Raw genomic sequence first — 95,986 nt, forward strand, 5'->3', positions numbered from 1 at the left:
TCTCGCCGGAGCTGGGCACGGTGGCCTATGGCGAGAACCAGGAGGAGGTGTTCCTGGGCATGTCCATGGGGCGCCAGCAGAACATCTCGGAGGCCACCGCGCAGAAGATCGACTCGGAGGTGCGGCGTCTGGTGGAGGCGGGTCTCAACGACGCGCGGCGGATCCTAACGGAGAAGCAGCAGGATCTGGAGGCGCTGGCGAAGGGTCTTCTGGAGTACGAGACCCTGTCGGGAGACGAGATCCGCAACCTTCTCGACGGGCAGCCGCCGATCCGCGACACCGGCGAGAGCGTCACCGCCACCCGCGGCTCCGCCGTCCCCACCGCAGGGCGCGGAAGGCCCCGCGAGACCGATGGCGGCATGGAGCCGCAGCCTCAGGCCTGATTGCGACGATTCGCTCGAGACCCAAACGCCCGCCCGGTTCGGCGGGCGTTTTTCTTGGCGTACCTCAAGTTTTCATTTCAAACCGACGAGTGATATGGGCATTGTAATAATCGCTCATCACTTGTGATGCCCCTGATCGCGCTCAAAGCCTTGACCGAATTCGTGGGGGTTGCTTTGAGAAGACCAAGGCGCACAATGGCGCTACGGAATGCGGAGACAGAACTCGTGCGCAAATACTTTGGGACCGATGGCATTCGGGGGCGGGCCAATGGCCTTATCACGCCGGATCTCGCCTTGAAGGTCGGGCAGGCAGCCGGGCTCATGTTCCAGCGGGGCGATTATCGCCACCGGGTCATCATCGGCAAGGACACCCGCCTGTCCGGCTACATGATCGAGAACGCCCTCGTGGCCGGCTTCACCTCCGTGGGCATGGACGTGCTGCTGCTGGGCCCGATGCCGACCCCGGCCGTGGCCATGCTCACCCGCTCCATGCGCTGCGACCTCGGCGTCATGATCTCGGCCTCGCACAACCCCTACGAGGACAACGGCATCAAGCTGTTCGGCCCGGACGGGTTCAAGCTCAACGACGACGTGGAGCTTGAGATCGAGGCCCTGATCGATTCCGACGTCACGCACCGCCTGTCCGGCTCCGCCAAGCTCGGCCGGGCCAAGCGCATCGAGAGCGCCGATGCGCGCTATATCGAGTTCGCCAAGCGCACCCTGCCGCGCCAGCTCGACCTCGAAGGCATGCGCGTCGTGATCGACTGCGCCAACGGCGCCGGATACAAGGTCGCGCCCGAGGCACTCTGGGAGCTCGGCGCCGACGTGATCTCGATCGGGGTCGAGCCGAACGGGTTCAACATCAATCAGGACGTGGGCTCCACCGCCCCCGACGCCCTCATCAACAAGGTGCGGGAGGTCCGCGCCGACGTGGGCATCGCCCTCGACGGGGACGCCGACCGGGTCCTGATCGTGGACGAGAAGGGCCAGAAGGTCGACGGCGACCAGCTCATGGGCGTCGTGGCCCGGTCCTGGAAGGACGACGGCCGCCTGACCCAGACCGGCATCGTCGCGACGATCATGTCCAATCTCGGCCTCGAACGCTATCTCGGCGGCATCGGGCTCAACCTCGTGCGCACGGCGGTCGGCGACCGCTACGTGCTGGAGCACATGCGCGCCCACGGCTTCAACCTGGGCGGCGAGCAGTCCGGACACATCATCATGTCGGACTACACGACCACCGGAGACGGCCTCATCGCGGCGCTCCAGCTTCTCGCAGTCGTGAAGCGCTGCAACCGGCCCGTCTCCGAGGTGTGCCATTGCTTCGAGCCCCTGCCGCAGGTGCTCAAGAACGTGCGCTACAAAGCCGGCAAGCCGCTCCAGGAGAGCTCCGTGGTCAAGGCCATCGAGGCCGGCCGCGAGCGTCTCGGCGCCAATGGCCGCCTCATCATCCGCCCCTCCGGCACGGAGCCCGTCATCCGCGTCATGGGCGAGGGTGACGACAGCGATCTCGTGAACCGGGTCGTGGACGATGTGGTGGAGGCGGTGACCCGGGCGGCGAGCCAGGCGCCGGCCCCGGCGATCAAGGGCGCTGCCTGATCCCATCAACCGGTGAAATCATGATGAAGGGCGTGGATGCCTCATCCACGCCCTTTCCTTTTGCCCGGAGCGGGGAGGCCGGGGCCAGACATCTTCCCATGGACGTGGAGCGGTAAGGGAAAGTTAAGCTTAACGATCCCTTTAGAAGGGCTGCGCTACAAGCTTGCGGAGCCGGCCGGACGCGTCGGCGCGAAGCCCGCGAGTGAAGAAGAGTGTTCATGCGCCCCGTCACGAAAGCCGTCCTTGCCGTTCTCCTTGCCGCCGCCGCCACGTCCGCCGCGGCTGCAGACCTCGAGGATCTCCTGCCGCCGGCTCCCGTCCTCGACGATATCGAGGATGCCGAGGCGACCCTGTACCTGCGGGGGGACGTCGGCTACGTGCATCACAAGCGCCCGGAGGCCGATTTCGCGGCCTTCCCTCGGAGCGGGAGCCTTGCCGGGGAGGGCATTGCCGACACCGCGGCTCTCGGCTTCGGCATCGGCTACCGTTTCGATCCGATGTTCCGCATGGACGTGACGTTCGATCACCGTTTCGAAAGCCGCTTCGACGGGAGGGCCGCCGCTCCGGACTTCGCGGCGGCGCTTCTGGCCGACCGGGGCCGCTTCCGATCCTCCACGGCGATGCTCAACGCCTATGCGGATCTCGGGACCTGGAACGGCCTGACCCCCTATGTCGGCGCCGGCATCGGCATCGCGCGCAACGAGGTCTCCCGCCTGACGCGCGCCACCTTCGACGGAGCTATGGATCTCACCTCCTGGGGCCGGATTGCCGGCGGCGCCGATTACGGGCTCGCCTGGGCGCTCATGGCGGGTCTCGGCTACGAGCTCCTGCCCGGTCTCACCCTCGACCTCGGCTACCGTTATGTCAGTCTCGGCGAGGTCAAGACCCGCCGTTTCGGGCTTGGCAGCGGCATCGACCTGGAGGCGATCGGCGGCCACGAGGTGCGGGTCGGCGTGCGGTTCGGGCTGAACTGACGCCGCTTCGGGAACCGGCGGCATGAGCCTCGCGGCGGGCAGGGATGGTGCGCCATCCGTGCCCTTTCGCTTGCATGGGACAGGGTCGCGGCAGGTCCGATCCGACCGGAAGGCCTCCTGGGCGAGCCCCGGATAAGAAAAAAGTAAGCTCAAGAATTAAGCTTAACGTTCTCTTCACCGTCAAACGTTACAACATTTTATTACCGTTGAAGATCTCGGCGGTGCGTGACCTGTTGAGTGGAGAAGGATACCCATGAGTTCCATCAAGATCGCGGTCCTTGCCGGTCTTTTCACCGCAACCGCTTCGGCAGCCCTCGCGGCCGACCTCCCTCGCAACTTCTTTTCCCCGGCGCCTGCCATGCGGGCCACGAGACCCAGCACCGAAGGCTGGTACCTGCGGGGAGACATCGGCTACGTTCATCACAAGCGTCCGGAAGCGGACTTCAGCGCTGGAGACTTCCGGAGCGACCTCCTGCGCGAAGACCTCGGCGATGCGGCTGGCGTCGGTCTCGGCATCGGCTACCGCTTCAGCCCCAACTTCCGCATGGACGTGACGGCGGACCATTTCAGCTCCCGCTTCAAGGGCACCGCGCCGACACCTACCTTCGCTACCGTGTCGGTTGCTGACAGGGCCTCGCTCCAGTCCTCGGCCTTCCTGGTGAACGGCTACGTGGACTTCGGGTCGATGGGAGGCTTCACACCTTACGTGGGCGCGGGCATCGGCCTGGCGCGCAACGTCTTCTCCGACTACACGCGCACCACCTACGACGCCGTGGCGGACCTCGAGACCTGGCAGCGTCTCGCGGGAGGCGACGACAGGAGCTTCGCCTGGGCCCTCATGGCCGGCGTGGGCTACCGGCTCTCGTCGAACTTCAGTCTCGATCTCGGCTACCGCTATGTCAGCCGCGGAGACATGAAGACCCGCTCCTACGAGGCCGGCGCCGGCTCCGACGTGGAATCCATCGGCACGCACGAGGTGCGCCTGGGCGTGCGCTACGGGCTCTGATGGTCCGGACGACCCGACCGATGCCCGGGGATCGGCTGACGGAGCATGGCGAGCTTTGCCGCATGCTCGATCAGCTCACCCCGGGCTTCCGGGCACGATCCCGCAGGTTGGTCCATGACAAGGCCAAGCTTCGGCTTGAGCGTTAACCATCAATTCACTAAGTTCCTCCGCGAATCACTGCAGGGGGATCGATGTCAGGATTCGTCACTCTCGAGAATCGCCTTCCGTCGCTCTGGCAGAGCCCTCAGATCCTGCAGGTGAGGGAAGTCGAGGTGTCCGCTCCCGTCGTGGCGCGGGACACGCCCCTGCCGTCCCCGGCCGCGGCGGACCAGGGTTCTTCCGAGCGCCGCGACCCCAGCATCTTCATCAGCCATGCCCTCAGGAACGCCGAGAGCCTCATCGCATCGGTGACGGGCCTGAGGGATCATGAGGTTCGCGTCAGCGTCAGCTTCGCCCGCTACGATTTCTAGAGAGGGCGCTCATGCCCGCTCATCTGGCCGTTCCGCCGGGCGGCGCCAGATAAGCCCCGGCGGAACGACGGGAGGGCGGCGGCATGCGTGGCGGACTGAAGAGCGCGATCCTGCTCATCATCGGCGCGACCTCGGCTGCTCCCGCCCTGTCGGAGGTCGGTCCCTTTTCGATCACGAACGTCTCGGATGCACTGGTCCGCGCCTACAACGCCGAGGATGCGGCCGCCTTCCACGAGCTCCTGGCTCCGTCCCTGCAGGCCAAGTACCCGGTGGAGGCGCTCCGAACCGCGCTGGTGCGATGCCGGGTTCTGACCCACGACATCTTCCGGCTCAGCACGCCGTCGTGGGGTTCCCGTCGCTTCGGCTTCTTCGCGGTGTATGCCGAGACGCGGGTCTTCGAAATGGTCCTCGAAATCGACGAGAACGAGAAGATCCTCCACTGGGTGATCACCGACAACGTGACGGCCAAGGACCAGCAGTGCACGGTAAGCCACGTTTCGTGACGAGAGGCGCAGGTCCCGCGCGGATTGCATGACGGACACGAAGGCTGAACGCTAAAGCCGCGCCAGGAGGTGCTCCGGAGCAGGGGAGGGGCCCTAACGGCCCCTCCGCCCGTCACTCCGCCGGGTGCGGCGGCGGCGCCTGCTTCTCGCCGTGGGGCCTCAGGCCCGTCTGCGCCCGCATCTTGTCCAGCAGCTCGCTCACATAGGTGGAGGGCCTCGTGTAGCCGCCGATGAGCAGGTAGATCGCCGGAACCACGACCACCGTCAGCAGGGTGGATAGGGCGACGCCGCCGACGATCACCGAGCCGATGGCGTTGCGGGCCTCGGCGCCTGCCCCCGTCGACCAGGCGAGCGGGATGCCGGCGCCGATCATGGCGATGGAGGTCATGAGGATCGGCCGCAGGCGCAGCACGGAGGCCTCGATCACCGCCTCCCGGACCGCCATGCCCTGCTCGCGCAGCTGGTTCGCGAACTCGACGATCAGGATGCCGTTCTTGGTCATCAGGCCGATGAGCAGGATCATGCCGATCTGGCTGTAGATGTTGAGCGACTGGCCCGTGAGCACGAGGGCCGCAAGGCCGCCGGTGACGGCGAGCGGAACGGTCAGCATGATGATGAACGGATTGATCCAGCTCTCGAACTGCGCCGCCAGCACCAGGAACACCACGAGCAGCGCCAGGCCGAAGGTGACGTAGAACGCGTTCGAGGATTCGAGGAAGTCCTGCGACTGGCCCCGGTAGCCGATCCGGGCCTCCGCCGGCAGGTTCTCGCGCACGATCTGCTCGAGGGTCGCGAGCGCGTCGCCGATGGAGACATCCCCCCGGAGAGAGGAATCGATGGTGATCGCCCGCATCCGGTTGAACCGGTTCAGGGTCTGGGGCGCCGCCGATTCCGTGAGTGTGACGAAGGAGGAGAGGGGAACGAGCTCCCCGTTCGTCGCCCGCACGAAGGTGTTCGTCAGGTCGTTCGGCGTGGCCCGGTCTTCCGCGCGGCCCCGCATGATGACGGAGTATTCCTCGCCGCGGCTGACGAAGGTCGAGACCTCGCGCTCGCCGAACATCAGCTCGAGGGTGCGGCCGATATCCTCGACGGACACGCCGAGATCCGCCGCGCGCTGGCGGTCGATCTGGACGCGGATGTCGGGCTGGGATTCCCGGTAGTCGGAATCCATGTTCACGAACATCCCGGTTTCCTGCGCCTTCTGCATGACGATGTCGCGCCACTCGCGCAGGGTGTCGTAGTCGGGTCCGCCCAGCACGAACTGAATCGGCTTGGAGGGGCCGCGCTGGCCGAACGAGCCGGGGCTGATCGGCGCCACGCGCGCGCCGGGCAGGTTCGCGACCTTCCGCTGGATTTCCTGGACCAGCTCCTGCTGCTTCACGGTCCGCTGCTCCCAGGGAACGAGGCGCACGATGATCATGCCGGCATTGACCGGCGAGGGCCGGGCGAAGCCGGGCGCGACCTGGCTCGTCATGGAGCCGATCACGCCCTGTTCCTTGTAGGGCAGGAGGATCCGCTCGACCTCCCGGACGCGCTCGCGGGTATAGTCGAGGCTGGAGCCCTCCGGGGCCTCGATGCGGACGATGATGGCGCCGCGGTCCTCGGTCGGCGCGAAGTTCTTCGGCAGCATCTGGAACAGGCCCCAGGCCGACAGCGACACGGCGAACCCGATGGCGAGGATCACCAGCGGGGCCTTGAGAACCGTGGAAAGGATCCGGCGGTAGACGTTGTTCATGCCCGTGAAGAAGGGCTCCGTCATGCGCTGGATGCGGCCATGGGCCGGCACCATGAGCTTGGAGCACATCATCGGGGTGAGCGTGCGCGCGACGACGCCCGAGAAGAAGATCGAGGCCGCGAGCGTGATGCCGAACTCCCGGAAGAGCTTGCCCGTGTTGCCGGTCATGAAGGCGAGGGGCACGAACACCGCCATCAGGGTGGCGGTCGTCGCGATCACCGCGAAACCGATCTCCCGCGCGCCGTCGAAGGAGGCGAGGAGGGGCGGCTGACCCTCCTCGATGCGCCGGTGGACGTTCTCGATCTCCACGATGGCGTCGTCCACCACGATGCCGATGGCGAGCACGATGGCGAGCAGCGTCAGCACGTTGATCGAGGCGTTGAAGTAGGCCATCACCATCAGGGCGGCGATGACGGAAACGGGGATCGCCACGATGGCCACGATGGTCGAGCGCCAGTCGCGCAGGAAGATCAGGATCACCAGGATGACGAGGATGATGCCTTCGACGAGCGTCTGCAGCACGCCGTCGATGGAGGCGCGGATGAACTGGCTCTCGTCGTAGGACACCTCCGCCGTGGTGCCGGGCGGCAGCGACGGCTTCAGCCGCTCGAGCTCCGCGCGGACCTCGTCGGCCACCGACAGGGTGTTGGCCGTCGCCTGGCGCACGATGCCGAGGCCGGTGGCCACGTTGCCGGATTCGTAGAACTCGAAGCGGTTGTCCTCCGGACCGACCTCGACCCGGGCGACCTCGCTCAGGCGCACCAGATAGCCGTTCTTGTTCGTGACGATGAGCTGCTCGAAATCCTGCGGGGTCGACAGGCGGGAATCCGTCTTGACGGTGAGCTCGCGCTGGGACGACTCGATGCGCCCGCCGGGCAGCTCCACGTTCTGGCGCTTGATGGCGGTTTCCAGGTCCTGCACCGTGAGGCCGCGGGCGGCAAGGGCCGAACGGTCGATCCAGATGCGCATGGCATAGCGCCGCTCGCCGGCGAGATAGACGTTCGCGACGCCCGGCACGGTCGAGAGCCGGTCCACATAGACCCGCTTGAGGAAGTCGCTGAGCTCGAGCGCATCGTAGGTCGAGGAGGTCACGCTGACCCACATGATGGGCGATGCATTGTCGTCGACCTTGCGGATGACCGGCTGATCGACGCCGTCCGGCAGGCGGCCGACGACGCGGAACACCGCGTCGCGCACGTCCGACGTGGCGCCTTCGGGATCGCGCGACACGTCGAATTCGATCACGACCGAGGAGCGCTCGTTGCGGCTTTCCGACCGGATCTGGTCGATGCCCTCGATGCCCGCGACCGCGCCTTCGATCACCTCCGTGATCCGGCTCTCGATGACCTCGTTCGAGGCGCCGCGGTAGATCGTCGAGACGGAGACGACGGGCCGGTCCACGCTCGGGTACTCGCGCACCGGGAGGTTCATGAGCGCGGCGAGGCCGCCCACGATCAGCAGAAGGCTGACCACGACGGCGAAAACGGGGCGGCGGATGAAGAGGTCGGAAACCTGCATGGCGCGTCAGCTCTCAGGCTGGTGAAGAGAAATCTCCCCCGCGGACGGGAGAGTCGGAATTACGGGCGTTCGGCCGCGACGGCGCTGCCGATGGCCTGCGGGAGGTTCAGGGAGCTGCGCGAGGGCTGCTGCCTGTCGGCCGCGGGCGCCGGCTGCGCCGCCGGAGTGCCGGACCCGACCGGCCGCGCGATCACCTGGGCTCCCGGACGCACCCGCTGGACGCCGAGCACGACGATGGATTCTCCGGGCTGCAGCCCTTCCACCACCTCCACCCGGCCGCTCTGCCGCTGGCCGATCCGGATGACGCGGCGCTCCACCTTGCCGTCCTTGACCGGATAGACGATCTGGCGAAGGCCTTCGCTGACGATGGCCTCCTCGGGGATGACGACCGCGTCGTCCTTGGTGGTGACCTCCAGGCGCACCGACAGGAACATGCCGGGCCTGAGGGCCTCGTCCTCGTTGTCGAACTCCGCCGTCAGCTTGACGGTGCGGGTGGTCGGCTCCACGCGCGGGTCGATCATGGTCACGGAGCCCTCGAAGGTCCGCCCGGGATAGGCGGCCGAGGTCGCATTCACCGTCTGGCCGGCCTTGAGGCGCCCGAGGAGGTTCTCCGGCACGGAGAAGTCGAGCCGGATCCGGGACAGGTCGTCCAGGGACGTGATTCGGGTGCCGGGGGGCACATAGGCGCCCAGCGACACGGAGCGGCTGCCGACCCGGCCGGCGAAGGGCGCACGGATCGTCAGCTCCTCCAGCCGTGCCTCGGCGCCCCGGCGCTGGGCCTCGGCGGAGGCGATGGAGCCTTCGAGGGATTTCATCTGGGCCGTCAGGTCCTCGACCTGGGCGCTGGTGCCCGCGCCGGTGCGGCTCAGGGCCTTGGCGCGCTCCAGCTTGATGGCGACCTCGTTCCGGAGCGCGACCGCCCGGTTGGCTTCCGCCGCCGCCTGCTCGATCTCGGCGCGGCGCTCGGCGGCGTCGAACTGGACCAGCATGTCGCCGGCCTTGACCTTCTGGCCCTCCTCGAACCCGATCTCGGTGATGAGACCGGCGACCTTGGCGGTCACGGTGATCGATTCGAAGGCCCGGACCGTGCCCACCGCGTCGCGGGTTTCCACCACGCGGCCGGTCTTGACCGTGTCGACCTCGACCATGGCGGGGCCGGAGGGACCGCGTCCGCCGCCGGGGCCGCCCGCCGGCGCCGCAGGCTGGGCAAAGTAGGAGCCGACCACCGGTGCCTTTGCCAAATAGCCGCCCTGATAGGCGTACCAACCGCCGTAGCCTGCTGCTCCCAGCATGGCGATGACGGCAAGCTGACTGGACACACGCATGCTCGCTCCTCGAAGACTCGAATATTGGGAATGCCGTAGCACAATATAGACTGGGCAGACCCAACTTACTGCAATGAACACAATATTTTGTATTACGGTTTTGTAATCTGACAGTGCTCATAAGGATGTCATGCTGCCTAAGCGGAAGTCATCTTGACCGCCGGCGGCTCCTCCGTCATACCGGATGGCGGGACACCTCTCCCCACCGAGAGGCGCCCATCTGTAAGGATGGATGACATGACAGACCTGCCCGCCGCGCGTCCTCGCGCGCCCTTCTTCTCGTCCGGCCCCTGCGCGAAGCGCCCCGGATGGTCCCTCGACAACCTCAAGACCGACAGCCTGGGCCGTTCGCACCGCGCCAAGATCGGCAAGTCGCGCCTGAAGCTGGCCATCGACCTGACCCGCGAGGTTCTCGGGGTTCCGGCCGATTACCGCATCGGCATCGTCCCGGCCTCCGACACGGGCGCCGTGGAGATGGCCCTGTGGTCGATGCTCGGCGCGCGCGGCGTGGACATGCTCGCCTGGGAAAGCTTCGGCGAGGGCTGGGTCACGGACGTGGTCAAGCAGCTCAAGCTCGACGACGCCCGCGTCATCACCGCCCCTTACGGCGAACTTCCCGACCTCTCGCAGGTCGACACGAAGACCCGCGACGTGGTCTTCACCTGGAACGGCACCACCTCGGGCGTTCGCGTGCCGAACGCCGACTGGATCGCGGCGGACCGCGAGGGCCTGACGATCTGCGACGCCACCTCGGCGGCCTTCGCCCAGAAGCTCGACTTCGCCAAGCTCGACGTGGTCACCTTCTCCTGGCAGAAGGTGCTGGGCGGCGAGGCGGCGCACGGCATGCTCATCCTCTCGCCCCGTGCGGTCGAGCGGCTGGAGACCTACAAGCCCGCATGGCCGCTGCCGAAGATCTTCCGCATGACCAAGGGCGGCAAGCTCATCGAGGGCATCTTCGAGGGCGAGACCATCAACACCCCCTCCATGCTGGCGGTCGAGGACTACATCGACGCGCTGGAATGGGCGAAGTCCATCGGCGGCCTGAACGCCCTCGTGGCCAAGGCCGACGCCAACGCCAAGGTCGTCCTCGACTGGGTCGCCAAAACGCCCTGGATCGCCAACCTCGCCAAGGACCCGGCCACCGCCTCCAACACCAGCGTCTGCCTCGTCGTTGCCGATGCGGACGTGGTCGCCAAGGGGCCTGAGGCCGTGGCCCAGGTCGCCAAGGGCATCACCGCGGCGCTCGACAAGGAAGGCGTCGCCTATGACATCGGCGCCTATCGCGATGCGCCTCCCGGTCTTCGGATCTGGTGCGGCGCCACGGTCGAGCAATCCGACCTGGAGGCCCTGACGCCGTGGCTCGACTGGGCCTTCGAGCAGGAAAAGGCGAAGCTCGCGAAAGCGGCTTGATTTCATTCGTCATCCCGGACGCGGCAGGGCCGCGATCCGGGGTCGCTCTCATCAGCCAGACTCCCATGACGATCCCGGCTCGCGCTGCGCTTGGCCGGGATGACGCTACAGGCACAGGTGCACCATGCCCGCTCCCCGCGTACTCATTTCCGACGCTCTTTCTCCCGCCGCCGTGCAGATCTTCAAGGATCGCGGCATCGAGGTCGATTTCCAGCCCGACCTCGGCAAGGACAAGGAGAAACTCGCTGCCATCATCGGCCAGTATGACGGCCTCGCCATCCGCTCGGCCACCAAGGTCACGGCCAAGATCCTGGAGCAGGCGACCAACCTGAAGGTCATCGGCCGCGCCGGCATCGGCGTCGACAATGTCGAGATCCCCGCCGCCACGGCGAAGGGCATCATCGTCATGAACACGCCCTTCGGCAATTCCATCACCACCGCCGAGCACGCCATCGCCATGATGTTCGCGCTCGCGCGCCAGATCCCGCAGGCCGACGCCTCGACCCAGGCCGGCAAGTGGGAGAAGAACCGCTTCATGGGCGTCGAGCTCACCGGCAAGGTGCTCGGCGTGATCGGCTGCGGCAATATCGGCTCCATCGTGGTCGATCGCGGCATCGGCCTGCGCATGAGGGTCATCGCCTACGATCCCTTCCTGTCGCCGGAGCGCGCCCTCGAGATCGGCGTCGAGAAGGTCGAGCTCGAAGACCTCCTGCGCCGGGCCGACATCATCACGCTCCACGTGCCGATGACGGAGAAGACGAAGAACATCCTGTCCGCCGAGAACCTCGCCAAGACCAAGAAGGGCGTTCGCATCGTCAACTGCGCCCGCGGCGGACTCGTGGACGAGGTGGCGCTTCGCGCGGCGCTCGATTCCGGCCACGTGGCCGGCGCGGCCTTCGACGTGTTCGTCGAGGAGCCGGCGACCTCCAATCCGCTCTTCGGCCATCCCAACGTGGTCTGCACGCCGCATCTGGGCGCCGCCACCACCGAGGCGCAGGAGAACGTCGCGCTCCAGGTCGCCGAGCAGATGTCGGACTACCTGCTCCAGGGCGCGATCCAGAACGCCGTGAACTTCCCGTCGATCACGGCCGAGGAGGCTCCGCGCCTGCGGCCCTTCGTGGCGCTCGCCGAAAAGCTCGGCTCCTTCCTCGGCCAGCTCACGGAAGCGCCCATCAAGGGCATCCGCATCGAGTACGAAGGCGCCGTGGCCGACATGAACACCCGCGCGCTCACCTCGGCCGCCGTCACCGGCGTGCTGCGTCCCTTCCTGCAGGACATCAACATGGTGTCGGCTCCCGTGGTCGCCCGCGAGCGCGGCATCACCATCGAGGAGGTCAAGCGCGAGAACGCGGCCCGCGACTACGAGAGCTTCATCCGCATCGTCGTGGATGCCGAGGACATGCCGAGGCACGCGGGCGGCACCGTGTTCCAGGACGGCAAGCCGCGCGTGATCGAGATCCGCGACATCGCGGTCGACGCGGAGTTCGCGCCGCACATGATCTATGTGCGCAACGACGACAAGCCCGGCTTCATCGGCCGCTTCGGCACGCTGCTGGGCGAGTCCGGCGTCAACGTGGCGACCTTCGCCCTCGGCCGCGACAGGCCCGGCGGCGATGCCATCTGCTTCGTCTCCGTCGATCAGCCCGTGTCGGACGAGCTCCTGCGCAGGATCGAGGAGATCCCGCAGGTCAAGCGCGCCCGCGCCGTCCACTTCTAAGAGGCCCGCCATGCCCTCGTCCCTGCCGCAGCGCTTCGTTCTGACCCTCGCCTGCGCCAACCGCCCGGGCATCGTCGCCGCCGTGGCAGGGCACCTGTCGAGCGCGGGCCTGAACATCCTCGACGCCCAGCAATACGACGACACGCAGACGGACAGGTTCTTCATGCGCGTCGTCTTCGACCCCGTGGAGGGCGAGGCCGATCTCGACGCCCTCAGGAGCGGCTTCGTGCCCGTGGCCGAGCGCTTCGGGATGACCTGGACCCTGCGCAACCGGAGCGAGCCGCGCCGGGTCATGCTCATGGTGTCCAAGTTCGACCACTGCCTCGCCGATCTGCTCTACCGCTGGCGCATCGGCGAACTCGCCTTCGAGCCTGTCGGCGTCATCGCCAACCACCCGGTCGAGACCTACAGCCACGTGGATCTCGGCAGCATCCCGTTCCACCACCTGCCGGTCACCCGCGACACCAAGATGGAGCAGGAGGCGAAGGTCTGGGAGGTCATCCGCGACGCCAAGGCCGATCTCGTGGTGCTCGCGCGCTACATGCAGGTGCTCTCCGACGGGCTCGCGGCGAAGCTCGCGGGACGCTGCATCAACATCCACCACTCGTTCCTGCCCGGCTTCAAGGGCGCCAAGCCCTACCATCAGGCCCATGCCCGCGGCGTGAAGCTCATCGGGGCGACGGCGCACTACGTCACGTCGGACCTCGACGAGGGCCCGATCATCGCCCAGGACGTGGAGCCCATCACCCATCGCGACACGCCGGACGACCTCGTGCGCAAGGGGCGCGACATCGAGCGCCGGGTGCTGGCCCGCGCCGTGCGCCACCATCTGGAGGACCGCATCCTCCTCAATGGCCAGAAGACCGTGGTGTTCGCGGATTAGCGCCGCCGCTCCGCGAGCCAGATGCCGCCGAGCACCAGCGCCAGACCGAGCGCGTGGTAGAACGCGAAGGGCTCGCCCAGCAGGACGACGGCGAGAAGCGCCCCGAACACGGGCACCAGGTTGACGAACAGGCCCGCCCGCGCCGGGCCGATCAGCTCGACGCCCCGGATGTAGAAGATCTGGGACAGGAGCGAGGGCAGCAGCGCCACGTAGAGCAGGACCGCCCAGCCCGTGGGCGTGGGCCATTGCAGGGTGCCGGTCGCCATCTCGTAGGCCAGCGGGGGCAGGGAGGTGACGAAGGCCACCACGGCAAGCGCCGTGAAGAAGACGAGGCCCGTCACCGCGGGCCGGCGGCGCAGTCCCAGGGTGTAGCCGGCATAGAACAGGCACGCCACGAGCATCCACACGTCGCCGATGTTGAGCGCGAGGGTGCGGAGGATTTCGAGATCCCCCTTCACCGAGACGAGCACGACGCCCGCGATGGTCACGGCCATGCCGAGGATCTGCAGGGGCAGGATGCGCGCCCGGAAGAACAGCACCGTCCCGAGCAGGACCAGGACCGGAATGGAGCCCTGGAAGATCGTGAGGTTCACTGCCGTCGTGTGGTGGGCGGCGGCATAGAACAGGGCGTTGAACGCGGTGAAGCCGAAGGCCCCCATGCCGGCGATGTAGGGCAGGTGCCTCCGCAGGACCGGCCATTCGGCCCGGAGCTGCCGCCCCGTCGTCGGCACCATCACGGCCACGACCACGACCCAGCGCAGGCAGGTGAGGACCATGGGGGAGATCTCGCCCACGGCGATCCGCCCCGCGATGGCGTTGCCGCCCCAGAACAGGGTGGTCAGGATCAGCAGCAGGTAGGCCTGCCCGAAGAGCCCCTTCCAGAGCGATTGCAGGATTTTCATGGGACGCGGGTCCTCGCAGCGCTTGCCGCCGTCCGCGGTTCGGGTAAACCGGCCTGATTGGAGGCGGGGGATGTCTATGGCCTTAAGGTTCCTGGTGGTCGAGGGCAATACGCGTGGTGCAAGGCTGGCCCACAGGGAAAGCTATGGACTCATGCCGTCGGAGTCTTATGCGGCGGTGCTGCAGGGCATCGCGGGGGACGCGATCTGCGATCTCGCCTTCCCGGCGGACGAGGGGGCGAACCTGCCGGATGCGGCGGGGCTCGAATCCTATGACGGCATCGTGCTCACCGGCTCGCACCTCAACATCTACGACCGCACCCCCGACATCCTGCGCCAGATCGACCTCATGCGGGCGGTCTACGCCTCCGGCACGCCCACCTTCGGGTCCTGCTGGGGCCTCCAGGTCGCGGCCGTCGCGGCGGATGGCGACGTGCGGCAGAACCCCCTGGGACGGGAGATCGGCTTCGCCCGGCGCCTGACGCCGACGGAGGCGGGCCGGGTGCATCCCATGCTGGAGGGCCGCCCCGGCGCCTATGACGCGCCCGCGATCCATCTCGACATGGTCACGGTCACCCCGGGCGACTGCACGATCCTGTCCACCAACGCGGTCTCGGCCGTGCAGGCGGCGGAGATCCGGGTGAATGGCGGCGTGTTCTGGGGCGTGCAGTATCATCCCGAGTTCAGCCTGGGCGAACTGGCCGTGATCCTGGGCCGGCGCACCGAGATCCTCGTCGACGAGGGCTTCTGCCGGACGCCCGAGGAGGCCGCGGCCTACGTGGCCGACCTGAAGACCCTCCATGCCGAGCCCAACGACATCCCGGTTGCCTGGCGCCACGGCCTCGATGCGGAGGTGCTCGACCCGGTGCGCCGCACCCGCGAGATCCGCAACTTCATCGAGCATCGGGTCAGGCCCGGAAAGAGCGCACGCGGACGGGCGTGACGCTGCGGCATCACCGCTTCGTCGCCGCGATGGCGTAGCGGTGCTGGGTGGCCCGCTCCAGGCCCTTCAGAAGCGACATGTGCTTGGCCTGCTCGCGGTGGATGCGCTTGAGGTTGCGATCGACCGTGATCTCGGCGAAGCCGGCTCGGCGGAGCAGGTCCACGACCTCGGCCGAGCGCGCTCCCTTGGAAAAGTAGACCTGCCGCAGGATCCGTTCGTGGGTCTCGCGCATCGCATCGGGCATGTGGGACGCGGGCGGCGTTCGCCCGGTGAGGCGCTCGAACGCCCGGACCATGCGCCTGACCAGGGTGTCCGAGACGAAGTCGCCGTCGACGATGAGCACCTTGCCGCCGGGCTTCAGGAGCGAATGCCATTCCCTGAAGGCGGCCATCGGATCGACCAGGGTCCAGACCAGATGGCGCGTCACGATCGCGTCGTAGCTCTCCGGCCTTTCCAGGGTGCGCTCGGCGTCGCCCATGACGAACCGGATGCGGGCCCCGCGCGCTTCGGCCTTGGCGCGGGCCCGGGAGAGCATCGCGTCCGACCAGTCCAGCCCGGTGACGTGGAACCCCAGCCCGTCGAGCAGGTGGGAAATCACCCCCGTGCCGCTCGCGAGGTCGAGGGCGCTGCGCCCCGCGCCCGGCCCGAGATGGCGCAGGAACAGCTCGCTCCATGCCTGCCGCTCCGCTTCCGAGAAGATCTCGTGGCCCACCTGCTGGTCGAAGGTTGCGGCGCGGGCCGACCAATAGTCACGAATTTCATCCCGAAGCGTATAGTTCGACGTCATCGAATGGGCCCGTTCCAGTCATGCTTTGCGGTGCGATTTACCCTCCGTGTCGGTACTCGTCAAATTATAGATGTTCTAAACTGTAGAATAGACTATTTCTAAACTAGGTAAAATCTATTGTTTGTTATAGAAGTTCTAAAAGATATTTCTTGATATACTTTCATTGCGGGCATAGGGACGAGCCGCTTTTCCTCTTGATGCGAGGTTCATCATGCAGCTTCCCAAACTGGCCCTTTGCGCCGCCCTGGCGCTCGTCGGTCTCCTGCCCACCCCCTCGACGGCGGCGGACACGAAGATCACCGTCACCGACATCGCCGGCCGGAAGGTCGAGGTCAAAGCGCCTGTCGACAAAGTGATCCTCGGCGAGGGGCGGCAGATCTACTTCGTGGCGGCCCTGGACGGCGAGGACCCCTTCAAGCGCGTCGTCGGCTGGCGCGACGATTTCGAGAAGGCGGACCTCGACGGCTACAAGGACTACCTCGCCAAGTACCCCGACATCGCAAAGCTCCCCACCTTCGGCGGTACGAAGGAAGGCACGTTCGACATCGAGCAGGCCGTGGCGCTCGCCCCCGACGTCATGATCATGAACGTGGAGGCGAAGACCGCGACGGACGACGCGAAGCTCATCGAGAAGCTCGCCAAGGTCGGCATCCCGGTCGTCTTCGTGGACTTCCGCGACAAGCCGTTCGAGAACACCGAACCGAGCATGCGGCTGATCGGCAAGCTGTTTGGCAAGGAGGCCCGGGCGGAGGAGTTCATCGCCTTCCGCAAGGAGCAGATCGAGCGCGTCACGGAGCGCCTCGCGAAAGCCAATCCGGCAAAGCCGCTCGTGATGATGGAGCGCGCTGCCGGCTACACCGACGATTGCTGCATGTCCTTCGGCAACGAGAATTTCGGCAAGATGGTCGAGATGGCCGGCGGCATCAATCTCGCGGCCAAGATCATCCCCGGCACCTTCGGCGTCGTGAACCCGGAGCAGATCATCGCGTCCAACCCGGACCACGTGATCGCCACCGGCTCGAACTGGGAGCTGTACGTGCCCGGCGGAAAGTGGGTCGGCGTCGGCTCCGGCGCCGACAAGGCGAAGGCCCGCGCCAAGCTGGCGGATCTCATGAAGCGTCCCGCCTTTACCGGCGTGAAGGCGGTGCAGAACGGCCAGGTCCATGCCATCTGGCACCAGTTCTACAACAGCCCGTATCAGTTCGTCGCCATCCAGCAGATGGCCAAGTGGCTGCACCCGGAGCTTTTCGAGGGCCTCGACCCGGACCAGACGATGCGCACCCTCTACGAGCGCTTCCTGCCGGTGGCCTACAAGCCGGGCTACTGGGTCTCCCTGGCGGACAAGGAATAGGTTCTTGACTCACGCGGCATCCGTTCCGGCACAGACAGGGCGCGGTGTCTACCGCGCCCTCGTGCAGCGCAAGAAGCTCCTGCTCCTCGCGCTCGCGGCCGTCCTGATCCTCTCGGTCATCGCCGATCTCGGCCTGGGGCCGGCCCGCTACGGCATGCGGGAGGTCGTGCTCGCGCTCGCCGGGTCGTCGGAGGTGTCGCACCAGGTCAGCGTCGTGATCTGGGATATCCGGATGCCGGTCGCCCTGATGGCGGTGGTGGTCGGCGCCGCCCTCTCGGCCGCGGGCGCGCAGATGCAGACGATCCTGAACAATCCGCTCGCCAGCCCCTTCACCCTCGGCATCTCGGCGGCCGCCAGCTTCGGCGCCTCGCTCGCGCTCGTGTTCGGAGTGGGCCTGCTGCCCTTCGCCATCGAATACGTGGTGTCGATCAACGCCCTGCTCATGGCCATGGGGGCGGCCCTGTTCATTCACCTGATGAGCCAGAGGCGCGGCGTCACCGTCGAGACGATCGTCCTGCTGGGCATCACCCTGGTCTTCACCTTCAACGCCCTTCTGGCGCTGGTGCAGTTTCTCGCCTCGGAGCAGGCGCTGGCGGCCGTCGTGTTCTGGACCATGGGCAGCCTCACCCGGGCGACCTGGCCGAAGCTGGCCATCACCACGGCCATCCTCGCCGTCGCCCTTCCGCTCTTCTTCCGCCGCGCCTGGGCCCTGACGGCCCTGCGCCTGGGCGAGGACAAGGCCGCGAGCTTCGGCGTGAACGTGCGCTGGCTCAGGCTCGAGACGATGCTGATCGTCAGCGTGCTCGCCGCGGTGCCCGTGGCCTTCGTCGGCACCATCGGATTCGTCGGCCTCGTCGGCCCTCACATCGCCCGCATGATGATCGGGGAGGACCAGCGCTTCTTCCTGCCGGCTTCCGCCCTCTCGGGGGCCGCGATGCTGTCGCTGACGTCCGTGATCAGCAAGTCGCTCATTCCCGGCAGCATCATTCCCATCGGCATCATCACGGCGCTGGTCGGCGTGCCGTTTCTCTTCAGCCTGATCATGACCAACCGGAGACAGGCATGGTAGCCACGTTGCAGCTCAACCAGGTCGGTGTGCGCTACGGCAAGCTGGAGGTGCTCTCGGGCATCACGACGCCGGTCATGAAGGGCGGCGAGGTGACGGCGGTGATCGGGCCGAACGCCGCTGGCAAGTCGAGCCTGTTCCGGCGCATCGCGGGGCTTCTCGGCGGGCCGGGAGACATCGCCATCGGCGGCCTCGCGGGACGGTCCGCGTCCCGGGCCGTCTGCTACATGCCACAGGACACGTCGGTGAACACCGTGCTCACCGTCTACGAATCGATCCTCCTGGCGCGCAAGCAGGGCGGAGAGCACCGGGTCAGCGACGGCGATCTCGAAGCCGTGGACGAGGTTCTCGCGGCCCTGCGGATCGAACCCATCGCCTTCAGGGGATTGTGCGAGCTCAGCGGCGGCCAGCGGCAGCTGGTGTCCCTGGCCCAGACGCTGGTGCGGCAGCCGAAGATCCTGCTCCTGGACGAGCCGACGAGCGCCCTCGATCTCCACCGCCAGGTCGAGGTGCTGGCGCTCATCCGCGCGCTGGCGCGGAAGCACGAGATCTGCGTCGTCCTGGCGGTCCACGATCTCAACCAAGTCCTGCGCGTGGCCGACCGCGTCCTGGTGATCGATGCCGGCACGATGGTGAAGTGCGGCCCCGCCGAGGCGGTCATCACGCCCGACCTTCTCCGGGACATCTACAAGGTCGACGGCCGGATCGAGCGCTGCTCCCGCCTCTGCGCCCAGGTCATCATCGACGGTCCCATCGTCCATTGACCCGATCCGGCGTCCTGCCACGGTGCGCGGATGTGAAGGAGCGCCACGCCGCCGTCATCTTGCTCGCGCTATGTTCCCGCTTTGTTCTTGACACTCGCGCCAAGCTAAGCTATATCGTTCGTGTCCGGTCCACCGAGGGGCGCGCTCGCGAGGCGTCGTGATTGTGGGACCGGACATGGTCCTGCGCCGGAGGGGAACGCACCCTCCTGCGGCAGGAGGCCCAGGCACAAGCCCTGGGGCCGGAGCGGGTCGCAGGCCCGGCCGCACCAGGCGTGCGGCGTTCGCCTGCGGCCGTTCACGGACCAGCGCCGCCTGAACGCCTGAAAAGAACCGTGCGCGAGGGGCCATCCGGCTCTTCCCTCTCCACCACCACCCTTCGAGCCGGTTCGCTCCTCGCGACCCCTCGACTGCCACAAGGCCGCGCGCCACTTTCGGCCCGCAGCCCGATTACGCGCGCCCGTTGCCATACCTTTGCGCCGGTCCTTGTGGAACGTGATGCATCTTGGGATTGGCGGGCGGAAAAAGCGTGTTGGTTCTTGACCTCCCGGCATTGATCCACCATGAGGGTTTGCAAGGTTTTTCCCCAGCCCTGGCCTTGCGCCAGGGCTTTTTCATGTGAGGCTTGAGCAATGGCGAACGTGGTTGTCGTAGGCGCCCAGTGGGGCGACGAGGGCAAGGGCAAGATCGTCGATTGGCTGTCCGAACAGGCGGACGTGGTCGTGCGGTTCCAGGGCGGGCACAATGCCGGCCATACGCTGGTCATCGGCGACAAGGTCTACAAGCTCTCGCTCCTGCCGTCCGGCGTGGTGCGCCCCAACAAGCTCTCGGTCATCGGCAACGGCGTCGTGCTCGATCCCCATGCCCTCGCGGGGGAGGTTGAGCGCCTGGCCGAGCAGGGCGTCTCCATCAGCCGGGACAACCTGCGCGTCGCCGAGAACGCCACGCTGATCCTGTCGATCCACCGCGAGCTCGACGCCCTGCGCGAAAGCGGCAGCGCCGGCACCAAGATCGGCACCACCAAGCGCGGCATCGGACCCGCCTACGAGGACAAGGCCGGGCGCCGCGCCATCCGCCTGATGGACCTTGCCGACCTGTCCTCCCTGCGGGACAAGATCGACCGGCTGCTCACGCACCACAACGCCCTTCGCCGCGGCTTCGGCCTCGAGGAATTCTCCCCCGACGCGATCTACGAGGAGCTGTCCTCCGTCGCCCCGAAGGTGCTGCCCTACATGGACGCGGTGTGGCGCCTGCTCGACGAGCAGCGCCGTTCCGGCAAGCGCATCCTGTTCGAAGGCGCCCAGGGTGCGCTGCTCGATGTGGATCACGGCACCTATCCCTTCGTCACGTCGTCCAACACCGTCGCCGGCCAGGCCGCCACGGGCTCGGGCCTCGGGCCGGGCGCCGTGGGCTACGTGCTGGGCATCGCCAAGGCCTACACGACCCGCGTGGGCGAGGGGCCTTTCCCAACGGAATTGTTCGACGAGACCGGCGAGCTGATCGGCCAGAAGGGCAAGGAATTCGGCGTCGTCACGGGCCGCAAGCGCCGCTGCGGCTGGTTCGACGCGACCCTGGTGCGCCAGACGGTCCGCACCTCGGGCATCGACGGAATCGCGCTCACCAAGCTCGACATCCTCGACGGATTCGAGACGATCAAGATCGGCGTGGGCTATCGCCTCGACGGCCAGACCATCGACTATTTCCCGGCGAGCCAGGGCGCTCAAGGACGCGTCGAGCCGATCTACGAAGAGATGGAAGGCTGGAGCGGATCGACCGCGGGAGCGCGCTCCTGGGCCGATCTGCCCGCGCAGGCGATCAAATACGTGCGCCGCGTGGAGGAGCTCATCGGTGCGCCGGTGGCCGTTCTGTCCACTTCGCCGGAGCGTGACGATACAATCCTCATGAAGAACCCGTTTGAGGGTTGACGAGGCGCCCGCTCCGGGCCATCCCAAGAGCGCAATGGCTGATTACTATCCCCTCATAGCCCGCGCTGTCGAAGGCTTGTCCGATCCGTCGCCGGAGATGCGCCGCGCCGTCTACGAGCGCGCGCGCTCCGCCCTGATCGGACAGCTGCGCACGCTCGATCCGCCCCTCACGGAAGACGAAATCCACCAGGAGCGGATTTCCCTCGACGAGGCCATCCGCCGGATCGAGTCCGAGTATGCTGCGGAGGCTCCGGCATCGAGCCCGATGCCGCAGGCAGCCGCGGCTCCGGTCCTTCGCCAGAGTGCCCGCCTGCCGTCGGACGACGTTCCCGGCCGTGCCGATGCGGGCCACCGGGGCCCGTTCCATGACGACGGGGCCGATGACGAGGCCCCCGACCACGCCTACGAGGAGGCTGCGACCGCGCGACCGCGCGTCGAGAGCCGTCCGCATCCGGGCATGCAGAACAACAAGCGCACGCGGACGATCGTTCTCGGCGCGGTTCTGGCGCTGGCGATCGCCGCCATCGCGGCCTTCGCGTTCCTCTGGCGGGACAGGCCCGAGGACCTTCCGGCCCAGACTCCCGTTGCGGCAGCGCCCCAGGAGCCGGCGCCCGACGCAGGCAAGATCAACGAGCGGGTCGGGGGAGGGCAGGCTCCGCCGGCAACGAACGCGCCGGCGGCCGACGCGCCGCGCCAGGAGATCGGCGTCGCCCAGCGCGCCGTCTTCTATGAGGAGGACCCTGCCAATCCGCAGACGCCGAAGGCCCAGGTCGGCCGTGTCGTATGGCGGCTCGAGGACGTGAATCCGGGCCAGGGGCAGGCCCTGGAAAAAGCCGTGACGGCCAATGTCGAGGTGCCGGATGCGGGCCTGAGCATGCGCATGGTCCTTCGCCGCAACCTGGATTCCACCCTGCCTGCCTCGCATACGGTCGAGCTCACCTTCACGACCCGGGCGGGCGAGAGCGGACGGGTGATTCGTGACGTCGGCCTGCTTCAGTTCAAGAACGAGGAGGCGGCCCGCGGCACCCCCATTGCCGGGCTTCCCGTGCCGGTCCGCGAGAACCTGTTCCTGATCGGGCTCTCGAACCTGCCGGGCGACATCGAGCGCAACACCGAGCTGTTCGTGCGCCGCAACTGGATCGACCTGCCCGTGCGCATGGCCTCGGGGCAGCGCGCGATCCTGAGCTTCGAAAAGGGACCCACCGGCGAGCGGGTCATGAACGAGGCCTTCACGCAGTGGCAATAAAAAAGCCGCGGCGGGTCCGCGGCTTTTTTCATGAACGTCGTCCTTCCTGGGCTCAGGCCGTGGCCTCCGCCGAGGTCTCGATCTGGGCCAGGTTCTTCTTCACCGCCTCCTGGACCTTCTCGAAGGCGCGAACCTCGATCTGGCGGACGCGCTCCCGGGAGACGCCGAACTCCGTCGACAGGTCTTCCAGGGTAATGGGATCGTCCGACAGGCGCCGGGCCTCGAAGATCCTGCGCTCGCGCGGATTGAGCACCGACAGGGCGTTCCGGAGGGCGGTGAGCCGGTTCTGGCCTTCCTCCTCCTCGACAAGGACCTGTTCCTGGCTCTGGCCCGCATCGACCAGCCAGTCCTGCCATTCTCCCTCGCCTTCCTCGCGCAGGGGCGCGTTCAGCGAGGCGTCGCCGCCGAGGCGGCGGTTCATGTCGATCACGTCCTGCTCGTTCACGCCCAGCTGGGTCGCGATCTGCTTCACCTGATCCGGGTGCAGATCGCCCTCCTCGAGGGCGGAGATGCGGCCCTTGGCCTTGCGCAGGTTGAAGAACAGCTTCTTCTGGTTTGCGGTGGTGCCCATCTTCACGAGGGACCACGAACGCAGGATGTATTCTTGAATTGCCGCCTTGATCCACCACATGGCATATGTGGCGAGGCGGAAGCCCTTGTCGGGCTCGAAGCGTTTGACGGCCTGCATCAGGCCGACATTGCCTTCGGACACGACCTCGCTGATCGGCAGGCCATAGCCGCGATAGCCCATGGCGATCTTGGCGACCAGACGCAGATGGGATGTCACGAGCTTGTGGGCGGCTTCGCGGTCTCCATGCTCGCGCCAGCGTTTGGCGAGCATGTACTCCTCATGCGGTTCCAGCATGGGGAAGCGACGAATCTCGTCGAGATAGCGCGAAAGGCCCCCTTCGTTGGCAAGCACGGGTAGCGCTGCAGCCATAGTCAATCTCCTCTTCTGGCTCCCTCTCAACCGAGGCAAGCCTGAGGCGGCCCCCTCAACCGGCTGGCCGCCCTTTTTCCTATATAAGCGGTCTCAACTTGTCCGAATAGAGGCGTTCAGGCTTCAAGACGTGGTCAACGCATGAAGAGTGCAAGGGTGCCGACCCATCCCGAATTTGCGACGCATTGACGCCGATCATTACCCGCGAAGCGCCGCGAGAAGCGCGGCCATGTCCTCGGGCAGCGGGCTCTCGAACTGCAGGAACTCCCCTGTCCGGGGATGCTCGAAACCGAGCACTGCCGCATGAAGGGCCTGTCTTCCCAAGGTTTTCAGCGCCGCCTGCTGCGTCTCCGCGAGGCGGTTGGCCTTGGTCTTGAAGCCCGAGCCGTAGACGAGGTCCCCCAGGAGCGGGTGGCCGATATGGGCCATATGCACGCGGATCTGATGGGTGCGGCCGGTCTCCAGCTCGCAGCGGACGAGGCTCGCCAGGGCCTCCTTCGGCGGCAGGGCCTCGATCAATTCATAGTGAGTGATGGCATAGCGGCCGCGTTCCTCGAGGACCACGGCGATTTTCTCCCGGTTGTGCAGGCTGCGCGCCAGGGCTGCCTCGACGGTGCCGCGCTGCCGCTCCGGAACGCCCCAGACGAGGGCCAGATAGGCGCGCTCCAGCGGGCCTGAGCGCCCGTGGTCGGCGAACTGGGCCGCGAGCCCCTGATGGGCGCGGTCGTTCTTGGCGATGACCAGGAGACCGGACGTGTCCTTGTCGAGCCGGTGCACGATGCCCGGCCGCTTCACGCCGCCGATCCCCGACAGGCTCTCCCCGCAATGGGCGATGAGGGCGTTGACCAGGGTGCCCGATTCGTGGCCCGCGGCAGGGTGCACGACGAGACCGGCCGGCTTGTCGATCACGATGAGGTCGTCGTCCTCGTATACGATCGCGAGCGCGATGGCCTCGCCGGCGGGCTCCGCCGGGACCGGCGGCGGCACCACCAGGGCGATGCGGGCGCCCGCGGCCACCTTGCGGCTCGGATCCAACGCGGGGGCGCCGTCCACGGTGACCTGGCCCTCCCGGATGAGAGCCTGAAGGCGGCTTCGGGACAGATCGCTCCAGAGCTGGGCCATCACCCGGTCGAGGCGATCGGGAGCCGTCGTGTCGTCCAGAGTCCATTCTCGCTGCGTCTCGCCGCTCACCGCATCCTCACTTGTCGCAAACCTTTTGCCGATTTTTCGGGAAAAGGACTTGAAGGGTTCCGCAAGGGTGGTTATACGAGCGGCCTCTACCGCGCTAGCTCCCTTCGTCTAGCGGTCTAGGACGTCGCCCTCTCACGGCGAAAACAGGGGTTCGAGTCCCCTAGGGAGCGCCAAGGTTTCAGGCAAATCAAGGCTTTTGTTGCCTACAGGTCTTGCCTACAGGTCGCCTCGATGGTTCGATAGCAAAGCCTATCCATGCCTATGCATGAGCCATGCCGACCAAACGCCCAACCCCCAAATCAGATACCCTCTATCTCCAACGGATCGGGTCCAGATGGTATGCCCGCGTCCCGGTTCCTAACAAGCTGAGGCCCAAGCTCGGCCCCTACCTCCGTAAGTCCCTTGAGACCTCCGACATCAGGGAGGCCAGGGAGAGGCGGTGGGAGGTTGTCTCATGGGCCAAGGCGAGGATTGCCCGCGAGGTAGGGGAGGGGGAGCGCAGAAAGCCGCTCGACCACTCAGCCGGCTACGAGACCTTCAGAGCCAAGCTGAGAGACGAGATAGGGCCTGCCTATGTGGTCAATGCCTTCGACGGGGAGGAGATGCTAAATCCCGATCTTGAGAGACTTGTCGACCAGTTGGAGGAGACAGGGGCTCCGAGGGAGCTATTCAAGGCAGTCGGGGACCATGTGCAGGGTATTCCCACTGTCTCCGAAGTCCTCGAAGACTATCTCAGCAAGAACCCAAAAGGCTCCCGGACGACAGAGGCGAACTATCGGACGGCTGTTAAGCTGTGGATTGCCTCTCATGGGAACAGGCCCCTCAGGGGGATCACCCGTAAGGTCGCCTTGAACTGGCTCAACGAGGTTGCAGAGGGCAAATCTCGGGATACAATCAAGCGTTACGTTACGGTCCTCTATAATCTGTGGCGGTGGTCACACAGAGAGATGGACGAGAGGCCAGCAAACCCATTCCATGAGTTGCAGCAGGACGCCGATGTTAAGGGTAGATCATCGGAAAGCTATGGGTTCTTCAATGATGGGGAGTTGGTTCGTGCCTTTCATGCCATCGAGAACGATGAGGAGCTAAGGGCCGTCTTTCTCGTCTCGATCTATACAGGCTTCCGTCTGGATGAGTGCATTAGGGCAGAGCGTAAAAACCTCCACGGCATCGAGTGTTATGTCCTTATGAAGGGAAAAACCGGGAACGCTGCTCGCGTTGTTCCTGTTCACCCAAGACTGAAGGACATCCATGTCCCTCCCGGTGCTAAGGCTGATGTCCTGTCCGTGCGCTTTGGACGGGCCATGAGGAAGATCAAGATGCCTAAGGGCAAGACTTTCCACTCCCTACGGAAAGCCTTCACCACCGCCCTAGAGCGAGCCGATTGCCCTGAGGCCATCGCTGCCAGATTGCTTGGCCATTCTCCTCTTGGATTGACATACAAGATCTATTCTCAGGGTCGGGAGGCCAAGCAACTTCTGCATTGGGTGGAAATGGTGAAGCATCCAGTATGAGAAGCCGTCACTGGCGGCCTTCGGGCCTGGTGGGTTAGGAGGGCCTAAGTATTAGGGGTAGCAGGGTGCGTCTTTACGTTCGCGCTATTACCCCACTAGGCAGCCTCTTGATCGGCCTGTAGCTCCCGATACTCCCCCCTCCAAGATCAGAAGTGACTGGGGGTAGGCTGTCCTCGACAGCGGCGGGGGTAAGGCTTACAGACAACACTATCTGCTTATCGTCCAAGAACTCTATTCCGAAGGCTCAGGAAGGGGCTGTGCGAGGCCGCCTGTAGTCCCAACGCCGGTATGAGGTTGGTTGATCTTGAGACCATTCGGGAGAACAGGAGAAGTGGGTTTAGCAGGCGGAGCGTCTGAATGTTCTGCCGCCATAAGCTCACCAGTCTCTCGGAGGGCCTTCCTGACTGCCTGGATGAGGGCGGAGGACGCGTATGGCTTGGGCAGAAACGGTATGCCCTCTGGCAACTCTCCAACTCCTGGCATCTTCCGGCCTGAGGTGACGATGACCTCTATGCTAGGAAAGCGCAAGTCGATGGCGCGGGCCAAGGCAAAGCCGTTCATGGTGCCTGGCATGTCCACATCGGTGAAGACGAGGCGCACGTCGTGCCGAGCTTCCAGTAGGGTCAGGGCCTCGTCTGCGTTGACGGCCTCGATGACCCGGTATCCGCCGTCTTCGGTGAGGATGTCGGATGCCAGCATCCGCACCAGGGCCTCATCTTCCACGACTAGGATAATGGTTGATCGAGAGTCGTTGCTCATCCTGTCCTCTGCGCCTCGGTGCACTCAGACTGGAGTGCCAGGGCGCTCAGGACTGGGTGGCATAAGCCAAAGCCTGCCGGAAGAAAAGCGGCGGCTGAAACCCCTTATACTGCCCAATCTCATAGCTTGATAGCGCAAAGGCGCTGCGACTTATGCGCTATGCTGAGATTGCTTATCAGTAAATGCCACCGGTAAGCGGGCGAGGTTCAGCGTGGGAAACGTTATACGTTTGTGGCTGATCTAGATACCAAGCAGAGGATAACCGACTGTTCTTGGTGGAGGCGAAGCAATCTTTAATGCGAACGTCTATGCTGCCAGGGGTATCCTAGCGGCAATGTTCTCGACTGCCGTGCAGCCTCCCATACTCCCCCCTTCCTGATACTGGTCAAAGGTAGGGGCACGATACTTTTTGATCCGCAGTCCCTTCTTATCCTCCTCCGTCACTGTGAGCTTTGCAGCTTCCCCGACGGTGGAGCGAAGGGAGACGATAGAGGACCCCTCATGTGTCATGGTGAGGACCGTATCGGGTGAGACGCCGTCAGAGAGAAGAGCCCGAGCGGCGGAGAAGAAGGGCGTCGAGGTTGCCCTACCGAGAGGACGGTCCCCAAGGTAAGCGCGAAAGTGTCCGTCGCCTATAGGCTGGACGGTGATGTTGATGGTCATTGCTACTGAGTTTCCTGATGGGATGAACAAAGCGCCCGGCGAGTGGTCCTTAACGGGGGCGTGAAAGGCACAACAGTGATCGTTGTGGCTATTGGCGTGTCTTGACGGTCTTCACGATGAGGTTGTCCCGCCGGATGTTCAGCGGGTCTCCGTCTCGGTGCCTGACGTGAAAGGCAGGGCCTTCGACATTCATGATGAGACGGGCCACTCTCGGGGTGTTGTGCTTCCAGTCCGACACTTTCACGGTGCGGACGTTCCAACACCAGTTCGGGCTATAGCCTTGGGCGATGAGACGGTCGTAATCCTCGGGGAACACCTTGGCGAGTTTGTCGCTGTTCGCGAGGGGAATGAGAAGGACCGCCTTACCGTCCCGATCAGTTGTCCTGATAGGGGTGCGAAGGGGTTTGATGGTCATTGCTCTATGAGTGTCGATTGAACGGATGCAGAAAGACAGAGGATTGAAAGATTGAGGCGAAGTGCCTGCCTCTCACGGCGGGAGAGACAGCCTGTGAAGGGGAAGACTGGCAATAGGTGGATGGGATGCACTTCAGATCCCCCTGAAGGTGCATGTAAACCTTTGAAGTAGGGAGACTTACATCAACCCTTCTTCTCCTCCTTCAATGAAGACTTCAGAGAGGAGATTGCTGAGGGGAAGAAGAGGTGGTGATCCACTCAAGGAAACATGCAAAGGGAAACTTCAGTAACCCTCAGTTCCCCCTGTAGTCCCCATGACATCATCAACCCTTCACTGCCCCTGTCCTCAGTGATGGTCTCCGTCTTTCGGCTTGGGTTAGCCGTTTTTCCTCTAAGGGTGAGTGAGAATGTCGGTGCAGTGCCGCTGCACTTTTCCTCCCCTCCTCTCTGATGGAGGGCGGCAATGAAGGTGCAGCACCACTGCACTTTTGAGGACGCCCACTGCACCGATGAAAAGTGCAGTGACTGCACCTATGGCGTCTCCTTGGAAGTGGGCCTAGCTCCGGTGTAGACGTACTGCACTCCTACCGGCTGATCTGATCCAGCCTCTCAAGAAGCCGAGCGACGCTGGTCGGGTGCCACTGTCCACCTCTCGGGGTTTCCAACCCTGCGCTGTTCAGGGCCTCCGCAATCTCTCTGAGGCTGGCGTTTGCCTCCTTCAATGGGAGGACGATGCCCTCCAGCTTTTTGGCTCTTGCATTGGCATTAACCTTCAAGACCTCATTGCGCTTCATCGTCTTGTCCCGAAGTCCCCCGAGCTTCTGCCCCCGAGCCTTCGCCTCCCTCAATGCAGCTTTGGTCCGCTTTGAGATGAAGTCCCGCTCCTGTTCCGCGAGGGCCGCATAGATGTGCAGTTGGAACTTGTCAGCATAGGGCATCGACGCGACCCGGAAGGACAGCTTGGGATCGTCCATGAGGGACGCGATGAAAGCGACCTTGCGGGACAGTCTGTCGAGCTTAGAGACGAGGAGGGTGGCTCCAGCCTTCTTGGCAAGGTCGATAGCCTTCCGAAGCTCGGGCCTGTCTCCGTTCGCTCCGCTCTCAATCTCAATGAACTCTCCGATCACCTCCCAAGGCTCTGGGGAATAGGTGTCGAGATAGAGGGCGATGTCTCTGGTCTGTGCCTCAAGGCCGAGGCCGCTCTTGCCCTGGTCCTCCGTCGAAACACGCCGATAAGTAACGTAACGGTGCATAAGCCGCTCCTCTTCAACGCGTTCGAGAAGAGTAAGGCAGTCCGTATCAAACGTCAACGTACGTTGTGAACGTAACGATACGGTAAGGGAGAGCGGAGGAACAAGCTGGAACTGCCGCCGTTGGCCGGTATGCCTCGCTACTACTGTCACATTCGACAGGGCAAGCAACTCATTCAAGATCCCGAAGGAGTTGACCTTCCCGACCTCGACGCCGCCCAGGTGCAGGCCATCCAGGGCATCCGGGACGTTCTTGCGGAAGGTGTCAGGCGTGGGGACGGTGATGGGTTAGACGATGTCCTGGTAATCACAGACGAGGCCGTCCAGGAGCTATTGACGATCCCGTTCATTGAGGCATTACCACCGCGCTTCCGTCAGCCATGACAATCCCAGCCGGGTCACTCAAGGGCGCCCGTCGTGATGCGTCAGGTAGATAGGGGCCGGGAGCCTAGCCGAGGTCGTCTAGGGTGGCCCCTCCGTACCGGAAGAGGCATGGCAACCCAGGGGGTACCGGGGGCGCGGCCCAGACGCTGCGTAGCTATGGGGTTTCAGATTTTTGCCCCAAAAAGATCCGGACCCTACGCTTAACCATAGTTGGGGATTGCTAGGGCGCACTCATCGTTAATCGCGTATTAAATGACTCTCGTCCCGAAGTAGCTACTTGAGAGTTTCCAAAGATGTTTGCCGGGGTTGACTGGGCTGTTGTCATTGCGACCTTTGTTGGTCCAATCGTTGCAGTTGGGATTACTCTCTGGGCACAAGCTCGGGACAGTCATAAGCGCAACCGCATGGAGTTATTCTCGAACATGATGCGGTCGCGCCGTAGTCCGACAGCGATTGAGTTCGTAGGATCGCTTAATCTAGTTCCGGTCCACTTCCATTCGGATCAGGCCGTTATCTCTCGGTACGCCGACCTGATGGCGATTTTCAGCGACTCGTCTTGGCGCTCAAAGGACCAAGAAGCCATCCGCCAAATCAACGAGAAAGCTGAACTCGCAATCGCTTATCTCCTGTCGGCTATGTCGAGGGTGTTGGGAGTTCCGATTGAGCAACTGGCGATCCTTCGAGGGGCGTATGCTCCACAAGGCTGGGCCGATGAGGAGCAACTGAACCGAGAAACTCGGCTATTGCTGCGTGATCTGTTGAGTGGGCACAGGTTCTTGCCAGTTCTTCCCGTTCCACACCCACCACCAAGCGACGAAGGTGAGATTTCAACAACTTCTGACGATAACGGAAGGGTTGCCCCCGGCCAGTAGGTTGCCAACAGGATTTGCCTACAGCTGACTGAAAAAACCCTGCAAAATCAGTCATTGGCTTCTGTAGGTTCGCCCTCTCACGGCGAAAACAGGGGTTCGAGTCCCCTAGGGAGCGCCATCCAACGGAAATGTCGTTGGATCGCAGAGACATCGTTCATTTTCAGGCACTTGCAACGTTCCCGATGCTACAAAACGGGTGCTACAAGTGGCCGCTCGAATGAACTATCTGAAACGTCATCCTAAAACCGGTGTCTATATCTTCCGCCGCGCGATTCCGGTGGAGCTTCGCCCTTTCTTTGGCAGGGGCCGAGAGTGGACCGAAAGTCTCAAGACGAAGAAGCTTGAGGAGGCCAAGGGGCTCGTGCTCGCGGTGGCGGCTCGCGTCGAGGGGCTGTTCCAACAGGCCCGTGAGCAGGCAGAGGCGAAGCGGGCTCAGGCTGAAGCCAACGTAAGCGTGACCGTTCCTATGATTGTTGGGCTTGTGCGGACATGGAAGGAGCACGAGCTTTCCGAGCGGGCGCAAGCCGTGATGGCTGATCCGCTCGCGCGCGCCGCGTTTGACGCTGAGGTTCAGCTATTCAACAACACCCTTGACGGTGTGGACGTGCAGGAGGACCCGAAGGCGTTCTGGGCGAACGCTGACCGGCGCGACCGTTTCCTTGACGACAAGGTTCGGGAGATCACCGTTCGCGCAGGGCTGCTCGTCACGCCAAGCCATCCAGCTTGGATGGTCCTGTACCATAAGGTTCAGGACGCATGGCGGGAGATCCTGACAAGCGAGGGGCGCTGGCGGAACTTGGAATTTGCATCGCTGCCCTCCACAGAGCCGCAGCCCTATCCGCAGTTTGGGGCCGGGGTGCCCTCAAGGCCGGCCAATCACGGGAAAGCCCTTCCGCGTCTTTCGGAAGCCCTGGAACATTGGGCAGCGGGTGGAGGCGTGCGCGGGGTGAAGAAGCCCGCCAAGGCAACGGTTCAGGAAGCGCGGGCCGCTCTCAAGCGGTTTATTGAACTTCATGGGGACCTTCCCATCGATGCGATCACCCGCGCTCATGGACGTGAATTCCGGAACGCAATTGCCAGGGTGCCAAGAAGGCTACCCACAGCACTTGCCAGTCTGCCCCTTTCGGAGCTGCTTAGTCGCGATCTGTCTGATCAGCCGAGTCGAAGCGCGAAGACGCTGAATAAAAGCTTAACCCTTCTTGGGGCGGTCCTTTCCCGCGCTGAAAGAGACGGCTATTTCGACGGCCTGCATTGGCGGAATCCATTCGAAGTGGCCTTCGCCATCGAAGGCATGGAGGACGATGGCTATGAGCCGTTCACCGAGGCGGAGCTAAATAAGCTGCTGGCGTCACCTGTCTTTGCCGCTGGAGTTCGGCCCACGCGGGGCAGGGGCTGCACGGCGAAGTGGGCTCCCCTGGTGGCGCTATTCCATGGAGCGCGACGGGGTGAGGTGCTTCAACTCTTCGTCCGAGATGTCGCGCGGGACGCTGAGACAGGAATCTGGACTTTTCAGTTCAATCGGGATGCCGACAAATCCATAAAAACCGCATCCTCAATCCGCCACACCCCGCTGCACCCCCAGATCGTGGATCTTGGCTTTCTTGACTTCGTTGAACAGCGAAGGCGGGCAGTTGGTGATGGTGGCAGCCTTTGGCCGGGGTTCGAGGATCGAGGAAAGCTGGACAGTCGTATGAACAAGTGGGGCGAATGGTTCGGGGCGTATCTGTCGGAGCACGTCGTGGATGCCCCAACGAAGGCTTTTCATTCCTTTAGGGCGACGTTCAAGCGGTTCGGGCACGCATCCCATGTGCCGGAGCCCGTCCTAGACAGGCTGGTGGGACACGTCATTTCCGGTGTTGGCGCTCAATATGGGAAGCGGAAGAATGATGTAGGGGGAAGGGACTCTGGTATTCCGCTGCCCAGGCTCGCGGAAGAGATCGCGAAGATACGCTTCAAGGGCGTCCTCTTCGATCAGATCAGGTGACCCGTGGTAGACACACTGACCCCCGAGCGCCGCAGCGCGCAAATGGCTAGGGTCCGGTCGAAGAACAGCCGCCCTGAGATGGTGGTTCGGCGCGCGCTTCATGCCCTTGGCTACCGGTATCGTCTCCACCGCAAGGATCTGCCTGGACGCCCTGACATCGTGTTCGGACCTCGGAAGAAGGTGATCTTCGTTCATGGCTGTTTCTGGCATCGGCACACCTGCAAGCTGGGGGACCGAATGCCGAAGAGCAACCTAGCGTTTTGGACTGAAAAGCTTCAGCGGAATGCGGAGCGCGACCGGGATGTGGCCGAGAAGCTTCAGGCCATAGGGTGGTCAAGCCTCGTGGTCTGGGAATGCGAAGCCCGACCAGGGCCGGCTTTGGACGCGAAGCTAAAAGATTTTCTGGATAACTGAGTTTTAACGCGACCTAACCCTGGATCGGTAATGAGGATCTGGCTCAATAGGCCGAGATAGGGAGAGCCGATGAAGTCGCTTGAGTTATTCGCTGGCGCGGGAGGTCTCGCGATGGGGGTCAGCCTCGCAGGCTTCGAACACGTTGGCGTTGTCGAGTGGGACAAGTGGTGCTGCGACACCATTCGAGAAAACCAAAAGCGGGGGCACCCGCTCGTTCAAGGCTGGCCTCTCTATCCTGGCGACGTCAGGCGCTATCTTGATGATTCAGGTGTGCCGGAAGATCTCGATCTTGTCGCCGGAGGACCGCCCTGCCAGCCGTTCTCCATGGGTGGCAAGCACCGCGCGCACGATGATAGCCGCGATATGTTCCCGGCAGCCGTGGATATTATCCGCGCTACCAGGCCAAAGGCATTCATCATCGAGAATGTGAGGGGGCTCACGCGGCCAACCTTCGCGAACTACTTCTCCTACATCCAACTCCAACTGTCCTATCCTGAGATTCAGCGAAAGAAGGATGAGCCATGGCTCGACCATCTCGCGCGTCTCGAAAAGGAGAGGACAAGCGGCGTGCTCAAGGGGCTGACCTATGATGTGGTCCCTCGTCTCGTGAATGCCGCCGACTACGGAGTTCCGCAGAAGCGCGAGCGCGTGTTTATTGTCGGCTTCCGGCATGACATTGAAGCCCGCTGGTCGTTCCCCGATGAGACGCATTCGCGAGAGGCGCTTCTGGAGGATCAGTTCGTCAATGGCAGCTATTGGGAACGCCACGAGGTCTCCAAGCGGAAGCGTCCGGAAGCCCCGGCGGGCATTTCCGACATGATCGCCCGCGCGCGCCGACGCAATGAACCAAACGAGCGGCTGCCATGGAGGACCGTTCGTGATGCGCTGGTAGGTCTCCCCGACCCGGAGAAGGGGCCGGGCATCCATCATGATCATCGATTCATCCCAGGCGCTCGCACATATCCCGGCCACACCGGGAGCCCGCTTGATCTTCCAGCCAAATCCTTGAAGGCAGGCGTCCACGGCGTCCCTGGTGGCGAGAACATGATGGTGAAGCCTGACGGGTCCGTTCGGTATTTCACGGTTCGGGAGAGCGCGAGGCTTCAGACATTTCCTGATGCCTACATCTTCCACGGAGCTTGGGGTGAGACGATGAGGCAGCTCGGGAATGCTGTTCCAGTTGTTCTCGGCCAGCTTGTGGCTTCGTCCGTTGCAGCCGGCCTAGTATCTGCGATGACCCGCCAGAACCTCGCTGCGGGGCGCGCGTGACCGAAAAGCCCTATAATCCGCTTGACACAAAGAACCTCGGCGCGAGCGTCGCTGAGGCGCTTCTTGAGCGAACTGTGCGGCCGCTTGGCGGTCTTCCTGCGTTCAATGGGGCTGGTCTATACGCCATCTATTATACTGGCGAGTTCCCAGCCTATCAGCGAATTGCGGAGCGTAACCGGGATGAGCAGTTTGGCTGGCCGATTTATGTCGGTAAGGCTGTGCCTCCCGGGGCTAGGAAGGCGCTTGCGAGCCCTACGACAGGACGGTGGCTTCACAAGCGCCTGGGGGAGCACGCTGAAACCATAGCGCAGGCCGAGAATCTTGAGCTGGAGGACTTTTACTGCAGATACCTCGTGGTGGAGGACATCTGGATACCGCTGGGTGAGAGTCTGCTGATCGCGGCGTTTTCTCCAATCTGGAACCGGCTTGTTGATGGATTCGGTAATCATGATCCCGGCGGTGGGCGGTACAATGGAATGCGTCCTCGGTGGCACGTCCTGCACCCGGGCATTGGCTGGGCAAATAAGTGCCAGCCTCGCCCCGAGACCTCGGAGTTGATCGCGTCTGAAATCGAGAGTTACTTGCGATTCACACCGGTTCCCTCAGCCCATCCACGCCTTTTGGCTCGAGAGTGAATTTAACGCATCCATGGGGACATAATCGCGGTTCGTATAGCGGCGACGCAGCGTCTCCATCCGAACTGATCAGATTTCCTTTGGCCTGGACTCCGTTGCGCCATGAGCCATGGTGATGAATTGTTGGATTTATCGTTGTCTATCCTGCGCCTAAAAGGAGACGCAGGACAGCCAGCGTGTGATAGAGGCTCAAACTTCTATTCGTGGGACGCGCTATGCTAATGGACTGGCTCTTTGACGGACGAACTGAATGCTACTCCGTCCAGACTACGATGCGCATCGGGGAATATCTTGAGCTCGTGAAGGAGGCCCACGCTGCGCGTGGCGGGCTGAGTGGGCAGCGCGACACATTGAAGACAACCACAGCAAAGCGAATTCGCGACCGCATGGTAGCGGATATAAGGAGGGGTGCGGTTCTCCCGCCTGTTGTCATTGGCGCTGTCGTGGACAACGACATATTCGCGACCTATCCGCTTGAAGGCGCTACTACACCGAGGGACATTCTGCCTGAGCCTACGCTTGGGCAACTCGCAATTATCGACGGAATGCAAAGAACAGCCGCCCTTGCTGAAGCCGCAGCGACCGACACAAGCGTGCCTGCGCGCCGAATGCGGGTTGAATTTTGGATTACCCGATCTGTCAGAACCATGGTTTATCGGATGCTGGTGCTCAACACGGGCCAGGTCCCTTGGACTCTCAGTAGGCAGCTGTCGGTGGTATTCGAGCCACTACTGAGTGAAATCAAGGAGCGGGTGCCCGACGCTATTCGGGTATTTACTCCGGATCAACCCGGGCGCCGGCTCGGACCAGCTGAGTTCAGCAGTGACGCCCTCGTTGAACTATATATTTCCTTCTCCTTGCGTAAGACGAACGTTGATACGAAGGAGGCGCTGTCCGACGAATTTTCTCGTCTCGATTTCGTGGAGAATCTTTCGGACACGAACTTCCAGCAACAATTCTATTCAACGCTGGGGCTTCTTTGCCGCCTAGATAGGTCGTTCTGTCGATTTGACCCTGGAGCGCCTGGTCGTTTCTCAAAGGGAAGAAACATCTTTGATGGGCAGCCCGCCCGGATTGGATTTGTTGTCGCAATTGCTCAGTACGTCCTTGGCAGGCCAGGGATGGATCGTAGCCATGCGGAACGGGAAGAGCGCATGGCACAAGTTGAGGCTCAAGCAAGCGCGCTTGCCGACCGGCTCGATGCAATGGACCCGCACGCTGTAGGTGAATTTCTAAAACTCGACGTGCTGTCTGAGGTGCTAGACCGCCGTGTTGGTCAAGTTGGTCGATATGAACGTGGGGTATTCTCGGATGCTTTCCAAGTTCTGCTAGATGAGAAGTTTGATCTTCCCAGCATGGAGCCTTGCTGGCGAGCAAATTGATGTCGCGGCTTATCAAAGGCGCTAATGCCACCATCTTCGCTCGCCTGGATCAGCATTGCTCGATACGTGGCCTGCATCTCAGGAACGCGGGGGCAGCTCGTTGGATCGCGTCGGAGCAAAAGCATAGACATCTGATGGCCGCATCAGTTGTGCGGGAGAGCTTGAGCTTCAGCCCAGGTCGTAAGCTGATGCGCTTGGACTTAGACGCAAGGATCTTCTTGTGCTCAATAGGGTTCGACAATTTGAATCCGGTGCCTGGTTTCGATGAACTTGAGCTCGATGCTGCCTTTCTAACTGTCATCTTGGCGGAGGCTGCTCCTCGACCTAAAGCTTCAGTCGCGCAGATTCGGGATGTTGTTGAGGTAGGAGAGCAAGGCTCCGATTATCCGTATGGTGGGCATGATCCCGACCAGATCGCAAGCCTGTTTCCAAGCATCAGAGTCTTCGAGGCTGACCCCTTATATACTCAAGAAATTTGGAATGCGTTCTTCAGAGTATGCCTAGAAGAATGCGAGATAAGTGGGTCTTGGATTGAGCCGAAGCTCATCGAGACGCTTAGGGCTGTCTGTGAGCTAGATCCGGAGAAAATCCCCTACAAGGTCCTATGTCGCTCTATCTTTGATGGGGACCCGACAAGCTTTTTCTTGGCTCTCTATCGATGCCTTGAAGCCCTCTACGCATTCTCAAGCGCCAAAAAAGTCGCTTCGTCCCTTGGGCTAATAACCCCATGGGCGGATATAGCAGCTGTACTTGAGGATCAGCTTGGCTGGCACCCGCGCGAAGAAGGTAGCCTTGAACAACTGGTCAGGATGGCGTGGGTCGGGGATCTAAAAAATGTACTCGTAACCCTAGGTGAAGATATAGAATCCCTCGATGATGATGCAATCGCTAGTAGGGCTGCTAGAAGAATATACTGGCTAAGAAATTCAATTGTTCACTACCGGCCTGCTCAGCATGCAGTTGACCTAGAAAGGTTCGATTGGAACACTCTTTGCGAGGCTATGGCCGGTATTATACTGCATATATATACAGAAGTATTCTCGGATTAGTAAAAGCGCCTTTACGGCGCTTTTTTATTGTTGCTTCTCCATGCTCACTGCAAGAAGTTTGGGTTTCGCCATTGAATAGTGTGGCCAGATAAGGTCACTGGATACCCTCGTGTCCGGATCAAGCCTGCCAGGAGGCTCCTGACGGTTTGCGAGCTGCATTAGAAAACTGACTTAACAAGCGTGGCCATATCAGATAACTTCCGATAACTGTTCTTCTCGGAAGTTTCAAAACATGAAAGCCATGGGCGTCCAGCCTCCAATTTCCAGCCCCGAGGACCATGGTGCTTGGCTGCCGGCGGAAGTTTCCGAAACCGTGCGCTCATATCAGAGGGCGGAAAAAGCTACCTCCACGATAAGGGCCTACAAATCCGATGCCCTCCTGTTCGATAGGTGGTGTCGCGCGCAGGGCCTCGGGGGCTCCATTCCATCCCTGGCTCACGTCGTTGCGGCCTTTCTCGTCCAAGAAGCGGAGCGGGGGGCAAAGGCATCGACCATAAGCCGACGCGCGGCCGCGATCCGGTATGCTCATAAACTGATGGGATCTCCTGACCCAACTGAGGGCGAGGAGGTGAGGAGCGCAATCCGTGGCATTCGACGCCGGATCGGTGCCGCCAGCCGACAGAAAGCTCCAGCAACCGCAGAGATAATCGGGGCCATGCTCTCCCACTGTCCTCCTACTTTGGCGGGCAAGAGAGACCGAGCCGTCTTGGCGCTCGGGTTCTCGGGGGCTTTCCGGCGCTCCGAGCTCGTGGCGCTTGATGTTGAGGATTTGGTGGACGACCGTGAGGGGCTGCGTGTCGTCATCCGCAAGTCGAAGACGGATCAGGAGGGGAGGGGGCATGTGATCGCCGTTCCCCACGGGCGACACATCAAGCCCGTGGCTTTGGTAAAGGAATGGCTGGCGGCCGCCGGGATTACCAGTGGTCCGCTGTTCCGGCCTGTCAGCCGCTCCGGCACCGTTCGGGGAGCCGTTCGTCTGACAGACAGGAGCGTTGCCAATCTGGTGAAGCACTACGCGGCGAAAGTGGGACTGGACGCATCCGACTTCGGCGCTCATAGCCTCCGGGCAGGATTTGTCACGACGGCGGCGGATCGAGATGTTGAGCTGACCCGCATCATGGATGTGACCCGACATAAAGATGTCCGGACAGTCACCGGATACGTGCGCCGAGCCAATCTCTTCAAAGGCCACGCCGGTTCCTCTTTCCTATAGGCGCAACGTATGGCTCGACGTAGGACATCTGGGCTCGACATGGGACCGCCGAGCTCGCCACCGAACATCTCCAAGATGAACACGGATGAGCGCGTCGAGGCTATGGCGCAATGGTTTCTCGCCAACTTCGAAGATCCGGCTCAGGAAACCCCCTACGAAAGCGCGGAGGGGGGGTATCAATGGGTTTGGGGTGGGCCTTACGACGCCCGTGAGGAATTGGGTAATGCCTTTGCGCCCATCGCCACAGATGACGAGATCGAGCGGGCGGCCAGCCTAGTCGAAGAAGAAGGGATCATGGATTGGGCTCCAAGTAGTAACCGGTTCATCGAGGAGGATGACGACAGCGGCCCTTATTATGAAAATGGGGATGAGATTTTTGCCGCGCCGAACCCAAGCGCCCCTGAGCCGGCCGAAGTCGTTCGGCGCGAATTGGATGAGCTTGAGGAGATGGTGCTCGAATGGCGCCGTGATCATCCGGGCATCGGGCATAACCGCCCTCCAGATCCAATCGAGGATAGCCTTACATTAAACGACATAGATCAAATTACGACAGGGATAGCGGAGGCGCGAAGCCAGCTCGACAACCCTTTCCCTGATCCCGACCCTCCGAAGGCTGCGGAGAGCCGGTTTCGACGGATCGCTCAGAAGATTAGGACCTACCTCGCGACTGTGGCGACCGTCACCGGCACCTTGATTATTGAGCGGTATGGCAACGTTCTTCTTGAGAAACTTGAAGCGAAGCTGACAGGTGTAGCCGACGCCATTGCGACCTGGATTTCCGCCCTTCCGCCATTCTGAAACGCACGGCCATGCGGCGGCTATCTGCTGCTGCGGGCGGTCGCTAAATATGTTGAGACTTCAAACCATCCACATCATGAAGAAATCAACGATCCTCAAGAACCGAAATCATCGAGTTGTCGCGCACATTGAGATTGATAGCCGGGGTATTCATACAATCACGGACCAGTACCATCGCGCCCTTGGGTACTTCGATCCACGTACTAATCGATCAAGTGACAGGCACCACCGCGTTATCGGGTATGGCTACCTGCTCGCGAAGCTTGTTCCTGCTGACCTGTCGGAGGAGGAGGCTGGCGTGATCAAACCCAAGAAGCCGCTTTCACCCGAGCAGACCATGCGGGCGGCTGAGAAGCGGACTCAGGTGCAGAAGCAAATCAGCAAGGCGCAGGTTCAGCACGCGGACAAGCTGCGCGATCTACGGGACAAGCTCTGAGGCGGCGCGGGGCCTACGTTTGCGTTTCTTCCGTCATTGACACCACGGGAGTCGGGATAGCCGGGTAGTCATGAGGGCGACAGCCCCAGGTAGTGGACACGGAGTCATGAGGCGAAGCCGAGCGAGGGGCAACCTCATAGTCTACTTAGTTCCATTAGTCTCTGTAGACTATGTAGACTATGAGTTTACGCTTCGCTTGAGATGCAACCCCGGCTACTTGGTGCCCCAATTCATATTGTAGTGGCAGAGGTCCAGGCGGGATTGGTAACGGGCCTTGCCCTTGAGCAGGTTGCCCTTCATGTCCTTCAAGGACCACGGGGCAAACCCAAGAGGGTTGAATTGGTTGGCGTCCGTCCCTTGCACAAGGCAGCCTGAGTTGGGCACACCGTCTTCCATGTCGACCAAAATGAACTGGCCGTGGTAATAGGTCGTGCCTTTCTTGCCACCAGGGGATTGGTCACCCTTATCTCCAATCAGCCCGAACCATTGGTTCGAGTCAGCGGTCCTCCAGACTGTCTGGAGCAGATCAAAATAATCGGCGTTGATCGTGCCCCGGTTTCGCAGGGTCTCGATCCTCGACAGGATGTTGTCGTAATTGATCAGGGTCACAGAACGCTTCCATTGCCATTCTGAAAGCCGGATGAGTTCTGCCGGTTCTGTCCAGATTTCCAGCGTCACCTTGTAGCGCGGCTGATATTTGGCCCGGACTCCATCCGGCCCATTGTCAAAAAGAGTGGCCTGCAAAAGGGTGATCGTGTCGATGTCCATCAGCTCCTTCGCTGGAGTAACGGACGTTGCTGGCGCGGGAGCACCGATACTGAGGAGGGCGCGCAGTTGTTCGGCAAAGTTAGGGTTGTTGGCGACCTGATGCAGGAACGCCTTGGGATCAAAATTCATTAAGACCAATCCTTGAGAGATAAAAGGCCGGCAGACCAAATACCGGCCAGCCGAAGGCAGACCCACGCCAGCCAACATGCCGGCGTGGGCCAAATGTCAGGACTGCGCTTCCAACGAGCATTCTTTGAGTTGGATGCAGAGACCTTCAGAGCGTGCCTCCCCATCGAGCCGTTGAAACGCCTCCTGGGGATCGACCGGCATTTCCTCATCCCCCATCAAATCACTCCAACGCGCGGCGACGATTTCGTGCCGGCCAGCAATGGCATCAGTCTTTGACTCGAAGACCCGAACGGAGCGGATCTCCTCATCGCCGTGGAAAATGAGCACATGGACCTTACGACTAGGCGTGGGCGTAGGTGACGGCGGGGGTGGCGTTTGAACCGGCGCCGGGGCTGCAGGTCCGGTCAGATCCACAACCTTTCCTTGCCATCCGCATTTCATGCAGGCGGCGTCGGCGTCGTCGCCCCAGCCGTGATCATGGTCAGGCGTGTCGCCCTCGGTGTCGGAGCCACCCGGCTCAAGCGCCGTCCAGATTTCCGCGCGAATGGCCAACTCCTCATCCGAGCCACAGCCAGGGCATTGATAACCGTGCTGGTTGCCTGGACGCGGGAAGCCTGGATTGGTCGATTGGGGATCTTGCCAAACGGTCAAGTCTCGAACCTTGCCCTTCCAATAGCATCGTGGACATTCAGCGCCGCTGGTCGGGCCGTATTCGTGGCCCTCGAAGTCTTCCCATTCGTAATCATCGCCGCCTGTGGAATAGACCTTCGACCAGGCGGGATTGCAGCGAATATGGAACTCGTCGGACTGCGCGCAGCTGGGACAGACGAACCCTTCACTATCCTTGAGGCTCATGATGGCCTCACTTTCTGCGCCGCGATAACAAGGAGCGGGCAATCCTCCTCATAGTCGAGGATCTGCTGGTCATCGTAGGCAAGATCGCCGGCCGCGACCCGCTCGATCAAATCCCAGCCTCCATCCCATTCAGCGCACATGCGGGCGAAGGAGCGCCAGTCCCGAAATTCGGCCTGGATCTCCTCACCATTGTACCGAAGGCGCAGGTGCGGATGCTCGGCCCTGATCGGCAAGGCTTGATCAACGGCTGCTGCGAGATCGGAGAGCTTCTGATGAGCCTGAGTTGGAACATCGGGCAAGCCGATTTGAAGTTGGACCTCCTCATAATCGTCAATGGTTGCACCGAGCGTTCGGTCTCCAAACTCAGAAGTTGGGCGGATCGCGATGCAGGTGCAGTCCTTAAAGGTGAAATCTGCGCGCGCAGGCGCGTCCGCCGAAACGGCGGTTTCTGTAGGCATAGCAATGTCCATTATTTGATCGTGTGGTGTCCCGCCGGATGGCTCGGACGCAGCTCATATAGGCCGATTCCACACCGGGAGACAAGCAGAAAGTCAGCTATGTCGCTGATATTTAATAGAAATTTTCGTTGTACGAAAATCCCAATTAACGGTGTCCTCGGAAGATGTGATCCCCCTGCTCCGACAGGGACAGCAACGGAGATCTCAGCCCGGATCGGAAAAGGGAGGCTTGTTCGAGCTGACGCTCCTGATCCCTGGCAGCCTTGGTGTGCCCATGGATCATAATCCGCATCTGCGCCATGCTGGTTGGGGATCTGCGCATCACGTCGGAGCAAGGCTCCCTTCATGTGCCGATTGCGGCATCGACTGTTCCGGTGGTTGTCGGCGTACCAGTCAGTAAGGCTTCGCTTGAGATCTGGTAGAGCTACAAGCAAGGTGCTACAAAGCTCAGCGAGGCAGTGTCTGAAATCGTTGTTTTTGCTCTAATTTTCCCGGTCGGTGCCGTCTCCCCTAGGGAGCGCCACGGTTTCAAGGCTTGGCCTGAGTGCAGGCCGCCTTCTCGTCCATCCCTCAAAATCGATCTGCGCACATCCGCGGCTTGCCATGGGCGAGCCCGGCGAGTTGCGTCGGACTGCGGTGAAATGGGCCAGCCGAGGGTCGAGGTCCATCGCGAGGGGACGACCTCAACGGACCGTCACGTTTTCCCGATCGAAGCTGAGCGGCACCGCGAGCAGCGCGCGGAACTTCTTGTATCCGGCCTCTCCGGGATGGAAGGCGTGCAGGAAGAGCCAGGGGGCTCCGTCCGGTCCGGTGGCGACGGAGGGGTGGCCGGGGCCGGCCCATTGTCTCGTCGACCGCAGGAGAGGGTTCGCGATCTTCCGGTAGGGCCCGAGCGGGGAGGGGGCGACAGCGACACCGGTTCCGTATTCCGGCGTCGAGAAATCGTTTCCGGAATAGAACATGTAGAACCGGCCTGAATGTTCGACGACCCAGATCCCCTCGATGAGATGGGCCTCCCAATCCTGATCGTTCTCGAGCACGACCGTCCTGTCGCCGATAAGGCAGCGGGTCTGCGGATCGAACTCCTGAGCATAAACAGGTGTGCGCAGGGCCGTGAGAATATGGTTGATGGCCTGCCGGGTGTCCTCGGCAACCTGCCCTTCCAGCAACGCGCGGAGACGCTGCCGGAACCCTGAAAAGTCGGACACGACCGCTTCGATCAGGACCTGCTGCACGAGGAAGCGCTCCATGGGTTCCAGCGTGCGCACCCAGGGCCAGATCGTCAGGGCGAGCGAGGCGGTTCTCTGGTCCTCCGGCAAGGGGAAGAGCGCTTCGGCCATCTCCGCGTGGTCGGACAGGAACGCGCTCAGCAGGCTCGGCCAGACGTCATTCGTGTCCTCCTTCCAGAACAGGAACGTTCGGCCGTCGCGGTCGACGAAGAGATGCGGATCGATCACGCCGCCGCCGACGAGCGGCGCGTCGTCGCCCTCGAAGGGCCCCTCCGGCCGGGACGATCGGGCCAGCCCGATCGCCAGGGAACCGCCCTTCGCGCGGGCCGCGAAGCAGACCAGGAACTGATCCCCGGCCATGTGCATCTCGGGAGCCCAGTAATCGCTGACATTCAACCCATCCTCGGCCCAGGACGGCTTTTTCCCTTCCGGAAAGACAAAGCCCGACAGCTCCCATCGATCCAGGGTTCTGGACCGCAGGATCGGAAACGAGTTCGGGGCGTCGTTCGAGGTCACGAAGAGATAGTACCAGTCGCCGTCGCCCGTGCGCTCGGCCGGAACTCTGGTGACGGCTGGATCGCCGTATCCGTACCAGACCTGAGGCGTGATGTTGCGGTCGAGCAGGACCCGGTAGGACGCCGTGAAGGAAGGCGGCTCTCCGCCCTGACGGTTGCGGGGGAGGCGGGTTCCGAAGGTGCGAGAGATCTTCTCGAAAAGGTCGAGGTAATCGCCCTGTTCGCGTCCTGCCATCTCGTGCCGGAGCACAACCGTGGACTCGCCCTTGGGATCGAGCCCGTGCAGCTCGAACACGGTGCCGGCACCGCTCGTCGCGATGCGGGCCTCGAAAGGGACCGTCGCCGCCGGTGCCTTGAGGATCATGCCGCGCTCCGTGCTCTCAGCCTGCTCATCTTCCATCGCGCTCCCCTCTTCGCCGTGGCTGAAGGAAACTCCGGTCCCGTTCAACCAAGATCGCCCGTGCTCCTTCACTTAACGCCGAACCCGCGTGCTTTGCTCATGGCCGTGCGAGAAGCGGGCTACGATCGCACGGCGAACTGCCGGAGCCTCGTCCGGTCCCGTCACGACGGAGCCACCGCAATGCGATCAGGATGAACACCGGCGCCGCTCAGCCGGTTCAGGGAAACACAGCCATATCGCTAAGGCGATGCCTGTATACATGACGCCGGACAGAGGAATTACTTGTGCATTGGGCGGAGGCGATGCCATCTATGCCTCCTGTTTTCTCAACAATATTCATAACCGTCGTATAGATCGGGAAGATCCCCCAATTAACATGAGTTAAGCCGAGGCGTATATTGTCGAATCATGAGGAACTACTGGCACTTCGGGCAGGTTAGAACCACTCCTTAACGCGCCGACCGCGCGATCCGTTTTAAAGAGGTCTGACTTTGATCGAGCCAGTTGAGCGGCCGCTCGAGCTTTGGGGCGGCGTCGAGTGCACTGTTGTGCAAATCGGAGACGAGTTTCGCAATCAGGTCGAAGAGACGGGCCATCTCCGGCGCCCTTCGGACCTCGATGCCATCGCGGCTCTTGGGATCAGGACGATGCGCTATCCCGTCGTGTGGGAATCCATCGCGCCCGATCATCCCGACATTTGCGACTGGAGCTGGAGCGACGAGCGTTTCGCTCGTCTGCGCGAGCTGGGCATCCGGCCGATCGCCGGCCTGGTGCATCACGGCAGCGGACCAAGATATACCAGCCTGACCGATCCGGAGTTCCCCCATCTGCTGGCCCGCCACGCGGAGCGTGTCGCGGCGCGCTATCCCTGGATCGACATGTTCACCCCGATCAATGAGCCGCTGACAACCGCCCGCTTCAGCGGTCTTTACGGTCACTGGCATCCACATGGGCGCGATTACCCGACGTTCCTGCGCTGCCTCGTCACCGAATGCCGGGCAACCGTACTGGCCATGCGCGCCATCCGCCGGATAACGCCTCATGCGCAACTGGTGCAGACGGAGGACATGGGCAAGACTTTCAGCACGCCGCATCTGCGCTACCAGGCCGACCTGGAGAACCAGCGCCGCTGGCTCAGCCTCGACCTGCTGTTCGGGCGCGTGGATCGCTCGCATCCCTGGCATGAGATCTGCCTCCGGCACGGCATTCAGGAAGAGGAGCTCGATTTCTTCCTCGAAGGTGACGGCACGCCGGACATCATCGGCATCAACCATTACAATACGAGCGAGCGCTATCTCGACGAAGCGATGGATCGCTATCCCGCGTGCTTCCATGGCGGCAATCACCTGCATCCGCTCAGTGGCGCCACACGCATCGACCACTACGCCGATGTCGAAGCGCTGCGGATGGACATTCCGCCCGAAGAGCTCGGTTTCAAGGCGCGCCTTGCGGAGGTCTGGGACCGCTACCGGCATCCCATCGTGGTCACGGAGGCGCATCACGGCTCGACCCGCGAGGAGCAGGTGCGCTGGCTCGCAGAGGTCTGGAACGGTGTTCAGGAACTCAGGGCGAGGGGCCACGACATCCGGGCCGTCACCATCTGGTCCCTGCTCGGGGCAGTGGACTGGAACTCTCTGCTCGTGGCCCGCAACGGCTTCTATGAACCCGGCGCCTTCGACATCCGCAGCGCGCAACCGCGTCGCACCGCGATCGGAAGGGCGGCCGAGTCCCTGGCGCGCACCGGCACCTTCGAGCACCCCGTGCTCGACCAGCAGGGCTGGTGGCGGCGTGACGGGCGGCATTACCATCCCCCGGCGCGCAAAGCGGCTGCGCCTCCCCGTGCCCGGCGTCCGATCCTGATCGCCGGCGCGACCGGGACCCTCGGCCGGGCTTTCGCCCGCCTCTGCGAGCAGCGCGGGCTCGACCACGTGCTCCTGACGCGCACCGAGATGGACATCACCGATCCGGCCTCCGTGGATGCCGCAGTCGCACGGCACCGTCCCTGGGCCGTCGTCAATGCAGCGGGATACGTTCGTGTCGGCGATGCCGCGCGTGAGCGGGATCTGTGCTTCAGGGCCAATGCCGCCGGGGCCGAGGCCGTTGCTCAGGCAGGCGCCCGCCTTGGGCTGCCGGTGGTCGCCTTCTCGTCTGACCGGGTCTTCGACGGCGGGCTTGGACGCCCTTACCTGGAGAGCGATCCGGTCTGCCCGGCCTGCGTGTACGGCGAGAGCAAGGCGGAGGCAGAGAGACGTGTGGCCCAGGCCCATCCCGAGGCGCTCGTCATTCGTACAAGCGCCTTCTTCGGACCGTGGGACACGTCCAACTTCGTCTACCAGGTTCTCAGCAATCTCGACGCCGGCCGGACCGTCGCTCCGACGGAGGGCATCGTCTCGCCCACCTATGTTCCCGATCTTGTTCACGCCGCCCTCGATCTCCTGGTCGACGGCGAACGCGGGATCTGGCACCTGGCGAACCAGGGCATGACCTCGTGGGCCGAACTGGCCGAGCGCATCGCGGTCGAGGCCGGGCTGCCGTGGAGGGCAGGGCCGCAGGCGGTAAAGGATGCTCCGCGGCTCACGGCCCTGTCGAGCGAGCGCGGCCTGATCCTGCCGCCCTTCGAGAAGGCCGTCTCGCGCTACTTCGACGAATGCGAGGTCGACTGGAGAGCGCAATCGTTCCTCGAGGCGGCCGAATAGCGATCCGGCGTGCGACGGGCGTGAGGGTCTAGATCCTCACGCTCCGACCTTCCCGTGTGGCGCAGGACCGACGATGGACAACCGGGGAATGCCGTCAGGAGGCTGGCTCGGTGTCGCGGAACATCTCTCGGAGGGCGCTCATGAGCATCGGCTGCGCCGGCCGGCCCTCGGCCAGCGTGAGAAAGTCGTTGATCCCGAAGCGCTGCGTTCCATGGGCCGTCTGACCGTCCTGGTGAGGACCCGCGTGCAGCCAAGTGTGCTCCACGTAAAGGCCGGGCGCATCGGTATCGAGGACGAGATGCCACCAGTCGCCCGCATTCTCGAGCGGACGGTCCGCGGTGAAGGCCAATTCACGCTTGAAGACGGGCATCTGTTCGCTCCGGTTGCTGGCCCCGCGCCATCGGAGGGGCAGGTGGAGAGTACCATGCGGAAAGACTTCGCGGGTCGGGACGGGGCGGGAATCCATGCTTTCGCCGGCTCATCGGCACACTGTCAGAGGAGACATCCATGAACCGACGCACCATCATGTAGGTGTGGTCGTGCCCGACGTGCAAACGGCTCGGGATCCATACGGAACCTGGGCCAGAACAACCCGCGCCTTTATCTATTCCATCAATGGACGCAGCGAGGAGGACACCATGAGTCGGGCTGTGAACGGCCGCCGTCCTGCTACGGTTGTGCGAGCGTGCGCCACGGAGAGGCCGGTCGGTGCGGATGCTCGCCGGACGACTGCCGCCCGTGACGGACTCTCCAGGGTCCGTCGGCGATCTGTTTCACCCGCACGGCGTTGATTGGCCATGCGACTTCAATGGAGAAGGAAGAAAGATGTTTACGCTCGAGATCGGTGGCAACCCGATTGCCATCACGGATGCGGAGGAGGCTCAGGCACGAGCCATCTTCGAAAGCGACGAGTTCAAGCAGGACTTGACTGCGATGACCAGCGAGGGGAAGCCGTTGTGGGACGGGCAGGCACACCTGAACGTCCGGCCTGCTTCGCAGGAGGAGGTGGCCGCCTTCGAAGCCCCTGATCTGGATGCCGACGACGATTTCGACGAGGACGAGGAAGAGGACGGTCTTTTCGTGACGTTCCTCGTGCCCATCGACCATGACCACGACGATGTTTCGGCCATTCCACCCCAATTGCAGAGCTAGCGGACTCGCCTGAGCCGGCAATCGTCAGGAGGCGCGCCTCGCGGTGCCGGTTCTCACCGGCCGGGTAGGCCGGAAGACGGCCTGCCCGGGGGACGCTCACCAGGTGTTTCCGGCTGCGCGCCGGACCGAAGCTCGCAGCTCCGACCGGTCGAGCAGGACTCCATAGATCGCCCCGAGCACGCCCCCGAAAAGAAGGTGATACAGGGCAGGTCCGAAGGCGGCCTGGGGCGGCGTGGTGGGGTCGGCCAGCCAAACCACGACATGCATCAGCAGCCAGGCAGCCGCGCCGAAGACGATGCCCTTGAACCAGAAGGGGCTCGGCAGAGCCGGACTTAGCACCGCAAAGAGAGGTCCCCACAGGATCGCCCCCAGCGCGAAGTGTGCGACCCAGCCCAGTCCAGGCGGCGACAGCATGATCCCGCTCATCGCCCGGACCGGATCCAGGCTCTGGGCGATGCCGGCCGACGACGCCAGAAACACGACACCGGCAGTGACTGCGGAGGCAACAAGACCCGCGATGATGCCTTTGCCGATATTGATCATGATGTCTCCACAGGGAACATTGAGGCTCCGCCGACGCGTCAGAGGCCGGACCTGGGACCCGCGTGCCACTCCTTCTCGACCTGCTCCCGGGATTTCGCGAGCCGCACCGCATCGTCGATGCCGATGATCCAGATCATTGGGACGGAGGTCTTGTTGAACTCCGAAACCGCCTCGACGTCGTTCAGGAACAGCACGTGCTCCATGACTTCGCGAACGGTCCCGAGGCGATGGTCGTCGGATGTGACCACGTCCATTCCCTTGTGGATCTTGTCGAGGTTGATCATCAATGATCTCCGGGCGCATGAGGGTGGTCGTCTGCTGGCTCAACAAACGAGCGATGGAGACGGTTCAACCGCGAAGGGCTGCCCCTGGGCCAGAACGGCCGGCAACAATCCTTTCGGCGTCCTTCGGTCCACATGAACTCAGCCGTCGGGCTGCTATGCCGGACGCGGTACGTGCCGGACGTCGTTCATCACGAAGCGGCTTTCGGGCAACGCGGGCATTCTCCCGAGGTCGATCGCAAGATCCTGCTCGGGGACACGATAGGTCGTCTCCCGCGTGAGCAGGCGGGTGATCGTCTTCATCTGCTCGATCGTGATCCACTCGCCCGGGCAGCGGTGGGTTTCCGAGTGGTCGCCGCCGCCCTGAGGGATGAATTCATAGCTGCCTATCGCCCGATCCCGGAATCTTTCCGGCCGGAAAGCATCTGCATCATTCCAGATGCGCGGGTCGCGGTTCGTGCCGTAGAGATCCATCAGGACCCAGGTTCCTTTGGCGAAGCGATAGCCTCTCCACTCGAATTCCTTCAGCACCCTTCCGCCGATGAAGGGGATGAACGGGTAGAAGCGGCGGACCTCATGCACGAAGGGTTCCAGATCGTCGTCGCTGGCTTGAAGCCGCTCCCGCCACTGGGGATTGTCATGCAGGGCCATGGCGATGAAGGTTACGAAGCGGGCATTGGCAACCGTGGGCCGCAGGACGTTGATAAGCTCGACCGCCGCAACCTTCACATCGAGGAGTTCGCCGTTCATGTCCCGGTACGAGGCGATCACGTCCGCGGCGCTTCCCTGAGGAACCCGGATGTCCTTGGCCCTGATCCGGCGGATGATGTCGCGCATCCACCGCTCCGTCCGGGCGCGCATCAGGTGCCCTCGCCAGTTGCGCGGCCCGGGAGATCCGGTTCCCTCGACCATCGCCTCGAATTCCCGGGCCCTCTGCTCGATCTCGCTCTCTTCCAGGCTGAGGCCCGCCCATTCGCAGATGGCTCCGCAGAGGGGAACGTGCGCCTCATGGAAGAGAACGACTTCGTCCATGGTCGCCCAGCGGCGAGTTCGGGCGCGCCAATGCGAAGCTGTCAGATCGGCAAGCCTCCGGAGCGCTTCAGGGCTCATGAGGGACAGGAACATCTGCTTGCGCCGACGGTGGTCCTCGCCATCCATGACCATGACGCTACCGAAATCCTGGATCAGCGTGATGGACGGCCGCGGCATGGCATAGCGCCGAGTGAACTGGTCCCGCCGGTAGAAGTGCTCCGCGGCTTCCGCTCCGACCATGCAGACGGCCTTGGTGAGCATGATCCGTGTCTCGAAAAGGTCTGACCCGTAGCGGCGGCATCGGTCGGAGATGAACGTGTAGCCCTCGGAAAAGAGCTTGAGGGTGCTGTCCAGGCTCGGATCCTTGGGAATGCTGGCCATGAGACCTCCGCTTGTGGTCCGGCGATGCGGGCCGGGGCTTGGCGACGACAAACGCATGCCTGCTCTCAAGCGATCCGGAAGCCCCAAGGTTCCGCCGGCCGATCATCGACATTCGCCGCCATATGGCTTCGGTCTCGAGGAGGTGCGGATTCGGGCCTACCGCCAGTCCGAGCCTGAGGAGTGTGCCCGATCCCGGGGTGTCGCACGGGATACTTCAACAGAAGTGGCCTGAGGCCGAACCTTCTCCTCCCGCGCGTCCTCCTGAGCATCCGCCCCCATCGACGATGAGGCGAGCCCCTCGCGATGCTCCAGAAGACTGGAGCCCATAGTCTTTCCTTTACGGAAGCATCGTAAGACTATCCCCCAGCCTGGTGGCAAAGAGAGTCAGGATGGCTCCGCCGCGCAGGGTTTTATGGGGGCATTCATGTGTTTCTTCTGCGGCCAGAACGGCAATGGCCGGCTTACGCTAGGGTCTTACGAGCATGCGGGTGCTCGCTCTGACTCGTCTGCAACTCTGTCGGCGGGCAAGGGCGCCGGCCTTGCCGGTCCGAAAAGCCCTTCGCTGCAGGCGGAGGTCTCATTCATAAACGGGTTGAGCCCGAAGGGTTCGGTGACCAACAAGGCGTTCTGGAGCCTGGACGGGCAGACCGCGCAGAAGTGGGGAGCGCCGTTCGCCGGGACAGGAGCGGTCATCACCTACACCTTCGACCCCGCATCCCAGCTGACGAAGGTGGAGAAGAATACGTTCCTCAAGGCTTTCGCCATGTGGTCGGCCGTCGCGGACATCAAGTTCGTCGAGAGCGGCACCAATGCGGATGTCCGGATCCAGCGCGGCAATGACGGGGGAGCCTGGGAGAACGGCCCGGTCTCTAATGGAAGCGGCTACCAGTTGGGCAGCCACACCGGCCAGGCCACGATATCCATGGATACGGCCGAGAACGGCTTCGATCTCTCGGGATCGTTCGACAAGTATGGCGGCTACGGGATGGGCACGGCCATCCACGAGGTCGGTCACCTGCTTGGCCTGGGACACGGAGGGCCGTACAACGGCAATGTCGACGCGTCCACACAGCAGTTCAGCGCCTACGACAACCGGATGTGGACGATCATGTCCTACATCGGCTGGACTGCGGCCGACGCCAAGTATGCCGGCAGCTATCCCGTGACCGGCACGAATTGGGGCGTCACGCAGGAGGGGATTCCTCAGAATTCGCCCCACACCATCATGATGCTGGACATCATGGCGATCCAGCAGCTTTACGGCGCCGCGAAAAACGGTCCTTTCTCGGGCGGCCAGGTCTTCGGCTTCAACAGCAACGTCAAGGGTCTGTTGCGGCAGTTCTTCGATTTCACGATCAACAAGAACCCGGTGGTCACCCTCTATAGCCAGGGCAAGGGCAATACGCTCGACCTGTCCGGCTTCTCCGAGGACTCGACGGTGAACCTCAAGGCGGGAACCTTCAGCAGCGCCGCCGGCGAGACCAACAACATTGCGATTGCCTCAGGCACAATCGTCGAGAAGGCCGTCACGGGTTCGGGTGACGATATTCTGAAAGGCAACAGCGTCGACAACGTCCTTAAATCCGGCGGCGGCGCCGACATCCTGTCGGGCTTCGGCGGCAACGACGTCCTGAGGGGAGGGGCCGGTCAGGATACGTTCGTCTTCAAGACCAAGCTGAACAGCAGGACGAATGTCGATAGGGTGGCCGACTTCAGATCAGAGGACGACGCATTCCACCTCGACAATCTCGTGTTCAAGAAACTCGGCAAGGGCTCATCCGCCAATCCCATCAAGCTGGAGGAGAGATTCTTCAGCCTGAACAAGGCGAGGGACAAGGACGACTACCTGATCTACAACAAGAAGCAGGGCGCGCTCTACTACGATGCCGACGGCTCGGGCAGAGGAGACGCGATCAAGTTCGCTACGGTGAAGAAGAACCTGGATGTGACGGCAGAGAACTTCTTCATCGTCTGAGGGCCTTGCAGGAGGGCTGCCTCCGAAATCCGGTCTTCATTTAGCCACAACGCGGACGAAACAGACGAGGAGCGGGCCGAAGCCCGCTCCTCATGACGCAGTTCCGGGTCTCGTCGGCGCTTGTCCGTGGCCCGTCCTGTGCTTGGGCGTGCTCAGCGCTGCCGGCCGGTCATGTTTCCGGGTGCTCCGCCATCCGTGCGCGTTCCGGGGTCGAGAGGGCGCGCCTCGGTCTGGCCTGCTCCGGTTTCCTTGTCGGAGCGGCGATGCCGGTCCGCGCTCTTGTCGCGGCTCTTGTTGACGCCGCCCTGATTGCTGCCTGCGTTCTGGGCCATCTCAAAAACTCCTCAAGCTTTGCCGCCGCTCGCGATGTCGGTCGACGGCGCGCGCTGCGGGTGGGAGCCGCCGCCTTGCCTCTCAAAAGCGTTTTCGCAACGGTCGACGTGGTTCTCGGCTCGCTGCTGCATGTCCTGAATGTTGTGACAGGGGTCGTTCACGTCCTGCTGGCAGAATGCGCAGATCATAGGCGTAGCCTCCATTTTGCGTGTGCTTGCGGGGCCAACGTGGTGGCGAAATCGAGGTTCCTCCCAGCATGCAAAACGGCCCGCCGAAGCGGGCCGTGGAGCGGCATACAGGGAGCCGTCAGCTGCGCTGTGTCACGCGGTCCGCGCGGGATCCTGAAGGCCGATCCTTACGACGCTTCCGCTTCTTCCAGGACGGTCTCATTCGAGCTTTGCAGGCCATCGGTCTATTCCTCTGCTTAGGGTTTGTAGCGGTCTTCCGGTTTCGGGCGGTCCGGGTCGGAGCCTCTCGAATCCTCGCGGTGATCGTTTCCGGTCAGGCTCCGGTCGCTTTGCGTCCGGTCGCCCTGCTCGTGGTGGTCGGGGCTGCTCTGGCTCGGATGCGCCGCGCTCTTCTTCACGCTTTGCTCCGCGAAGCCCTGAGCGCGGTCTTCGCCTTTGCCCGTCATGGCGTCACTCGCGCCCAGCCGCGCCTGAGCCGGCGCCCATGCCTGTCTGGCTCATGAGGGCCCTCTCGCAACGCTTGATGTGGCTTTCGGCCCTGGCTCGCATTTCGGGCGTGTCGTGGCAGGGATCGTCCACGTCCTGCTGACAGAATCGGCAGATCATCATGGCCTCCGTTTCGGCATGAACACGAGAGGCCAACGTGGAGACGGAACCCGCGGTTCCGGCGGTGCTCCGATCGGGCGGCTGCTGCCTTCAGAGGCGTGACGGTGGGGGGAGTAGGACTCGAACCTACGAAGGCTTGAAAAGCCAGCGGACTTACAACCCGCTCCCTTTGCCGCTCGGGACACCGCCCCCATCACGTCGATATGACGATACCACCGGCAGCAGGCACGCAGAGGAGGGGAAATCGGAGCATGTCCCGCAACTTCGGAGTACGGCGAAGTTCGAGCGGCAATACGAGCGGAGGAGGAAAGCGGGATAAGAACGATATTCGGGCCGCTCTCACGCAAGTGTGTGTTGCGTTTCCCGCGCCCTTTCCCTCTCCCGCATGAACGATGCAGGTCTCAGATGACGATGAAGTCGCTGTATGCCAGCTTGAGCTTCTTGGAGAGGGTCGCGAAGCGCACGGCAGCGCCGTCTCCGCTGCCGTCCGCATCGTAGTAAAGCGCGCCGTTCTTGCTGTTGTAGATGATGCGGTCGTCCGCATCGGTCGCCTTGCTGCCGATGGTGAAGAAATCCTTCTTCAGCCTTCCGTTCTTGCCGATCTTCTTGAAGACAGCGTTGTCCAGCCGAAGGGTATCGTCCTTCACGTTGAAGTCGGTGATCTTGTCCACCTCGGACTTGCGCAGCTTCGTGTCGAACACGAAGGAATCCTTGCCCTTGCCGCCGCTCAACACGTCGGATCCGGCGCCGCCCCAAAGCTTGTCGGCGCCCCTGCTGCCCGTGATCGTGTTCTTGAGCGAGTTGCCCTTGAGGGTCATCCCCTTGCCGGTGTCCGACGCGGAGAGCATCTCCACGTTCTGCGCCAGGGCGTGGCTGACGGAGGCGACGACCTTGTCCTTCGTCCCGCCTGCGCGCGCCTCGAACACCCTGTCGCCGGAATGGTCCACGTAGTAGGTGTCGTTGGCGACGGTGCCGACGAGGAGGTCCGCTCCGGCATAGCCGCGCATGGTGTTGCCGAGCGCGTTGACGACGCTTTCCCCGGGAAGCGCATCCGCCGAGACGCCCTTGACGATGGCGAGGCCCGCCAGGAGGTGCGCCGAATCCACGACGCCGTTCACGCCCGTGCGTGCGGTGAAGCCGATGGTGGTCGTCTGGCCAGCCGCCAGCGAACCGTTCCAGGTCGCATTGTTCAGGTCGTAGACGACACCCTGCTCCCAGTTCGCCTCGCCGGCGGTCGTGGCGCCCCAGATGCTGTCGATGTTGAACTTGCTCTTGAGGAAGATGCCCCAGTCGTTGACGCTCTCGTTCGCCGTGACCGTGATCTCGCCCTGGAAGCCGCCCCACCAGGTGTTCACGATCCGGACGGTTGCGCCGACCTCTTCGCCGGGGGCTGCCGGCGTGTAGGAGGTCAGGATGGTCGGAAGGTCGACGCCCTCGCTGTCGTCGCCGAAGATGAGATCCGCACCGCCGGCGCCGTAGAGCTTGTCCGAGCCCGCGCCGCCGACGATCAGATCGTCGCCGCCGTTGCCGTAGCCGATATCGTCCCCGTCCTCGCCGAGCAGGATGTCCCGAACGTTGCCGCCGAAGAGCTGGTCGTTGCCGCCGCGGCCGTTGAGGCCGTTGACGCCCTCGTTTCCGTAGAGGCGATCGTCTCCGCGGCCGCCGATCAGGGTATCGTCCCCGTTGCTTCCGAACAGATCGAGCGGTCTCGCGGCGCTGCCCGCCGCCGCGCCGGCGCCGGGCACGGCTCCGGACGCGGAGCTGCCTTCAGCCCGGTTGGCTCCCGCGAGTTCGAGGAGCTGACGGGAGGACAGGGTCTTGCCGTCGGCGAACACGATGGCGATGTCGTTAGCGCTGGGGGCGGGAAAGTCGTTGAAGACGATGGCGTCCCCGCCTTCGTCGAGGATGATCGCGATCTTGTCGTGATTGCTCGTGGCGATGCGGTTCGCGACATCGCGCACGAAGGTGAAACCGTCGACATCCGCAAGGGTGTAGCCGGTCAGCTTGATGACGTCCTGACCGGGCTGAAAATCCCAGATCAGGTCGACGCCATCGCCCTTCTTGTAGAGATAGGTGTCGCGCCCGTCATTGCCGTAGAGATTGTCGCCGATCCCGACAGCCAACCCGCCGCTCCAGGTGAGATAGCCGTCATCCTGGCCGCCGATGATGAGGTCGTCGCCGCCTTCCCCCTGCATCTCGTCGTTGCCGAAGCCGCCATAGATGGTGTCGTTGCCGTCTCCGCCCTCGATCAGGTCGTCGTAGCTGACGCCGGGCTTCAGCTCGACAGGAGGATCCACGGGCTTCGGGTTGGTCGGTGTGGAGCCGCCCGGCGTCGGGTCGACCGCGACGGGCGTTCCCGTCAGCTGTCCCGCGAGCTTGAGGCTGAGTCCGCGTCCCTGGCCGTTGTCGCTGACGCTGGTCAGACGCAGACCGAAATGCTGCTGCAGGACGAGGTCGAGGCTCAGGGGAGCCGAGGAGGCGAGGGTGAAGGTGGTGTCCTGGATATCGTCTATGCCCATCCCCGGGGTGCCGAACTCGATACCGACATCGAACGGTCCGACGCTCTTGCCGACCTCGCCGCTCATGTTGACGTCGCCCTGAACCTCCATCACCCCGTTCGCCGCAACGGCGTATTGGCTGACATGGGAGCCGCTGACGGACAGCCCCTTGAGAAGACCTTCGTTCGAGACCTGGAAGAACAGGCCGCGCAGATCGGCCGTATCGGCCCGGTCGGAATCCCCGGAGATGATGTCCGTCACGCGAACCCGGAATGCGAGCTTGCCGTCGGCCGTCTCGGTGACGGTGATGAGGGCGCCCGGTTCGCCTTTGATGAAGAATTCGATCGACCGGAGTGACGTAGAGGACATGGCGGGACTCTATAGAAGTATAGGCCCACCAAGCGGAAGTTCCGCAGAAAGAGTCAATGCAACGCGGAGATAAACTTAGGTTAATAAAATAACTTCGATCCAGCCTCCGCCGGGTGAGAGGCAAATATTCCAGCATCTGGAAGGACTTCGCAGCAGGCCGACGCGAAATGCCGGGCTGCAATGCGCGAGCGGCATAACGCCGCGATGCCCCCTCCCGGGCCGTTTCGTGCCCGGGTTATGGATCCCGCCCCTGCGGCCGCCGCGTCAGCGGTAGAGATATTCCGGAAGCCAGAGGCCGATCTGCGGAAAGGCGTAGAACATTGCCATCGTGACGATCACGAGAAGCAGGAACGGCATCACGCCGGCAAAGATGTCGTTGATGTTCACATGGGGCGGCGAGACCCCCTTCAGGTAGAAGGGCGCCATGGCGACCGGCGGCGACAGGAACGAGGTCTGGATGTTGAGGGCGATCAGGATGCCGAAAAAGATCGGATCGACCCCGAAATTGTCGAGGAGGGGCAGGAAGATCGGCACGAAGATGACGACGATCTCCGTCCATTCCAGCGGCCAGCCGAGGATGAAGATGATCACCTGGGTCAGGATCAGGAACCAGAAGGGGGAGAGGTTCAGGCTCATGACGAAGTTCTCGATCGGCTGGTCACCGCCGAGGAAGGCGAAGATCGAGGAGAAGATGAACGAGCCGATGAAGAGCCAGCACACCATGGCGGATGTGCGGGCCGTGAGGATGACCGATTCCTTCAGCTTGCTGAAGTTCAGCGAGCGGTAGGCGAGCGCGAGCACGAGGCTGCCGAGCGCTCCGACGGCGGCGGCTTCGGTGGGCGTCGCGATGCCGAAGAAGATGGCTCCGAGAACGGAGAAGATGAGCAGCGCCAGCGGAAAGAACGAGGTGGCGAGCGCCCAGAAGACCTTGCCGAAGGAGGCTGCGCGCTTCTCCGGCGGCAGCTTCGGTGCAAGGCTCGGATTGATCATGCAGCGGACGATCACGTAGAGAATATAGAGGGTCGCAAGGAGCAGACCCGGGAACAGGGCGCCGGCATAGAGCTTGGGCACGGAGACGCCCGCCGTGGCGCCGTAGAGAATGAGCATCACGCTGGGCGGGATGAGGATGCCGAGGCAGCCGCCTGCACAGACGACGCCTGACGAGAGACGCACGTCGTAGCCCGCCCGCAGCATGGCCGGGAAGGCGAGCAGGCCCATGAGGGTCACCACCGCACCGACGATGCCGGTCGCGGTCGCGAACATGGCGCAGGTGATGAGCGTCGCGACGGCCAGGGAGCCGGGCAGGCCCCCCACCGCGATCTGGATCGCATTGAACAGACGGTCGAGAATGTTCGCCCGCTCGATGATGTAGCCCATGAACACGAAGAGCGGGATGGCGACGAGCGTGTCGTTCGTCATGACCGAGTAGGCCCGCTGCACCACGAGGGCGAAGACGATGTCGCCCATGGCCATGTATCCGAAGCCGAAGCCGAGCGCCATCAACGTGAAGGCGATCGGAAAGCCGAACATGATGAAGACGATGAACAGGCCGAGCATCAGCACGCCGAGTTCGGGATTCCCCACACCCCATGAAGCCAGCATCAGATGTCACCCCTCTTGAGACCTTCTTGTTCGGCTTGTTCGAGGACGAGTTTCTCCGTCTCCTCGACGTCGTGGAGGCGAGGGGGCCAATCGCCCCTGCGCAGGCAGGCGATGCAGCGGATCACCTCGGCGATGCCCTGGAAGAGCATGAGCACGCCGACGATCGGGATCAGCGCCTTGAACGGATAGATCGGCGGCCCGTTGGGCGAGTTCATGGAGTGCTCGTTCATGAGCCAGGACATCTGCGTGAAGGGAATGCCCGCATAGATGAAGGCCAGGATGCCCGGGAAGAAGAAGAGGAAGTAGAGGACGAGGTCCATCCAGGCCTGCCGCTTGGGCGACCACGACCGGTAGAGGAAGTCGCCGCGCACGTGGCTGTTGCGGGCCAGGGTATAGGGGCCCGCCACCATGAAGAGCAGCCCATAGAGCATGTAGCTCGCGTCGAAGGCCCATTCGGTCGGCGCCCGCATCACATAGCGCGCGAACACCTCGTAACAGACGGCGAAGGTCAGGGCGAGGATCGACCAGCTCACACCCTTTCCGATGAAGGAGTTGATGCGGTCGATGAGATAGACGAAACCCATGTGAAGCCTTACCTCGGGGTGTCTTCAGGACATGCCTCGAAGGACCGGCGCGCCCGGGTCGGTGCCGGGCGCGCCGCCCCATCTCCCGGAGCCGCCTCCCGATGAGAGGCGGCTCGCGTGCAGCGCTTCAGGTGGCCTTGAAGAAGTGGTCGTAGGCCATGTCGCGCGAGGGCTCGTTCAGGCGCTCGTAGTCGTAGGTGCGCTGCACCCACGCCCTTTGGCTGTCGATCACCTTCTTGAAGAAAGCGTCCTGCGAGAATTCGTCGATGACCTTGTTCCAGGCATCGAGCTGAGCCTGCAGCACGCTGTCCGGTGTCTTGGACACGTTGACCCCGCGGCCCCTGATCGCCTCGAGGTCCTTCGAGTAGCGGTCGAGCGCCTTCCAGGACATGTCCGCGGAGGCCGCCTCGGCGGCGTACTTGACGATCGCCTTCAGTTCAGGCGGCAGCCCATCGTACTTCGCCTTGTTGAAGATGATCTCGAAGGTCTCGCCGACCTGGTGGTAGCTCTGGAGCATGTAGTTCTTCGAGATGTCGGGGAAGCCGAGCACCAGATCCGAGGACGGATTGTTGAACTCCGCCCCGTCGATCACCCCGCGCTCCAGGGCCGGCACGATTTCGCCGCCCGCCAGAATCGTCACCGCGGCGCCGAGTTGCCGGTTCAGGTCGGCCGCAAGACCGACCGTGCGGTATTTGAGGCCCTTGAACGCATCCGCCGACGATACCTGGTTCTTGAACCAGCCGAGGGGCTGCGCCGGCATGGGACCGGAGAGAAACCCGACGATGTTCAGCTTCAGGATCTGCTGCTGCAGCTCGTTGTAGAGATCGTAGCCGCCGCCATAGTTCATCCAGGCGAGGAACGAATTGGCATTCCAGCCGAAGGACGGTCCGGTGCCGAAGAGCGCAAAGGCCTTGTTCTTGCCGTACCAATAGGCGGCCACGCCATGGCCGCCGTCGAGAATGCCGGCATGGACCGCGTCCTGCAGCTGGAACGCCGGCACGACGGCGCCGGCCGCGAGAACGTCCAGTTTCAGGCGTCCGCCCGACATGTCGTTCACGCGCTTGGCGAAATCGTTGCAGAACTCGTGGAAGATATCCCTGTTCGGCCAGGTGGACTGGAATTTCCAGGTGGCGGTCTGCGCTCGGGATACCTGCGGTGCGGCGACAGTTGCGGCGGCGCCCAGTCCCGTGACCTGCAAGAAACGACGCCGTGATTGCTTGGCTCCGCCGGAGGCGCCAGCCTCCGGAGACTTCGCTTTCGTCATAACGACCTCCCTCATGCCCCTCTGATTTCTTATGAAGGCATTATTGTTTTGAGGTCATGTTGCGGCACTTCTATAGGGAGTTCAAGCGAATTCGGACGTAGTCCTGGTCGATGACCGCAAGAGCGCTCGCTTTTACTTGCGGACCGATTGAAAATAGCCGTGACATCCGTGTCGGCAAGACAGTTTATCCCAAAGTTCTATGCCTGCCTATCGGACGACCACCGGAGACCCGAGGCAATACGCCCGAATTCCTAGGAATAATGTGTTTCGAACAGGGTCTCCGGCAACGGGACCTTAACCTCTGCCCTGTTTTTATGACGCAGCGGAAGGCAGGGGCTGAGAAGAGATGTCCATCAAATTAATGGGAGCGACGGTCTGCATCTGCATCGCCGTCCTGCTCTCCGTCATCTTCGGTCGCGATCTGCAGCGTGAGCTGACGGCGATCAGCCAGGCCGAGCAGGTCGAGGAGGCGGCCCATCTGAGGGAGCTCCTCGGACTGACGACCGTCGAACTCTCCCAGGAACGGGTGCTGACCCAGGTCGCGCTCACCCTTCGCGAACCGATCACGCCCGAGCTCCGCTCCCGTCTCGATGCGCAGCGGATCAAGTTCGATGCGGCCACGACGAAGCTCCAAGGCGCGGCAAGGGCCTCGGACCTCTTGACCCAAGGCTTTCTGGCCGGCGTGGAAGGCGCCGTGAAGAAGATCGCCGATCTCCGGCAGGAGATCGATGCCGAGGTCACCAAGACCGCCTTCAGGCGCAGCAAGGACCGGTCACGCCTTCTCGTGCCGGAAATGAAGTCCCTCACGCGCACCCTGTTCGATTACGGTGCCTATCTCGACGTTCGCGATGCGGCCGTGCCCTCTGGCGTCCTCCACGGCCTCAACGTTCAGAAACTCGCCTGGGAGATGCGCGAATACGCCAGCCAGGACCAGACCTTCTTCCTGATCGCAAGCGCGGCACGCTCCCCCATGGACGCGGTCGCCGTCGCCGAGGCAGAAATGAATTTCGGCAAGGCCGAGGAGATCTTCAACATGGTCCGCCTGTCCCTGGAGAGCACGGATGCTCCCAAGGATCAGCGCGACAGTGCGGAGGTCCTCCAGGCACAGCTCTTCGGGAGCTACCGTTCCCTGAGGGCCGGAATGCTCGAGGCGTCCGCCACGGGGTCGTTCCCCTTGAGCTTCGATGCGTTCTACGACCAGTCCAGCACTCTGCTCGAACCGGCCCTGCGCCTGTCGGAGGCCGGCGCCGCCCAGGCGGTGCAGGCCGCCGAAGGCAGCCTCGAGCACGCCCGCCGCGCCATGCTGCTGCTCATGCTCGCCGGGACGGCGACCCTCATCTGCGTCGGCGGCCTGATCTGGTTCGTGAACTTCAGGGTGTCGCGCCGCCTCGTGGTCGTGACCGGCCTCGTTCAGCGGCTCGCCAAGGGCGATCTGACGATCGATCCCCTGCGCTACAGCGGACGCGACGAGATCGGCCGCCTGGCGGAGGCCCTCCAGGTGTTCAAGGCCAATGCACAGGAGGTCGAGCACCTGCGGGCCCTGCAGGAACAGACGCGGGATCAGACCGAGGCGGAGCGGCGCACGGGGCTCCTCGCGATCGCCGACGCCCTGGAGCGCGAGGTGAACCAGGCTGTCAGCGCACTCGCCGGGGCGGCCCAGCAGGCCGAGGCGGCAACGCATACCGTTGCCGAGTCGGTGGAGGTCACGGCCAGCCAGTCGCTCTCCGCAGCCGCGGGGTCCGAGCAGAGCACCGGAAACATCGATGCGGTGGCCGTTGCCACCGAGGAGCTGACGCGCTCCTCGCTCGAGGTCACGGCTCAGATGAACCGGGCCGCCGCCGTGGCGCGGCAGGCGACCCAGATGGCGGAACGGACGAATGCCACGGTCGGCGAATTGGCCCAAACCGCGCAGCGGATCGACAATGTGGTCAAGCTGATCGCCGAGATCGCCTCCCAGACCAACCTGCTTGCGCTGAACGCCACCATCGAGGCGGCCCGCGCCGGCGAGGCTGGGCGGGGATTTGCCGTCGTGGCGAGCGAGGTGAAGGCGCTTGCCAGCCAGACCGCGCAGGCGACGGAGGACATTTCCGCCCAGATCGCCGCCATGCAGTCAACGACGGAGGAGGCGGTGACGGCCGTCGTCGGCATCGGGCGCGTGATCGGCGAGATCGACGCCATCTCGGCCTCGGTCGCCGCGGCGGCGGAGGAACAGGCGGCCTCGACGCGGCAGATCGCCGGGAATGTGGGGCAGGCCGCGGAAGGCACCCGGGAGGTGTCGCGGAACGTGGCCGGCGTCAGCGCGGCTGCCGCGACCGCGGGGGAGGCGGCGGGCCACGCAGCGGGCGCCGTCGGCCAGATCCGCGAGCAGGCGGACGCTCTCATCCTTGCCGTGGGCGGTTTCCTTTCGCGGCTCCGGGCGGCCTGACGCCGCCAGCCGTCGCACCTGCACGAGCTTCGAGCAACCCTCCCATTCTCGGCCGGCCCTGGCTGTCCGCGGCTCAGGCGTTATAGGCACATGCTCCATCATTCTCGCAGCAGGTCGCCCGAAACGTGTCCCAGCCAAGCCAGAGTCCCGCGTCTCCCCACGAGATGGATCTTGCCGACGAGCAGCTGATCGATGCGGAGGCAGACAGCGCGCCGCCACCGCCGAGCCCGCCCCAGAGCGTTGCGGAGCGCGTCCTGCTCGGCATCAGCATCGTCCTGATCGCGTTCAACCTGCGGCCGGTCTTCTCCAGCCTTTCCGTTCTCCTTCCCGAAGTCATGCAGAGCACGGGCGTGTCGCCCTCCGGCGCAAGCCTCATGACCACGCTGCCTGTGCTGTGCCTCGGCCTGTTTGCGCCCGTCGCCCCCGAACTGGCCCGTCGATACGCCGCCGAACGCACGATCCTGGCGATGCTCGTCGTCCTGGCCGTCGGCACCGCTCTGCGAGGTCTGGCTACGGTGCCGGCGCTCCTGATCGGCTCGGTCCTCGCCGGCGCGGGCATCGCCGTCGTCAACGTGCTCCTGCCGGGTCTCGTGAAGCGGGACTTCCCGACCCGCGCGGCCATGATGACGGGGCTTTATACAATGGCTCTCTGTGCCGGCGCCGCCAGCGCCGCCGGTTTCACGGTGCCTCTGGAACACGTCCTCGGCGGCTCCTGGCCTCTCGCTCTCGCTGTCTGGGCGGTGCCGGCCGTCGTCGTCGTGCTTCTTTGGGCTCCGCAGTCCCTGTTCTCCCAGCCCCATATCCGCCGGGCGCGATCTCATGGGGTGTGGCTGTGGCGCGACAGGCTCGCCTGGCAGGTCACCCTGTTCATGGGGCTGCAATCGGCGCTCGCCTATTGCGTCTTCGGGTGGCTTGCGCCGATCCTGCGGGAGCGGGGACTGGATGCGATCACCGCCGGGTTCGTCGTGTCGGTTTCGGTCCTGGTTCAGACCGGCGCCTGCCTGGTCGTGCCCTCCATCGCCGTGAGAGGGCGCGATCAGCGATTGATCAACGTGCTGCTAGTCGCCGCCGCCATGACCGGCCTTCTGGGCTGCCTCTTCGCGCCGCTTTCGACGGTGTGGATCTGGGCCGTACTTCAGGGATTCGGTCAGGGGGGACTGATTGCCGTCGCCCTGACCCTGATCATCCTGCGCTCGCCGGATGCCCATGTCGCCGCGCAGCTCTCCGGCATGGCTCAGGGCGTCGGCTATGTTCTCGCAGCGTGCGGGCCGCTGATCGTCGGATTCCTCCGCGACTGGACCGGGAGCTTCGCCTCGTCGGGCCTGTTGTTCGTTTTTCTCGGCGTCGCGGCTGCCCTCTGCGGCCTCGGAGCCGGGCGGGCGAGGCATGTGGTGGCAGCCCTGACGTCCGGGGCCTGATCGGTCAGACCCGGGCCAGAGCCTGGTTCAGGTCCTCCAGGAGATCCTCCCCGTGCTCAAGCCCGATGGAGAGGCGGACGAGGCCGTCGGAGATCCCCATCTCGGCCCGCAATTCGGGTGTGAAGCGCTGGTGCGTGGTGGTTGCGGGATGCGTGACGAGGCTCTTCGCGTCGCCGAGATTGTTCGAGATGCGGATGAGACGCAATTCGTTCATGAACCGGAAGGCACCCGCCTTGCCGCCTTGGACATCGAGGGCGATCATGGTGGAGCCTCCGCGCATCTGCCGCTTGATCAATTCCGCCTGCGGATGGTCGGGGCGCCCCGGATAGGTCAGGCGCTCGAGCTTCGGGTGATCGTGCAGGGCGTCGGCCAGGAAGCCGGCCGTCGCGGTCTGCCGCTCGACCCGGAGCGACAGGGTCTCGAGCCCCTTGAGCAGAACCCAGGCGTTGAAGGGCGAGAGGGTGGGGCCGGTCATCCGTAGGAATTGCTGCACCTTCGTCTCGATGAACTCCGCGGAGCCGAGGATCACGCCGCCCAGGCAGCGGCCCTGGCCGTCGATGTGCTTGGTGGCGGAATAGACGACGCAATCGGCCCCCAGCTCCAGGGGCTTCTGCCAGAGCGGCGTGGCGAACACGTTGTCGACGGTGAGCGTCGCGCCGGCCGCGTGGGCGATATCGGCAACCCCGGCGATATCGATGATCTCCAGGCTCGGATTCGAGGGCGTCTCCAGCAGAAAGGCCTTGGTTTCGGGCCTGACCGCAGCACGCCACCGGCCGAGGTCCGGTCCATCGACAAGGGTGCAGGCGACGCCGAAGCGGGGCAGGAGATCCTCGACCGCCCAGCGGCAGGACCCGAAGAGAGCCCGCGCCGCGACCACATGATCTCCCGCCTGCAGTTGCCCCACCATGGCGGCGGTGACGGCGGCCATGCCCGTGGCCGTGGCGGCCGCCGCCTCGGCGCCTTCCAGGGAAGCCATTCGCTGCTCGAACATGGCGACGGTCGGATTGGAGAAGCGGGTATAGCTGTATCCCGGCTCCTCGTTCAGGAACCGCCTCTCGGCGCTCTCCGCGGTCTCATAGATGAACCCTTGCGTGAGAAAGAGCGCCTCGGAGGTTTCGCCGAAGGAACTGCGCTCCTGGCCGTCGTGAACGAGGCGGGTCTCGAGATGGTAGTCGGGACATCGTGTCTTGGTCATGGAGCGAGTGTAGGATCGTTCTTTTTAAGGAACAATCGTTTTTTATGCGGGAAGCGCATCCGTCGAGGGCCAGGGACACGCTTCCCAAGACACGGGTGCTAATTGCCGATGGCAACCCCCTCGCGCCGGCTGTCGGCGCCGCCGACGAGGCCTGACGGGGTCACCACGATGGCGTGGATGCCGGAGGTCTGAGGGATCAGGCGGACCTCATGGCCCTTCGCCTCGAGCGCCGGTTTCCAGGCCTCGGCCTCCGTCCCGGCCTCCAGCTCCGTCGGGCCGTTGCGGCTGCCGAAATTCGGCAGGTCCGCCACAACCTGCGGGTCGAGCTTCCAGTCCAGCAGGCCCACCAGGGCCTTGGCGACGTAGTTGATGATCAGGCTTCCGCCCGGCGATCCCACGACGGCATAGAGCTTGTCGTTGCCGTCGAGCACGATCGTCGGAGCCATGGAGCTCCTCGGCCGCTTGCCGCCCTCCACCCGGTTCGCCACGGGCTTGCCGTCCTCCACGGGCGTGAAGGAAAAGTCGGTCAGCTCGTTGTTGAGCAGGAAGCCGCTCCTGGTCATGATCCTCGCGCCGAAGCCGTCCTCGATGGTGGTGGTCATGGAGACGGCGTTGCCGTTCCGGTCGACGATGGAGATGTGGCTGGTGCCGAATTCGATGCCCTCCGATGCGCCCCACCGGAAGGTCTTCTGGAACGGGGGATCGCCCGGCTGGGCCTTGCCCATGGACCTGTTCGGATCGACGAGGGCTGCGCGGGACTTCAGGTAGCCGGGATCGGTCAGGCCCTTGACGGGAACGCTCACGAAGGCCGGGTCGGCGATGTAGAGGGCGCGGTCCGCAAAGGCGAGGCGGCCGGCCTCGGCCATCCAATGCGCCGCCTCCGGCCCGAGCTTCAGGGCCGCCATGTCCTGGGTTTCCAGGGTCGCCATGATCTGCTGCACGGCCACCTGTCCGGAACTCGGCGGACCCATGCCGCAGATCTTGTAGCTGCGGTAGGGGCCGCAGAGGGCTGCCCGCTCCTCGACCTTGTAGTTCGCAAGGTCGTCGAGGGTCATGTCGCCCGGATTCGTGGCGTGGCCCGTCACCGTCGCCACGATATCCTGGGCGATCTCGCCCGTATAGAAAGCATCCGCTCCCTTTTCGGCGATGGTGCGCAGGGTCCGGGCGAAGGCCGGATTCCTGAGGATGGTCCCCACGGCCTTCGGCGTGCCGTCGGCCTCGTAGAAATAGGCGCGGGCGACCGGATCGTTCTGGAGGTATTTCTCCTGGGTCAGAAGGCCGTTGAGGCGGGGCGAGATGGCAAAGCCGTTCTCGGCCAGGCGAGCCGCGGGCTCGATCACATCCTTCCAGGGCAGCTTGCCCCAGTTCCGGTGCGCGGTCTCGAGCAGGCGGACCGTTCCGGGGACGCCGACCGAGCGCCCTCCGACCACGGCATCGTAGAACTTCATCGGCTTGCCGTCGGGCCCCAGGAAGCGCTCGGGCGTGGCCGCGGCGGGCGCCTTCTCGCGGCCGTCGAGGGTGGTCATGGTCGTTCCGTCCCAGAACACCAGGAACGCGCCCCCGCCGATGCCGGAACTCTGCGGCTCGACCAGGTTGAGGACGAGCTGGACGGCCACCGCCGCATCGACGGCGCTGCCGCCGGCGGCGAGAATTTCCCGTCCCGCCTGAGCCGCCAGGGGATTGGCGGCCGCGACCATGTCCTGCGTGGCTGAGCCGGCAGACTTCGCCGTGCGGCCGGTCGGCGCTTCCGGAGCCGGCGCCGCGGGTTGGGAGAAAGCGGGCGCGACAAGCGGTGCGGCCGAAAGAAAGCCAAGCCCCACGAGGCTTCGCCACAAGATTCCTTGAACTTTCATCCCTCGCTCTCCCTCTCGTCGCCGAACCTGGAACGGCCGGATTCCGGCGCCGCAATGTGCGGCAGCGAACATAGTCCTGCCGTTCTGTTCGATTATCAATCGATTCGCGGCGAGGCATAACTGAGGAGGGCAACATGAATTCTTATAATGTGTTTCGAAGTACCGGGCCCGATGGGCTCTGCTGTGCCGTACCGGAAGAGCGCTCCGTCCCCCGTTTCGTAATCGGCCCCCATTGGCAGTTCGACGGGCGCGTCGATGGTTCCGATGCCCCACTGGGCTTCGATGGGAAGGCCGCGGCAACCGGCGTTCGGTTCAACGGCTTCTATCTCTTTGCCAGCTTCCGGCGAGAGACGGCCAAGAACTAGACCTTTCTCGAATTCACCTGCGGTATGCCGGGGGCGAAGGCTGCTTGGCATACCCGATCTCGCCGAACATGCGCTTCGGGCCGGATATGGGCTCTTGATCTCCGGCGGCGCTTGCCCTCTATCATTGCTCATCCTGCGGCCGCCGCTCCCACCTTTCCGTTGAGCCCGTGAACTCCTCCCTAGCCCTCATCTGGACGATCACGGCTGCGACCACTCTCCTGCAAGGTGCCAACGGTCTTCTGCAGGCCTTGATGCCCCTGCGCATGCAGGCCGAGGGCCTGTCGATCTCGTCCATCGGCATCGTGGCGGCGGCTTACGGGCTCGGCTTTTCATCCGGCTGCTTTCTCGCCCCGTCCTTCATCCGGCATGTGGGCTACATCCGGGCCTTTGCGAGCCTCGCGGCCATCGCGGCCGTCGTCGTGCTGGGCATGACGCAAGCCCATTCGACCCTGGCCTGGGCGATTCTGCGCGGACTGACCGGCATCACCTTCGCGTGCATCTTCACGGTGACGGACGGCTGGATCAGCGCCCGCGCCGTTTCCAGCCACCGCGGCCGTATCCTGTCGATCTACATGATCTGCACCAAGATCGCGCTCATGCTCTCTCCCCTCGGGATCGGGCTCGGCAGCATCCAGGCGGACGGGCTCTTCATGGCCGTGAGCGCGGTGATGTCCCTGTCGCTTCTTCCGATCGCCGCGACGACGACCGAGGAACCTCCCGCCCCGCGTAGCGTGCGCATCCGGGTGCGGAGCCTTTTCGTGGCGGCGCCCTCGGCCGTCATCGGCGCCTTCGCGGTGGGCCTGGTCAACGGTCCGGTCATCGCCATCACGCCGGTCTTCGGTGTCAGCATCGGGCTGACGCAGGAAAAGTCGGCGGCGCTGCTGTTTGCGCTGCAGGCCGGCAGCCTGGTGATGCAGTGGCCGCTCGGATGGCTGTCCGACCGCTCGGACCGCCGCTATGTGATCGCAGGCTTGGCCGGCGGCACCAGCCTCGTTTCGATCCTCATTCTTCTGGCGAGCGCGCAAGGTGGGGAAACGCTCATCCTGCTGGGCTTTGCCGCCTGGGGCGGTCTGGCGCTCTGCATCTATTCCGTCTGCGTCGCCCATGCGTGCGATATCGTGGATCCCGGTCAGATCGTCTCCACGGTCGGCTCACTCCTGTTTTCCTGGGCCGTGGGCGTCACGATAGGCCCCCTGTTCGGGGCCTTGGCCATGGATCTGATCGGCCCCAGGGGGCTGTTCATCTATTCGGCGGTGATCTCGTTCGCCCTGATGGCATTCATCGTCGTGCGCATCAGGCTCCTGCCACGGCCTCCGGCGAAGGGCGGATTCGTGGAGATTCTGCCGACGGGCTCGGCCACGACCGTTCTCGAGACGCGGCTTGAGGCGGACGCAGCCGCCGAAGCCTCCGCGTCCACCGACCGATCCACGGAGGAACGGCCCGGCTCAGAGGAGCCGGATGCCTCCTCTCAGAGAGCGACGCCGGCCACCGCCACGGCGGATACGCCTTCGTAGCGGTTGAGGCGCGAGTCAATCATCTCGTCGATCTTGTCGTAGACCTCCGCCACCGTGAGCTGGCGGGTCTTGCGGCCGGCCTTGGCGAAGAACAGGGCCTTGTTGGCCTTGGCCGCAGCCGGGAAGAGGCGGGGCGCGCTCTGCTTCGGCTTCTCGTCCACCATAGAGATGAACTTGCCGGCCCCGTCCACGCCGAAGAAGTGGGAGAGATAGAACTCCGACCGGTTGATCTCGCGGCCGATCTTCTGCTCGATCTTCGCCCGGTCCCGCTTCTTCATCTCCGCCGCCATGAGCGCGGAAATGTAGGGGTTGCGGCGCAGGCCGAGGATGTGCTCGCGCATGGCTTCGTCCGGCACGGTGAGCTGGCCGTTGACGACCTTGACCGCTTCCGCTTCCGCGGTCAGGCCATGCTGCGCCCCGAAGGAGCGGATCACCTCGATCCAAGTGCTGGAAATGAACTGATAGAGTCCCTGCGCCGATGAGGACGACGCCTTGTTGTCGGGAATGAAGCTCGATTCCTTGTCCGCCAGGGCCATCATGTAGACGGGATCCACGCCGGTGACCTCGGAGGCGCGCAGGACGGCATCCACGATCCAGCGCGGCACGCGCATCTCCTCGAACCGCAGATAGTCTCCGGCCGAGGCCCCTGCTTCCGCAGTGTCGGCACCCTCGACCTCGGGAGCGTCCGTGAGCGGCATCAGGGAGATGATGCGGGCGCGCAGGTCGCCTTCCTCTGCGGCCGCAACCGGCACGATCGCCGCCAGCGGATCGGCGGCCGTCGCCGTCAGGGCCGGACGCTCCGCCTTGGCGAGGTCGGAATGCGACATCGCCTCGATCCCGTTCGCGTGGGCGACGGTGGTTTGCGCCTGAGGCGCGGCGAGGGAGTTGGCGTTCGCGGCAGCGGCCGGGTCGGACGCAGCGCTCACCGTCGCAATCGTCAGAAGGGCGCCCAGAGCCATGCTCGTGGTCAGGCGCAGCAGGGCCTTCTTGCCCCATGTGCTGTTGCCAGGGCGCATTGCCTGGCGCGGTTGAAACAAAAGACGGCTTTCGTCGTTATGCAGAAGAATGGCTGGCTGGCGAGCGTCGCGAGACGCTGTCAGGACTACAGTCATGCATGAACCCCCGAGAAGATCCCGCATCGCTCCCGCGAGGCGGGCGAGCGGTCGTTTTTCGTTCAAGTCAGGGACCCGTGGTGACGGCTCGGTATGTTCAGAATGGGTCAGCTTGACCTTGTCCGGGGTCATTCCACCTCCCATCGCGGCGTCCTGTCGCGCATTTTGAAACATTATCACCCGGAACTTTCTAGGCAATGCTTCATCGGCTAGGCTTCATGGCCTAGGCCGCTCAGGCTAAGCGGAAGCGCTCTGGAAGGGCTGAAATCGAATACATTCAATGGCTTGGAGAGAATTAGGTCTCGATTCGACCTCGGCCGTTCACTAACCGGCCGCGCAGGCATAGGAAGACGCGCCGCGCCTAGGACAGCGACGGCCGTCTTCTCATCGGTCTCTGCTGTCGGGGTCGCCGGGGCAGGAAAAGCCCTCTCGGGGTCTCTGAAATACCGGCCCTGCCAGCTCGGCGCCGCGGGACCGAGCGGAGGCGGCTTTGCCTTGAATTAGAGGCCGGAATGGCGCCGTTTCACTGGCGGCTTGGGAGCGGGAGAGCCCGAATGCCCTCCCGCTACAATGTCGGTTCGGCTATTGCCGCTTCACCAGGTTGCGCGCAGACCGGCATAGAAGGAGCGGCCTGCGGTGCCGTAGTCGTACACGTCCTGATACCGGGCGTCAGTCAGGTTTTCCGCCCGCGCATAGACACTGAAGGTGTCGTTGATCCGGTAATCCGCATAGACGTCGAAGCGCGCATAGGGCTGGAGCTTGTTCTGCTCGCCCGTCGAGGAGAAGCGGGTGCCGGTGAAGACCACCGACGGCTCGATGGACAATCCTGCGACGGGGGTCACGATCAGGCCGAGGCGGCCCTCGTCCCGCGGGCGCCGGGCAAGGCGCAGGTCCGTAACCTGATCGAATGCCTCAAGATGGGTATAGGTCGCCTTGACGCGCAGCCATGACGGAACGACGTCCACATCCGCCGAGAGCTCGACGCCCGACGTGGTGGCGCGGGCCACGTTCACGAAGCAGCCGAAAGCCTGGTCGGGGCGGCACTCGTCCGAGCTGGCGAAGTCGATCAGGTTGCGGAAGCGGTTGGCGAAGAACGTGGCCGACAGAAGAAGGCGATCATCGAGCAGGCGCTGATCGATGCCGACGTCGAAGCCGACCGAATGCTCCGACTCGAGCGCCGGGTTGCCGTAGCTCGGGTCGTACAGCTGGTACAGGCTCGGAGCCTTGGCGCCGGTGCCCACGCTTCCGCGGATCTTCATGCCCGTGTTCGGGACCTCGTAGGCTGCCGTGGCGCGCCAGGTGCCGAAGCGGTCGCCGTCCTCGACGTCGTCGAGACGGCCCCCGAGGGACAGATGCAGGTTCTCGAACAGGGTGAACTGATGAAGGGCATAGAGCGAGCGCGTCGTCTGCGAGGCGTCGTTCGTCTCGCGCTCGGGGGTCACGAAGGGCAGAACGTCCCGGGCGGTCGAGGTGAGGCGCTCCCGCTCCGCTTTCGCGCCGAAGGTGAGAAGGCCGAAGGCGCCGAGCTTCAGGTCGCCCTGGTACTCCGCCGCGACGCGGTCGCCAGTAAAGCCGGAATTCGACCAGTACAGCGACGGCAGGGCATAGGAGCCCACATCCCGGTAGTGCCTGTTCGTGCGGCTCGCCGAGACGAGGATCGTGTTCCGCAGCAAACCGTCCAAGGTATAGGCCGTCAGCCGGGTATGCCCCTCGAAGAGGCGCTGCTGCGACTGCGACGGCGAGTCGGGCAGACTGCCGAAGATGGCATCGTACTGTGCGCCGTTGAAGCTGCCATATCCTCCCACCTCGAGTTCCGCGTCGGGAGAGAGCGCGACAATCACGCGACCGGACGCGCCGAGGCGCTGGGCTCCATCCGCTTCGAGGGGCCAGAAGCGCGTGTTTTCGATCCTTCCGATACGGTAGCCGTAGCGGGAGAAGCCCGCCGTGTCGAAACCGGTCGTGGAGAAGGCATAGGAGACCGGGCCGGAACTGCCGGAGACGGCGGCGCGCACCGCCTTGGTGCCGTAGCTCCCGGCCTCGACGCTGGTGGTGAAGCGCGGCGCGCCCTTGCCCTTGCGGGTGATCACGTTGATCACGCCGCCCATGGCATCGGAGCCGTAGAGAGCGGATTGCGGGCCGCGCAGAACCTCGATGCGTTCGATGTCCGTCGCGACCAGATTGGCGAAGTCGAACTCGGCCGATCCCGAGGACGGATCGTTCACGCGCACGCCGTCGATGAGAACGAGGGTATGGCGCGCCTCGCCGCCGCGGATGCGCACGGACGTGGTGGCGCCGGCTCCGCCGGTCTCGACGACCGAGAGGCCCGGCACGCGGCGCAGCACGTCCGCGATGCTCTTCGGGGATTCCTTGGCGATTTCCTCACCGGTGATCACCGAGATCGCGCTGCCTGCCTGCGTGATGGCGAGCGGCGTGCGGGTTGCGGTGATGACGATGTCCGGAAGGAGCATCGGCTCCGTCACGGTTTGGGCCTGCACGGCTCCGCTGACGAGCGCGCAAAACGAGACGGAAGCCGCCAGGAGGCGGCGCGATGGCGTAAACATGGAGACCTCCTGCCCGCCCCACCGCGAGCAAAGATGGGTTGCACTCGGACATTGGCCGGTCTCCTGGCTCGCGGGTTGTGGCGCACGATCCGCCTTCCCAAATCCCGAGCTTCCGCCGCGGGGGATTCAGTGGCATGAAGGATCGCCGCTCGCCGCTTACAGTTGCGGGGGCAGCCACGGGATAGGACGAATCCGCACCGTGTTCCCGTTTCACCTCGATCGCTCGAGGCACCAACGTCGGTCCCTCTCATAGGGGGTTGCTCATCATGCCGCAACTCTGCCACAAACGAATTTCCGGTCCGCTTGCGCTCGCGGCGCTTGTGTTGCTTTTCGGCACCGGAAGCGTTCCTGCCGCGCAGAAGCCGCAGCGTGTGGTCTCGCTCAATCTCTGTACCGATCAGATGCTGCTTGCCTTGGCGGACAGGGAGCAGATCGCATCCTTGAGCCCGCTTGCCGTCGACAGGTCGCTCTCCTTCCTGGCCGACGAGGCCGAAGGCCTGCCGATGAACGAAGGGAAGGGGGAGGCGATCCTCTTCGGCGGCGCGGATCTCGTCCTCACCGGCTCCTTCGGACATTACAATCGCACGTCGCTTCTGGAGGGCCAGGGGCTTGAGGTGCTCGCTCTCGATCCTTGGCCGAGCCTGGAGCAGGGGCGGGAGCAGATCAGGACGGTCGCCCGGCGCCTGGGCCATCCCGAACGCGGCGAGGCCCTGATCGCGGACATCGACGCCGCGCTTGGGCGCACGAAGGACATCGTGCCGGACGGGCGCAGCATCCTGCACTATCAGAGAAGGGGGTGGGTGCCTGCTTCCGCGTCGCTCATGGGTGAGATCCTGCAGCATATGGGCTTCACCCTGCATCAGGACCGACTTGGGCTGAGCGGGGGCGGCGTGGCCCGGCTCGAGGAAATCGTCACCCGCCCACCCGACTACATGCTCATGGAGGACGATGCCGGGCGGGCCGTCGACAACGGCTCCGCTCTCCTCGTTCATCCCGCTCTGACGGAAAGCGTGCCGCCGGAGCGGCGCCTGTCCATGGCCGGCCGGCTGGAGATCTGTGGCGGGCCCTCGACGCCTGCCGCCATCGACGCTCTCGCGGAGGAGGTCAGGAAGAAGGTGCGGTAACCCGGAGCAGCCACTTACCGGAGCGTCAGTCGGAGAGGGGGCGCGGGCTTGAGGAGAAGCGGGCATCCGGCCGCCATGAAGACCACGGCATCGCAGGCTGCGGCCATCCGCTGGTTCAGCCGCCCCTGGGCGTCACGGAATGCGCGCCCGAGAGGGGTTTCCGGCACGAGGCCGTGGCCGACCTCGTTCGAGACGAGCACGAGAGGTCCCGCGGCTCCGGCGACCGCCCGCACGAGGTCATGCGTCCCTTGTTCCACGTCCGCCCCCGCGAGCAGAACGTTCGACAGCCAAAGCGTCAGACAATCGACCAGCACGACCCGCTCGGGAGCGGTTTCCCGGCGGATGGCCTCGGCGAGGGCGAGCGGAACCTCGCGGGTCATCCAGGAATCGTCGCGCTCGGACCGGTGGCGGGCAATGCGCTCCCGCATCTCGACGTCGAGCCCCTGGGCCGTCGCCACATAGACCCGCTGTCCGAAGGCCGTTTCGGCCAGATCTTGGGCCAGACGGCTCTTTCCCGAGCGGGCTCCGCCGAGAACGAGGGTGCGGCGAGAAACGGTCGTCATGGATCACCCGTGGCAGGATCGCGGCGGCCGGCCGTCAGGCGGTCAGGCGGCCGAGCGGCATCGCCATGTGCACGCACAGACCCTCGGTTCGCCATTCGCGCTCCAGCGTGCCGCCGAGCTGGCCGGCGATGCTTCTCTGGGCAAGCTGACTGCCGAACCCCTCGAAGCTGGGCGGCCCGAGGACCGGCGGCCCCCCGACCTCGGTCCAGTCGATCCTGACGTCGTCGCCGTCGATCCTCCACCGGATGGCAAGCTGTCCCTCCGAATTGGACAGGCAGCCATATTTGGCGGCGTTGGTGGCAAGCTCGTGCAGGACCAGGGCGAGGCTCGTGGTGGTGTTGGAGCCGACGCGCACCTCGGGACCCTCGGCGACGATCCGGCCGCCTTCCACTTGGGTGTAAGGCGCAAGGACGGACTCGATGAGCTTCTTCAGGTCGACCTCGGAGCCTCCGTGAGCGCCTGAGGCCGACACCGGCTGGACCAGTTCATGCGCCCGCGACAGGGCGCTCAGGCGTCCCCGCAGGGCATTGGCCATCTCCTTGGGATCCTTGGCCGTTCGGGCCGTCATGGAAACCATGCCGTTGGCGATGGCGAAGAGGTTCTTGACCCGGTGCGTCAGTTCCCGCGTCAGGAGCTGCTGCGCTTCCTGCGAGGCCTTCTGCTCGGTGATGTCGCTGATGATGCCGGAAAGGCTGACGGCACGAGGCCGGTCGCCGCTCCCGACGAAACGGACGGATCCGTTGGAGCGCATCCAGCGGACGCTGCCATCGGAGAGGATGGTTCGATACTCCGCCTCGTAGCGGCCGCCGGAGCCCGGGGCGGTGGCAGCCGCCATGTGCTCCTTCACGGCCTGGCGATCATCAGGATGAACCCGCTCCATGGCCTCCTCCAGGGGCATGCTGTGCAGGCCGTCGGGTGGAATGTTGAAGAGGGCGCAGGTTCCTTCGTCCCAGCTCACGGTTCCGGCGTCGAGATCGATCCTCCACGTGCCGAGCCGGGCGGCCTCGAGCGCCAGCCGGTGCTGCTCCTCCAGGGTGCGAAGGGATTCCTCCGCCTGCTTCTGGCCGTCGATGTCGGTGCAGGTGCCGAACCAGCGCGCGATCGTTCCGGACATGTCCTGGATCGGGATGCCCCGGCTGAGCATCCAGGAATAATGTCCATCCGCCCGCCTGATCCGGCATTCTCCCTCATAGGGCTGCCCCGCTTCGAGCGACGCATGCCAGCGGTCGAGGACCGTCGGGAGGTCGTCGGGGTGAACGGCGCCGGTCCATCCCTCGCCGAAGGATTGCTCCATCGTCAAACCGGTGAATTCGTGCCAGCGCCGGTTGAAGTAGTCGTGATATCCATCCGGACGGGCCGACCAGACAAGCTGCGGCAGACTTTCCGCCAGAACGGCAAACTGGCTCTCGGTCGCATTCAAGTCCACTCGCGTCCCCCTGGCATCGGTTGCCTTCCGGTCAGCTTCGTTGTTGAAGCCATAGTTCTAGGCCTTTTGGGAGCTTGGCAAGTCGTCCCGACGCAATCCGTGGCATCTCCGGGCCGGAAGTTGCCCGGGAGTAGCCCCGCGGCCCGAAAGTCATTAAGGATCGCTCCGCGTCTGGTGGTTCGCCGTTCGAGCACATAGATGCAGGGCTGCTCGTCGAAAGATCGGCGGCGTTTCCCGAGCTGAGGCTGGTTTCTTTTTTCATGAATGACATGAGCCCCAATCCGGTTTCTCCACCGGCCATTGCGTCGGCAGACGCACTCCATCCGAAGGAGCGGCGATCCCACCGCTTCGCCTGGATCGGGATGGCTGCGAGCATCCTGCTGTTCGGGGCTTCCCTCGTCGTGCTCTGGCACATTGTTTCGGAAATCGACACCAACGAACTCAAGGCGGCCTTCACGGCCGCCAGCTTCCGCCAGATCGGCCTGGCGGTGCTCTTTACCGCTGTCAGCTACGGTCTGCTGACCTGCTACGACGCCATCGCCTTGCGGCAGTTGAAGCTGCACATCCCGTATCGCACGACGGCACTCGCGTCGTTCACGAGCTATGCCGTCAGCTTCACCCTGGGGTTCCCGTTGCTGACGGCGGGAACGGTCCGCTACTGGATCTACGCCTCGAAGGGCGTCAGCGGGGCGCGGGTGGCGAGCCTCACGGTCATTGCCGGCGTGACCTTCTGGCTCGGCATGGCGCTGGTTCTGTCCTGGAGCATGATCAGGCAGGCGGACGACGTGGCCAGCCTCGTCTATACGAGCATCTGGCTCAACCAGTTCGTCGGCCTGTCCGCGGGCATTTTCGTGGTGGGCTATCTCGTCTGGGTTTCCATCAAGCGCCGGATGGTCAAGATTCAGGGCTGGAAACTCGAACTGCCGGGGTTCCGCCTCTCGATCGCACAGATCCTGATCGGAGCCGTCGATGTCTGCGCCGGAGCCGGGGTGCTCTTCGTCCTGCTGCCGGGCGGCCACAACATCAGCTTCGAAACGTTCGTGGCCGTCTATATCTTTGCCGTCATGCTGGGGGTGGCCAGTCACGCTCCGGGCGGGCTCGGCGTCTTCGAGGCCACGATCCTGCTGGCTCTCTCGAGCTATCCGCGGGAGCCGGTTCTCGGCGCCCTTCTGCTCTACCGGCTGTGCTACTACCTCGTCCCGTTCGTGGTGGCGCTGGCCCTGCTGGGTGCCTACGAGATCCGCAACCGGATGAAGATTTCGCGCGACGCCTTCAAGCCCGACGAGGAAGAAGCGCTCGCGGAATGATCGGCCCCTGGGCATCGTGGATGACACCGGCGGGCGTCTCCCCTAAATAGGGCGTGCCATTCCTTTCGGATCTTCAGCCTCCGATGAACGAACCAGACGACATGAGGGCGCAGGACGAGCCTGAGCGCGCCGGCTCCCCGGTCCGTCGTAGCGCCGTTCGCGGCGCCTTGGTCGCGAGCCTCGTGTTCGTTGCGCTCGCCGCGTTCCGGGGCCAGTGGGATGCTTGGTTGCTGGCAGCGGCCGTCGTTTCGATCTCCCTCGCGGCTACCGTCGGAGGTTCCAGACGGGGGCTTGGAGAAGGGCTTCTGGGAACCCGCAGTCGCCTCCAGTCGAGGGAGGCGCGGCGGACCGGCATCGCCGAGGCGCTTCTGGCCCATATCCCGGACCCGGTGATCCTCGTCGATCAGCGGGCTCTCGTGGTGGAGGCCAACGCGGCCGCCCGCGCGCTGCTGCCGGGCTTGAAGACCGAACATCCCTTGTCCTTCGCCCTGCGCAGTCCCGACGTGCTCGACGGCATCGACGAGGTCCTGGTTTCGGGCGCGCCGCTGCGGATCGAGTATTCGGAGCGGGTTCCGACGGAACGGACGTTCGAGGTCCATATCGGCCCGCTGAAGGGCGACCCATCCCAGATCGGGGTGCAGTCGGGCGTCGTCCTGTTCTTCCGCGACCAGACCTCGGCACGGCGCCTGGAAGCCATGCGCGCGGACTTCGTGGCCAATGCGAGCCATGAGCTGCGCACCCCCCTCGCGTCGCTTCTCGGCTTCATCGAGACCCTACAGGGGCCGGCCCGGGACGATGCCCGCGCCCGGGAGAGGTTCCTCGACATCATGCGGGGGCAGGCGCACCGCATGAAGCGCCTGATCGACGACCTCCTGTCCCTGTCGCGCATCGAGATGCGGGCCCATGTCCTTCCCACGGAGGCGGTCGACCTCATGTCCATCGTCGCGCAGATGGTCGAAACCCTCACGCCCTTGGCGAGAGACCGGGGGGTAACGATCCAGGCGCGCCTTCCCGACCGCCCCGTGCCGGTGCTGGGAGACCGCGACGAACTCCTGCGCGTCATGGAGAACCTGATCGAGAACGCGGTGAAATACGGCGAGAGCGGCGGCAGGGTCGACGTCGAGTTGGCGCCCCTCCAGCCTTCGGACGGCGAAGCGCGGCCGCAGGTGGTGCTCTCCGTCCGCGACTATGGGCCGGGCATCGCGCCGGAGCATCTGCCGCGCCTTACGGAGCGGTTCTACAGGGTCGATGTCGCGGAGAGCCGCGACAAGGGCGGCACGGGGCTCGGCCTCGCCATCGTCAAACATATCGTCAACCGCCACCGCGGAATCCTGGATATCTCGAGCGAACCCGGCCGCGGGGCCTGCTTCACGGTAACGATCCCGGAGGCGGTTCAGGGCGAGACGGCCGGTCCCCGATAAGCCGTTCTGTCAAAGACCGGAACCCGCATTCAAGATTGTTTTCCCAGACGTTGTCTTCGCGGCGTCGGGCGCCGCCCATCCAGCAGCCTCGGCCTAAGCTACGCTGATTGCTCGATTTATCGAGCTTCGCCGGCTGAACTTCATCCGCGTTGGTCACGTTGTCTTGAACGGGTGGCCGGATGCTGGCGGCGGGCGTTGTCACTGAACTGTCATCCAACTGTCGTAGACGAGACATCGGAAGATCCTAGCTGTCCCGGCGGCAACGGCATGTCCATCGATCGGTCTGCCTGCCACGCTTGTACAAACAGGGAGAAGTTTCGTGAAAATTCTGTCCTACGCCTTCGCGGCCGGCCTCGCCGTCGCCTCGTTTTCGACCGCTGCCAATGCTGCTGACATCACTGGCGCAGGCGCGACCTTTCCCTTCCCGGTCTATTCGAAATGGGCCGAGGCCTACAAGAAGGAGACGGGGAACGGCCTGAACTATCAGTCGATCGGCTCCGGTGGCGGAATCAAGCAGATCCAGGCCAAGACCGTCGATTTCGGCGCCACCGACGCCCCGATGAAGGGTGCCGATCTCGAGAAGAACGGCCTGTTCCAGTTCCCCACGGTGATGGGCGGCGTCGTTCCGGTCGTCAACGTCCAGGGCGTCGAATCCGGTCAGATCAAGCTGACGGGTGAAGTCCTGGCCGACATCTTCCGCGGCGAGATCGCCAAGTGGAACGATCCCAAGATCGCCCAGCTCAATCAGGGCGTGAAGCTCCCCGATGCGACGATCACTCCGGTCTACCGCTCCGACTCGTCGGGCACGACGAGCGTCTTCACGACCTACCTCTCGCAGGTCTCGAACGCCTGGGATTCGGAGTTCGGCGCCAACACCACCATCAGCTGGCCGGTCGGCCAGGGCGGCAAGGGCAACGAGGGCGTTGCCGCGACCGTGAAGCAGGTCCCGAACTCGATCGGCTATGTCGAGTACGCCTATGCCAAGCAGAACAACATTCCCTACGCTCTCGTCCAGAACAAGGACGGCCAGTATCCCAAGCCGGAAGACAAGTCCTTCCAGGCCGCTGCCGCCAATGCCAACTGGTCGGCTGCTCCGGGCTTCGGCATCTCCCTGACCAACCAGTCCGGCGCCGATGCTTGGCCGATCACTGCCCCGACCTTCATCCTGGTCTACAAGAACCCGGAGAAGCCGGAGCAGACCGCCGAGGTTCTGAAGTTCTTCGACTGGGCCTATAAGAACGGCGACAAGCTGGCTGCCGATCTCGACTACGTTCCGCTCCCCGACAACGTCGTGGGCCAGGTGCGCGATGCCTGGGCGAAGGAAATCAAGAACAAGTCGGGTGAGCCGGTCTACAAGATGTAATCGACCGACCGGTCAACAAGGATAGTGAGGAGCGGCGGATGACTGCTGTGTCTGATCAACTCGTCGCATCAAACGTGCAGATCGCCCGCCGCTCCTCCCACCACACTTCGGACCGTGTCTTCCGTTGGGCAAGCTACGGTTCGGCTCTGCTGGTCCTCGTCGTCCTCGCCGGCATCCTCGGCTCCATGATCTACGGCGGATGGCCGGCCTTCAGCGAATTCGGCTTCGGCTTCCTGACCTCGAGCGTCTGGAATGTCGGGCGGGACCAATACGGGGCCTGGGTCGCCATCGCCGGCACCCTTACCTCGGCTCTCATCGCCCTCGTGATCGGCGTGCCGATTTCCATCGGCATCGCGATCTTCCTCACCCAGCTCTGCCCATCCTGGCTGAGGCGGCCGGTCTCGACCACCATCGAGCTCCTGGCGGCGGTTCCGAGCATCATCTACGGCATGTGGGGCCTGTTCGTCTTCGCCCCGCTCTTCGCCCAGTTCGTCCAGATCCCGGTTTCCAACCTGGTCGAAGGGCTGCCCTTCTTCGGCACGGTCCTTTACGCCCGCGTCCCCTCGGGCGTCGGCGTGCTAACGGCGGGCATCATCCTCGCCATCATGATCATTCCGTTCATCGCCTCGATCACGCGCGACATCCTCGACCAGATCCCGACGATGCTGCGCGAGAGCGCCTATGGGGTGGGCTGCACCACCTGGGAGGTGGTCCGCTACGTCCTCCTCCCGCAGGCCGGCGTCAGCATCATCGGGGCCATCATGCTGGGGCTGGGGCGCGCCCTGGGCGAGACGATGGCCGTGACCTTCGTGATCGGCAATGCCAATCGCCTGTCCCTGTCGCTCTTCGATCCGGGTTCGACCATCGCATCCCGCATCGCCAACGAATTCAACGAGGCATCGGGCCTGCATCTCAATGCGCTGCTGGCGCTCGGATGCATCCTGTTCCTGGTGACCTTCACCGTTCTTGCCCTGGCGCGGTTCCTGATTTCCCGCGTCAAGGTCCATTGAGGAGGCTCGATCATGGATGCCACACCTCACCAGGTTTCGGCTGCGGCAGCTCCCGCCTGGGGGCGCGTCCGGCGCAGCCGGCAGACGGCGGACCGGGCCCTCAAGGTGATCAGCACGGTCTTCACCCTGCTCGGGATCGCGGTGCTGGGCTGGATCCTCGTGATGCTCATCGTCGAAGGCACCCGCGGCCTCTCCCTTGCAGTCTTCACCGAGACGACGCCGGGGCCGGGCACGGAAGGTGGCGGCATCGCCAACGCCATCGTCGGAAGCCTGGTTCTCACGTTCCTCGGCATCGTCGTCGCCACGCCCATCGGTGTCCTGGCCGGGACGTATCTCGCCGAGTATGGCCGCGGCTCCAAGCTCGCCAGCATGATCCGCTTCGTGAACGACATTCTGCTCGCCGCGCCGTCGATTCTCATCGGTCTCTTCGTCTACACCCTCATGGTGCAGCCGATGGGCGGGTATTCCGGCTGGGCCGGTGGCGTTGCGCTGGCGATCATCGCCATCCCCGTCATCGTGCGCACGACGGAGGACATGCTGCGCATCGTGCCGGGCTCCCTGCGCGAAGCGGGTGCGGCGCTCGGCGCGCCGATGTCGAAGGTGATCATACAGATCTCCTGGCGTGCGGCCCGGTCCGGCATGGTGACCGGCATCCTGCTCGCGACGGCGCGCATCGCAGGTGAAACGGCGCCGCTTCTCTTCACCGCCCTGAACAATAATTTCTGGTTCAGCCCGGACCTGATGGGCGGCGTCTCCAACCTGCCGGTCACGATCTACCAGTTCGCGCTCGCTCCTTACGAGAACTGGCGTGAACTCGCCTGGGCCGGCGCTCTCATCATTACCGTGTCGATCCTGGCGCTCTCCGTGGTGGCGCGCCTGCTCTTCAGGAAGGAACAAGCTCGATGAGCCAGATTTCCGTCTCCGCAGGCGGCGCCCTCGGAAATGCGCGCGTTGCCGATGCAAGCGCTCCCGCCCGCATCGCGGTTCGCGCGCTCAACTTCTACTACGGCGATTTCCACAGCCTGAAGCACATCTCCATGGATTTCTTCGACCGGCAGGTCACGGCCCTGATCGGCCCCTCCGGCTGCGGGAAATCCACGCTGCTTCGCACCTTCAACCGCATCTACAGCCTCTATCCGGAGCAGCGGGCCGAAGGCGAGATCCTGCTCGACGGGCAGAACATCCTCTCGTCCTCGGTCGACGTGAACGAGTTGCGGGCGCGGGTGGGCATGGTGTTCCAGAAACCGACGCCGTTTCCCATGTCGATCTACGACAATATCGCATTCGGCATCAGGCTCTATGAGAAGCTGCCCAAATCCGAACTCGACGGCCGCATCGAGGAGGCTCTTCGCAAGGCCGCCCTTTGGGACGAGGTGAAGGACAAGCTGCGCCAGTCGGGCATGGGTCTCTCCGGCGGCCAGCAGCAGCGTCTGTGCATCGCGCGCACCATCGCCCAGAAGCCCGAGGTGATCCTGCTCGACGAGCCGACCTCGGCTCTCGACCCCATTTCGACCGGCAAGATCGAAGAACTGATCGAGCAGTTGCGCTCCGAGTTCACCATCGTGATCGTCACGCACAACATGCAGCAGGCGGCGCGTATCTCTCAGTTCACGGCGTTCATGTATCTTGGCGAGCTGGTCGAGTTCGGGCCGACGAACAAGATGTTCATGAACCCGAGCAAGAAACAGACCCAGGATTACATTACGGGCCGCTTCGGTTGACCGAGGCGCTTCAAGGGAGGCTTTCCATGGCGGAGCATATCGTCAGCTCCTACGACAACGACCTGCAGGGTCTCCGGCGACGGATCACCGAGATGGGCGGCATCGCCGAGAAGATGCTCGTCGACTCCATCGCCGCCCTGGTCCGTCACGACAAGGGCTTGGCCCAGAGCGTCATCACATCCGACAGCCGCCTCGACGTGCTGCAGCGCGAGGTGGAGGAAAGCGCCATCCTGACCATCGCGCGGCGCCAGCCGCTGGCGGTCGATCTGCGCGAGACCATTTCGGCGATCCGCGTTTCGGGCGACGTCGAGCGCATCGGCGACCTGGCGAAGAACATCGCAAAGCGGGCGCTCGCCATCGGCGAGGAGTTCCAGCCGCAGAAGATCGTGCTGGGCCTGCAGCACATGAGCGATCTCGTCCTGGGACAGCTGAAGGATGTTCTCGACGCCTATGCGCAGCAGGACACGGTGCGGGCCGTCGACGTGTGGCGGCGCGACGGAGCCATCGACGCGCTCTACACGTCGCTCTTCCGCGAGCTCCTGACCTACATGATGGAGGATCCGCGCAACATCTCGTTCTGCACGCATCTCCTGTTCTGCGCCAAGAACATCGAGCGCATCGGCGACCATACCACCAACATCGCGGAGACGGTGCATTACCTCGTGCTCGGTGAGAATCTGGCGATCGACCGGCCCAAGAACGACCGTTCGATCGATGCTGCGGTCAATGTTGGAGCCTGAGGATGGGGCCTCGTGTTCTGATCGTCGAGGATGAGGAGCCCCTCACGCTCCTGTTGCGATACAACCTGGAGGCGGAAGGTTACGAGGTCGACTCCGTCGCGCGGGGCGACGAGGCGGAAATCCGCCTGCGCGAGCAGGTGCCGGACATCGTGCTTCTCGACTGGATGCTGCCGGGCCTCTCCGGAATAGAACTGTGCCGGCGCATCCGCGTCCGCCCCGAGACGGAGCGTCTCCCGGTCATCATGCTCACCGCCCGTGGCGAGGAAGGAGACCGCATCCGCGGTCTTTCCACGGGAGCGGACGACTACATCGTCAAGCCGTTCTCCGTGCCGGAACTCCTCGCCCGCGTCCGGGCGCTCCTGCGTCGCACCAAGCCGGCGCATATTGCAACCGTCCTGACGGCCGGCGACATGGAACTCGACCGCGAGACCCACCGCGTCCGGCGCAACGGCAAGGAGCTCCACCTCGGCCCGACGGAGTTTCGCCTGCTGGAATTCCTGATGCAGAGCCCGGGGCGGGTCTTCAGCCGTGAGCACCTGCTCAATGCGGTCTGGGGTCACGACGTCTATATCGACGAGCGCACCGTCGACGTGCATGTCGGGCGCTTGCGCAAGGCCATCAATCTGCCCCGGCAGCCCGATCCGATCCGAACCGTGCGCGGCGCCGGCTATTCCTTCGACGAGACATTCGCCCGCTCCGAACCGCCTCAGAACGTCAGCGCCTGAACGGGGCAGTTTCAAAAAATATAAGGCCGCGTGAGCATTCTCACGCGGCCTCTTGTTTTTATCGGTTCGGTCCTGGTCCTCGTCGCGCCTCAGGCGCGGGCGAGCTTGCGTTCACGCTTGCGGTCGGTCACCGGCTGGTAGGCGATCCGGGCGTGGTGTGTGCAGTAGGGCAGGCCCGTGATGGAGCGGGCGCCGCAGAAGCGAAATTCCGGCTTGGTCGGATCGCCCATGGGCCAGCGGCACATGGACTCGCGCAGGTCCATGATCGTCACGCGCTCGGACATGGGGATGGCCACGTCGTCTCCGGCGAGGATTTCGGGCTCCTCCTCGATCAGCGGAGGCTGCGGGAGGGGGGCCACCACCACGTTGCTGCGATCGGGAAGTGCGATCGGAGCAGGCGCGCTGGGCGCGCGAGCGGCCTTGCGCGGACGCTGGGCGGTCGACGCGGCCTTGTCCTTGGCGCGCCCCGACAGGCCGAGGCGGTGAACCTTGCCGATCACCGCGTTGCGGGTCACGTTTCCAAGTTCTGCCGCGATTTGGCTCGCACTCAAGCCGTCGGACCAGAGCTTCTTCAGAAGCTCGACCCTCTCATCCGTCCAAGTAACGCCCGCATCTATCATTTCTTTTCCCGCCTCCATCGGGGCCGTCCGGTTCAGGGCCGAATCCGTTATGCATCGCGGACAGAGTTTTTGTGTCCGACCGCGTTGCTGGGATCGCTCCTGAGGGTGAAAACCGCCGCACGAAACGTCGTATTCGACGGCTCTGAAGTTACTAGATGGGTGGACTCGGGCGCAAGAGTCCCCGAACAGGCCCTGTCGTTTTCCCCAGGGAACTCACCCCGGGGCCGTTTCCCGCGTGATGTCTCGCATCATTTCTCTTGAATTGACAGGGTCTTCGGCCTCGTTAGAATCCGTTCCCGTGCCGCCCCGCTTGGGCGGCGCTTTCTTTTTCCGGGCCCCAGGGTGCGACCTTGGGTCCCTCAAGGCGGAGACGACCCCGTGACATCGCCATTGCTGCAAACCTATGCACGCGCCGATATTTCCTTCGAAAAGGGGGAGGGCCCCTGGCTTTTCGGCCGAGATGGCGAGCGATATCTGGATTTCGGGGCCGGCATCGCCGTCAATGCCCTCGGCCATGCCCATCCCCATCTGGTGAAGGCCCTGACCGAGCAGGCCTCCAAGCTCTGGCACACCTCGAACCTCTATCAGATCCCCGAGGGCGAGCGGCTGGCTAAGCGCCTGGTGGAAAACACTTTTGCCGACGTGGTCTTCTTCTCCAACTCGGGGGCCGAGGCCAACGAGGCGGCCATCAAGATGGCCAGGAAGCACCATGCCTCCAAGGGGCATCCCGAGCGCTTCCGCATCGTCACCTTCGAGGGCGCCTTCCATGGCCGGACCCTCGCCACCATCGCGGCGGGCGGCCAGGCCAAGTATCTGGAGGGCTTCGGCCCGAAGGTGGAGGGCTTCGATCAGGTGCCCTTCGACGACCTCGAGGCGCTGAAGGCCGCCATCGGGCCCGAGACGGCCGCTCTCATGATCGAGCCGATCCAGGGCGAGGGCGGCATCCGGCCGGTCCCGAACGCATTCCTGCGGGAGCTGCGCAATCTGTGCGACGCCAACGGCCTTCTTCTGATCTTCGACGAGATCCAGACCGGCGTCGGCCGCACGGGCAAGCTTTTCGCCTATGAGTGGACCGGGGTGACCCCCGACATCATGACCGTCGCCAAGGGCATCGGCGGAGGCTTCCCCATGGGCGCCTGCCTCGCCACGGCCGAGGCGGCGAGCGGCATGACCGTGGGTTCCCACGGAACCACCTTCGGCGGCAATCCCCTGGCCATGGCCGTCGGGAATGCGGTGCTGGACGTGATCCTGGAGCCGGGCTTCCTGGAGAGGGTGGAGCGCATGGGCCTTCTGCTCAGGCAGCGCTTGGCCGAACTCAAGGACCGTCACCCGGCCGTCATTGCCGAGGTGCGGGGCTCGGGCCTCATGATGGGGCTGCGCACCCATGTGCCGAACACCGATTTCATTGCCGCCGCGCGCGCCCAGAAAATCATCCTGATCGCGGCGGGCGACAACGTCACCCGTCTCCTGCCGCCGCTGATCGTCACCGATGCCGACGTCGCGGAGGCGATGAACCGTCTCGATGCGGCCTGCGCAGCCATCGAGGCCGATCTGAAAGCCACCGCTCAGCGGGGAGCCGCCGAATGAAGACCCGTCACTTTCTCGATCTCAGCGACCTCTCCGGTGCGGAGATCCGCCACGTCCTGAACGTCGGAGCCGCGATCAAGGGCCGCCGCCGCCGGGGCGAGCGGGCCAAGGACCGTCCCCTCGAGGGCAAGGTCCTGGCCATGGTCTTCGACAAGCCCTCCACCCGCACGCGCGTGTCGTTCGACGTGGGCATGCGGGAGCTCGGCGGCGAAACGCTGATGCTCACAGGCAAGGAGATGCAGCTCGGCCGCGGCGAGACCATCGCCGATACGGCCCGGGTCCTCTCCCGTTACGTCGACGCCATCATGATCCGCACCCTGGACCATGCGATGGTGACGGAACTGGCCGAGCACGCCTCGATCCCGGTCATCAACGGCCTCACCAAGATGACCCATCCCTGCCAGATCATGGCGGACGTGATGACCTTCGAGGAGCATCGCGGCTCGATCGAGGGCCGGACGATCGCCTGGACGGGCGATGCCAACAACGTCCTGGCATCCTGGGTTCACGCCGCGGCCCGGCTCAATTTCACCCTGAAGATCGCCTCGCCGCCGGAACTCGCTCCCCGCCCAGAGCTTTTGCAATGGGCGAGGAAAGAAGGAGCGGAGATCGTCGTGACGACCGATGCCTTTGAAGCCGCGGAAGGAGCCCATGCGGTCGTGACCGATTGCTGGGTCTCCATGGGCGACGAGGACGAATTCCGCCGCCACAACCTTCTCAAGCCCTATCAGGTGAACAGCAAGCTCATGGGCGTGGCCCAGAAAGACGCTCTGTTCATGCATTGCCTCCCGGCCCATCGCGGCGAGGAGGTGACGGACGAAATCATGGACGGCCCGCAATCGGTCGTCTTCGATGAGGCCGAGAACCGGCTTCACGCACAGAAAGGCATCCTGGCGTGGTGCCTGGGAGCAGCAGAGGCATGACTTCAGCCCCGTTCGAAGGCCAAGACGACGTCGTTCTGCCCTTCGCGGTCGAACCTCTCGACGTGCGCGGGCGCATCGTCCGTCTCGGCGCTTCGGTCGACACCATCTTGAGCCGTCACGCTTATCCGGCCGCCGTCTCCCGCGTTCTCGGAGAGGCCGCGGCCCTGACGGTTCTTCTGGGCTCGTCGCTCAAGTTCGAGGGCCGGTTCCAGCTTCAGACCAAGACGGACGGGCCGATCGAGATGATCGTGGTCGATTTCGACGCGCCCGATCGCCTGCGGGCAATGGCGCGCTTCGACAAGGAGAAGCTCGACGCCCTCGGTACGGGAACGCTGAAGACCGGCGATCTGGTGGGTTCGGGCTATCTTGCGATGACCATCGACCAGGGCAGCGACCGCAGCCGCTATCAGGGCGTCGTCGCGCTCGAGGGACAGGATTTCCAGGAAGCGGCGCATCAGTATTTCCGTCAGTCCGAGCAGATCCCGACCCAGGTCCGGCTCGCGGTCGCCGAGCAGTTCGAGGACGGACGGCACACCTACCGGGCGGGCGGGCTGATGATCCAGTTCCTGCCCTCGTCTCCGGACAGGCTGCGGCAGGCCGACCTCGATCCGGGCGACATTCCGGAAGGGCATCCGTCCCACGATCTCGTGGCGCCGTCGGAGGACGATGCCTGGGTCGAGGCGAAGTCGCTCATGGCGACGGTCGCGGATCACGAACTGGTCGATCCCGCCGTGTCCAGCGAACGTCTGCTCTATCGCCTCTTCCACGAGCGCGGCGTGCGGGTTTTCGAAGGGCTGAGCGTGCACGAGGAGTGCCGCTGCTCCAGGACCCGCATCATGTCCATGATGCGCCGGTTCTCGGCGGAGGATCGCCGCGACATGGTCGGCGACAATGGCCGCATCGGGATTACCTGCGAGTTCTGCTCGGAGTTCTACGATCTCGACCCCGCCGACGTGGAGGCCGAGATCGCGAAGGCCGAGGAATCGGCCTAAGAATTCGCGCAGGTGGCGGCGAGGCGGCGCATGAAGGCGGCGCCCGCCTCGAGCTGCTCCAGCGTAATGTACTCGTCCGGCTGGTGCGCCTGGTTGATCGATCCGGGCCCGCACACCACCGTGGGAATTCCGGCGGCCTGGTAATGTCCGGCCTCCGTGCCGAAAGGCACGGTCTCGGTCTGGTTGCGGCCCGCGAGCCGCAGGACCAGAGTTTCCGCCGCGGAGCCAGGCTCGGGCGCGAGGCCCGGCACGGCGACTTCCAGATGGGTTTCGACACGGCCGAAATCGCCGAAGCGGTTGAGGCGCTTGAGGGCGACCTCCTGCACGAAGCGGTCGAGCCGGTTCGGGATCTCCTGCGGATCGAGGCTCGGCAGGCCCCTGAACTCCCAGTGGAACGAGCAGGACTTCGCCATGATGTTCCGCGCGGTTCCGCCATGGATGGTGCCGACATGCACGGTGGAGTAGGGCGGGTCGAAGCGGCCGCTCGGATCGCCGCGCTCCATCATCTCGTCCGCAATGCGGTTCAGTTCGCCGATCAGCTCCGCCGCCGTCATCACGGCGCTCGCGCCGAGATACGGCTTCGACGAATGGGCCTCGAAACCGTGCACGGTCGTTGTGAACGTCACGACGCTCTTGTGCGCGTCCACCACTTCGAGGCTCGTCGGCTCGCCGACGATGGCGGCCTTCGGCATGGGCAGGTCTTGCCCGAGGCGGCGGATCCCCTCGACCACGCCGAGGCAGGTCGTCTCCTCGTCGTAGGAGAGCATGATGTTGATCGGCGTCTTCAGGCCTGCCGCCTGGAATTCGGGGATTAGCGCCAGGGCCAGCGCATCGAAGCCCTTCATGTCCACCGCGCCGCGCCCATAGGCGCGCCCGTTCTCCACGCGCAGCGTGAAGGGGTCGGTGGTCCAGGCCTGTCCCGTGACCGGCACCACGTCCGTGTGTCCCGACAGGACGATGCCGCTGCGGTCCTGAGGCCCGACGGTGGCATAGATCGCGGCCTTGTCGCCGGCCTCGTTGGGCAGGCGGACATAGGGCACGTTCCAGCTCTGGAGATAGCTCTCGACGAACTCGACGAGGGGAAGGTTCGAGTTCGACGTCACGGTGTCGAACGACACGAGCTTCGCCAGCATTTCGAGCGGCGTCAGCCGCTGACCTTGGACAGACATTCGGACCTCAATGAAGGATGCGTTTCGCTTGCGGGACGTCGAGGGAGAAGGCGGGGATTTCGGCTTCGAAGGTTTCGCCGTCCGCCGTCTCCATGATGTAGCTGCCCTGCATGGTGCCGTTGGGCGTCGGGAGGGGGCAGCCGCTCGTGTAGCTGTAGCTTTCGCCCGGACCCAGGACGGGCTGTTCGCCGACGACGCCCGCGCCGCGGACCTCCTGCACCTGTCCGTGGGCATCGACGATCTTCCAGTAGCGGGCCTTGAGCTGCACCCGGTGCAGGCCCGTATTGATGATCTCGACCGTGTAGGCGAAGAAATAGCGGCCATCGTCGGGGGACGATTCCTCGGGCATGTAGCGAGGCGTCACCGTTACGCTGATGCCGCGGGTTACAGCCTGATACATCGTGCTCCCTTTTGAGAACGGCGCTGGAAGAGGGCGTCAAGGCCGTGGTAAGGCCGCCATGGAGCCTCGTCAATCGGAGGCATCGGGAGAACCATCATGCTTGATGGATTGGCGCGGCGCCTGATCGACCCGCCCCTGGATCGCGCAGGGCGGAGCCTCGCAGGAGCAGGCGTCTCGGCCAACGCCGTGACGATGCTGGGTCTGGTTACAGGGCTTGCCGCCGCCTTGATGATCGCGCTGCGCTTCGATGGGGCGGCGCTGGTCCTGTTCGCGGTCAACCGGGTGCTCGACGGTCTCGATGGCGCCGTTGCCCGCTCGTCCGAGCGGACGGACCGGGGCGGCCTGCTCGACATCGTCTTCGACTTCACGGTGTATGGGGCCGTGCCGCTCGCCTTCGCCCTGCGGGAGCCGGATACGTTCGCGGTGCCGGCGGCGGTCCTCCTGATGTCGTTCTATGTGAACGGGGCCAGTTTCCTCGCCTTCGCGGCCATTGCGGCCAAGCGCGGCCTCGACACGCAGACGCGGGGGATCAAGTCGATCTACTTCTCGGCCGGCCTCATGGAGGGGACGGAAACGATCCTGTTCTTCCTCGCCATGATCCTCGTTCCCGCCTGGTTCCCCATCCTGGCCTATGCCTTTGCCGGCTTGACCTTCATGAGCGCCCTGGCCCGGATCGTGCTGGCCTGGTACGCCTTCCGGGACGAGGATGAGGACAATGACGGAAGTTCTTGAGAATTCCGTAACATCTCTTAGAGATATTGCCTCGCTTGAACCTTGAAGAGGGCAGGGGCCCGTCGGAAGAACATATGGTTGCGTTGAGGGACGGGATCCAATCGGCTGATGCCATCATGCGGCTTGCGGAAGCGGGCGTGATCAGGCCGGAGACGCCTTTCGCCTCCGATCAGGTTCAGCCTGCGAGCCTCGACCTGCGGCTCGGGCGGCGGGCCTACCGGGTTCGGGCGAGCTTCTTGCCCGGTCGCAACCACACGGTGCGGGACCGCCTTGCCCAGCTGAGCTTCCACGAGATCGACCTCGGCATCGGCGCCATCCTCGAGACGGGCAGCGTTTATATCGCCGAGTTGCAGGAGGGCCTTGCCTTGCCGGCTGACCTGTCCGCCGCGGCAAACCCGAAGAGCTCGACCGGCCGGATCGACGTCTTCACCCGGGTCATCACGGACCGGAGCCAGGAATTCGACACGATCGGAGCGGGCTACAGCGGTCCGCTTTACGCCGAAATCTCCCCCCGCACCTTTCCGGTCCTCGTCCGGACGGGCACGCGCCTGTCGCAGCTGCGCGTGCGAAAAGGGGCGGTGCGCCTCTCGGACGCCGAGCTCCATGCGCTGCACGAGCGGGAGAGGGTGGTCACCTCCGCCGAGCCCTCGATCCAGGACGGCGTGGCCGTCAGCGTGGATCTGGCGGGCTTCGGCTCCGACAATCTCATCGGCTACCGGGCCAAGCGGCATACGGGTCTCGTCGATGTGGACAAGCCCGGATCGTGCAGGATCGCGGATTTCTGGGAGCCGCTCTATGCCGACGCGAGCCAGACCCTGATCCTCGATCCCGGCCAGTTCTACATTCTCGCCTCCAAGGAGGCTGTGCATGTGCCGCCTGACTATGCGGCCGAGATGGTGCCCTTCGACCCCCTGGTCGGCGAGTTCCGGGTGCACTACGCCGGCTTCTTCGATCCCGGTTTCGGCCATGCGGGTGCGGGAGGCGAGGGGGCTCGCGCCGTGCTCGAGGTGCGCTCCCGCGACGTGCCCTTCATTCTGGAGCACGGCCAGATCGTCGGCCGTCTCGTCTATGAGCGGATGGCCGAGCGGCCAGCCGTTCTCTACGGCTCTGGGGCGGGTTCGAACTACCAGGCCCAGGGCCTGAAGCTGTCCAAGCACTTCCGGTAGAGCCGCGGCCGAAGCGGCGGCCGATATCCCGTCTCTCCTACTCCCCGGGAGCGGATTGCCGGTCGAGGAGATTGCGCTCCACCGTCTGCAGGTGGGCGCGCATCGCGGCGGCTGCGCCGTTCATGTCCCGGTTCGCGATCGCGTCGACGATGGCGTCGTGCTCGGTGAAGCTGTGGTGGTCGGGGCGCGGCTTCACCGGGGTGGAGCGCAGGCGGCCCCAGGTGACGGCCCGGCGCAGCGCATTCAGAGTGTCGAAAATCCCCAGAAGCGGGGTGTTCTGCGCCGCCTCCGCAATGGTGCGGTGAAGGCGGTTGTCCCAGTTCTCGTACTGCCGCCACGTGGCAGCCTCGCGGGTGCGGGCCTGGCAGGTCCGCATCTCGGCGATATGCATGGGCGTCGCCGTGAGCGCGGCGGCGCGCGCGATCTCCGGCTCGATGATCAGGCGCGCCCGCATGACCTCGGCAGGGTTGGTTCTCTTCGCCAGGGCTGTCAGATCCGCAAAGGTGTCGATGGGCCGGCTGCCGACGAAGGTGCCTTTGCCCACGTGGCGCCAGATCTGCCCCTCGGCTTCGAGCGTGCCCAGCGCCTTGCGCAGTTCCGTCCGGGAGACGCCGAGGGCCTCCGACAGGTCCCGCTCCGGCGGCAGGCGCCCGTCCTCGGGCAGCTCCGCCTGCGCCAGATAGGCCCGCAGCTGCGTGACGGTGCCCCGCTCGGAGCCTGCTTCGCTGATCAACGTCATCCCAATAATCCAAACCAATACTGAATTGGTTGGAGATATGAAACACTGTGCAACGGCCGTCAAGGCCATTTCTTGTTGACACGCCTTCCAACCCAATTGTAACCATTATGTCATTGGTTGCGAATAACGCGGCCATCGAGAAGGTGGAACAACCGCCTGGGGCTTAGGGAGATGGAAATGTTCAAAGGATTCTCATGTCTGAAGACAGGGGCTGCGGCGCTGGTCGTGAGCGCCGCGCTCATCGCCTCGGCCGAGGCCAAGGTCCGGGTCGCGTTCGGCGATATCGCCAGCGTTGAATCGCTGCATCTGCTGACGGCCCTGGAGCGTGCCAAGGAAAAGGGCGTCGATATCGAAATCACCTACCTGAAGTCGGAGGACATTGCGGCCCAGGCGGTCGTCAGTGGCCAGGCGGATATCGGCGTCGGAGGTCCCTATGCCCTGGTGCAGAAGGTGAAGGCGCCGGTCCGGATGTTCCTCCAGCTCTCGACGCTGCGGTTCTATCCGGCAGTGAACGGGGAATTCTACAAGACCTGGAAGGATCTCGACGGCCAGGAAATCGCCGTGCACTCCCGTGGCTCGGGCACCGAGGCCATCATGAAGCTGATGGAGGACCGCCAGGGGATCAAGTTCTCCAAGATCAGCTACATCCCGGGCTCCGAGGTGCGCACGGGCGCTCTTCTGCAGGGCAACGTCAAGGCGACCATCGTCGATGCCGCCGGCCGCCGCCTCCTCGAGACGCAGGCCCCCGGCAAGTTCGTCATTCTGCCCCTGGAGGGCGTGAACGCCACCGACGAAGCTCTGTTCGCGAACCAGACCTTCCTCGAAAAGAATGCCGAAGACGTCGACAAGATCGTCGAGTCGATCCTCACCACCTGGCGCGAGGTCACCGCCAATCCGGCGGTCGTCACCGAATGGCGGGCCAAGTACAAGCTTCTGCCCGACCTTCCGGCCTCCCAGGTCGAGGAGATCGTCCCGTACTTCACGGAGCTGGCGAAGGGCAAGGCGTTCCCGCTCAATGGCGGCGGCGCGGCTGCGGCCAAGGACGACTTCGCCTTCTACACCCTGTCCGGCCAGCTCACGGGCGATCCCTCCAGCCTGAAGGTGGAGAATTTCTGGGACACCCGCTCGCTCGACCGCGTCCTGTCCAAAGTCGGAACCATGTGAGGTGGGCGGTATGATGGCCTCCTCCCACGTGAACGGCCCCGTGCGGGCCGTCCATTCGCCGGCCGGCTGGGGCCTCGGCCTCGGCCGGCTGTTCGCCCGGTACCCCGCGATCTCGCGGATCCTGTCCCTGGGCCTGTTCTTCCTCGTGTGGGAAATCGCCGGGCGCGTGCCGATCAGCTACGCGTTCCCGACCTTTCTCGAAACCTTCTATGCCTTCGCGACGATGATCGCCGACGGCAGCCTGATCTCGGCCTACGGTTCGACCCTGCAGCCGCTGATCATCGGGATCGCCATCTCAGGGACAGTCGGAGTGGTGCTCGGGACCGTGATGGGATTGTCGCGGATGGCCGAGTGGCTTGTGGCGCCCTTGTTCATCGTCCTTCAATCCGCGCCCATGGCAGCGCTCATTCCGCTGATCACCTTCGTCTACGGCATCGGGCTCGCGGCCAAGACCCTCGCCGTCATCATGCTCGCCCTGCCGGTGATCGTGCTGAACGGCTACAAGGCGGTGCGCAACGCCAATCCCTCATTGGTTGCGATGTGCTACTCCTTCCAGGGCACGCGGCTCCAGCAGATCACCAAGGTCATTATTCCCGATGCGAGCCCGGTGATCTTCGCGGGCCTCCGCCTCGGCCTCGCCGCCGGCTTCATCGGCGTCATCCTGGCGGAACTGCTCATCACGCCGACCGGAATCGGCGATCTCATCACCTATCATCGTTCCGTGGCGAACTACGCTGAGATGTATGCCGCCGTGGTCTCCATCATCCTGGTCTCGACCGTGACGCTCGCAGCCCTCGAGGCTTTCGAGATCCGCGTCCTGCGTCCCGAAAAGAGGAGGGGCTGACATGTCGATCCCCGCTGCCGTCGCTCATGTGGAACAGAGCGCAACCACCGACGCCGTCGTCGAAGTCCGCGGCATCTGCAAGAAATACGGAGAGGTCGAGGCCCTTCGCAACATCGATCTCGACTTTCCCCGCGGCAAGCTGACGACGCTCCTGGGGCCCTCCGGGTGCGGAAAGACGACGCTGCTCAAGATCATCGCGGGCCTCATCGAGCCGACCTCGGGCGAGGTGCGCGTGAGCGGGCGCCCCGTCTCGGGCCCCGGCCCCGAGCGGGCCTTCGTGTTCCAGGACTTCGCACTGATGCCCTGGGCCACGGTGATGCGCAACGTCGCCTTCGGCCTCGAGCTGAAGGGGATGGGCAAGGCCGAGCGCCAGGCCATCGCCAGCAAGTACATCGCCGAGGTCGGGCTGTCCGGCTTCGAGGACAAGTACCCCCACGAGCTCTCCGGCGGCATGCGCCAGCGCGTGGGGCTGGCCCGGGCCTTCGCGGTGAATGCGGAGGTGCTGCTCCTCGACGAGCCGTTCTCGGCGGTGGACGAGCAGAACCGGCGCAAGTTCCAGGAGGATCTGCTGCGGCTCGTCGAGAAGGAGCGCAAGACCTTCATCTTCGTCACGCACAGCATCGAGGAAGCCGTCTACGTGTCCGACCGGATCGTGCTGCTCTCGCGGCGGCCCGGGCGGGTCTCGCAGATCATCGAGCCGAAGATCGACCGCACGGCCTCCCCCGATGCCATCCGCCGCGACCAGGGCTATCTCGATACGGTCGAGGAGATCTGGCAGGGCCTCAAGCACTACGTGGACTGAGGAGGCTGCCATGACAATCTACGGCTATCGGGTGCCCATGATGGCATCCCTCATCGTCTGGTGCCTGATCTGGGAACTGGTCGGACAATCCGGCGTGATGTTCCTGATCCCGCCTCTGTCGAGCATCCTGGCGTCCGCCGTGACGATGGTGCAGACCCAGACCTGGCAGGCGGCGGCGCTGATCACGCTGCACAGCTTCGTGATCGGCATGGCGCTCGCCATCCTGGTCGGCGTCACGCTCGGCGTCCTGATGGGCCGCTTCAAGGCGGTGGACGACCTTTTCGGGATCTGGGTCAACATCTTCGTGAGCGCCCCGCTCTCGGCCCTGGTCCCGGTGCTGATGATCCTGTTCGGCATGGGAGAGACGACGGTCATCGTCACCGTCTTCCTCTTCGCGGTATGGATCATCGTTCTGGACACGCGAGCCGGCATCCGTCACGTGCCGACTTCGCTCATCGAGATGGGACGCAGCTACGGCGCCTCTCCCTTCGCTCTTTACAGCAAGATCGTTCTCCTCGCGGCGCTTCCGGAGATCCTGGCAGGGATTCGACTGGGGCTGGTCCGCGGCGTAAAGGGTGTGGTGATCGGCCAGCTTCTGGTATCGATCATCGGATATGGCGAACTGTTCGAGCTTTATTCGCGCAGCTTCGACATGGAGAACTTCTGGGCCTTGACGATCATCCTCTTCGCTGCGGCGATGCTGATGTCGGCAGCCATCGAACACATCGAGAAAAAAGTCGAATACTACGCAGGAGTAAGATGATGAATGCGCCTCTCTCCATGGCAGGCTACGTCGTGCAGCCGCTGCCGATCCCGACGCTGCCGGTGAGGAACAGCGACAAGCTGTTCCCCGTCCACCGCATTTATTGCGTGGGCCGCAACTACGCCGAACACGCGATCGAGATGGGGCACGACCCCTCGAAGGAGCCCCCGTTCTTCTTCCAGAAGAACCCCGACAACATCGTGACCGACGGCAACTTCCCCTATCCGCCCCAGACCTCGGACGTGCACTACGAGATCGAGATGATCGTCGCGCTGGGCAAGGGCGGCAAGGACATCCCGGTGGAGCAGGCTCTCGAGCATGTCTTCGGCTATGGCGTGGGGCTCGACATGACCCGCCGCGATCTGCAGGGCGAGGCCAAGAAGCTCGGCCGTCCCTGGGAAGTGGGCAAGGCCTTCGAGGCCTCCGCTCCCTGCTCTGAGCTTGTCCCGGCAAGCGAGGTCGGTCACCCCACCGAGGGCGCCGTGTCACTGAAGGTCAACGGAGAGGTTCGCCAGCAGGGCGATCTCAACCAGATGATCTGGAAGGTGCCGGAGATGATCTCCTATCTCTCCGGACTGTTCACCCTGCAGCCCGGCGACATCATCATGTCGGGAACGCCCGCCGGCGTCGGCGCGGTCAAGCGCGGCGACGTGCTCCATGGCTTCGTCGAAGGCATCGGCGAGATCGAGGTTCGGGTCGTCTGACGTCGAGAAGGG

Annotated in this window: 87 protein-coding genes, 2 tRNA genes, 1 pseudogene and 1 riboswitch; of the genes and pseudogenes, 54 read left to right on the top strand and 36 right to left on the bottom strand. The window is 64.1% G+C overall.

From position 1 onward, the window contains the following. The 6 genes and pseudogenes from LGR44_RS20490 to LGR44_RS20515 all read left to right on the top strand — a co-directional run. Positions 1–383, top strand: a pseudogene (locus LGR44_RS20490) (ATP-dependent zinc metalloprotease FtsH); the annotation flags it as partial. Between the two features lie 225 nt (positions 384–608). Beyond that, complete coding sequence (gene glmM, locus LGR44_RS20495) at positions 609–1,982, top strand: phosphoglucosamine mutase (RefSeq protein WP_226742576.1); 1,374 nt, start codon at positions 609–611, stop codon at positions 1,980–1,982. A 218-nt stretch (positions 1,983–2,200) separates the two neighbouring features. Beyond that, positions 2,201–2,956, top strand: coding sequence for an outer membrane protein (locus tag LGR44_RS20500; protein ID WP_226742577.1), 756 nt, complete (start codon positions 2,201–2,203; stop codon positions 2,954–2,956). Positions 2,957–3,209: 253 nt separating this feature from the next. Continuing rightward, positions 3,210–3,962 carry an outer membrane protein gene (locus tag LGR44_RS20505; protein ID WP_226742578.1) on the top strand — a complete coding sequence of 251 codons (753 nt, stop codon included), beginning with the start codon at positions 3,210–3,212 and terminating at the stop codon, positions 3,960–3,962. 191 nt (positions 3,963–4,153) lie between these two features. Further along, complete coding sequence (locus LGR44_RS20510) at positions 4,154–4,432, top strand: hypothetical protein (RefSeq protein WP_226742579.1); 279 nt, start codon at positions 4,154–4,156, stop codon at positions 4,430–4,432. A gap of 83 nt (positions 4,433–4,515) precedes the next feature. Continuing rightward, positions 4,516–4,935: a hypothetical protein gene (locus tag LGR44_RS20515; protein WP_226742580.1), complete on the top strand. Its 420-nt coding sequence runs from the start codon at positions 4,516–4,518 to the stop codon at positions 4,933–4,935. Between the two features lie 112 nt (positions 4,936–5,047). Here LGR44_RS20515 and LGR44_RS20520 read toward each other — a convergent pair whose 3' ends face one another. Further along, positions 5,048–8,188, bottom strand: a complete 3,141-nt coding sequence (locus LGR44_RS20520; protein WP_226742581.1) for an efflux RND transporter permease subunit — start codon at positions 8,186–8,188, stop codon at positions 5,048–5,050. A gap of 59 nt (positions 8,189–8,247) precedes the next feature. Then, the gene (locus tag LGR44_RS20525; RefSeq protein WP_226742582.1) at positions 8,248–9,513 is read right to left on the bottom strand and encodes an efflux RND transporter periplasmic adaptor subunit; all 1,266 of its coding nucleotides are present in this window, start codon (positions 9,511–9,513) and stop codon (positions 8,248–8,250) included. A gap of 237 nt (positions 9,514–9,750) precedes the next feature. Here LGR44_RS20525 and LGR44_RS20530 point away from each other — a divergent pair, with 237 nt between their 5' ends. From LGR44_RS20530 to purU, 3 genes are all read left to right on the top strand, one after another. Next, positions 9,751–10,923: a phosphoserine transaminase gene (locus LGR44_RS20530; RefSeq protein ID WP_226742583.1), complete on the top strand. Its 1,173-nt coding sequence runs from the start codon at positions 9,751–9,753 to the stop codon at positions 10,921–10,923. 124 nt (positions 10,924–11,047) lie between these two features. Beyond that, a complete protein-coding gene (gene serA / locus LGR44_RS20535; protein ID WP_226742584.1) occupies positions 11,048–12,640 on the top strand; it encodes a phosphoglycerate dehydrogenase in 1,593 nt (530 codons plus the stop codon). A gap of 10 nt (positions 12,641–12,650) precedes the next feature. Then, complete coding sequence (purU, locus tag LGR44_RS20540) at positions 12,651–13,523, top strand: formyltetrahydrofolate deformylase (protein ID WP_226742585.1); 873 nt, start codon at positions 12,651–12,653, stop codon at positions 13,521–13,523. Here the strand turns inward: purU and LGR44_RS20545 are convergent. Next, positions 13,520–14,425, bottom strand: coding sequence for a DMT family transporter (locus LGR44_RS20545; RefSeq protein WP_226742586.1), 906 nt, complete (start codon positions 14,423–14,425; stop codon positions 13,520–13,522). The two genes, purU and LGR44_RS20545, sit on opposite strands and share 4 nt — an antisense overlap. Before the next feature lie 151 nt (positions 14,426–14,576). Between LGR44_RS20545 and LGR44_RS20550 the strand changes: the two genes are divergently transcribed. After that, positions 14,577–15,365, top strand: a complete 789-nt coding sequence (locus tag LGR44_RS20550) for a type 1 glutamine amidotransferase (protein ID WP_319004874.1) — start codon at positions 14,577–14,579, stop codon at positions 15,363–15,365. A 10-nt stretch (positions 15,366–15,375) separates the two neighbouring features. On the opposite strand, the gene LGR44_RS20555 is transcribed toward LGR44_RS20550, so the two are convergent. Further along, positions 15,376–16,152, bottom strand: coding sequence for a class I SAM-dependent methyltransferase (locus LGR44_RS20555; RefSeq protein WP_226742587.1), 777 nt, complete (start codon positions 16,150–16,152; stop codon positions 15,376–15,378). A gap of 211 nt (positions 16,153–16,363) precedes the next feature. Between LGR44_RS20555 and LGR44_RS20560 the strand changes: the two genes are divergently transcribed. From LGR44_RS20560 to LGR44_RS20580, 5 genes are all read left to right on the top strand, one after another. Continuing rightward, positions 16,364–17,503: an ABC transporter substrate-binding protein gene (locus LGR44_RS20560; protein ID WP_226742588.1), complete on the top strand. Its 1,140-nt coding sequence runs from the start codon at positions 16,364–16,366 to the stop codon at positions 17,501–17,503. A gap of 4 nt (positions 17,504–17,507) precedes the next feature. Then, a complete protein-coding gene (locus LGR44_RS20565) occupies positions 17,508–18,572 on the top strand; it encodes a FecCD family ABC transporter permease (RefSeq protein ID WP_226742589.1) in 1,065 nt (354 codons plus the stop codon). Beyond that, positions 18,566–19,333 (top strand): ABC transporter ATP-binding protein, encoded by a 768-nt coding sequence (locus LGR44_RS20570; RefSeq protein WP_226742590.1) that lies wholly within the window; start codon positions 18,566–18,568, stop codon positions 19,331–19,333. The genes LGR44_RS20565 and LGR44_RS20570 overlap by 7 nt, the downstream gene beginning before the upstream one ends. 629 nt (positions 19,334–19,962) lie before the next feature. Continuing rightward, entirely contained in the window at positions 19,963–21,255 is a 1,293-nt protein-coding gene (locus LGR44_RS20575) for an adenylosuccinate synthase (protein ID WP_226742591.1), read from the top strand. 34 nt (positions 21,256–21,289) lie between these two features. Further along, positions 21,290–22,501 carry a histidine kinase gene (locus LGR44_RS20580; protein ID WP_226742592.1) on the top strand — a complete coding sequence of 404 codons (1,212 nt, stop codon included), beginning with the start codon at positions 21,290–21,292 and terminating at the stop codon, positions 22,499–22,501. Positions 22,502–22,553: 52 nt separating this feature from the next. Here the strand turns inward: LGR44_RS20580 and rpoH are convergent, their stop codons facing one another. Continuing rightward, entirely contained in the window at positions 22,554–23,441 is an 888-nt protein-coding gene (gene rpoH / locus LGR44_RS20585) for an RNA polymerase sigma factor RpoH (protein WP_226742593.1), read from the bottom strand. A 198-nt stretch (positions 23,442–23,639) separates the two neighbouring features. Further along, complete coding sequence (locus LGR44_RS20590; protein ID WP_226742594.1) at positions 23,640–24,632, bottom strand: RluA family pseudouridine synthase; 993 nt, start codon at positions 24,630–24,632, stop codon at positions 23,640–23,642. Positions 24,633–24,729: 97 nt separating this feature from the next. Here LGR44_RS20590 and LGR44_RS20595 point away from each other — a divergent pair. Together LGR44_RS20595 and LGR44_RS20600 are read left to right on the top strand one after the other, a co-directional pair. Beyond that, positions 24,730–24,805: transfer RNA gene (locus LGR44_RS20595), tRNA-Glu, on the top strand. A 99-nt stretch (positions 24,806–24,904) separates the two neighbouring features. After that, entirely contained in the window at positions 24,905–26,146 is a 1,242-nt protein-coding gene (locus LGR44_RS20600) for a DUF6538 domain-containing protein (protein WP_226742595.1), read from the top strand. A 231-nt stretch (positions 26,147–26,377) separates the two neighbouring features. On the opposite strand, the gene LGR44_RS20605 is transcribed toward LGR44_RS20600, so the two are convergent. The 4 genes from LGR44_RS20605 to LGR44_RS20620 form a co-directional block, all read right to left on the bottom strand. Beyond that, a complete protein-coding gene (locus tag LGR44_RS20605; RefSeq protein ID WP_226742596.1) occupies positions 26,378–26,905 on the bottom strand; it encodes a response regulator in 528 nt (175 codons plus the stop codon). A 306-nt stretch (positions 26,906–27,211) separates the two neighbouring features. Further along, a complete protein-coding gene (locus LGR44_RS20610; protein ID WP_226742597.1) occupies positions 27,212–27,568 on the bottom strand; it encodes a hypothetical protein in 357 nt (118 codons plus the stop codon). A gap of 88 nt (positions 27,569–27,656) precedes the next feature. Continuing rightward, the gene (locus LGR44_RS20615; RefSeq protein ID WP_226742598.1) at positions 27,657–27,983 is read right to left on the bottom strand and encodes a hypothetical protein; all 327 of its coding nucleotides are present in this window, start codon (positions 27,981–27,983) and stop codon (positions 27,657–27,659) included. Positions 27,984–28,566: 583 nt separating this feature from the next. Then, positions 28,567–29,235: a recombinase family protein gene (locus LGR44_RS20620; protein WP_226742599.1), complete on the bottom strand. Its 669-nt coding sequence runs from the start codon at positions 29,233–29,235 to the stop codon at positions 28,567–28,569. A gap of 129 nt (positions 29,236–29,364) precedes the next feature. Between LGR44_RS20620 and LGR44_RS22085 the strand changes: the two genes are divergently transcribed. From LGR44_RS22085 to LGR44_RS20670, 11 genes are all read left to right on the top strand, one after another. After that, positions 29,365–29,616, top strand: a complete 252-nt coding sequence (locus LGR44_RS22085; protein WP_404809965.1) for a DUF6894 family protein — start codon at positions 29,365–29,367, stop codon at positions 29,614–29,616. Positions 29,617–29,909: 293 nt separating this feature from the next. Next, complete coding sequence (locus LGR44_RS20625; RefSeq protein WP_226742600.1) at positions 29,910–30,488, top strand: DUF6680 family protein; 579 nt, start codon at positions 29,910–29,912, stop codon at positions 30,486–30,488. 217 nt (positions 30,489–30,705) lie between these two features. Then, on the top strand, positions 30,706–32,472 hold the full coding sequence (locus LGR44_RS20630; protein WP_226742601.1) for a site-specific integrase: 1,767 nt from the start codon (positions 30,706–30,708) through the stop codon (positions 32,470–32,472). Between the two features lie 3 nt (positions 32,473–32,475). Beyond that, the gene (locus LGR44_RS20635) at positions 32,476–32,886 is read left to right on the top strand and encodes a very short patch repair endonuclease (RefSeq protein WP_226742602.1); all 411 of its coding nucleotides are present in this window, start codon (positions 32,476–32,478) and stop codon (positions 32,884–32,886) included. Between the two features lie 69 nt (positions 32,887–32,955). Continuing rightward, positions 32,956–34,155, top strand: a complete 1,200-nt coding sequence (locus tag LGR44_RS20640) for a DNA cytosine methyltransferase (RefSeq protein WP_226742603.1) — start codon at positions 32,956–32,958, stop codon at positions 34,153–34,155. Next, the gene (locus LGR44_RS20645) at positions 34,152–34,790 is read left to right on the top strand and encodes an Eco29kI family restriction endonuclease (RefSeq protein ID WP_226742604.1); all 639 of its coding nucleotides are present in this window, start codon (positions 34,152–34,154) and stop codon (positions 34,788–34,790) included. Before LGR44_RS20640 ends, LGR44_RS20645 begins: the two co-directional genes overlap by 4 nt. A gap of 272 nt (positions 34,791–35,062) precedes the next feature. Then, on the top strand, positions 35,063–36,172 hold the full coding sequence (locus LGR44_RS20650; protein WP_226742605.1) for a hypothetical protein: 1,110 nt from the start codon (positions 35,063–35,065) through the stop codon (positions 36,170–36,172). Positions 36,173–36,306: 134 nt separating this feature from the next. Beyond that, complete coding sequence (locus LGR44_RS20655; RefSeq protein WP_226742606.1) at positions 36,307–37,221, top strand: hypothetical protein; 915 nt, start codon at positions 36,307–36,309, stop codon at positions 37,219–37,221. A 232-nt stretch (positions 37,222–37,453) separates the two neighbouring features. Beyond that, a complete protein-coding gene (locus LGR44_RS20660; RefSeq protein ID WP_226742607.1) occupies positions 37,454–38,434 on the top strand; it encodes a site-specific integrase in 981 nt (326 codons plus the stop codon). A gap of 75 nt (positions 38,435–38,509) precedes the next feature. Then, the gene (locus tag LGR44_RS20665) at positions 38,510–39,232 is read left to right on the top strand and encodes a hypothetical protein (protein WP_226742608.1); all 723 of its coding nucleotides are present in this window, start codon (positions 38,510–38,512) and stop codon (positions 39,230–39,232) included. Between the two features lie 76 nt (positions 39,233–39,308). Next, positions 39,309–39,668: a hypothetical protein gene (locus tag LGR44_RS20670; RefSeq protein ID WP_226742609.1), complete on the top strand. Its 360-nt coding sequence runs from the start codon at positions 39,309–39,311 to the stop codon at positions 39,666–39,668. Between the two features lie 213 nt (positions 39,669–39,881). On the opposite strand, the gene LGR44_RS20675 is transcribed toward LGR44_RS20670, so the two are convergent. The 4 genes from LGR44_RS20675 to LGR44_RS20690 form a co-directional block, all read right to left on the bottom strand. Further along, positions 39,882–40,565, bottom strand: a complete 684-nt coding sequence (locus LGR44_RS20675; RefSeq protein WP_226742610.1) for a hypothetical protein — start codon at positions 40,563–40,565, stop codon at positions 39,882–39,884. 96 nt (positions 40,566–40,661) lie between these two features. Continuing rightward, positions 40,662–41,420: a hypothetical protein gene (locus LGR44_RS20680; RefSeq protein ID WP_226742611.1), complete on the bottom strand. Its 759-nt coding sequence runs from the start codon at positions 41,418–41,420 to the stop codon at positions 40,662–40,664. Further along, positions 41,417–41,890: a hypothetical protein gene (locus LGR44_RS20685; protein ID WP_226742612.1), complete on the bottom strand. Its 474-nt coding sequence runs from the start codon at positions 41,888–41,890 to the stop codon at positions 41,417–41,419. The genes LGR44_RS20680 and LGR44_RS20685 overlap by 4 nt, the downstream gene beginning before the upstream one ends. Positions 41,891–42,561: 671 nt before the next feature. Further along, positions 42,562–44,022 carry a family 43 glycosylhydrolase gene (locus LGR44_RS20690; protein WP_226742613.1) on the bottom strand — a complete coding sequence of 487 codons (1,461 nt, stop codon included), beginning with the start codon at positions 44,020–44,022 and terminating at the stop codon, positions 42,562–42,564. Positions 44,023–44,513: 491 nt separating this feature from the next. Between LGR44_RS20690 and LGR44_RS20695 the strand changes: the two genes are divergently transcribed. After that, positions 44,514–46,718, top strand: a complete 2,205-nt coding sequence (locus LGR44_RS20695) for a family 1 glycosylhydrolase (RefSeq protein WP_226742614.1) — start codon at positions 44,514–44,516, stop codon at positions 46,716–46,718. Between the two features lie 94 nt (positions 46,719–46,812). On the opposite strand, the gene LGR44_RS20700 is transcribed toward LGR44_RS20695, so the two are convergent. Further along, positions 46,813–47,088, bottom strand: a complete 276-nt coding sequence (locus tag LGR44_RS20700; RefSeq protein WP_226742615.1) for a hypothetical protein — start codon at positions 47,086–47,088, stop codon at positions 46,813–46,815. Between the two features lie 338 nt (positions 47,089–47,426). Here LGR44_RS20700 and LGR44_RS20705 point away from each other — a divergent pair, with 338 nt between their 5' ends. After that, positions 47,427–47,870, top strand: coding sequence for a hypothetical protein (locus tag LGR44_RS20705; protein ID WP_226742616.1), 444 nt, complete (start codon positions 47,427–47,429; stop codon positions 47,868–47,870). 96 nt (positions 47,871–47,966) lie between these two features. Here LGR44_RS20705 and LGR44_RS20710 read toward each other — a convergent pair whose 3' ends face one another. The 3 genes from LGR44_RS20710 to LGR44_RS20720 all read right to left on the bottom strand — a co-directional run bounded on the left by LGR44_RS20710 (position 47,967) and on the right by LGR44_RS20720 (position 50,107). Beyond that, complete coding sequence (locus LGR44_RS20710; protein ID WP_226742617.1) at positions 47,967–48,413, bottom strand: DUF6789 family protein; 447 nt, start codon at positions 48,411–48,413, stop codon at positions 47,967–47,969. A 38-nt stretch (positions 48,414–48,451) separates the two neighbouring features. Further along, entirely contained in the window at positions 48,452–48,697 is a 246-nt protein-coding gene (locus tag LGR44_RS20715) for a DUF2171 domain-containing protein (protein ID WP_226742618.1), read from the bottom strand. 153 nt (positions 48,698–48,850) lie between these two features. Next, a complete protein-coding gene (locus tag LGR44_RS20720; RefSeq protein WP_226742619.1) occupies positions 48,851–50,107 on the bottom strand; it encodes a cytochrome P450 in 1,257 nt (418 codons plus the stop codon). 610 nt (positions 50,108–50,717) lie between these two features. Here LGR44_RS20720 and LGR44_RS20725 point away from each other — a divergent pair. Further along, the gene (locus LGR44_RS20725; RefSeq protein WP_226742620.1) at positions 50,718–52,082 is read left to right on the top strand and encodes a M10 family metallopeptidase C-terminal domain-containing protein; all 1,365 of its coding nucleotides are present in this window, start codon (positions 50,718–50,720) and stop codon (positions 52,080–52,082) included. 152 nt (positions 52,083–52,234) lie between these two features. On the opposite strand, the gene LGR44_RS20730 is transcribed toward LGR44_RS20725, so the two are convergent. The 8 genes from LGR44_RS20730 to LGR44_RS20765 form a co-directional block, all read right to left on the bottom strand. Continuing rightward, a complete protein-coding gene (locus LGR44_RS20730) occupies positions 52,235–52,414 on the bottom strand; it encodes a hypothetical protein (RefSeq protein WP_226742621.1) in 180 nt (59 codons plus the stop codon). Positions 52,415–52,426: 12 nt separating this feature from the next. Continuing rightward, positions 52,427–52,603: a hypothetical protein gene (locus tag LGR44_RS20735; RefSeq protein WP_226742622.1), complete on the bottom strand. Its 177-nt coding sequence runs from the start codon at positions 52,601–52,603 to the stop codon at positions 52,427–52,429. A 236-nt stretch (positions 52,604–52,839) separates the two neighbouring features. Beyond that, the gene (locus tag LGR44_RS20740; RefSeq protein WP_226742623.1) at positions 52,840–53,049 is read right to left on the bottom strand and encodes a hypothetical protein; all 210 of its coding nucleotides are present in this window, start codon (positions 53,047–53,049) and stop codon (positions 52,840–52,842) included. Positions 53,050–53,314: 265 nt separating this feature from the next. Next, positions 53,315–53,401: transfer RNA gene (locus LGR44_RS20745), tRNA-Tyr, on the bottom strand. A 209-nt stretch (positions 53,402–53,610) separates the two neighbouring features. After that, entirely contained in the window at positions 53,611–56,076 is a 2,466-nt protein-coding gene (locus LGR44_RS20750; protein WP_226742624.1) for a calcium-binding protein, read from the bottom strand. Positions 56,077–56,340: 264 nt separating this feature from the next. Next, positions 56,341–57,678: a TRAP transporter large permease gene (locus LGR44_RS20755; protein ID WP_226742625.1), complete on the bottom strand. Its 1,338-nt coding sequence runs from the start codon at positions 57,676–57,678 to the stop codon at positions 56,341–56,343. Further along, complete coding sequence (locus LGR44_RS20760) at positions 57,678–58,262, bottom strand: TRAP transporter small permease subunit (RefSeq protein ID WP_226742626.1); 585 nt, start codon at positions 58,260–58,262, stop codon at positions 57,678–57,680. The genes LGR44_RS20755 and LGR44_RS20760 overlap by 1 nt, the downstream gene beginning before the upstream one ends. Before the next feature lie 127 nt (positions 58,263–58,389). Further along, entirely contained in the window at positions 58,390–59,526 is a 1,137-nt protein-coding gene (locus LGR44_RS20765) for a TRAP transporter substrate-binding protein (protein ID WP_226742627.1), read from the bottom strand. Positions 59,527–59,872: 346 nt separating this feature from the next. Between LGR44_RS20765 and LGR44_RS20770 the strand changes: the two genes are divergently transcribed. Both LGR44_RS20770 and LGR44_RS20775 read left to right on the top strand, forming a co-directional pair. Next, positions 59,873–61,951 carry a methyl-accepting chemotaxis protein gene (locus LGR44_RS20770; protein ID WP_226742628.1) on the top strand — a complete coding sequence of 693 codons (2,079 nt, stop codon included), beginning with the start codon at positions 59,873–59,875 and terminating at the stop codon, positions 61,949–61,951. A gap of 125 nt (positions 61,952–62,076) precedes the next feature. Further along, positions 62,077–63,369: a CynX/NimT family MFS transporter gene (locus LGR44_RS20775; RefSeq protein ID WP_404809966.1), complete on the top strand. Its 1,293-nt coding sequence runs from the start codon at positions 62,077–62,079 to the stop codon at positions 63,367–63,369. Between the two features lie 4 nt (positions 63,370–63,373). On the opposite strand, the gene LGR44_RS20780 is transcribed toward LGR44_RS20775, so the two are convergent. After that, positions 63,374–64,564, bottom strand: a complete 1,191-nt coding sequence (locus tag LGR44_RS20780) for an O-succinylhomoserine sulfhydrylase (protein WP_226742629.1) — start codon at positions 64,562–64,564, stop codon at positions 63,374–63,376. A gap of 98 nt (positions 64,565–64,662) precedes the next feature. Beyond that, positions 64,663–66,417 (bottom strand): gamma-glutamyltransferase, encoded by a 1,755-nt coding sequence (ggt, locus tag LGR44_RS20785; protein WP_226742630.1) that lies wholly within the window; start codon positions 66,415–66,417, stop codon positions 64,663–64,665. 134 nt (positions 66,418–66,551) lie between these two features. Here ggt and LGR44_RS20790 point away from each other — a divergent pair, with 134 nt between their 5' ends. Together LGR44_RS20790 and LGR44_RS20795 are read left to right on the top strand one after the other, a co-directional pair. After that, positions 66,552–66,782 carry a hypothetical protein gene (locus tag LGR44_RS20790; RefSeq protein WP_226742631.1) on the top strand — a complete coding sequence of 77 codons (231 nt, stop codon included), beginning with the start codon at positions 66,552–66,554 and terminating at the stop codon, positions 66,780–66,782. A 167-nt stretch (positions 66,783–66,949) separates the two neighbouring features. After that, positions 66,950–68,296 carry an MFS transporter gene (locus LGR44_RS20795; protein WP_226742632.1) on the top strand — a complete coding sequence of 449 codons (1,347 nt, stop codon included), beginning with the start codon at positions 66,950–66,952 and terminating at the stop codon, positions 68,294–68,296. On the opposite strand, the gene LGR44_RS20800 is transcribed toward LGR44_RS20795, so the two are convergent. Further along, entirely contained in the window at positions 68,251–69,312 is a 1,062-nt protein-coding gene (locus LGR44_RS20800; RefSeq protein WP_226742633.1) for a transglycosylase SLT domain-containing protein, read from the bottom strand. The genes LGR44_RS20795 and LGR44_RS20800 overlap by 46 nt on opposite strands. A 689-nt stretch (positions 69,313–70,001) precedes the next feature. Continuing rightward, positions 70,002–71,969, bottom strand: coding sequence for a TonB-dependent receptor plug domain-containing protein (locus tag LGR44_RS20805; RefSeq protein ID WP_226742634.1), 1,968 nt, complete (start codon positions 71,967–71,969; stop codon positions 70,002–70,004). Positions 71,970–72,005: 36 nt separating this feature from the next. After that, positions 72,006–72,220, bottom strand: a riboswitch (cobalamin riboswitch). A 15-nt stretch (positions 72,221–72,235) separates the two neighbouring features. Here LGR44_RS20805 and LGR44_RS20810 point away from each other — a divergent pair. Beyond that, the gene (locus tag LGR44_RS20810) at positions 72,236–73,093 is read left to right on the top strand and encodes an ABC transporter substrate-binding protein (RefSeq protein WP_226742635.1); all 858 of its coding nucleotides are present in this window, start codon (positions 72,236–72,238) and stop codon (positions 73,091–73,093) included. Between the two features lie 14 nt (positions 73,094–73,107). Here the strand turns inward: LGR44_RS20810 and cobU are convergent, their stop codons facing one another. Then, positions 73,108–73,656 carry a bifunctional adenosylcobinamide kinase/adenosylcobinamide-phosphate guanylyltransferase gene (cobU, locus tag LGR44_RS20815; protein WP_226742636.1) on the bottom strand — a complete coding sequence of 183 codons (549 nt, stop codon included), beginning with the start codon at positions 73,654–73,656 and terminating at the stop codon, positions 73,108–73,110. 34 nt (positions 73,657–73,690) lie between these two features. Beyond that, positions 73,691–75,082 (bottom strand): sensor histidine kinase, encoded by a 1,392-nt coding sequence (locus LGR44_RS20820; RefSeq protein ID WP_226742637.1) that lies wholly within the window; start codon positions 75,080–75,082, stop codon positions 73,691–73,693. 260 nt (positions 75,083–75,342) lie between these two features. On the opposite strand from LGR44_RS20820, the gene LGR44_RS20825 reads away from it, so the two are divergent. The 8 genes from LGR44_RS20825 to phoB all read left to right on the top strand — a co-directional run bounded on the left by LGR44_RS20825 (position 75,343) and on the right by phoB (position 83,369). Next, entirely contained in the window at positions 75,343–76,389 is a 1,047-nt protein-coding gene (locus LGR44_RS20825; protein ID WP_226742638.1) for a lysylphosphatidylglycerol synthase domain-containing protein, read from the top strand. 101 nt (positions 76,390–76,490) lie between these two features. After that, positions 76,491–77,810: an ATP-binding protein gene (locus tag LGR44_RS20830; RefSeq protein ID WP_404809967.1), complete on the top strand. Its 1,320-nt coding sequence runs from the start codon at positions 76,491–76,493 to the stop codon at positions 77,808–77,810. 319 nt (positions 77,811–78,129) lie between these two features. After that, positions 78,130–79,173, top strand: a complete 1,044-nt coding sequence (pstS, locus tag LGR44_RS20835; protein WP_226742640.1) for a phosphate ABC transporter substrate-binding protein PstS — start codon at positions 78,130–78,132, stop codon at positions 79,171–79,173. Positions 79,174–79,211: 38 nt separating this feature from the next. Then, positions 79,212–80,183 carry a phosphate ABC transporter permease subunit PstC gene (gene pstC, locus LGR44_RS20840; protein ID WP_226742641.1) on the top strand — a complete coding sequence of 324 codons (972 nt, stop codon included), beginning with the start codon at positions 79,212–79,214 and terminating at the stop codon, positions 80,181–80,183. A 12-nt stretch (positions 80,184–80,195) separates the two neighbouring features. Continuing rightward, positions 80,196–81,089, top strand: a complete 894-nt coding sequence (gene pstA, locus LGR44_RS20845; protein WP_226742642.1) for a phosphate ABC transporter permease PstA — start codon at positions 80,196–80,198, stop codon at positions 81,087–81,089. Further along, on the top strand, positions 81,086–81,904 hold the full coding sequence (gene pstB / locus LGR44_RS20850) for a phosphate ABC transporter ATP-binding protein PstB (RefSeq protein WP_226742643.1): 819 nt from the start codon (positions 81,086–81,088) through the stop codon (positions 81,902–81,904). Before pstA ends, pstB begins: the two co-directional genes overlap by 4 nt. A 26-nt stretch (positions 81,905–81,930) precedes the next feature. Beyond that, entirely contained in the window at positions 81,931–82,644 is a 714-nt protein-coding gene (phoU, locus tag LGR44_RS20855) for a phosphate signaling complex protein PhoU (RefSeq protein WP_226742644.1), read from the top strand. A gap of 2 nt (positions 82,645–82,646) precedes the next feature. Then, on the top strand, positions 82,647–83,369 hold the full coding sequence (gene phoB / locus LGR44_RS20860; RefSeq protein WP_226742645.1) for a phosphate regulon transcriptional regulator PhoB: 723 nt from the start codon (positions 82,647–82,649) through the stop codon (positions 83,367–83,369). Positions 83,370–83,458: 89 nt separating this feature from the next. Here the strand turns inward: phoB and LGR44_RS20865 are convergent, their stop codons facing one another. Further along, complete coding sequence (locus LGR44_RS20865; RefSeq protein ID WP_226742646.1) at positions 83,459–83,989, bottom strand: GcrA family cell cycle regulator; 531 nt, start codon at positions 83,987–83,989, stop codon at positions 83,459–83,461. 378 nt (positions 83,990–84,367) lie between these two features. Here LGR44_RS20865 and LGR44_RS20870 point away from each other — a divergent pair, with 378 nt between their 5' ends. From LGR44_RS20870 to LGR44_RS20880, 3 genes are read left to right on the top strand one after another with little or no spacing between them, the layout of a single operon-like run. Beyond that, complete coding sequence (locus tag LGR44_RS20870; protein ID WP_226742647.1) at positions 84,368–85,576, top strand: aspartate aminotransferase family protein; 1,209 nt, start codon at positions 84,368–84,370, stop codon at positions 85,574–85,576. Further along, a complete protein-coding gene (gene argF, locus LGR44_RS20875) occupies positions 85,573–86,499 on the top strand; it encodes an ornithine carbamoyltransferase (RefSeq protein ID WP_226742648.1) in 927 nt (308 codons plus the stop codon). Before LGR44_RS20870 ends, argF begins: the two co-directional genes overlap by 4 nt. Next, positions 86,496–87,491, top strand: coding sequence for an Hsp33 family molecular chaperone (locus LGR44_RS20880; protein WP_226742649.1), 996 nt, complete (start codon positions 86,496–86,498; stop codon positions 87,489–87,491). The genes argF and LGR44_RS20880 overlap by 4 nt, the downstream gene beginning before the upstream one ends. Here the strand turns inward: LGR44_RS20880 and argE are convergent. Together argE and apaG are read right to left on the bottom strand one after the other, a co-directional pair. Beyond that, the gene (argE, locus tag LGR44_RS20885) at positions 87,488–88,660 is read right to left on the bottom strand and encodes an acetylornithine deacetylase (RefSeq protein WP_226742650.1); all 1,173 of its coding nucleotides are present in this window, start codon (positions 88,658–88,660) and stop codon (positions 87,488–87,490) included. The genes LGR44_RS20880 and argE overlap by 4 nt on opposite strands. A 7-nt stretch (positions 88,661–88,667) precedes the next feature. Next, positions 88,668–89,060, bottom strand: coding sequence for a Co2+/Mg2+ efflux protein ApaG (gene apaG / locus LGR44_RS20890; protein WP_226742651.1), 393 nt, complete (start codon positions 89,058–89,060; stop codon positions 88,668–88,670). Between the two features lie 96 nt (positions 89,061–89,156). On the opposite strand from apaG, the gene LGR44_RS20895 reads away from it, so the two are divergent. Together LGR44_RS20895 and LGR44_RS20900 are read left to right on the top strand one after the other, a co-directional pair. Next, a complete protein-coding gene (locus LGR44_RS20895; RefSeq protein ID WP_226742652.1) occupies positions 89,157–89,792 on the top strand; it encodes a CDP-alcohol phosphatidyltransferase family protein in 636 nt (211 codons plus the stop codon). 74 nt (positions 89,793–89,866) lie between these two features. Further along, positions 89,867–90,958 carry a 2'-deoxycytidine 5'-triphosphate deaminase gene (locus tag LGR44_RS20900; protein ID WP_226742653.1) on the top strand — a complete coding sequence of 364 codons (1,092 nt, stop codon included), beginning with the start codon at positions 89,867–89,869 and terminating at the stop codon, positions 90,956–90,958. A 37-nt stretch (positions 90,959–90,995) separates the two neighbouring features. Here LGR44_RS20900 and LGR44_RS20905 read toward each other — a convergent pair whose 3' ends face one another. After that, on the bottom strand, positions 90,996–91,697 hold the full coding sequence (locus LGR44_RS20905) for a FadR/GntR family transcriptional regulator (protein WP_226742654.1): 702 nt from the start codon (positions 91,695–91,697) through the stop codon (positions 90,996–90,998). 177 nt (positions 91,698–91,874) lie between these two features. Here LGR44_RS20905 and LGR44_RS20910 point away from each other — a divergent pair, with 177 nt between their 5' ends. The 5 genes from LGR44_RS20910 to LGR44_RS20930 are packed head-to-tail and all read left to right on the top strand — an operon-like array spanning position 91,875 to position 95,974. Further along, positions 91,875–92,861, top strand: a complete 987-nt coding sequence (locus LGR44_RS20910) for an ABC transporter substrate-binding protein (RefSeq protein ID WP_226742655.1) — start codon at positions 91,875–91,877, stop codon at positions 92,859–92,861. 10 nt (positions 92,862–92,871) lie between these two features. Beyond that, positions 92,872–93,705 (top strand): ABC transporter permease, encoded by an 834-nt coding sequence (locus LGR44_RS20915; RefSeq protein ID WP_226742656.1) that lies wholly within the window; start codon positions 92,872–92,874, stop codon positions 93,703–93,705. 1 nt (position 93,706) lies between these two features. Beyond that, positions 93,707–94,507 carry an ABC transporter ATP-binding protein gene (locus LGR44_RS20920; RefSeq protein WP_226742657.1) on the top strand — a complete coding sequence of 267 codons (801 nt, stop codon included), beginning with the start codon at positions 93,707–93,709 and terminating at the stop codon, positions 94,505–94,507. 10 nt (positions 94,508–94,517) lie between these two features. Continuing rightward, the gene (locus LGR44_RS20925; protein ID WP_226742658.1) at positions 94,518–95,270 is read left to right on the top strand and encodes an ABC transporter permease; all 753 of its coding nucleotides are present in this window, start codon (positions 94,518–94,520) and stop codon (positions 95,268–95,270) included. Beyond that, positions 95,270–95,974: a fumarylacetoacetate hydrolase family protein gene (locus tag LGR44_RS20930; protein WP_226742659.1), complete on the top strand. Its 705-nt coding sequence runs from the start codon at positions 95,270–95,272 to the stop codon at positions 95,972–95,974. The genes LGR44_RS20925 and LGR44_RS20930 overlap by 1 nt, the downstream gene beginning before the upstream one ends. The last annotated feature ends 12 nt before the right edge of the window (positions 95,975–95,986 follow it).

Source organism: Microvirga lenta (assembly GCF_020532555.1).
In the GTDB taxonomy this organism is placed as follows: domain Bacteria; phylum Pseudomonadota; class Alphaproteobacteria; order Rhizobiales; family Beijerinckiaceae; genus Microvirga; species Microvirga lenta.

What these genes read in the sequence shown, in the direction of transcription:
- LGR44_RS20500 (WP_226742577.1), top strand. Translation starts at nt 2,201, where the DNA reads ATGCGCCCCGTCACGAAAGCCGTCCTTGCCGTTCTCCTTGCCGCCGCC.
- LGR44_RS20505 (WP_226742578.1), top strand. Translation starts at nt 3,210, where the DNA reads ATGAGTTCCATCAAGATCGCGGTCCTTGCCGGTCTTTTCACCGCAACC.
- LGR44_RS20510 (WP_226742579.1), top strand. Translation starts at nt 4,154, where the DNA reads ATGTCAGGATTCGTCACTCTCGAGAATCGCCTTCCGTCGCTCTGGCAG.
- LGR44_RS20515 (WP_226742580.1), top strand. Translation starts at nt 4,516, where the DNA reads ATGCGTGGCGGACTGAAGAGCGCGATCCTGCTCATCATCGGCGCGACC.
- LGR44_RS20520 (WP_226742581.1), bottom strand. Translation starts at nt 8,188, where the DNA reads ATGCAGGTTTCCGACCTCTTCATCCGCCGCCCCGTTTTCGCCGTCGTG.
- LGR44_RS20525 (WP_226742582.1), bottom strand. Translation starts at nt 9,513, where the DNA reads ATGCGTGTGTCCAGTCAGCTTGCCGTCATCGCCATGCTGGGAGCAGCA.
- LGR44_RS20530 (WP_226742583.1), top strand. Translation starts at nt 9,751, where the DNA reads ATGACAGACCTGCCCGCCGCGCGTCCTCGCGCGCCCTTCTTCTCGTCC.
- serA (WP_226742584.1), top strand. Translation starts at nt 11,048, where the DNA reads ATGCCCGCTCCCCGCGTACTCATTTCCGACGCTCTTTCTCCCGCCGCC.
- purU (WP_226742585.1), top strand. Translation starts at nt 12,651, where the DNA reads ATGCCCTCGTCCCTGCCGCAGCGCTTCGTTCTGACCCTCGCCTGCGCC.
- LGR44_RS20545 (WP_226742586.1), bottom strand. Translation starts at nt 14,425, where the DNA reads ATGAAAATCCTGCAATCGCTCTGGAAGGGGCTCTTCGGGCAGGCCTAC.
- LGR44_RS20550 (WP_319004874.1), top strand. Translation starts at nt 14,577, where the DNA reads ATGCCGTCGGAGTCTTATGCGGCGGTGCTGCAGGGCATCGCGGGGGAC.
- LGR44_RS20555 (WP_226742587.1), bottom strand. Translation starts at nt 16,152, where the DNA reads ATGACGTCGAACTATACGCTTCGGGATGAAATTCGTGACTATTGGTCG.
- LGR44_RS20560 (WP_226742588.1), top strand. Translation starts at nt 16,364, where the DNA reads ATGCAGCTTCCCAAACTGGCCCTTTGCGCCGCCCTGGCGCTCGTCGGT.
- LGR44_RS20570 (WP_226742590.1), top strand. Translation starts at nt 18,566, where the DNA reads ATGGTAGCCACGTTGCAGCTCAACCAGGTCGGTGTGCGCTACGGCAAG.
- LGR44_RS20575 (WP_226742591.1), top strand. Translation starts at nt 19,963, where the DNA reads ATGGCGAACGTGGTTGTCGTAGGCGCCCAGTGGGGCGACGAGGGCAAG.
- LGR44_RS20580 (WP_226742592.1), top strand. Translation starts at nt 21,290, where the DNA reads ATGGCTGATTACTATCCCCTCATAGCCCGCGCTGTCGAAGGCTTGTCC.
- rpoH (WP_226742593.1), bottom strand. Translation starts at nt 23,441, where the DNA reads ATGGCTGCAGCGCTACCCGTGCTTGCCAACGAAGGGGGCCTTTCGCGC.
- LGR44_RS20600 (WP_226742595.1), top strand. Translation starts at nt 24,905, where the DNA reads ATGCCGACCAAACGCCCAACCCCCAAATCAGATACCCTCTATCTCCAA.
- LGR44_RS20605 (WP_226742596.1), bottom strand. Translation starts at nt 26,905, where the DNA reads ATGAGCAACGACTCTCGATCAACCATTATCCTAGTCGTGGAAGATGAG.
- LGR44_RS20610 (WP_226742597.1), bottom strand. Translation starts at nt 27,568, where the DNA reads ATGACCATCAACATCACCGTCCAGCCTATAGGCGACGGACACTTTCGC.
- LGR44_RS20615 (WP_226742598.1), bottom strand. Translation starts at nt 27,983, where the DNA reads ATGACCATCAAACCCCTTCGCACCCCTATCAGGACAACTGATCGGGAC.
- LGR44_RS20620 (WP_226742599.1), bottom strand. Translation starts at nt 29,235, where the DNA reads ATGCACCGTTACGTTACTTATCGGCGTGTTTCGACGGAGGACCAGGGC.
- LGR44_RS22085 (WP_404809965.1), top strand. Translation starts at nt 29,365, where the DNA reads ATGCCTCGCTACTACTGTCACATTCGACAGGGCAAGCAACTCATTCAA.
- LGR44_RS20625 (WP_226742600.1), top strand. Translation starts at nt 29,910, where the DNA reads ATGTTTGCCGGGGTTGACTGGGCTGTTGTCATTGCGACCTTTGTTGGT.
- LGR44_RS20630 (WP_226742601.1), top strand. Translation starts at nt 30,706, where the DNA reads ATGAACTATCTGAAACGTCATCCTAAAACCGGTGTCTATATCTTCCGC.
- LGR44_RS20640 (WP_226742603.1), top strand. Translation starts at nt 32,956, where the DNA reads ATGAAGTCGCTTGAGTTATTCGCTGGCGCGGGAGGTCTCGCGATGGGG.
- LGR44_RS20650 (WP_226742605.1), top strand. Translation starts at nt 35,063, where the DNA reads ATGCGCATCGGGGAATATCTTGAGCTCGTGAAGGAGGCCCACGCTGCG.
- LGR44_RS20655 (WP_226742606.1), top strand. Translation starts at nt 36,307, where the DNA reads ATGGCCGCATCAGTTGTGCGGGAGAGCTTGAGCTTCAGCCCAGGTCGT.
- LGR44_RS20660 (WP_226742607.1), top strand. Translation starts at nt 37,454, where the DNA reads ATGAAAGCCATGGGCGTCCAGCCTCCAATTTCCAGCCCCGAGGACCAT.
- LGR44_RS20665 (WP_226742608.1), top strand. Translation starts at nt 38,510, where the DNA reads ATGAACACGGATGAGCGCGTCGAGGCTATGGCGCAATGGTTTCTCGCC.
- LGR44_RS20670 (WP_226742609.1), top strand. Translation starts at nt 39,309, where the DNA reads ATGAAGAAATCAACGATCCTCAAGAACCGAAATCATCGAGTTGTCGCG.
- LGR44_RS20675 (WP_226742610.1), bottom strand. Translation starts at nt 40,565, where the DNA reads ATGAATTTTGATCCCAAGGCGTTCCTGCATCAGGTCGCCAACAACCCT.
- LGR44_RS20680 (WP_226742611.1), bottom strand. Translation starts at nt 41,420, where the DNA reads ATGAGCCTCAAGGATAGTGAAGGGTTCGTCTGTCCCAGCTGCGCGCAG.
- LGR44_RS20685 (WP_226742612.1), bottom strand. Translation starts at nt 41,890, where the DNA reads ATGGACATTGCTATGCCTACAGAAACCGCCGTTTCGGCGGACGCGCCT.
- LGR44_RS20690 (WP_226742613.1), bottom strand. Translation starts at nt 44,022, where the DNA reads ATGGAAGATGAGCAGGCTGAGAGCACGGAGCGCGGCATGATCCTCAAG.
- LGR44_RS20700 (WP_226742615.1), bottom strand. Translation starts at nt 47,088, where the DNA reads ATGCCCGTCTTCAAGCGTGAATTGGCCTTCACCGCGGACCGTCCGCTC.
- LGR44_RS20710 (WP_226742617.1), bottom strand. Translation starts at nt 48,413, where the DNA reads ATGATCAATATCGGCAAAGGCATCATCGCGGGTCTTGTTGCCTCCGCA.
- LGR44_RS20715 (WP_226742618.1), bottom strand. Translation starts at nt 48,697, where the DNA reads ATGATCAACCTCGACAAGATCCACAAGGGAATGGACGTGGTCACATCC.
- LGR44_RS20720 (WP_226742619.1), bottom strand. Translation starts at nt 50,107, where the DNA reads ATGGCCAGCATTCCCAAGGATCCGAGCCTGGACAGCACCCTCAAGCTC.
- LGR44_RS20730 (WP_226742621.1), bottom strand. Translation starts at nt 52,414, where the DNA reads ATGGCCCAGAACGCAGGCAGCAATCAGGGCGGCGTCAACAAGAGCCGC.
- LGR44_RS20735 (WP_226742622.1), bottom strand. Translation starts at nt 52,603, where the DNA reads ATGATCTGCGCATTCTGCCAGCAGGACGTGAACGACCCCTGTCACAAC.
- LGR44_RS20740 (WP_226742623.1), bottom strand. Translation starts at nt 53,049, where the DNA reads ATGACGGGCAAAGGCGAAGACCGCGCTCAGGGCTTCGCGGAGCAAAGC.
- LGR44_RS20750 (WP_226742624.1), bottom strand. Translation starts at nt 56,076, where the DNA reads ATGTCCTCTACGTCACTCCGGTCGATCGAATTCTTCATCAAAGGCGAA.
- LGR44_RS20755 (WP_226742625.1), bottom strand. Translation starts at nt 57,678, where the DNA reads ATGCTGGCTTCATGGGGTGTGGGGAATCCCGAACTCGGCGTGCTGATG.
- LGR44_RS20760 (WP_226742626.1), bottom strand. Translation starts at nt 58,262, where the DNA reads ATGGGTTTCGTCTATCTCATCGACCGCATCAACTCCTTCATCGGAAAG.
- LGR44_RS20765 (WP_226742627.1), bottom strand. Translation starts at nt 59,526, where the DNA reads ATGACGAAAGCGAAGTCTCCGGAGGCTGGCGCCTCCGGCGGAGCCAAG.
- LGR44_RS20770 (WP_226742628.1), top strand. Translation starts at nt 59,873, where the DNA reads ATGTCCATCAAATTAATGGGAGCGACGGTCTGCATCTGCATCGCCGTC.
- LGR44_RS20780 (WP_226742629.1), bottom strand. Translation starts at nt 64,564, where the DNA reads ATGACCAAGACACGATGTCCCGACTACCATCTCGAGACCCGCCTCGTT.
- ggt (WP_226742630.1), bottom strand. Translation starts at nt 66,417, where the DNA reads ATGAAAGTTCAAGGAATCTTGTGGCGAAGCCTCGTGGGGCTTGGCTTT.
- LGR44_RS20790 (WP_226742631.1), top strand. Translation starts at nt 66,552, where the DNA reads ATGAATTCTTATAATGTGTTTCGAAGTACCGGGCCCGATGGGCTCTGC.
- LGR44_RS20800 (WP_226742633.1), bottom strand. Translation starts at nt 69,312, where the DNA reads ATGCGCCCTGGCAACAGCACATGGGGCAAGAAGGCCCTGCTGCGCCTG.
- LGR44_RS20805 (WP_226742634.1), bottom strand. Translation starts at nt 71,969, where the DNA reads ATGTTTACGCCATCGCGCCGCCTCCTGGCGGCTTCCGTCTCGTTTTGC.
- LGR44_RS20810 (WP_226742635.1), top strand. Translation starts at nt 72,236, where the DNA reads ATGCCGCAACTCTGCCACAAACGAATTTCCGGTCCGCTTGCGCTCGCG.
- cobU (WP_226742636.1), bottom strand. Translation starts at nt 73,656, where the DNA reads ATGACGACCGTTTCTCGCCGCACCCTCGTTCTCGGCGGAGCCCGCTCG.
- LGR44_RS20825 (WP_226742638.1), top strand. Translation starts at nt 75,343, where the DNA reads ATGAATGACATGAGCCCCAATCCGGTTTCTCCACCGGCCATTGCGTCG.
- LGR44_RS20830 (WP_404809967.1), top strand. Translation starts at nt 76,491, where the DNA reads ATGAGGGCGCAGGACGAGCCTGAGCGCGCCGGCTCCCCGGTCCGTCGT.
- pstC (WP_226742641.1), top strand. Translation starts at nt 79,212, where the DNA reads ATGACTGCTGTGTCTGATCAACTCGTCGCATCAAACGTGCAGATCGCC.
- pstA (WP_226742642.1), top strand. Translation starts at nt 80,196, where the DNA reads ATGGATGCCACACCTCACCAGGTTTCGGCTGCGGCAGCTCCCGCCTGG.
- pstB (WP_226742643.1), top strand. Translation starts at nt 81,086, where the DNA reads ATGAGCCAGATTTCCGTCTCCGCAGGCGGCGCCCTCGGAAATGCGCGC.
- phoU (WP_226742644.1), top strand. Translation starts at nt 81,931, where the DNA reads ATGGCGGAGCATATCGTCAGCTCCTACGACAACGACCTGCAGGGTCTC.
- phoB (WP_226742645.1), top strand. Translation starts at nt 82,647, where the DNA reads ATGGGGCCTCGTGTTCTGATCGTCGAGGATGAGGAGCCCCTCACGCTC.
- LGR44_RS20865 (WP_226742646.1), bottom strand. Translation starts at nt 83,989, where the DNA reads ATGATAGATGCGGGCGTTACTTGGACGGATGAGAGGGTCGAGCTTCTG.
- argF (WP_226742648.1), top strand. Translation starts at nt 85,573, where the DNA reads ATGAAGACCCGTCACTTTCTCGATCTCAGCGACCTCTCCGGTGCGGAG.
- LGR44_RS20880 (WP_226742649.1), top strand. Translation starts at nt 86,496, where the DNA reads ATGACTTCAGCCCCGTTCGAAGGCCAAGACGACGTCGTTCTGCCCTTC.
- argE (WP_226742650.1), bottom strand. Translation starts at nt 88,660, where the DNA reads ATGTCTGTCCAAGGTCAGCGGCTGACGCCGCTCGAAATGCTGGCGAAG.
- apaG (WP_226742651.1), bottom strand. Translation starts at nt 89,060, where the DNA reads ATGTATCAGGCTGTAACCCGCGGCATCAGCGTAACGGTGACGCCTCGC.
- LGR44_RS20895 (WP_226742652.1), top strand. Translation starts at nt 89,157, where the DNA reads ATGCTTGATGGATTGGCGCGGCGCCTGATCGACCCGCCCCTGGATCGC.
- LGR44_RS20900 (WP_226742653.1), top strand. Translation starts at nt 89,867, where the DNA reads ATGGTTGCGTTGAGGGACGGGATCCAATCGGCTGATGCCATCATGCGG.
- LGR44_RS20905 (WP_226742654.1), bottom strand. Translation starts at nt 91,697, where the DNA reads ATGACGTTGATCAGCGAAGCAGGCTCCGAGCGGGGCACCGTCACGCAG.
- LGR44_RS20910 (WP_226742655.1), top strand. Translation starts at nt 91,875, where the DNA reads ATGTTCAAAGGATTCTCATGTCTGAAGACAGGGGCTGCGGCGCTGGTC.
- LGR44_RS20915 (WP_226742656.1), top strand. Translation starts at nt 92,872, where the DNA reads ATGATGGCCTCCTCCCACGTGAACGGCCCCGTGCGGGCCGTCCATTCG.
- LGR44_RS20920 (WP_226742657.1), top strand. Translation starts at nt 93,707, where the DNA reads ATGTCGATCCCCGCTGCCGTCGCTCATGTGGAACAGAGCGCAACCACC.
- LGR44_RS20925 (WP_226742658.1), top strand. Translation starts at nt 94,518, where the DNA reads ATGACAATCTACGGCTATCGGGTGCCCATGATGGCATCCCTCATCGTC.
- LGR44_RS20930 (WP_226742659.1), top strand. Translation starts at nt 95,270, where the DNA reads ATGAATGCGCCTCTCTCCATGGCAGGCTACGTCGTGCAGCCGCTGCCG.